The sequence below is a fragment of the Streptococcus ictaluri 707-05 genome (genome assembly GCF_000188015.2).
Taxonomy (GTDB): Bacteria; Bacillota; Bacilli; order Lactobacillales; family Streptococcaceae; genus Streptococcus; species Streptococcus ictaluri.
Genome location: NZ_AEUX02000006.1, coordinates 115343 through 230685, shown reverse-complemented (window position 1 = coordinate 230685; position 115343 = coordinate 115343). Strand labels below are relative to the sequence as shown.

Sequence of the window (115343 nt, the reverse complement as noted above, 5' to 3'; positions counted from 1 at the left end):
TAATTTCTTGTTCTGTTTATTTTTCTCATCAATCAATTGATGCATCTCCTCAATTTGTGCAATATCTTCTTTGTTCTGAGCCATTACATCCGCCAAATGTTTCTTGTAATCCTTTGTTATGGTTGAAGGAACTGCTTGTGTCACCTCTTCTTTGGGAAGTGCTGGTGCAGGCTTTTCTTTCGCTTTTTCTTGCTCCATCTCAAAAGCTGAAACATAATCCACTTCCTCAGCTGCTGTCGTTCCCTTTTGACCAAAAAGTGCCGCAATTTTCGCACGTTCATCACTGGAAGAAGCTCCTTGTTTTCCATCCAAAGGTTCCTTATACTGCCAATCTGTTGTCATTGATGTTCCTCATTTCTATTGTCTAAATCTACTTGGTATTCTTCTTTCCCGAAGGCTTGTTCCAAAGCCTCATCAAAGCTAAGATGACTTGTTTTCTGCCGTTTGATAAAGGTGCTAAACATGGCCGATTGTAACTGCTCTCGGTAAGAGTCAAGTCTTTCCGTTTCTTTAGCTACCTTTTCTTCCTGCCTAGCCACTCGATCAGCTAGGTGCTCAATCACACTCATAGGGGCTTCCTCCTTATCATCTTCTAGCTTATGATAGCTGGCTTGATTTTTGTATCACAAGTCAAAAACTGGAGTTTCCCTCGGTGGGGCATGACTCTGTGATATTTGCTTCTTTGCAGTATCTATCACTTCTCTAAGTGATGGTTCTCCTTGTTTCTTAACCCAATCATTCCAATCTACCTTAGTCTTTAAACCTTGTAAAAGTGGTAAATCTTGCTCAATAGGAAAACCTCTCTCAAGGAGTTTGTCGCAAAATCCCTGCCCTGCTTCATCATTATCGACTGCTAATGTAAGCACCCCTTCGTGTGTCTGTAAATAAGTTGTGGTATCTCTTATTGCTGACAAATAGTGGTTTAAGTGATTTGGGCTGAGAGTATCCAAAAAATCAAGTTTTTCCTGCTCTTCTGCCACTAAGCGTAGGGTTTGATAGGCGATAACCGACTGTTTCAATCCTTCCATGGAAACAAGGCGGGCATCTGCTAATTCTTTCTGGTGTAGTTGATAGTAACTCATTGTATCAATCACAGATTCACAGAAGATTAAGCGGTTTGGTTTTCCAATATCAAAACTCATGCCAATATAGCCATGAGACCCTCTAGCAATCTTCTTCAAATAACCTCGTTCATGTCAGGTATCCTTCGTCAAACCTTGTAAACTCGCTCCCTGTAATTTTCCCCTACGGTCATAGGACTTAAAAACCAAAACAGGTTCTCGTGTCGATTTAGTCTCATAGGTAGCTTGTGCAAGTAAACCTTGTCGGCCAAAGGCATTGATGGTATCATCACTTAGTCCTCTTACTTGGTTTAAATAGGTTCTGGCTAGATCAAACGAACTTTCTCTTAACTCATATCGAAAAGTTTGATAGGCTATTTCTGTTGCTTTAGCTTGATCGAAATTACCGGTTTTCAGATAAGTTATGGCTTCTTTAAAAGAAACACCTGTAAGGACTTGCACCAGGTCGATCACATCTCCCTGTCGGTCTTGTGAAAACCACTTAAAGGTATTCGTATCCGCAAAAATACGAAAGGAATCATGATCTGGATGTTCATAGACCTGCCCAGATACGCTTTTAAAAGCATAGCCTAGACTAGCTGCCACATCTAAAATTGCCACTTGTTTTAGGTCTGAAATAGCTGTCATCTTCGTTCTCCTCATTCAAAAAGCAGAAGGTAACCCTCCTGCTAGTTACTGCTGATCGTTGTGGAACTATTAATCTCAGGAATGGCTGAGTTAGTCACATCGTTGTTCTCCTTTAGCTCATCTAGCTTGCCATTCCAAATGGTCAGCTGATTGACAAGGAGTTTGTCTGACAATTTAGCGTAAGACAATTTCACTGTTTTGGTCTCAGTCTGAGTCACATGCTGTGCCTTATCACTCAGGTCTGACACATAAACCACCTGATAAGAGACTTCCGCAAGAGCTTCATTGGTTTCCTTATTAACAAAGATAGCAGCTGCCTCAAAACGATAATCTAGCATGTAGTCCTTATAAACCTGATTGAGGGATTCGCCTTGACGAGTCTCTTCTTCAGAATATGCTGAATCTGTCATGTAAGGCTTAATGCGAGAGTTATTCTCCCCAAGTTTGTCCTTAGTAAAATACTGGGTCAAAAATTCCTTAACCTGAGTATCCGATAAAACCTTTGCCTTCGTCTTTTCCTGCTCTTGAGTCACTAACTTCCTAGCTTCTGTCTTAATCTGTCGGTCATTATGCTTGGTCACTGAATGTGATCCTATGGAATACCCATCATCAAGATAAACCCTGTGACAACGGCTCCTCCAAGTCCGATTAAGAACCTCGCCTTAACTTTATTAAGCATGTTCCACTCTCCATTTTCATTAAGATAGACCCATCATAACAAGAATGACTTGGAAGTTTTATCACAAAAAAGGGCTACCGTTTTGGTAACCCTATCACTTACACTATTCTGTTCTTTACAATCTTACTTATGCTGACAAATAAAATAAAGCAATTAAAGACTATAAAGAAGCCTGAAAAACTCCAAATGCCATTGGCCACTAAGTCTTTGCTGTATAGGTATCGCTCTGTGAAAAAGAGGTAAATCCCATAGATTTCCACAAAGGCTAATCCTCCGATGACACCTATTAGAAATAATCCTGCAGTCACCCTTAATAATTTATAAAGAATGATAAAAATAGCTCCCAAGGCTACCATAAGAAAAAGTCCTTGTAATACCTGTTCCATGAGTTCTTGCATATCATCCTCCTAGTTTAATTGCTTTCGATAATACTTTGCTTGTTCCTCCTCAAGGTCTGGGAAATCATTTTCACGTGTGGTGATGATAAGATCTAACTGTCCTGTCAGCTCTCGCTTTGAAAAGCTATAATCAAAAGTTTCGTCCTCATACTCTTCTTTTAAGACTTGGTAGTTGGCTCTATCTTCAGGGCTAGTAAAACCTTGAGCCAGCCATTCTTCTAATTGATAACGCATATCTTCTACAGTTTGGGTCATGTGTTTTCTCCTTTAGTGATTTCTTGCTTTTAGATTACCGCGTTCAACTTTTTTTGTCAGCCTAAATGTTAAAATTCTAAAGCTAATTGTTGGTTTTTATTTTCCTGTAAACCGACTTCGTTAAATTTGGCCAAAGCTGTGTCAATGTCTTCGATTTCAGCTTCTTGCTCAACCAGGGACGCAAGCACCTCATACTTAGCCTTAACTAACTGGTAGTCCTCCTCCTTGGGAAAGACCTTATTGACTTCAACTTTGGCGACTGCTAACTTATCTTTAAGGTTATTGACCATCTTCTCCGTTTTTTCTTGGTCATCTAGGATATGATCAATGGCATTGTTAATGCGTTGAATAGTTCCTACATCTAACTTTAAGTCCAGAGCAATCGAATACTGGTTGTCTCCGACAATGGTCAAAGAGACCATATCAGGTAGAGGTTCACTAAGGCTTCTTGTTGCCATTTTCAACCCAAAGCCCCTAAAGGAGGCAAGAGTCCTTACTTCCTTGGTTTCTGAACGGTTGTAGCTAATGAGTTTGCAAAGATAATCCCCTGCTTCTGCACGATTATCAAACGTTTGATTCTCAAAGCTCATGGCAAAATCCAAATGCTTGGTGGCTAGGGATTGGGCAATATCTCGGTCATACTGATTAAGACGTTTTTCCAAGGCAGGGAGATGCTTCTCGCAGTAAGAAATGGTATGACGGTACTCATCTTTTGAGCGATTGAAAGCACGTTTTTGATTCTCAAGTACTGTCAGCTCATTCTCCAATTCCATCTTGAGTTTGAGGTAGGGATTACCAGTTGCCAAAGCCTTAAAGTCAGAGGCTGTCATGGTTTGTTCATCAATGTCTTCAGCTGACCTGACAGGGTATTTTGAGGTCAGGATTTGCTTAATGTAACGTAGTTTATTTTCCTGCGTTGCCCACAAATAATTATCAAAGGAACCCTTGGTAATATAGTGGTATATCTCTACATTTTGATGACTATTTCCCTGTCTAATTAAACGTCCATTGCGTTGCTGAATGTCTGAGGGACGCCAAGGAACGTCTAAATGATGAACAGCTTTCATGCGAGATTGCACGTTTAAGCCTGTTCCTCCCTTTTCGGTAGAAGCTATGAGAATCCGTACCTCTCCACTATTAACCTTACGAGACAAAGAGTTTTTCTTCTCATCGGTATTGGCGTCATGGACAAAGATAATCTCTTCTTTGGAAATGCCTCGATCGACTAATAGGCTCTTGATTTCATTGTAAACGTCAAAGCCTTCTTCCTTGCTTTTTGGTGTCCCAATATCGGAGAAAATCATCTGAGTAGCTTTGTCAGTCTCTCCCTCACGATAAATCCGTTCCACATTATCCACGACTTGTAAGATTTTCTGATTGTCCGACAAAGTATAAGCAGGGTCAATGAGACGCATATCAATGGCAAGTTTCCGTGCTTCCCCAGTGATTTTTAACATGTTATCGACACTAGGATCAACACTACCTGACTTGATAGCGTCTGAACGCTCCACTAACTCTTCAAGATAATACTTCTGGGCTTCTGTCAACTCACTCTCAACTGCAATAATCTTGGCTTCAGGGACAGGTAAATCCAGCATATCCGAGGTCTGAATATCAGCGGTTTCCTTGTAAATCCGCATGAGTTCAGGCAAGTTCACAAACTTCTTAAAACGTTTCTTAGGCTGATACTTGTCTCCAGTCGGAGCTAACTCCATAGAGTTTTCGATATTCCCAAAAGCCCCTACCCAAGAATCAAAGTTAGACACTTGATACCGCTCTAGGACATCAGATTGAATGTAGTTCATCATGGTATAAAGCTCACTGATTGAGTTTGAAACAGGTGTCCCTGTCGCAAAGACCACATTTCGATTATAGTGTTCTGCTTGAACTTGCCGTACCTTCATCTCCATATCCACGTTCTTTTTAGAGGTTGTGTTGGTAATGCCAGCGACATTTCCAAGACCAGTAATAGGACGTAAATTCTTGAAGTGATGTACCTCGTCCACAAAGAGAAAGTCAATGCCGAGATTTTCAAACTCAATAAAGGTGTCTCGGTCCAGTCTTTGAAGTTCTTCAAACTGCTTTTCTAAGCCCTTAATCGAACGTTCCGCCTCCTTGACCGTATAATTATTGTCACTACCCTGTTTAATTTCTCGTAATTGCTCCAGTTTATCTTGAATATAGGTGACCTGTTTTTCCTGACTCATGGGAATTTTCTCAAACTGGGAATCCCCAATAACAATGGCATCGTAATCTCCTGTGATAATCCGTGACACAAACTGCTTGCGTTTGGCTTTAGCGAAGTCTTTCTTAGTCGTCACGTAGACTTTTTTAGTAGGAAAGAACTTCATGATTTCTTGGCCAAACTGAGCCGTCAAACTAGACGGCACCACATAAAGGGACTTATGCACCATGCCCAGTTCCTTGAGCTTAAAGCCAGCCCCAAGCATGGTCAGGGTCTTTCCTGAACCCACTTCATGAGCGAGTAACGCTCGTTTTTCCTCCACAATGCGTTGAATGGCATTTTCTTGGTAGGGTCTAAGTTGATTGTTTTGGGCAAGGCCGTCAATGATAAGGTTGCTGCCGTCGTAGGTTTTTGAAACAGTCCGATTATAGAGGGCGTTATAGGTATCTTCAATCACCTGTTGAACTTCTGGGTAACTGGCCACAAAGTCTTGAAAGAGGTCTTGAATATCAGCTTCTTTTGAGCGTAAAACCGTTGTTTTCTCTACGTCCGTCACATTCTTTTTCTTATCGCCCTCTTCCACTTGCTTGGTAATGGTAGGCTGATTGGAATTAAGGAGATTTTCAAAGATTTTACGTCCTGTATCATACCGTGAGCCAGAAACGCCGAGGCTTCTATCGGTGACTGTCGAATACCTAAAGGCAAACTTGGATTGATAGGACAGGCTACCATCAAGAGGATTCACTTCAAGGACAGTTTCCACTTCTGGATCTGTTAGGTCAAAGGCCTGTCCCATAAAGGTTTCCTGGGCAAATTTGCCATAAACAGATAAGGGAATCCAGCGTGATCCAATCCGATAATCAATATCAGCTAAGGTCACTCGTTACGGACGTACCTCCTCCAAAAGCCCTTGATAATAAGCCCAAGAAAAGTCCTGATTGTCTTGTTTGATAAGCAAGTCAATGACCTCTAGTTTTGTGAGAACATCACCTGATAGGAAGTCCTGACGTGAGACATAGACCACTTCACCCTCTTGTAAATACTGCTCTGGTTCTGGAATAATCTGGTCTCCCAATTCCTCAATCAAGCTGTCTCTTGTCACACCCCGATAAATGGACATCATGTAAGGCAAATCAACCCCACGACCATCTGCTAGGCTAGAATTAAGGGCGTCAAGGGCAGTAGAAACTTCCGTCACTTCTTTTTCAGGGCGGACCAAGGCCTTTTCAAAAGCTAATGATTTGGTGTAAATCACGTTTTGAGCACTTGGGTCAAGTCCCTCATCTTCTAGACTGGCAAGCAGGGAATACTTGTCATCACTATCAAAGAGATTGCGATTGACAGGACTATTCAGATAGCCAAAGCGTTTGACAAAGGTGTCGTAGGTCTGATTGAGTTTACCTAACAAATGGTTAAACTCGTCTTTGTCATAATCATAAAAACGCTGAATGGCGATAACCTCTTGGTAACTATTTCTGATATCAACCATGCCTTTAATCCGTGCCACTTCTTTCTCAGATAGAGGTGCTTCATAAAAGACTGTCTTTTTAAAGTAACCTTTAAAGCGACCGCGTTTAGTCGCATCCTCAGTCACGTAAACATCTAGGGCAGTGTTATCAGTAACTTCAAGCTCATTAAAGCGGTCAATCTGCTTTTGAGAATGCTTGCTATCCCAAGCCTTAAAGTTACCTTCTTCATCCACATAGTAACTCATCTCCTCAGTCTTTGTTCCAACACGAATGCCCTTGTTATCACGATAGTAAATGGTATTTCCCTGATAACCAAAACTATATTTCTCTAAGCTCTCTCTGATTGTAGCTGGTATAGAGGTGTCAATAACCTGCTTAGCCATGACTTCTGGAGCTATTTCAATTTGAGAAAGATCAAGAGGTTTTGGAGCTTTAACCTGACTAAGGGCTTCCGATAAATCTTCAAGCAAGTTCTCCTGATTTCCCTTAACGGACAAGGTGCCGCCATTGAAGTTTCTGACTTCGTAAGTCCCAAAAACTTGAGCATTATACTCCCCATCAAAATAGGGATTGAGCCAAATCCGCTCGTCCTTGTCATAGCGGATAGAACCTGAAAAGGCTACATCATCTGAAACATAGCCTTTCTCTAAATACTTTTGGAAGAACAAAATGTCTGTTGTGACAGTCGTTCCTGCAATAGCCTTAAAGGCAGTATCTGGCAAACGCACACCACCAAGGAAATCCGTTGTCTCACGAATATCCTATAAGACATTCTCTGTCCGTTTGTCCATGGTTCCAGTTGAGGAAATAATAACCACTTGCCCACCATCATGCACCACATCAAGCGACTTTTTAACAAAGTAATCATGAATCAGATAGGGCTTATCATAGCGACTATCTGCGATACGGCTATTGGCAAAGGGCACATTTGAAATAACCAAATCAAAGCTATTATCATTAAAATCAACCGTCTCAAAGCCTCTTACTTCAATATGATCGTTGGGTTGTAAGTATCTGGCAATGGCTCCAGTCATAGGGTCTAGTTCCACACCATACAGTTCACTTTTTTCTCTCAAATGCCTTGGCATGGCCGCAAAGAAATTCCCAGTCCCCATAGATTTTCCCACCTGAAAAGCCATCTGCTTCTAGCTTGTCCCACATCTGACGAATGATAGCTGGATCGGTATAGTAGGCGGTTAAAGACGATTGTTTCATATCTGAATATTCTTTTTCAGTAACAAGACTTTTCAGGTCTTCTCGTTCCTTAGAAAATTTGGGATTGTAGTCATCAAAAAAGTCATTGGCTAAGCCACCCCAACCAACGTACAACGTACTTGGCCAAGAGGTCTTGTTCCTCAAGTGTTGGAAATCTACCGGATTGATCAAGCGATTTGACTAAGCGAATGGCCGCCACATTGGTCTCTATCTTCTCTCTAGTCGTCTTGGGGTAAAAGTCTGTTAAGTCTTCTGGAAAGTGGAAGTCAACTAAAGGTTCAGTCGAACTTGGGACAGTCACTCCATCTTCTGACTCTGGTTTGCTAGAAACAAGCATTTTCTCTTCACTTTCCTTATCTACTGATGTCTCGTCTGCCTCCTCCATAAAGAGGAAAAAAGATCTAGCTCTTGATGACTTTCCTCCGCCTTTTCTTGGTCTTCCGATATGCTTATGATACTGTCTGGATCTTCATCGTTTAATGCTTGATAACTAGGAGAGGAGGGTACGTCTGTCTCTCAGGGACAGGTTCTTCTACTTCTTCGATTTCCGCATGAGAGACGTATAGTGCTTGTGTGATTTCATCTAAGGTTCGTAGGTAAAGAACTGGATTTTGTTCTATCAATTCTGTGTAACCATTCTGTAGTTCAATCCTGATTAAGCCATTTAAGTTGGCATCCTCAATCTCCAACACCTCAAAGTCCTGTCCTTTGTAAGACACCATAGACCCAAGAGGATACCGTTTCAACAGGTCTTGAACCAATGGATTCTCTTGTAAGATTTGAGCAGGTATTTTTTCTTCTTTAGGTTGCGTCATTGCTTCTCGCCACTCTCTAAAATTAAGATCAGGGTCTTTCAACTTGTCTTCCTCAAAAGCCACTGCTTCATCAATCCTTAAGGTGTCCTGTAAAAAGGTAGACGCCACAGTCCTTAAGGCTTCTAAGTCAAGCTGGCTTGTCAAAAAGAATCTTTCCTTATCGTGAGCTAGGCCCATCTGAAGGAGTTCTGTCGTTAAAGCTAATTGAGTGACTGACGCATGAGCGTATTCGCTCAAGAGTAATAAGTCCTCATCCTTTAAACGAAAACGCCCAGTCGCATCTAATAGAATCCCTCGTTGTTTAGAATCAAGGGAAACCAAATCTATCCCTAGACGGATCAACTTGTCCGTATTTTCAGCTAAAATGGTTTGGCTAATCTCCTCTAAGATGCTTTCTTCCATTGCCGTTAAGGGACGCTTCAAGTCATAAACTGAACCATCTGCCTCCAAATAAGTCAACAGTTGGTCGCCTTCATAAACAGGTGTCATTTCTATCTCACTATCAAAGTCCCCACGTCTAAGGTTTGGGAGTTTTGAGAGGTCATTTCGAGTTTGGTCAAAATAGCTTAGAATGTCAAACTTCTGCGATAGGTTTAATCGCTCGTAAGCTGGTAGGTGTTCTGTTTGCCCAGTTCTCAAATCCAGTTGGGAAAGGTCTTCTTCTAAGCTGGCTATGAGATAAAACCCTTCTTCTCTAAAAGCAATCTCTCTGATGACTTCGGTTTCTTCTATAACCACCTGTTGCAATTCCTCAACCTCTGGTTCATAAGTCAAAAGAAATTGCTCAATGTCACGACTAATCCGGTCAGAAAGGTTATTGGCAACACGAAAGACATTGACCAGATTGGCACTATCCCCTTTGTCTAAAAGGGTTAAATGTGAAATCGAGTGATAAGCACCATCACTATCCAAGAGTTGAAAGCGAGTGACTAAATTATAGAGGGCAACTTCAATCACGAGGTCTTTTTCTTCTTGGTTAAGTTGGTTTAATTTTGCTAAGCCTGTCTGTCCAAAGGTTTGGGTGTAACTTGCTAAGTCAGAGACACCGCTCAAAAAACTAGCCCTCACAAAAGCAGAAATCTCTGCCTCAAAAGTTTCAACTGGTACCAGTACACGTTCCTGTCCATCTCTTGTCATAAAATTTTTAATTAAGCTCTCCCAATCTTCCTCAAAATGCAAGGCTTGATAGACTAAAAAGGCTTCTAGTAGTGTCTTGTCACGAGGTATGGTCGCCCGCAACATCTGTAATAAGTCATCTCGGTTCATCATCTGTGTCTCCATTCAAAAAAAGAGCTGAGAAACACTCTCAGCCCTTTGCTTTACTCTAGGACCAAGTCTCTTTGGTCTTTTAGTTGGGGCATGGTCTCTAAAAGACTAGTCACATAGTGTTGTAAGAATTGACTTTTTTGGTCAAGCAAATCCTTCTCTAAGGCAAGAAGCGATACATCTCCAAAATAGTCTTGACTGCTGATTGGAAGGTCATGCTGGACAATTTCCTGCAACGTTTCCAGAGTCAAAGACGAATAATCCTCCGAATCTAGGATGTCATAACTTCCCATCGTTTCCAAAATACTATTTGAAGCCATCACATCCATGACAAAACTAGATCCTTCGCCAGTTCCATACAGCTTCTCAAACATATCTGTCAGCTCTGCTTTGACCTCTTCTTGGTAATGTGTTGCCAACTGTCGCAAGTCATCACTAAGGAGTGGCATGTCATCTACTTTCATGAAATCTTGATAAACCCTATTCAGGATAGGTTGATTATCTAGGCTGAACTCCATAGCTAGGAAGGCTTTGACCAAGTCCTGATAGTTGCTTTTTGCCATTTCTGATAGGTTTTGACTAATCGTGTCATAGGTCCAAGTCATAACTCTTCTCCTTTGTTTGCTTTACAGTTGGAAGAAAACCAATTTGTACTTCCTCTAGGTCAGTCATACCATTACTATCTGAATCACTACTAAAGGGGTTGGTTCCCAATGCCAGTTCCTGGGCATCTGTGAGACCATCTTTATCGGAATCTCTCTCATAAATAGTTTTTGGTTCCATCTAGTTATCCTCCTTTTTGCGTTTGGAAAGACCATGAGCAAGACCAAGCAGTAGTCCTCCACCAACCAAAGCTAAAAGCGATTGACTGTCGCCTGTACTTGGCAAAAGAGACGCTTGCGCTGGTGGTGTACTTGGTAGTGGTGGATCCTGTGGTTTAGGGGTTTCTGGTTGCGGCGTCTCTGGTTCTGGTGTCGTCGTAGTCACAGTATTTGAACTAATGGAATAACCATTAACCGTATGTTGGTAAGTATTTCTCACTTGACCAGCTGCTTTTCGAGTCATTTGTAGATAGACGTCTGCTTGAAATTCTGAAGCATCTGTTAGGCTTTCAAGGAAACTCTGATCAAAACGGATGGCTACCTGTCCTTTTTCCGTATCCACTTCTTGCAAGGTATAGCGAGTCACTTCTGTACCTTTAGAGAGAACCGTTCCATCTTTTAGGGTCACATCCACCAAGGTATAGACTTTGTAAACACCATTGTATTCGTCATGCGCCTCATCGTAATCATCATTAAATTGGTAATCAACCAATGGCGTTGCACGATTGGCTGGAATCAGAGACCCCACCAAACGGTAATTAAAGACTTGGTTGAAGGCAATCTCTTTGCCATCAAGGCTCTCTCCCTTATGAGAGAGGTCAATAACCACATCTTTTTGTGGGTCTAATTTTGGTACATTATTGACCACAGTTTCCGTCACATAAGCAAGGCCAAAATCAATCTGATAAGCCGTATTTTCATACTGACCACCTGTCTTTATTAAGGTGTTCTTAAGGGTCATTGGGGTTGTTACGACAAGCGTTTGACCAGTCTTGACATAGGTGCCAAAGAAGGCTTTGGGGTCATCGCTACTCAAGACTTGGATGGCACCTTTTGGGATAAAGTTTCTGGCTGCCATGGCCTCTTGAACAGCTTTCGGTGCTTCGGATAGACTAGCGTAAGCTTTAACACTAAGACCTTTGACTAAGTTTCCTTCCTTGTCCATAATCTGAACCCCATCTGGGTTTAAGGTCAAGGCTTCTTCTGGGTAATCATCAACCATGTAAAAGCCTTTCGCTAAAGCATCTTCTGTAACCACCATATCCTTATACTGACTATAATCTAAGACTACTTTGTAATAGTTGACAGTATTCGGCAGAACCGTTTTACCATCAATGGTAACGCCCTTGTCGTTGGTATTATGTTTACTTGGTTTTACGACTGGTACGCTGTTTGTGACCGTATTGGTCGCATAAGCCTGACCAAAGTCCACTTGATAAGCGATATTTTCATAGGTTTTACCAGAATTGTAGAGGTCCTCACGCACCGTCATTGGTGTCACGATGGTTAGGTTTTGACCTTTCGTCACGTAGGTTTCATAGAAAGTTTTGGCATCTTCAGGCTCAAAGACTTGAATAGCACCTTTAGGAGTAATCTTGCGTTTAGCTAGAGCCTCCTGCAAGGCATTTGGTGCTTCTGACAAACTAGCGTAAGTGGTGACTCGAATGCCAGAAACCACTTGACCATCTGGTGTAAAGATTTGGACTGACTCACTATCTGGAAGCATTGCTTCTTCAGGATAATTATCGACATAAAAGAACCCTTTAGCAATCTGGTCTTTGTCTACTTCAATTCCCTTGTATTGGTCCAAGTCCCAAGTCAAGCGGTAATGATTGGTTGTTCCAAGTGCTACCACCTTATCATTGATGAGAACACCATCTGCATTCTCATTTTGTTTCTGAGGTTGGATAAGAGTGGTCGTTGTACCATCACCAGGAGTACGCACAGTCACCACGTTTGAGGTCACTGTGTAGGCATTAGGCGTCTCTTTATTGATAAGGAGCTTGTAACTATTGGAATAGGTTGCCCCATCATTTTGAACGGTTCCATAAAGCTTAGGAGCAACTAGTTGATAGCTCTTGCTTAAATCTTTGTTCAGGTCTTCAAGTAAAGACGCTTTAGCAGTTAGAGTCACAAAGTTCTTCCCAGCTTGAAAGCTGATGTCATAGTCTGGATTGTCAGACTTAGTCTTTGTTTCGTCAAAAGCGTAACCAGCTGGCAAGTAATCTTCAAAGATTAGACTTGTGGTTTGTGGACGATTGGACGAGAGACTATCAACGGTCAAGGGATAAATGACATCTGAGTCTTTTGCGATCTGCTTATTGTGAATATCAGTTTGGTCACGGTTGACCACTTCTTTTAGAATACTTGGTGTTGTTGTCAGAGTATAGTCATGGTAATGAATCGTTGGCACATCTGGAACTTTCGGAAGAGGTTCTGGACTTGGTGTTGTTGGTAAAGTAACCTTAGTCAAGGTGACACTTGGCTCAACCACCGTCTCCAAAGGTTTTGGGGTAAAGGTCACAGGATTTTCAGGCGTAAAAGTCTTTGGAGTGAAGACTTCTGGGGTAAAAGGTACAGGATCTGGCAGAGGTTCTAAGTCAGGGGTCACATGTGGCTTAGGACTATAAGGGGTAACTGTCCGCGCAACAGGTAGGGTATTTAAGGCAAACCAATAAGAAATCCCTCCAGCATTCGCAGGCATATCACCTTGCCCAAACGTTACAGTATAAGTATTTCCTGATGTCATGGTTGAAACGATAGCCCCTTTGTAGGCATAGCGACTAGACGTGGTATCCCACTCTTCAGGAAGGTTTAAATCGCTAGTACGATTAGCACCTAACGAGCGAGCTAGACCTTCATTTGTGACTTGAATACTAGATCCGTTGATGGGGACAAATTTACCAGAACTCTCCTTGACATACTCCAGACCAATATCATTATGGTTAAGAGATGAATGGGTAAAGACTCCAGGTTTTTCCTTGGTGAAACTTACTTGTGTTCCATCTGCAAGGAAATACTTCGCCACCACACGAAACTCCATCTTGTCTGTCTGCCAATCGCCTGTACCGTCAGGACGATAGGCAATAAAGCCTTCGGTTGGGTCATTGGGAACAACGAGAGTTATGCTAGTTGTTCCTTGTGGAGAAGCGATATTAGTGATGTCATAAGTGATATTGGTAATCTGCTTGCCATCAAAGCGAGCGTTTTGAAGATTACTGTAGTTGAAGGTCAGGGTCTCCCCAGTTGAGAATTGATTATAGACAAAGAAACCTGTTGAATCTAAGATATTACTATAACCCCCTAGAAGTGCGTCTCCCTTAGCGATTACTTGATCAGGTTCTCGAGTGGCAGCCCCGTGTTTAGCTTGTGGTTCTCCGTTATTGAGATTAAGAGCTTGTGCAAGGGCTTCTAAGATGTAGCCCTCTTCTCCTTTAGAAATCTCTGCCAAGTCTCGCTCATAACGAGCCTTTTCATTGGCATTGTAGGCATCAATCGCCTCGTTTTCCTTTTTAGCTGCGGCTTCTTTTTCCTGATTACGTTTAGTAATTGCTACGATGGTTTCAGCCGTCGCATCGCTTGTATTTTGCTTATCTTGATTGCGCTTATCAACCGCTGCTTGACCTGCTGCATTCTCCGCATCAATGGCTTCCTTACCAGCTTGATTACGCTTTGCGATAGCCTCATTTTCTGCTTGGACTTTTGCAAGACCTGCTTCATTTTCTTTTTGAATAGCGAGATTCTTTTCAATAATGGCATCACTTGCTTTTTCTTAGCTAGATAATCAGCTAGATTATCCTTATTCTGCTGATCAATAAGGCTTATAGCATTAACGTAATCTGTATAGCCTGATACAGATTTGCCATCTCCTGACGTCACGGTTTCGGTAGCAATGCTTACTTTTGACTTATCTAGCTCTGACACCTTAGCATCTACAGCTTGGTTGAGTACATTTCCCGCTTGAGTAGCTTTATCATAAGCCGAAGTCAACTCACTATTATGGGTTTCCACTCGGTTTTTCTCAGCTTCATAGGTAGCTTTTTCGGTCTTATAGCTTTCGGTAACTGATGTAATCGCTTGTACTTGTTTAGCCGCATCTGCTTCTGCCTTATCCAGTTGTGTGGTGGTTTCACTGGCCGAAGTCGTGTTGCCCAAATCCATGGGAGAATCCTGAACTGTTGTCACGCCTTCGACTTGTGCTGCCTCGACAGCATTGGTCACTGTATCATGCGGCACAGTAACAGATAAAGCCCCTTCTGATTGCCCAGTCGCTTCAAGACTTCCTGCTTGTTCACTAACCGCATTCGGTTGAGCCTCTTGTAAATTAGTGGCAGGATTTTCAGTTCGTTGAATGGCATTATCTAGTGGTGCCGTCACTTCATCCGCATGACTCACATTTCCATTCCAGGCAACAATAGCTGTTGCAAGTGTTCCTAAAGCAACCGAACATAAGGTACGGTATTTCTTGCTTTTGCGAAAGACGCGTTTCTCGCCTTTTTCCTGATTAACTAAAAAGTGATGATGACATTGTTTGGTCATGGCATTTCCTTCTTTTCTTTTGATGTTAAGAGACACTTTGTCACTCTCATCTCATCATAAAAAAGAAGGCTTGATTTTGTTATCACAGAAAATAAGTACAAAAGAAAAAACTATCAGAAGATCTGATAGCATCTCTTTATGTTATTAAAAATTGTTTTAAAATCTCAAAGACTTCTTCTCTAGATAGGAAAATATCATCATTTTGAGGAATTGACAGAACATCTAAAGAAAGTAACTCAATGAAATGTTTCATATCATTCTTTAGTGACTCAGAGACATTTAATTCAGATAACCTATCACCCGCATGAAGTAAACCTGCTAATCGTGTGATATCATTCAAGTGTTTCTTAATCTTCTTGCTAAGACCATGGCCCCCTTGTTCGGCACGAACTCTTATATCAAGCCAGGCTTTAGCTTTAAATACAATTAACCCACGATTGCTCAGTACAGAGTACCCTTCAATCTCTTACCGTTCATGAATCAGTAATTGATAATAGTCTTCATCTAATAATAAGGCAGACAGACTAGCTTCTTCATCAAAATGTACTGGTGTTTCTCTGCTGAGCTTCTTCAAAGGATATTCCGGAAGAATGCTAAATAGCTCAATCATTTCTGGAAAACCTGACTTCTTTGTTGTAAAATGAAAAAGTTGCGCTTTGTGGTCCTTATGACCTTCCTCATATTCTCCCAATTCTAAAAAATTTGTCAATGCTTCATAGAATTGCTTATTTTTTGATTCATCAATGATAACCATATCATAATCTTTCGTTGTACAGCTTTCAAAACCATTCGCATCAAGCACAATCGAAGTAGCTGTACCACCAATTAAGACATAGTAGTCTTTGAAATCTTGAAACGTGTTTTTAAAAGCAGGTTTAAAATTAGCCGGCATATTTATCTCCTAAAATCATATATATCTTTTTGTCAAGTTCTTCCACTTCCTCCATAATACGAGGATCATCATTATCTTTTAACGTCAAATACAAAGAAATAGGATCTACCATACTACAATTCGACTTAACTCCCATCCAAGTATTGCTATTATAATCAAAAACAATCGGTTCGTAAGTCCAAATTTCGACACGGTGCCCCTGAAAAATAGGTTGCTTAATCGTTTTTTCAACTTTTTTAAATTGTTTTTTAGATAACGTATATTGACCGTAACTTTCCGTATTGGCTAACATACCAAGGTATGATAAAGCTTCAATATGTTATATTTGAAAGTCACAATCAGTTTTTAGTCTCTGAAAATCTTCATCAGAAATAATCACAGCGTCAGTAATTGGATTTTTTAAAAGAATTTTGACTTCACTAAATAAATCTACTTTCGTTTTTGCTAATTGATAAGATTTCCGTTGATTGGTCAACCAACCTCTTTCTTTAAAAGATTTGAAAATCCGGTACAAACTAGGTACTGCTAGACCTGATAACTGGCTAATTTTATCAATATCAATGACCAAATCCGGTACAAATAGTAGCAAAATAATCAATACTCGTTGTTCTGTTGGTGTTAGCTCTTTTTCAATTTCTTTTGTATCTGATATTTTGGAATATAGAAACCCTAATTGCGGTAAATAGGCATTTTCTTGATAATCAAGATAGGACACTCCTGCATGCAAGAGTTTTTTCTTGTCATCATCTGCCAATTGCCTAAAGACTAAAATAACGTTCTGATGTGTCTGCCTCTGAACAGCCTGAGCCTGTTTAACAAAATTATCCAAACTTCCTGACCTTTTTTCAGACATTAGCAAGAACTCTTGCTTAGCAACAACTACATTTGCAAAATCATATCGTCTTTGAAAGATAATGGGTAAGTCAAGACTCACAGGAGATACATTAGCGTCAAAGTGAAAAGCTTGAAAAATTGTGCTAACTTTACTAAGATCCATTTCTTTCTCCATTTTATCATTATATCTGCATTTTATCATACGTTATGATAAAATGCAGATATAATGATAAAAAACAGAAGAATGAGCTAACAAATCTCAACTTGTTAATTGATTCTTTTCTATTTCGTTGTATAGACAAAACTCATGGCGCTATCTGATGCTGAAATCTTACGGAAGGTGTAGTTCGGATTGTTATTATAGTTGGTTTCAGAGATGAGAAATGACCCATCTGGATAGACTTTCTCCACGAAAGCTACATGCCCGTAATCAAGCATCGTCCCATGACTGCCTCCCGCAAAGGACAGAACAGCCCCTTCTTTTGGTGTTGAGCCAGTTTCTCCACCAAGACTAGCAGCTGTTCTGACCCAATCTTGACCGTTCCCCATGGTATTGATAATCGAGATTTTCTCGCTTTCAGTTTCAAACCTAATTGATTGATACGTGCCGCGACACCCCAAGTACATTGGCCATAAACATAGGCCATACCGTCTCCACCTCCCGGCACAGAATTTTCGAACAGATCACCTCGGACAGCTTCTAAGGATTTAGGATCGCTTTGAGCAGTTCCACCATTTGGCTGACTAAAGCCCTTTTCAATCTGATAATACCATTCGGTGGCTCTGGTTTGACGCTCTAAAAGTTTATCGCCTGAATTTCCCTCCCAGTAAATGAGAAAACTCTGGGCAAGACTGGCAGGACTTCCTGTATTTTGAAAGAAGTCCTTTAACCAATTGGTGTAATAAGGGTTATCCCCATGAAGCATGAAATCTAACTGTAAGCCTAAATCATACCATTTCTGCTGCTTTGACTTGGCATATTCCAGCAACAATGTATGCCTACGAGAACCATCTGCTGTATCCGTCCATTGACCTAAACCAAGACCTCGATGGAGGATATTGGGATACCTACCATTATAAATGGCAGGTCCACCCATGGCAAGCCAAGTCTCATCCTCCCAAGAGGTCTCACTTGCCCCAACTGGGGGCGACAAGTAATCCCCCTCTGCTCTTTTAGGGTTAATGGAGGATTCAACCGACCAGTTACCCTAAATAGCCGCAATGGCTTGATTAGTTGCCCCTTCTTTTTTGAGAGTGTCATAGATAGCCTTGGCACGTTGGAACTCATCCCCACCGAATTGACCAATGGTCGGTAAGATAGTGGTTTGGAGTTGAATGACTTTTGGAAAGTAAAACGCTGGATTGACATAGACAAACTTCTCGGATTCAGTATCCACCTTTTGATAAGCAACCTTTAAACCAGTGTTGTCTTTGGTTTGACCAATAATGTCTCCCGCTTTAACTACCTGTCCTTCTGACACACGACCAGTCGCAATGTTAAAAAGGGTTAACTTGACCTTATTTAGCCCTTTACCGCTACTTAAGATAATCGTTTCTCCATCAAGAGAAACCTTGCCATCCATTGGTGCGACAATAACTTGGTTTTCTTGAGCTTCTAGGAGAATATGATGGTGCAGTTCTGGTTTCTTGTCTATGGCATCGTAGCCATAACGGTAGGTCATGGTCAGCGTATCGTCTTCTGTCTGACCTTGAAAAGGATTGTCCAACTCTTGGAGGGCTTGATAAACACCTTCTTCACTTAATTCCTTAAGATCAGCCTGGTCTTCATCGGATAACTTATACTGCGGTGTTTGATGAAGCTCTGACATGGTTTTGAGACTAGATCCGCCATTTAAGTCCTGCCAAAGTTGACTTAAGTAGGTTTTATAAGTGCCTTGACCATTTTCCATGGTTTCCTCAAGTTCATAATCTTGAAACTGATGATTCATGTAAGCCATGACATCATCTATCTTGGTGTAATAGGTAATGCCCTTGTTATTAGTGCTCGACTGGTTGGCATCCTCCCAAGTCATGTGGGTGTAGGCTTTGGTCAATGCTACCTCGTCTTGTTGGATCAGGCTTGCCCCAGACACACTCATGATAAAGCTCATGACAAGCACTAGAAAACAGAAGAGACCTGAGATGAGCCAAGTAACTGGATTAGAAGCTAGGGCTGAAAAGAAAGTCAAACTGCTTTTAATGGCTTGAACCATTCCCTTAAAACCAGAAAGGGCTTGCTTTCTAGCACCTTTCAGAAAGGTTTGATAGCGACGTTTAGGCTTTAGGGGCTTGCTTCTGGCCCAGCCCTTTCCTTGTTTCACATTGCTAAAGCGCTCTTTGATATGGGCTAACCCTTGTTTGGACAACTGATAGCCTCGTTGACCAGTCTTTGTCACCACTTTTGCGGACTGGTAGGTAAAGCGGGCGTAGCGCTTGCTTTTAATAACCGTTTCTTGAAGCGTTCTTGCACCTTCTAGGTCATCATCTTGTGAGACCACATCAAGCGCTTCTGAACCAAGTTTGGCTAGTCCTCGTTTGACTTTGGTAGACGTTTTATTTCCTTTATGTACCTGTTTGACCTGCTTTAGGTCCTGTCTTGCAACCCTGATTTCTTTTTCAGCCTGCAAGCGATCGAGTGACTTGTCCTTTTGAAAGTGAAACTTGGGGGTAAGTCCATTTGCCTTCTCTTTTTCTAGCACCTGAGCTAAATGTTTTCTAGCAAATTTGAGACGATTCTTGGATTGAGGTAGTCGATAGTTTTTGATTTCTCTTGCCTTTAATAATCTGGGAGACACATAGCGGATAGCTTCGTGAAAACTCTCATTGGCAAGATTTTTCTCTTCGTGATAGGCTTCTTTGAGAGCCTTTTTACTTTCTCTAGCTTCTGCTTTTTCAGCTCGTCTTAGGATAAAGCCTTTTCTGAGAAGACTGCTTTGAAAAGTTCTTTTTTCCCTACGGTAGTGCATGCGACTATCTTTCAGATTGCTTTGAAAGGTCTTGCGTGCCTGTTTGAGTTTCTTTTTATCTTCCTTCATCTTACTGCCTCATCTTTTCTGGGTCAGTGCTCATGATGTCAAAGAGTTTGGTTTGGTGGGGGATCTTGTTCTTAAAGGGCACAACTGTTGCCCCTGCTTTAATGAGACCGGCTCCTTTTTCAGGATTGACCAAATACTTTTCTAGCTCCTTAGACAGTCCAAGCATGTGAACCAATTCTTCTCGGTCATTCTTAGCCTGCTTGAGTAGAATCATAAACTCACTGTTTGCGATAATACCTCTGCCGTTGGCATCAAGAAGCAAGGTTTCCACGTTCTGGGTAATGCCTGTCGGGGTCGCTCCATACTTACGGACACGACTCCAGAGTTTGAAGAAGAAATCAGAAGCGTACTTGTCCAACAAGAGCAGCTGCATCTCGTCAAAATAAATCCAGGTTTTCTTACCCAGTTGTTGATTCTTAACCACTCGATTCCAGATCTGGTCAAAGATAACCATAAGGGCAATTTGCTTAAGTTCATCTCCTAGTTTCTTAACATTGTAAATGATAAAGTTACTATCTGACTGGCTAGTCGTCTTATGCGAGAAGATGTCTAAAGACCTTTCCACATAAAGTTCCATGTCTAGGGCGAGGTTCTTAGCTTCTGCTTCCTCTTGCTTTGACAGGACAAAGACCCATTCCACCAAGGACGGCTCTTGAAAATGTTTATAGGTCAGTCTCGTCACTCGGTCAATGATGGACTTTTCTCGGCCATTCATTTTCCGGTCTAAGAGTTTTCCTATAAAGGACAAAAGAAACTCTGACTTGACTTTGACCGGATCTTCATCCAGATTGTCATCAGACAAGTCCAAGACATTTAAGAAGGTTCGTGAGTCTGGCGCAATATCAATACGTTCTCCACCAAAGGCTTGACCAATGATACTGTACTCCGCCTCGGGATCGACAATGATAATCTCCGTCTTGTCGTCTGCTTCTTTTAGCTTGGTTGAGATAATTTCATGCTTAGTCGCCATACCCTTACCTGCCCCTGACGTTCCTAAAATCAAGCCTGATGGGGTATTGAGTTTACTACGATCAATAGTGATGATGTTGCTAGAAATCTGGTTAATGCCATAAAACTTTCCACCCTTATCCTGCAAGTCAACAGAGGTCCACGGCGAGTTGACGGCAATGTTTGAGGTTAGAAGAGAACGAGAGACACCTTCTAAATAGTTCTTGCCAAAAGGAAGCAAGCTATTAAAGGCTGCTTCTTGCATGTAGGTCAAGTTTTCAATGATAAGATCATTTGAGCCTGCCACTTGTTTGATGATGTCAAGAGCGTGTGTTAACTGGTCTTCAGTATCTGCTAAGACACCAATCAGAAAGACCGTGTCAAATAACTTATCGCCAGTCTGAGTCATGGTTTTTAAGAGGTCTTCAGCTTCGTCAATGTTCTGTTCCAAGATGTGTCCGACTTTTTCTAGATAAATCCCAGTACGAGCCATCTTTTGTTGTTCCCCAATCTTTTGAGATTCCATGAGGGTCTTTTTGGTGCGAAGTGGTTTCATGGCTTCTGACTTGGTTGATCCCTTGGCATGAAGGCTAATGATGACCTCTAAATCTGACTGCATGAGCTCACGCATGAACTTATCGCCTAACTCCATCCCATAATCACGAACATAGACAATCTGTAAAAGTAGATTATCGATAAGCATGTGGTTCTTCGGCTTGAAGGAAAGCGTTCCTGGGGCAATATAATGCTTGGTTGTCTGATCTGAGATGGTTAAATCTTGATAGCTAAAGGGCAAGTGGTTTTCCCCACGTAACATGTCTGCCAAGTGATTAACCCGCTCTTCTCCAGCTAAGAGTTTAAAGTCGGCATCAACTTCTGAAAAGCCACTCTTGAAATATTCCCCAATCTGAGACAGAGAACGAAAAGCTAGTTTTAGGCTTTGGTCTTCTTTACCAAAGGAAATCAATTTGAGGGTTGAAAAGTTATTTTCACCTGCTTCAAGATTACTTGTCATGATACGGTTAAATTCCTCACGGTAAGTATAATAGCCATCGTCCAACAAGGGATAAAGCACAGCTTCTTTGAACTTTTCCAGATTGACTTTCTGGTTAAAAAGCGTCAATTAAAAATTGGTTTTCTCGTCCAAGCTGTTAATCAAATCGGAATAAGCTTCAATGATCGTTCCCTTTTCCTCCAGTCCAACGGTTTGATAATTGACATCTCCGAGACGATAAGTTTGAGAGAAATAATTTGGCGTCACTTGCATAAGACCACTGGGAAAGAGTCCTTGATAGGCTAGGGTATTAAGAGTTGAGGGCAAGATTTCTTGTTTCACTTGCTTTGACTTACGAGAAGTCTTGTGTTTCGGTAATCGGTTTATTTTTGTCACGTTGTTGTCCTTTCATTCCAGTATGGGTGCGCTCAGGTAGGGTCATTTCATAATGAAAACGATACTTGAGGTAAATTTCAAAGGGAAGGTTGTTAGGGCGGTAAACCCCAAAAAGCATAAGAGGGATGGTAAAACTAAAGACAAACCAGTCTCCCAACTGCCAGTAAATAAGATTGAGCCCTAAGACCAAGATAGTCAGAGCAAAGGCTGGAAAGACAAAGATGATCTGCCTTGTGGTAAAGCCTAACCAAGCCCTGTGTTGTACTTTTGAGATGTCCTTAAAGACACGTGTGTTCATAATATTCTCCAATCTAATGAAAGCAAAAAAGGATTGGGAGGAACTCCCTTCCCAATCCTCCTTACATGCCTAAAATGCTTCTAGCCGTACGTTGGCTACCCACAAGAGCGATGATTAACAAGATGGCCTGTACTAAGCCACCAAACATGACAGCCAAGGTTTCTATGACGCCAGCTCCATTTGAGACAGCCAGTTTACCTGCTAATTCAAAGAGGGGCACAAAGGAGACAATCAAGAAGATTAAGACACCTTGGACGGCATAGACCATGATGTTTTTCAAATAGCCGATTCCAACACCTCGCCAATCGTCACTAAGGAAAGTAGGGATGGTCATAGGCGCAAAGGGAATCATGAGGTAGAGCTGGATAAAGCGAATGGTTACTAGGATATTGACCACCATGGCACTAGCGATACGGACAAACCAAATCAGAATGGCAAAGAGTCCGACAATCATCTTTCCAACAATACCTGACCCTTTTAGACCAGAGATGGTTTCATAGGTGGTTCCGCCATGTGAGACCACTCCTGCTACTTGTTCAATGATATGAGACGCTATGGCTAGAATAGCTTCCACAATAACAGTGGTATGGGTAATAAAAACTGCCACCATGATATAGCTGACAATCATGGGGGCTAGGGCTTCAAAGGTCATAGAACCACCTGAGTTGGCGATTTTCTTAGCCATCTTAGAGAACTCTAGGATCAGAATAACCGCTAAGATAGCTACGCCAATTGGCTGCATGATGCCTTTAGTGATAGCAGTGAGGTAAGACCAAACCGTGGGGTTATAGTCTGCCAGAGACTTGACGAGATTAGCTGTTGATCTCTAGGTCCACATTAAAGCCTTCAAAGAGGCTGTCGCTAGACACCTTATCAGACGCTAAAAAGACACGGCCAGAAGTTAGTGTGTTTATCATGTCATATCTTTATCTCCTTTAGATTGTAATCTGGGTCACAAAGGCGCCTGCAGCACCTACCATAACCCCACCCACAATTTCAAGAATGGCATTACGAACACCTGGTCCACCATCTTTAATGTTGGTGGCTAGATTGATAATGCCCATGACGACCAGAAAGGCTCCAACCGCAATCAGTCCTTTCTGCAAAAGCGCCATGGCCTGTGAAAACATGGAACTTGCGTCCACGCCACAAACAAAGCCTGTTAGCTGTTGATTCATCTGTTTTCCTCGTTTCTTTTAATGTAAGCTGTCTTCATTGCTTAAATCCCTTAGCTTGTGCTCTCTTAAGTCAAGCAAATCATTCTCCCTTCTCATCGGGTCAATCTGATAGTGCCACCAGTGCTCATCTGTTTCCTGATCCGCAAGAAACTTCCAGTTCTTGTGTTTCAAGGGAAAATATTTCTTGTCCTTAAAAACTGGAACACCTGCAATACGTACCAAGCATTCATCACGTTTCATGGTGCCAACTTCATCAGGGGTCATGAGATCACGAGCCACCTTTTGATGAGACAAAGATCCAGACCCTGTTTGGCCATACGACCGACTGGTGTTTCTGACATCAATAGTTTGTTTGCCTAAAAGACTACTCATAAACTTAAAGGTTTCTTCGTCATTGCATCCCAAATAAAGAAGGCTGTCATAGTTCCCTAAAATGGTCTTCCAAGCGTCCTTTTCCTTATACAGCCCTTGAAGTTGGGCAATGTTTTGAAGAATTGGGACCAGACTTATATTTCTGGAACGCACTGTTGAAGTGAGTTCTGCGAAGTCAGGAATCTCACCGACATTCGCAAACTCATCCAGATAACTACGGACATGAATCGGCAATTGCCCCTTAAAGTCCACATCAGCTTGTCTGGTCAAGGTCGCAAAGGCCGTTGAGAAAAAGAGGGCTGCTAGAAAGCGAAATGTGGTGTCATTATCTAGAATGACCAGATAGACCATAGTTTTCTGCGTCCCCCAAGTCTTCAAGTCCAAGGTGTCACGTCTCGTCAAATCAATCACTGATTGAATGTTAAAAAGGGCAAACTTTGCGGTGGTTACGGCAATGACCGAATCCAGTGTCTTATCTTTATAGTTTTGAAAGTCAGCCCAGTTTCGCATGGTAAAATTCTCTGCCCCATAGCGTTTGGCATAGGACTCAAACATGACTTCAAGGACGGATTTGTCTTGGTTCTCACCTTTGGATAAGAGCTTGATGAGTTTTCCAATCTCTGAAAAACTTGGGTAACGGCCACGCTTTCGCCTGTCTTCTGCTTCTTCTTTCGAAGAACCTGGTGGGTTATAGAAGTCCACCAAATAAGACACAATGGCTCTGACTAAAGTCATGGAAGCCTCATCCCAAAAAGGATCGCTTCTTGAACCGTTTCCTTTGGTGTTATTGAAATAGACCGTAAGCATCCGATTCAAATCATTTTCTGTCTCCACATAGCGAAAGGGGTTAAAACCATCAGAGTTGGTCATATTGACCAAGTCTAAAACCTTGACCTGATAGCCATTGTCTAAAAAGAGCTTCCCTGTCTTTTCAGCCAAGTGGTCTTTAGGATCCACTACAATATTGGAGCAATTAAGTTGAATAAGATTGGGTTTGACAAAGCGAAAGGTCTTCCCTGCTCCAGAACCACCAGATTTTTATTGCGGTCAAAGGGAGGCTTTTTCTTCTCAAGCAAAGTTAGCCTGAATCTGCGAGACATGATGGTGTCGTTGATTGAATTTTGACTACGGAATGCTTGACCCTCTTTACTTGTCCCAAAGCGAGCCGATCCATATTCTTGACCCTCTCGGTAAACCTTTTGCCCAGTTGACACATAGAGATAGACTAAGCCCATGGAAATAACGCCAAAAACAAAAACAAGAAGAGATTTTCCTGTAAATGCAAAGTTCCATAAGGGGTTAAGCACTTGGTTTTGACCGTCTCCTAAGAGATAAGCCAATCGCTCAAGTGGTGGTTGATTGGGAAGACTATCGTAAAGCAACACCAAACGATGGCAGAAATAACCAAGAGCGAGTCCAAAACCAGTAAAGAGAATGGCTTTTTTACCTGAATACATTAGAGTATTACCTCCTTCGTTTTCACGCTAGAAGGCTCTTTTATGACAATCTTCTCTTTGGCCTTTTCAATCTCCTCGTCTAGTGTCTTATCTAGAGTTAAGCCTTTTAGCTTTTCTGGGTCTGAGACTAATTTTTGAAGCAGATGATCTAGGTGATTGTCTAAAAGAGACTTGTCCTTGGCATAAAAATGGAGGTAGTCCCCTTGCCAAGCAATAGCGATAGGAAGGTCTTCACTTTCCATCAACTCCTTGAACTGATCCACATCGACTGGCTTATCCAAAACGTCACTTGTCACATTGAGAGATTCAATGGCATAGGGACTTTGAAGCAGTTCTTCTAATTTCTGAACCCCGATCTTATAAGCTGAATCCTGGGCAAGAGCCTACCGTGCCGACCAGTCTAAGAGTTTTAAAAGGGTTCGTACCGTAAAAAGCGCTGTTCTTTCCGCGTACTGGATGGCTTGGCGCTCTTGTTGTTCTGATGACATATTTCTTTCCTTACACAAGATTTCCTTAAAGCAATAAGGCTACTGTCATCTTACACAAGCTGACTTGATTTTGTTATCACAAAAAAGACAAGGCAAAGACAAAACTATTCCATGATAAGTGAGCAAGGCTTGCTGTTACACTATCTGTTTTGAGGCGAACAATGCCTAGACAGCCTCCCAAACTGGCATAGAGCAGAAAGGCATCGAGTGTTGATGGAGAATGTGCCCAGGTAAAAAGAACTGTTGTCAGAGCCAGTTGTAAAAAGGGAGATTGACATTTATCCCACAACAATTGGCGATACAAATATTCCTCACATAGACTGGCGTTAACTAAAAAGAAGAAAAAACAATGGGAGAGACTTGTTTTTGTACTGTTAGCAATCGAACTTGATTAGAAGTTATTTCAAGGTCAAGCTGAGTGACAAGAAGGCTTATAATCCCCATAGCTAAAAGACTTCCAATCACCCAACAGCACCGCCTTTTAAAAGGCAGATTTCTATAACCTTTACCATAACGCACCCAATCAGAAATAAGGTTGATGAGTAAAGCAATCTGTAAGGCCATGAGTTGAACAAGGGTTAAAGTTCCTTGCACAAATAAGCCTAAGAGAAAACTATTACCTTGACTGGCTAGAAAAATCAACACGATACGGATCATTCCTACCTCCTGAACAAGTCTTCGTAGTCAATCCCTTCAGTATCACTACTTTTAGTCTCACTAGGGGCTGAATTTAAAACGGGGCTCGTCTGTTTTTGAGACTGGCCCCGTGTTTGTTTAAGACTACCCCCGTCTGATTTTGACACTAGGGGTGTATCGACTATTAATTCACCTAAATAAATCTTGTTGGCAAGTCTTCCTTTTTCGCTGGACGATTGTTGGACTTCATCGATAAGACCATACTCTCTCAAGGTCTTTTTGATAGAGAGTAACTTTGACTTGGAGCAACCTAGCACCTCCATCAAGTTAGCATTGGAATAAATCAGATAGACAGCTCCCTCTTCATCAATCCAGCCCTTGCTTAAAGACAATTCAAGACGATCCTTTAAAATGGCATAGGAAACCTTAACTTCCAATTTCATGTCTTTGTAACGTTCACTCTCAAATAAAAGTTTTGGGAGTTTATAATAGCGCTCTGATGTCTGATAGTGACTAGCTGTGATACGTTTCATGATTTCCCTCCAATACTAAAACTGTCAAATTTCCATTTAAGTCAAATTGGACCAAGCCTTCTTTTTCTAAATCCACAACTAATTGATTGGCTTCCTCAATAGCTATTCTCATGACATCCATGAGATAACAAATCACAATTTTTCGAGATATTTTATCTTCCTTCTGCATTTTTCCTTCTAAAAATAAAAAAACGAGAAGACCTGTAGTTAACTCGCTTTATAACTCATAATTATTTATATTTATACCAACTTCTCTATTTCAAAGTGCTCAACTTTTAGTCACCAAATTACCCACCAAATATTTGATAATTATTGCTTATCTTTGCTCAAACCATAATTTTGCTTAAAATAAGCAATCATTTCTAATAAAAACAAAAACCCTATCATTAAAGGTTTTTACAGTCAATTACTCTTCAAAATAAGTCCGATTTAATAGAAAATAAAACATGGATCCCATTCAACCATTGAATAATCGCCATTGTTTTAGTTCCTTTCATTACAAAAATGATCTCTTATTATTATACTGTCTGTGTGGATCCATCTTTTGAAACGAATCATTTACTATTATAGCATGAAACCTTCTTTTTAGCTTCTATGTCATGATTAATAGCTGTTTTAGCTTGATTTCCAATCGTATGAAGTATATAATCTAGTTATGATGACTAGATTAAAGGTTTTATATAATGAAATTTACTAAACTCCCTGCCTGGCAGGACCTTCCAAGTCTTGATTTATACTTGGATCAGGTCTTGCTCTATGTGAATCAAGTGACTGATTTACAACTAAGTCAGTCACCCAAAAGCTTGACAGCTTCCATGATTAACAATTATGTCAAACACTCTTATGTCACAAAACCTGTTAAAAAGAAATATCAAAAACAACAAATAGCACGTTTAATTGCTATCAGCATACTCAAAGCTTCCTTTACCATTCAAGATATAAGTCGCGTCTTAGCTAAATTGTAAAGCTCTTACCAATCTGAAGAACTCTATAACCTTTTTGTCACTTCTTGGAATCAGGACAAAGAAGATCTTTATGTTCCCGAAATTATTACTTTTGCTTGCCAAACGGTTAAATCATATCATCAAACAATGGCACTTTCTCTGGAGGATAACAATAATGAAACAACGTTTTAAACAAAGTATGCCTTTATCTTTTAAAGAAGAATTAGCCAATAGCTTGACTCATGCAGCGGGAGCTTTAGCCATGTTATTTTTGTTACCTATAATTGCCATTTATGCTTACCAAACTTATGATCTCATTGCCGCTGTAGGTATTTCTATTTTTATCATTAGTTTATTTTTAATGTTTTTATCCTCTACAATCTATCATTCCATGGCATATGGTAGCCCACAAAAATACGTCTTACGTATTATTGACCATAGTATGATTTATATTGCCATTGCGGGTAGTTACACACCAGTTGCCTTATCTTTGGTAAGAGGTTGGCTAGGTTACGTGATCATCTTATTTCAGTGGGGTATTACACTTTTTGGGATACTCTATAAAATCTTAGCCAAAAACATCAATGAACGCTTTAGTCTAATATTATATTTACTAATGGGATGGTTAGTTGTTTTTATATTACCGATTATTATTCCTAAATTAAGCTTAACCTTTGCTCTTTTAATGCTTTTTGGAGGTCTAGCTTACACAGTTGGTGCAGCTTTTTATGCTAAAAAGAAACCCTACTTTCACATGATTTGGCATCTTTTTATTTTAATAGCTTCGGCTCTCCAATTTTTAGCGATTGTATTCTTTATGATTTAGCATAAACTAGTTACTGTCACTTAGGACACTTTTTGAGAGAAGTGGTATAATAACACATAAGTAATTTAGGAAAGGAAATCTATGTGAAAACGGTACGTATTTTTTATAACCCAAATTCAGGTAAAAAAGAAGATGAATTAGCAGGCCAGGTTAAAGCTTATTTAGTGACGCATGGTTTTTCTGAGGATGATGTCGCTGTCATTACCCCTAAAAATGCAGACCATGCCTTCCAACTGGCGCAAAAAGCAGCTAAAGATAAGATTGATCTGGTAATAGCACTTGGAGGAGATGGGACCTTAAATAAAATTTTAGGGGGTATCTATGAAGGTGGAGCCTATCCAACTATTGGTCTTATTCCATCTGGTACCGTTAATAATTTTGCTAAAGCTTTGCATACACCTCTAGAATTACAGGCCGCGCTTGATACAATTCTTTCCGGACAGGTGAGAAAAGTTGATATTTGTAAAGCTAATGATCATTATATGATTTCTAGTTTAACCTTAGGGCTTTTGGCAGATATTGCGGCTGATGTCACTTCTGAGCAAAAACGTCGCTTTGGTCATCTAGCATTTTTAAAGGATAGTTGGCGAATTCTAAGGCGAAATCGCACATACGCTCTTACTTTAGTAAGTCATCATCAGACTATACATCTCAAGACAAAATTTCTTCTCATAACGATGACAAATACGATTGCTGGCTTTCCTTCTTTTTCACCAGGAGCAAAGGCTGATGACGGTTGTTTTCAGGTATATACGATGAAGAAAGTTTCTTTTTTCAAATTTCTATGGCATATCAATGATTTCCGTCGAGGAGATTTTTCAAAAGCTGAGGAAATCAATCATTTTCAAACCAACACTTTGCATCTATTACCTTATCAAGAAGGATATTTTAAGATTCCTAGAAGTCGTATTGATGGTGATAAAAGTGATTACCTACCGATTCATTTAGAAATCATACCAAAAGCTCTCTCAATCATCGTTGCCAAATAAAAAGTGCCCCCAAGAGGCACTTTTTTGTCTTATCTGTCTTATAAAAAAGGGGTTGTCTTAATCGAAAAGTTTTTCTTTAGTTTTTGTTTTTATCTGATTCTTTTTCGTTTGAAGCTTCTGTTTCTTTAAACTGCTTCATCTTTTCTTGAAGTTTTTCTGTCGTTAAATCACTCAAACCATCAACTTTGTCTTTGGCTTGTCCTAGAGACTCTTCAACAGTTTCAGCCGCAATGCCTCCATAAACTTCAATAGCATCTTTGGCTTCTTGCCATTTTTCTTCAATAGTTTCAGCGGCAATACCACCGTAAACTTCTGCGGCATCCCGAGAATCTTGTACTTTTTCTGAAACAGTGTCAAAGACTTTTTTGCTTTTATCTTGTAAAAAGGCATTTAAGTCATCCATTTTTTGACTGGTTTCTTTTAGTAATTGGTCTTTCTTAGATGAAGAAAGACTAAGATATGCAATCGTTGCTGCGGCTGATCCAAGAACTAATCCTAGAAGAACACCATGATTTTTTTAGCCATAGAAATGCCTACTTTCTGTTAGTGTTGGGTTGTTTACTATCCTTAATGATTTTTTTAGCTAATTTCACTGCTGGAACCACTAAAAGAATCAATTGAAGAACTTCTGTCATTTTGATATTTCTTTTTTTCATACTCACCTTATTCTCCTTTATGTTCCTTATCATTTTTCAAACCAGAAATGAATCCCTTGATACCATCTTTAGCATCTTCTAATACTTCAGAGATTTTACCTTTGGCATGTTCTGTCTTACCTTCTGTTTCCAATTCTTTGTCGTCTGTGAGACGGCCAACAGTTTCTTTCACTTTTCCTGAAAACTGATCCAATTTCGCATCCATTTTTTCTTCTGACATAATGTCACATCCTTTCGAGCAACTTGTCACAGATTGTCTTATCAAAAAGTTATTAATATATGTTTATCAAAGTGACTACATTGTTTTTTGTTGTATTTAATATTACTAGTAAATCATTGAAAAAATAGTTTAAAAAGACTATATCTTTTTCTTGATTTAACAAGCTTAAATAAAAGTGACAACACATATATTAATTTATATTGTCATTATACTACCACTTCTTGAAATCGTCAAGTATTTTGTATTTATAAAAACGAACAAAACAGTTTCGCAAATTGTCAAGTCAAGTGCAACCAGTTCATAGATAACTAGAGTTCCAGATGTTAAGCTGTTCGGGATAGCTCAAACAGGAATTTTGAGGATTGATATTGAAGAAGTCGTCTTGGGCGCTCATTGATGGCAGTAATATAATTGTCAAGTTCTTCAGAGGTTAGTGGATTAAGTGAGACTCCTTTAGGGACATATTCTCTGAGGAGGCCATTGAAGTTCTCGTTTTTTCCTCTCTCATGTGAAGAATAGGGATGTGCAAAGTAAACTTCAACAGCTTCTAAGTTTGAGAGTAAACTAAACTCAGAACCATTATCCGCTGTGATGGATGCAATAGGATACTGACTGATGAGATGCGTGACAGCTCGGTTAATGGTTTGGGACTGCTTGTCTTCTAGCTTAACTCCTAGTGCATAGCGTGTCTGGCGCTCTACCAAAGTCAACATAACAGCTTCACCTTTGGTTTTCTTGCCGAGAACCAAATCAATCTCCCAATGCCCAAATTCAGAACGATCATTAATATATTCTGGACGTTCTTCGACAGATTTACCTAAAGTCTTCTTATTCGTCTTCATGACTTTCTTAGAACGTTTTCTGATACTAACCATCTTAGGCAAATCGATTGGTTTAATAGCTAATACCCCCTCTTTGATATAACGATAAATCGTTTTGGTAGAGGGGACGACTTCTCCAGGATGGTTCACTTTGTAAGTCTGAACAAAACTATCCACACTATGGAGACGAATGTTAGCCGTCAAGGCAGATTCTAATTGTTCAATGAACCTAGCGGAGCAGTCATTCAACTTGAGATAAGAACTCTTTTGACGATTGGTTTCATAGACACGTTGCCCACTATCAGCGAAATAGGCGTTGAAGAAGGTTTGTTTTCCATTCTTATCCTTTACCTGTTCTACTGAACCACGTTTTATTTCTCGGCAGATTGTAGAACGGTGACGACCCAAGAGTCGAGCAATCTCAGCGGGTTTCTTTCCCATTTTAAGATAAGCAGCAATTTCACCCCGTTCTGTGGCTGAAAGATGAGAATAGGATGATTTTCTGGTAGAATTAATGTTGGACATGTTCATCTGCTTTCCATACTGAATTGGGGAATTCTAGTATATCAGACGAACATGTCTTTTTTGTTGCACTTCATTTTACAACGCGGGAACAAAACAGTTTGTTTTGTTCGTTAGATATTATTTACTTATAATTAAGTCAGTTGATTAAAGTCCCAAATATCAGTTACCCAACCTTCATAAAAGTCAGGCTCATGACAAACCATTAAAATAGAACCTTTGAAAGCTTTAAGAGCACGTTTTAATTCTTCTTTAGCATCAACATCTAAGTGATTGGTCGGCTCATCAAGGACTAAAACATTGTTTTCTCGATTCATCAGCACGCAGAATCGAACCTTGGCTTGTTCTCCTCCTGAAAGGACTTGAATTTGACTTTCGATGTGCTTAGAAGTTAAACCACAACGAGCTAATGCCGCTCTAACTTCTGCTTGATTTAGAGACGGGAAGGCATCCCAAACAGCTTGAAGTGGGGTTTGACGATTGCCTCCTGTAACTTCTTGCTCAAAGTAACCAAGATCAATAAAATCACCAGTTTCTACTTGTCCTTGAAGGGGTTGAATAATTCCAAGAAGACTTTTTAGAAGGGTTGATTTTCCGATACCATTGGCTCCAATAATAGCAACTTTCTGATTACGTTCAAAGCTCAGGTTGAGGGGCTTTTGTGTCAGAGGACGGTCATACCCAATCATTAAATCGTTTGTTTGGAAGATAAAGCGACTTGGCGTACGAGATTCTTTAAAAGCAAAACTTGGTTTTGGCTTTTCTGCCTGCAATTCAATGATATCCATTTTATCCAACTTTTTCTGACGTGACATTGCCATATTACGAGTGGCCACACGAGCTTTGTTTCGGTTAACAAAGTCTTGCAAATCAGCAATTTCTTTTTGTTGGCGCTCATAAGTTGCTTCTAGTTGAGATTTTTTCATCTCATAGACTTCTTGGAATTGATAGTAGTCTCCTGAATATCTTACTAAGTCTTGATTTTCGACATGATAGACGATATTAATCACATCATTTAAAAAGGGAATATCATGAGAAATCAAAACAAAGGCATTTTCATAGTTTTGTAAGTAACGTTTTAGCCAATCAATATGTTCAGCGTCTAGATAGTTCGTTGGCTCGTCAAGAAGAAGAATATCAGGCTTCTCTAGTAATAATTTGGCTAGTAAAATCTTAGTTCTCTGTCCCCCTGATAAGGAAGTGATATCTGTTTCCATCCCAAAATCCATGACTCCTAAGGTACGCGCCACTTCATCTATCTTAGCATCCAAAGTATAAAAATCACGACTCTCTAAACGATCTTGAAGTTCACCAACTTCTTCCATTAGTGCATCTACATCTGCTGCTTCATCAGCCATTGACATGTAAATATCATTGATTCTAGCTTCTGTTTTAAATAATTCATCAAAAGCTGTTCTAAGAACGTCTCGCACACTTTGACCGGCTTCTAAGACAGTGTGTTGATCCAAATAGCCAGCGGTCACATATTTGGACCATTCAACTTTCCCTTCATCCGGTTGTAAATGCCCAGTTACAATACTCATAAAGGTTGATTTTCCTTCGCCATTGGCACCAACCAAACCAATATGCTCCCCTTTTAATAAACGAAAAGAGACGTTTTCAAAAATGGCACGGTCACCAAAACCGTGACTAAGGTTTTTAACTTCTAAAATACTCATGTCTTGTCCTCGATAATCATCAAAAAAGCCGTAAAAAACGGCTTTTACTTATTAACTTATTATGGCAAAAATGTGTTTTTTTGTCAATGAAAGTCTATACTTATGAAACTCTAGCGGACTTAGTGCGACTAAAGCTTAATGGTTTGAGAAGGGGGTATAAAAGAGGTACCGCGATGACGGTTACAATAGCAGTTCCAAAACTCCCACCAACTTTTGTAAATGCTGTAGCGAGGGCTAAATGAAGAGGTAAATTCCCACCAATCGTAGCAAAAAGGGTATATTTGATAACAATCATTACTAGTTTTAAGACTGCTGCTACTAGAGCGACTGTTATCACGTTCTTAGGATTGTCTAGTGATTTCAACCATTTTTCGTAAACAAAGTGCAAGACAAGACAAACCATTAAAGATTCTAAAACAGTAATCCAAACAACTGAAGCATAACCGTTCAAAATATCAAAAATTCCCAAACCAATAGTTGCTACTAATGCTGCTTCTTTTGCGCCATATAATAAAAGAGCCACAACAACCAGTGCATTACCAATATGAACAAATTGAGGTCCTACAGGAATGCGCAAGAAAGCGACAGATATATAAATAAGGGCAGCGAACAAACTTAGTTCAACTTGATGGGCTAGTGTTTTAGACGTCATGAGTTTCCTCCAGTAGTTTCTTAAATGATAGACCTAAATCGGTCAGAAAGGGTTCAAAACAAATCCCAAAAGTTAAATCTTGAGATAGTTTTAGGGTTTCTTGAAGTGATTGATATAAAAAGTCGAGTGATATCTCAATTACTTGTTCCATAGGGAAATCGTAAAAGAATCCAGCAGTCATTATAGCAGAGAAGATATCTCCTGTTCCAAAGAAATGATAGGGTAATTTGGGTCTCATATGATAAGAAATCTCCTGACGATGACTATTGTAATAGGCAACTCCTATCGATTGGTCATCAAATGAAAGGCCAGTTACAATGACATGCTCTGGACCCAACTGAGAAATCCCCTTCATCAGCTCTTTGATTTCGGCTTTGGTATACTCATTTCCTGGAAAGGCTTGATTACTTAATAAACACGCTTCACTAAGATTTGGCAATACTAATTGCGCTCTTTTAGCCAGTTTTGTCATAGCATCTAAGTGTTCAGTTCCTAGATGACTATATAGTTGCCCCTTGTCTGCCATGATTGGATCAAGTACAAAGGGTAACTTTTCTTTAGCTAAAAAAGCAAGAATCGTATCTGCATCAGTAGCCTCAAAAAGATAGCCAGCAAAAAATCCATCATAGTTTGGTTTGGGATTAGATTGCCAATCCTGTAAAAAAGCGTCTAGCCCTTTTGAAAAGGATTGGATATAGGGGCGATTGTTAGCACCTGTGTGCCTTGATAAAAGACAAGTTGGCAAAATGGCCTGTTGAATAAGACAAGTCGATAAAATGGGAATACTGGCTGATTGAGCCACCTTGCCTATACCAACAATATCATTTGCCACAATGACACGTTTTAAAATAAGAACACCTCCTCAAACATTCTGCTACTATTGTAAGAAAAAGCGCTTTGAGATACAATAGAGTTAACTTTAATCTGTATGGGGACACTTATGACTAGTAAATACCAAACCATTATCAACGATATTACTCGAGCCATTAATCATCAAGAACTGCAAAAAGGGGATAAACTTGCTTCTATTCGTCAGCTCAGCAAAACTTATCATTGCAGTAAAGATACGGTTCAAAAAGCTTTACTACAGCTCAAATACCAACAATTAATTTATGCCATCCCAAAAAGTGGCTATTTTGTATTGGGCAAATTGAACAATGAATCATCTCATGAGATGAGCTTGGAAGATTATAATAACATGGCTTATGAGGATTTTCGCTTATGCTTGAATCAAGCTCTGACAAGCAGAGATAGCTACCTCTTTCATTATTACCATCAGGCCCAGGGTTTGGAAGAACTATTAGTGTCTTTAAAAGACCACTTATCAGATACGAGCATTTATGCACAAAAGGATCAATTAGTTGTGACATCCGGATCACAACAAGCCTTATATATTTTATCGCAAATGCCATTTCCAAATTATAAGGAAGTGCTTCTGTTAGAGTCTCCTACTTATCATCAAATGGAATCCTTAGTTTCTTCTCTAAACTTGCCTTATCAGACCATTAAACGAGATTTTGATGGGCTTGATTTCAAGTATTTAGAGACTTTGTTTCAAACGGGAAATATTAAATTTTTCTATACCATCTCACGCTTTTCAAATCCATTAGGCTTATCTTATTCTAAAAAAGAAAAAGAGAGGTTGTTGGCACTTGCTGAAGCATATGATGTCTATATTTTAGAAGATGACTATTTAGGTGATTTTGCCAGACATGCAGAACCACCACTTCATTATTTTGATACTAACAATCGTGTCATCTATTTAAAATCCTTTTCAATGAGTGTTTTTCCAGCTATTCGAATTGGTACCTTAGTCTTACCAAATCCCTTAAAAGAGGCTTTTTTAAAACAGAAATCGATGATTGATTTGGATACTAATCTCTTAATGCAAAAAGCTCTCTCCTTATATCTAGCTAATGGCATGTTTCAGAAAAATTTAAAAGTCATCAAGTCTTTTTTTGAAAGAAGGCAAGAACTTCTTGTCATGCATCTGTTTCCTCAAATAGCTGATTCTACCTTTCAAATCAGTCCTAAAGAAATCATTATTAGACTCGATAAGAATTCTGTTTTTTATCAGAAATGGCCAAGGCAACTCTATCAGATACTAAGGCATAATCAGCAAACCTATCTGAAGCTTGATGTAACCAATGAAGCTCTTTTTCTTATTTGGTCTGTTCAAAACGCAAGTGGACGATGATACGATCTCCATAACCATTTCTTTCCAAATCTCTTTGAAGACGGTAAGAAATGTAGTGCTCTGCAATAGCAATGTAACCAGCATCCATAAGGCGGTTTTCAACTAGGGATTGAATCATATTGATCGTTGGACGTTCAACCTGTGCTTCTTCTAAATCAATGACAACTTTTTTAGTGACTTGTGCCAAGTTTTGACGCCAAGTTTCATCAATGACATAGACTGTTCTTGCTGCTTTAATAATGGCTTGATAAATTTTCTCAGGATCAAATTCGGCAACTTGACCATCACGCTTAATAATTTGCATAGGAACTCCTCTTTTCATTAATTTTCATCTTTACTTACATTATGCAAGTGTTTTCAAATTTTGTCAAGTCAAGAGCTCTCTTATTAAAATAATCTAAAAAAGAAATGGGAATATGAGCCTAAGAGGGAGTTTATTATCTTCAAAAAGATAAGTTTACCCACTTTTGAAATATAAAAAAGAGCTGAGAAATCTCAGCTCTATGGGACATTCTATTAGAACGTGATAACGAGGTTCACACAAGTTATCAAAATCGGCTTTCTGCCTTAATGATCTCCCCCAGCGCAAATATGTTTAAAAACCATAATCGACTCATCGCATACATTGATTGTAACATGAAGTCAAACGAATTACAAGAGAGGCGCAATAGTTTTGACTAATAGGCCTATTAATTTTTGATGTAAAGGTCTTTCTTTCAGCTGAGTCTCGGTTACCAAAGTAGATTTTACTTCAGTTTCTTTAAATTCAGTAAGGATGTCCGAAATAACAGAGACTCTGTATAGATAGGTCGCACATTCAAAATGGTGATACAAACTTCTGTAATCCAAGTTTATTGTTCCTACTACTGCTTTAGTATTATCTGACACAAAAATTTTTGAATGAACAAATCCTGGTTTGTATTCGTAAATCTTAACTCCTGATGTCATAAGAGCCTTATAGTAGGTTTTGGCTAAAGCATAAGGAACAGGTTTGTCAGGGATTCCTGGCATGATGATGCGAATATCGACACCACGTTCAGCCGCAAAGCGTAAGGCATGCTCTGTCTCACTATCTAAAATCAAGTAAGGTGTCATGATACAAACATATTCCTTAGCATGATTTAGGATATCAATATAGACATTTTTACCAATTTTATCAGTATCTAAGGGGGAGTCTCCGTAGGGAATGACATAGCCATCTGAAGGAATAAGAGACTGGTGCTTAGAAAGATAAGGATCAACGATAAGTTCTTTTTCGGTAATTGACCACATTTGTAAGAAAAGAATTAGAAGACTATCCGTAGCTTCTCCTTCTAACATAAGGCCTGCATCTTTCCAATGACCAAAACGTTCAACTTCGTTGATATACTCATCTGCTAAATTGATACCGCCTGTAAAGGATACCTCGCCATCGATAACCACAATTTTCCGGTGATCTCTGTAGTTGTAGTAAGTCGAAATAAAAGGAGAAATGGGAAGAAAAGATTTGGCTTTAATTCCGATTTTTTCAAGACGATCGGTATAGTCAGAAGAAAGAGTGGACAGTTCTGTCATGCCATCATATAGCACTCTAACTTCAAGTCCTTCTTTTACTTTTTTCTCTAAAATACTTAAAATTTCGCCCCACATGCGACCTTCGGAGATGATAAAAAATTCTATAAAAATATAGTTTTTAGCGTTTAAAAGCTCTTCTTTTAATCGTTCAAAAAACGATTCTCCGTCTGGAAAGAAAGTAGTTCGTGTATTATTGTAGATAGGAAAGTTCCCCTTACTACGTTCTAAATATTGCACTAAATGATAAGTCGTTGAGGTATTATCTTTGAGCACTTCTAAGATAGCTTCATCATCTCTCAAATACGGTGCTGACAAGTCTACTAAATGATTGATGCGTTGCTTGAGTCCCCGATAGCCCCAATCAAGTTTGGTGTATATGAGAAGCAAGGAACCTAATAAAGGTGCAATCATAATCAAAATCAGCCAAGTTACTCGCGATATAGCATCCATATCACTGTTGACCAAGTAAAGGACCATAGAGATGGCAAAAATACTTTCTATAATAGTTACCCAAACCCGGTACTGTTCTACTAATGCGTAAGTTTGAAACAAGAAAAAAAGCTGAAGAATGATGAGGATGGCAATTACTGTTGTTCGGCTAAAAATACCTCTTAAAAAACTCTTTTTACTTTGTAGTAAAAATTTTACTTTAGTTTTGTTGCTAATTGGTGGACCCTCCCAAGATGACAAATATTCTTACTGACATTATATCATACTGTCCTTTAATTGATAGGCTTACTTGGTTAGGAACTATAAAAAAACGTCACAAAAAATCCTCCACATCTTTTTTAAGATAGGGAGGATTTTTTGTTATTTGTAACTATTAAAAGGAAAGGTCCTTATTAATCTTCTTTTTGCTGTTTTCTATATCCAAAGAAAGAAGCTGTTAAGATAAGAAGGCTTCCTAAGATGGTAGAAAGGTTTCCTTTACGGTCACTCGTTTGAGGAAGAGATTGTTGAGTTGACAAATGAGAGATAGGTTTTTTCGATGTCAACTGCTCAGGCTCAGCTGTTTTCGTAACTTCTCTTGTCTTTGCTCAGATTTGTTAGCTTTTTCTTTTTCAGTTGTTTCTGGCATTTCTGGTAAGGTTAATTCATCCTGCTCTTTTAGATCAGGATGCTTATCTGCTTGGCTTTGTTTAAGGAGTTCTGAAAGCTTGATGCTATTAAAGTTACCAGCTTTATCTTCAACCACGAAGACTAACTTCTCAAAATCAATGGTAATATCTTTGCTATCTTCAGATTTTATTGTTTTTGGAATGTTGTTATAACCATTTTCATCAGCGTAGAAGTAAACACTGTATTTAAATGGCATATCGAAAAGGTCTTCTTCGGAAGCTTCTGTTGCTTGAGAATTTTCACCTTCTGCTGTTTCACCAGATAGGGACTCTTCAGAGACATCGTCGTATTCAAAGGCAACGAATGTGCGATAAATAGGTAAGCCATTTTGATGATTAGATTCTTCAACTTTTAGTTGTCCTGTTTCAGCATCATAATGTACACCTGTTGGCAAGTTTGGAACTTTTGTGCTAACAAGTACTGAAAAGTCCATCATTTGTTGATGTGCACCTTCTGCAACTGTCATTTGATTATTGTCAGTACCATCCCAGACTAACTTCTCAAGTTTATAAGAACCATCGCTTTCTTTACCATTCTTGGTATAGTTTTTGATATAGGCAGTAGTCACTTCGCTAGACCAAATGATATTGCCACTAGCATCTAAAACCTGTGCCTGAACATCTCTAACATTTCTTAGGAAAGTGGCTTGAGGAGTAATACTATCTCTGTTCTGATCTTGATTCGGTGAAATAGCTAAGTAAACCTGGTCATTTTGGTCCAAGTCCAAAGTATAGTGTTCTTCATCATTAACTTGTTTAGCAAAGGTTCCCAAAACAATTGGTTTAGGCACTTCGCTAGCACCATATGGACTTAATTCAAAGTTACCATTTTTAATATCATTAGATAAGAACCAAGGAGTAGCTTCTGTTAGCAAAGCTGTGTAGCTATTGTTATTATTTAAAACTTCCTCAAAAGATAATCCCGCAGAAGCAAAGTCTAATTGATTTTCTAAACCATCTGTTACCGGAGCATAGTAGAAAGTACCTGTTTTAAGCTTGCTGTAAATGGACTCTTCTAATGCTGGTAGGTTAGCAAAATCGCCTCTAAATCCTAAGAATGGAATACTCATTAATTCTTCTGAACTGTTTTGACTATCTTTAAAGCGTATAAAACCTTCTAGGAAGTAGCCATTTGGCATTTGTTGTAGCAGTTCTTGAGAGAACTGACTAGCATCAATTGAGATGCAGTACAGTTCTTTTGTTTCTTTTCTTAAGTTGTGAATGCGAACTGTAAAACTAAAGGTATCCTTAACATTGCCAAGATTGATTTTGGCATGATTATTTGCATCTGTGAGGTAATGAGAAGCCTCTAATGCTTTTTTAGCATTGATTGCTCCAGCGCCTTGTTGTCTTGGTGAGTAAAACGCTTTTTCTTCTGGACTGAATAAGGCAGAAGCTGAACTCATGGCTACTTTTTTAGTCAAGTCAAGCAATTGAGGTGGTGTCAGATTTAAATGAGCATATTTTTTAGCTAATGCAGCTTGAAGCATGCTCAAAATCCCTGAAACATGAGGTGTTGACATACTTGTTCCAGACAAGGTTCCATACTTATCGTTAGAGAAAGTTGACAGAACTTCAAAACCTGGAGCAGAGATATCTGGTTTGATATGGCCTTCAGCTGTTAATCCCCAAGTAGATTCTGGGACCCTACGATTTCCACCAGCATTTTCAATGACTTTAAAGATATGGTTAAACTCAAGTTTTCCTGAAGTATGATTGAGCAAGGTTTGACCATCAGCTTGACTGATAACCCCAACAGGCAATTCTGTGTACGGAATCAAGATATTACTTTGAATAGGATTGTTATTAATGACTAAAAGACCAGCTGCCCCAGCTTTTTGAAACTTTTGAAGTGTAGGTGTGAAATCAACTAATCTGACTGATCCAGAACGTTTGAGAACAGCAATTTTACCAGTCAAGTCAGGTTGTTCCTTCTCTTCGTCAACTAAGGTAAAGTCATAAGCTTTATGAGCATCAAGTGATTTTGAAAGCATGATTGGTAAGTCGATTTCTTTCTCACCAGTCTTAAGGGTCACTACTTCACTGACTGACATTTGAGCGTCATGATTAGCTACTGTTAGAACGTCTTCAGAAATGGCAGGGCTACTTACTAAGCCAAAATCAGGGTTAGTTGCTAATGGGTTGCTGAATTCTTTACCAAAAGCACCGTCATTTCCTGCGGCTGCGACTAATAAGACACCATGATCTTTGGCAAGTTGAATAGCCTTTTTAACGTCTTCATGAACTGTTACCCAAGAGTCAGCAGATCTACCAAAACTCATGTTAATGACTTTAGCACCTAATAGAACAGAGTCAGTAATAGCTTTTGCGTAAGCACGAGGGAATTTGTCTTTTTCAGTTTCTGTGTCTTTGACTAAAGAAGAAACACGCATCAACATTAATTGAGCATTAGGAGCCATTCCTGTAACTAATAAGTTATCCGTGGTGCTAGTTAATCTCAAAATACAATAAAAAGCCCAAAAGGACTATACTGTAAGTGCCTACACAAACAGGAGGTTAGTCCAAATGAGCCACTTACAGTATACAGCTAAATCCCATCACTTACAATGGAATATGCGTCAATTATCAAAAATTTGTTCTCAGTTTTATCAGGATTATTGTCCGGAAGACTTCAAACACCGTCGTAACGTCTGTCTGTCCAAAGTTTCAGACCAATCTCTTCTAGTTTTACTGCTATTACAAGCTGAACTAGGTATTAAATCACAACGTCACTTTTATAGGATTTGTCAGCTATTTCCCTGCGGTACATTACTAGAAAGAAGTCGCTTTAATAGGCGTGCAAGACAGTTGATTTGGCTGGTTCAAGTGATTCGTCAGGCAATGAACACTCAAATTTCTCCCAATACCATTGTTATTATAGACAGCTTTCCTTGCCACTTTGTCAATCTATTCGTAACCACAGGGTCAGACTTTTCAATGGGATAGCTAATATTGGTTACACCGCCTCTAAACATATGTGGTTTTACGGTTTTAAGGTTCACATGCTAGTGACCTTATCAGGCTACATTCTGAATTATGTTGTCAGCCCAGCCTCTGTTCATGATATTAAGGCAGTTTACGAGTTGCTAGAAAGGTGTGAACAATCCGTCATTTTAGCAGATTTAGGTTACCTTAACCGTGAGCTGAAAGATGAGTTGAAGCAAAATGGCTATCACCTCTGGACTCCCTTGCGTCAAAATATGGAAGGGGCTAAACAGCATAATCATTGGAAACTAATGGCTATGAGACGAACCATTGAGACTAGATTTTCAGAACTTTGTTCCCTTTTTGATATGGAACGAACACTGGCTAGGGGCATGACAGGGCTGCAATTGAGGATTGAACAAATCATACTAGCTTACAATTTGAGATATTTTGAAATTAACTAGCACCATGGGTAATAAGTTATTATTGGCAACTTGAGTACTATTAGCCGCAACAATACCTGCTACATGGGTGCCGTGATTGATATGTTCTAGTTCTTCTTTAGAAATAGTGCTTTTATCGATAGGACCGACAATATTTTGATTATTAGAGTAGTCGTAAACAAAAACAATCTTATCATTGATATGTTGACCATAGGTGATCTTATTTTTTTGTTTTAATGCCTCAAAACTTGCTTCATCAATAATCTGTTTTTTATCAATATCTTGATCTAATTTAAAAGCAGGATGGTTAATATCAAAACCAACGTCAATGACAGAAATTAACTGACCTGCTCCCAAAGCTGTTACTTTTTGTAAGTCTTGAACGTTAGTTGCATCATATTGTGATAAGAGGGTTTGAGCTTTCATTTCTTGACCATCTTTATAAGCTTGAGGAAGCTCTGTATAACTTTTCTGAGCTTCTTCTTTAGGAGAAGTAAGTTCTTCTTCCGGTTGATTTTCTAGTACTGAGACTTCTGCATGATTAGAATTTTCTAATTCATTGTTTAATTCAGAAGGAGCTAGGACTTCTTCTGTGGTAACTATTGTAACGTCTTGCATATTTTCTTCTGCTCGAACATTAGCTGTATACATTAAAAGAACACTTGTGGTAACAAGTGAAATACCTAACATTTTATATCTTTTGTGATTCTTCATGAGATATCCTCCAATTTCTTAATCAATACTATCATATAATTTTTTAATCAAGATGCAATATCTTTTGACCTATTATCTCAAATAATTTTAATACCCGCGTTGTAAAATGAAGTGCAACAAAAAAGACATGTTCGTCTGATATACTAGAATTCCCCAATTCAGTATGGAAAGCAGATGAACATGTCCAACATTAATTCTACCAGAAAATCATCCTATTCTCATCTTTCAGCCACAGAACGGGGTGAAATTGCTGCTTATCTTAAAATGGGAAAGAAACCCGCTGAGATTGCTCGACTCTTGGGTCGTCACCGTTCTACAATCTGCCGAGAAATAAAACGTGGTTCAGTAGAACAGGTAAAGGATAAGAATGGAAAACAAACCTTCTTCAACGCCTATTTCGCTGATAGTGGGCAACGTGTCTATGAAACCAATCGTCAAAAGAGTTCTTATCTCAAGTTGAATGACTGCTCCGCTAGGTTCATTGAACAATTAGAATCTGCCTTGACGGCTAACATTCGTCTCCATAGTGTGGATAGTTTTGTTCAGACTTACAAAGTGAACCATCCTGAAGAAGTCGTCCCCTCTACCAAAACGATTTATCGTTATATCAAAGAGGGGGTATTAGCTATTAAACCAATCGATTTGCCTAAGATGGTTAGTATCAGAAAACGTTCTAAGAAAGTCATGAAGACGAATAAGAAGACTTTAGGTAAATCTATCGAAGAACGTCCAGAATATATTAATGATCGTTCTGAATTTGGGCATTGGGAGATTGATTTGGTTCTCGGCAAGAAAACCAAGGTGAAGCTGTTATGTTGACTTTGGTAGAGCGCCAGACACGCTATGCACTAGGAGTTAAGCTAGAAGACAAGCAGTCCCAAACCATTAACCGTGCTGTCACGCATCTCATCAGTCAGTATCCTATTGCATCCATCACAGCGGATAATGGTTCTGAGTTTAGTTTACTCTCAAACTTAGAAGCTGTTGAAGCTTACTTTGCACATCCCTATTCTTCACATGAGAGAGGAAAAAACGAGAACTTCAATGGCCTCCTCAGAGAATATGTCCCTAAAGGAGTCTCACTTAATCCACTAACCTCTGAAGAACTTGACAATTATATTACTGCCATCAATGAGCGCCCAAGACGACTTCTTCAATATCAATCCTCAAAATTCCTGTTTGAGCTATCCCGAACAGCTTAACATCTGGAACTCTAGTTATCTATGAACTGGTTGCACTTGACTTGACAACTTGCGAATAATTTTAATACTTTAATTTTTAGAAAATAAAAAAACTTATAAAGTATTAGACTTTACAAGCTTTTCAATAATTTATCTCATTTTTTAGAAGAGGCCAAGGGCTGTTCCATCTTCTTTGACATCCATATTCATAGCGGCTGGAACTTTTGGCAAGCCAGGCATAGTCATAACATCACCAGTTAAGGCAACGATAAATCCAGCACCTGTTTTTGGTACAAATTCTCGAATGGTGATATCAAAATCACTCGGAGCTCCTAATAGGAATTGATTGTCTGAGAAACTGTATTGTGTCTTAGCCATACAGACAGGTAATTGCTCCCAGCCTAGTTGCGCAAATTGTTTGAGCTGCGTTTTAGCTTTTGGTCCAAATTGAACAGCTTTTCCGCCATAGATCTTAGTGACGATTTTGGTGATTTTGCCTTCTAAACTATCTTGATCAGAATAAAGGCATTTGTATTCTGCTTGATGTCCTTCAATGGTTGATACGACTGTTTCTGCTAGTGCAACTCCGCCTTCTGCTCCTTTAGCCCATACGCTAGCTAATTCAACAGGAACAAAGATTTCAGCACAGAGTTCTTTTAAAAGAGCAATTTCGGCTTGAGTGTCTGCTACAAATTCATTGATAGCTACTACGACTGGCAAGCCATATTGACGAATATTGTTAACGTGGCGTTTCAGGTTAGCAAAGCCAGCTTTAAGGGCTTGAAGATTTTCAGTAGCTAATTCTGTTTTGGCAAGTCCACCATGCATTTTTAAGGCACGAATAGTTGCTACTACAACCACAGCATCGGGTGCTTTTGGTAGATTTGGAACTTTGATATCAAGGAATTTTTCAGCTCCAAGATCAGCTCCAAAGCCAGCTTCTGTAACAGTATAATCTGCCAGACGAAGGGCTGTTGTCGTAGCTAAAACCGAGTTACAACCATGGGCAATATTAGCAAACGGTCCGCCATGAACCAGGGCAGGTGTTCCATAGATGGTTTGAACCAGATTTGGTTTGATGGCATCTTTGAGGATAAGGGTTAGAGCCCCTTCAACTTTTAAATCTCGCACATAGACTGGCGTACGGTCATAACGGTAGGCTACAACGATATTAGCTAAACGTTCTTTTAAATCATTTAAATCTGTAGCCAAGCATAAAATAGCCATGATTTCAGAAGCTACTGTAATGTCAAAGCCGTCTTCGCGAGGAACACCGTTAACTGGGCCACCAAGTCCTACTGTTACATGGCGTAGCGCGCGATCGTTTAAGTCAACGACACGTTTCCAGATGATACGACGTGGGTCAATATTTAATTCATTTCCTTGTTGAAGGTGATTATCAATTAAAGCAGATAAGGCATTATTAGCTGTGGTAATGGCATGTATATCACCTGTAAAATGCAAGTTAATATCTTCCATTGGTAGAACTTGGGCGTAGCCTCCACCTGCTGCTCCACCTTTAACCCCCATAACAGGGCCTAAAGACGGCTCACGTAAGGCGATCATCGTTTTCTTACCAATTTTATTGAGGGCATCAGCCAAACCAATAGACATGGTTGACTTTCCTTCGCCTGCTGGTGTCGGGTTAATGGCTGTTACCAAGATAAGTTTTCCAGCTTCTTGTGAGGCAACTGCTTGAATTTTATCAAAAGAGAGTTTGGCTTTGTATTTACCGTAAAGCTCAATATCGTCAAAACCAATTCCAACTTTTTCAACAATCTCCGTGATTGGTTTTAAAGTGATACTTTGGGCGATTTCTATATCTGATTTCATGATAACTCCTCAAATTTATTAATAATAATGGTATTATATCACAGATTAAATAAAACGTATATTATTTTGATTTAATCTAAATAAAGTTCGGTTTTTAAAAGCTATAAATAGCTTTTAAAAATACAGTAGAGTTCTTTAAATCATGAAAACATTAACGAAACCAGTTCATCAACTGTGATGGAACCTAGATAAAAACTTAGATCGATGTTCTCTAGTGCTTTTCTGAGAGCATTTTCTTCCATTTTTTGACCAATTAATAAAGCTTCTAAGTCATGAATATCAGCTTTACTAAAGAAATCCCCATAAATACGACAATCTTTTATCAAGCCTTTTTCGACTTCTAAATGGATGTCTATGGTTCCTCCAGCAAATCGTCCATCACGGTGGTAACGGTATTGTGGTGAATTGCCATAGTTCCAGTCCCAATTTTTGTATTTTTCTTGGGTTAAGGCATCAATTTGCTGCCAATCTTCTTCACATAGTTGATAGCGTTTGGCGTAGGCTATATTTTCAATATCTAATAAGTGACAAACCATCAGGTCTTTAAATTCTTCGGTTGTAATAGCTTGGTATTTATCAGCTAAATGTTCTCTGATAGCCCCAACCCGACTGCGTACGGATTTAATGCCTTTAGATTCAATTTTTTTGCGATTGGGATTTAAGGCTTTTTCCATAGCATCAAAGTCCACTTCCAAAAGCAAAGAATAACCGCCATAGACACGCTCATTTGCAATAGTCATGGCCGCACCAGATACTTTTTTACCATCAATAGCTAAATCATTGCGTCCCGTCATTTCAAGTGATGTGGCACCCAATTTATGAAGGGCATCAATTGCTGGTTGATAGGTGCGTTTAAAATCTCCAAAGACTCCACTGTCATTTAAAAGATAACAGATGTTGACGGCACCTGAATCCACATAAACTGCCCCACCACCAGTATCTCTTCGTACAACCGGAATCTGATGTTCTTTTAGATAGTCTTGATTGGTTTCTACCATGGCATTTTGAAATTTACCGATTTCAACTTTGGGATCACAATAATAGGGAAATAAGATATCATCATCTAAAAAAATATTTTCCTGAACATAGACCTGCATGGCTAAAGCAACTGCGCCATCAGTGATACGTTTTCCGTTACGAATGGGTTCAATCAAATACATGTTTTTCTCCTTTTTCTAAAAAACCAGTGAGTATTAATACTCCTGGTGTCTTTGAGATTCATTATTGGTTAAAAAGAGCTTTTGTTTCTGCTATTAACTGGGAAATGTGCTGCGTTAACTCTAAGCTTTGCTGGCGTATAGCAAGAGGCATGCGGTAATGCTTATGGTTTAGCGTTACCAATAATGCATCAGGATTTTCAGCTACTCGTTTCCAGAATGGGTGTTTGATAAATTGAGGAGTGGTATGACCAACTCCAATTTCGATATAAAGTACCTTGCCTGTTTGATGTTGATTTAAAAAGGCCTCATAGCGTTCTTTTTGAGCATGAAAATCAGCATCTTCGACCATTCCTTTTTCTTCATTACGTTTATTTATTTCAAAAGGCTCCCCGCATTTAGGACAAAGGGGAATGAGCTCAGCAGGAATCTTCATATTAGCCTGCTTGGCAATCATCTCCCGAATGAGCTCATCATTTTTGTAGGTCTGTTGGTGACAATGCTGACTGCACTGCCAAAGACCATATTCCCCTTGGATATGAAAGATTTTCTCAGGGTCATAATGTGCTGCCCAAAAGGCATTATCAGCATTGGTTGTGATAATATGATAAGCCTTATTTTTGATCATATCTAAGAGATCAAGATAAGATTGTCCAACAGGCTGATCTAGATAATTCAAAGCGACAAAACGACTTTGAAAGGCACAGTACTCCTGCCAGTCTTCAAAATCATAGAGACTTGCCTGAAGCATGTCTAAAAGCTTGTATTTCTCGATAAAATCTGGAAAGGTATTTTCAAATCGTGGCCCGATATAGGTAAAGCCATCAGCTGCTGACATTCCTGCTCCAATTCCAATGACAAGAACATCTGCCTCGGCTATTAACTGTGCTAGTTGTTCTGCTTGTGAGTCATATTCATTAGAATAAGCCTTCCATTTAGTCATTTGAGACTTCCTTTCGTAATAATGAGTGATAAATCGCTTTATCTTCAGCGGTAAAAGTGTTAAAAACGACGGTTAATCCACTATGATCTTGCGCTTTCCACTCTAGAACGGTTTTCACTGCAATCTCAGCAGCTTCTTTTTTTGGAAAACCAAATTCGCCGGTTGAAATGGCACAAAAAGCGATACTATTGAGCTGATTCTTACGGGCTAAATCCAAACAAGCACGGTAACAACGGGCTAAAAGATCTGCCCTAATTGGTGAAACAACTTGTCCAGGGGCAACACGAGGACCAACCGTATGCATAACATACTTTGCAGGTAAATGATAGGAACTGGTTAGTTTTGCTTGCCCGATGGCTTCCTTGCCTTTTTGTTTGGACATAATATCTTGACAGGCCAGTCGCAAGCGGACACCAGCAAAGGTGTGAATAGCGTTATCAATACAATGATGATTGGGGATAAAACAGCCTATCAGTTCACTATTAGCGGCATTTACAATAGCATCCAGAGCTAATTGACGAATATCTCCATGAAACATTCTTACCTCTGAGAAGTCACTGCTCTCACAATCTGACAGGCTAATAACTGGGCTTTCTTTTTGTAACTCTTCCAAATACAAGTCTTCTAACGCCAGATAATCCTCTGAAATAGCTTTTGCGGGACGTTGATTAAGTAATGATCGCCAAAGAATTTCTCTTTCTTTTAAGGTTTTGGACAGAAAAAGAGGGCTATTATCCTCTTTTTCTGTCCATAGGTAAGCAATCATTTTCCCTAGGAGATCAAATGAATTAGGCATCTTCTAAAGCGTCAAAGGCAGCTTGATCAACATCAGTTAAGACAATAATCCAGTTTTCCTCTGCTTTCTCAGAGTTTAGTAATGTTGGTGTTAGGCTAGCAGCTTCATTGCGTTCTACAATTGTTCCTGCTAATGGACTGAGAACAGACATCACCGTTTTAGAAGCTTCTAAATTAAGAATAATATCATCAACAGCAACTTGATTGGTTTCAGTAAATTCCACATAACCAATTGTTCCGATATCATCTTGAAGCTCAGATGTCATACTGATAGTATATTGGTCTTCGTTTTGTTCAATTAAGAGATAGTTTGCCATTTTTTTCATGATATGAGATTCCTTTCAATCATTAAAGTAACCGCGAAGGTTAAGGTTAGGGTGTTTTATACAATTGAGCTAATAGCTCTAAGGCTTTAACTCTCTGGTCAAAGCCAGGAACTAAAGGAATAGCCAATAGTTCTTTAGCTTGACTAGCTTTGATTAGCTGATCAAGCTCTTTTTTAACTGTGTTTGGGCTACCGATAATCATACGATTACGGTTGAGTGAGATGACTTCTTTTTGCTTTGCTGTTAATTGGTAACGCAAAGCTTCTTCACCATTTGGATAGGTCGTAAATTCATTGAAATCCTGATTACCTAACATCCAAATGTCTAATGACTTGGCAAGCATTTCAGCTTGGTCATCTGTTTCAGCAATCACAATAAAGGCCGCTAAGATAAGATGGGCTTCTTGTGCATAATCTGAAGCTTTAAAAGCCTGATAATAGCTATGAGAGACACGTTTAGCTTCCGTTAGTGGGTCTTTTGGCATATAAGGAAAGATGCCAAAGGTATAGCCTAGACCCAAACGTCCTGCTAATGCTGCTGTTTCTGCGCTATTGCTTAATGTCCAAATACTTGGCAGAGCGTGACTATGAGGTTGAAGGCAAACCGAAGTGGGATTTGGTTGCTGAGGAGATAAATATCGGCTTAATATTTCTACTACCTTAGGGTAATCCTCTTTGACATGAATGCTTGATAAGGCTTTTTGAACCGGCAGGGTACTTAGCGAGTTGCCAAGACCTAGGTCAATTCGGTCTGGATGAAGACTAGCTAAAGTAGCTATGGTTTCAGCTATCTTAAAACTACTGTAATGTAAAGCCATAATACCGCCTGAACCAATGCGAATGCTTTTAGTATGGTCAGCTAAATGCATCATCAATAACTCAGGACTACTAATGGCAAAGGCTTGAATGCCGTGATGCTCAGCTACCCAAAAACGATGATACCCCAGCTCTTCGGCTTTTTGAGCCAATTGCCTGGTTTCTGCTAAGGCTTCTTGAGGCGTTTTGTCTTTATCAATCACCCCATAATCCAAGACACTTAATTTCATGTTTGCTCCTTGTAGTTTTCTTTTAGTCCCCTAAATAATTCACGCTCTTCTTGAGGTAGAGACTCTCCATAGTCCATCAAAGGAACAATATCTTTAAAAGAAGCTTGAGGTATAGCAAGGCTTTCCAAGTCACTGAGTTTGATTTTTAGTTGGATAGTATCTTCGCGACCCTCACGTATTTTGGTGGCAAATTCTGGATCCACAACTAAGGGTGTTGATGCACCAACAAAATCAGCATTTTGCAAAGCTTCTATCGCTTTTTGAGGACTATTGATACCTCCGGTTGCCATAATAGGTAAGCGACCGCTAAAGTGTTCATGCATGACCTGGTTGACCAGTCTTCCTTGATTTGGCCCTTTAGCTCTAAGGGTGTTGCGAAAAACATCATGTCCCCAACTAGCAATGGCTAGATAATCTAACCGGGCAAACTCTAAAGCCCAGTCTAAAAATTGCAGACAGTCTTCTATCGTATAACCAATCTGGGAACCTCTTGTTTCTTCTGGTGTCACACGAAAACCAAAGATAAAAGAGTCAGGTGCCTCTTGCTTAATCACTTCTTGAACAGCCTTAAGCACTTCTAAGCCAAAACGAGAGCGATTTTCCAAGCTGTCACAGCCATAAGCATCTTTTCGTTGATTAGAAAAGGTTGAAAAGAAGGTCTGAATCAGCAAGCGTTGTGCTGAAGATACTTCAACGCCATCAAAACCTGCGGCAATTGCTCTTCTAGTTGCATTAGCATAAGCATCTATGAGATTTTTAATCTGCAAAAGACTTAAGGACTTGACCTGATGTGGCTTTGGTGATTGAAGGATCATAGGACTAGGGCCATAAACAAAACCATGCTTTGTTAAGGTATGACTCGAGAAGCGCCCAGCATGTGTCAACTGTAAGACCGCTTTAGCCTCTTTTGCTTTCATCGCAGCTGCTAATTGCTTTAGTCCTGGGATATCCTCATCCTTAGAGACACTAAAGCCATATTCAAAGAGTTGTCCATACTCATCAACGTAAGCAGCTCCAGTGATTTGTAAAGGAGCTGATTCTGCTCGTCTTAGAGAATAGGCCACATCATCCTGAGTAACAAAGCCTTCTTTGGTTGATGAATTGGTTACCATGGGTGATAGGACAAAACGATTTTCTAATATGATGCCATTAGGTAGCTTTAAAGGGTCAAACAGTGCTTTAAAACTTGATTTCATGGATGATCCTTATCTAGCAGACGAGGTCTGCGCTTCTTTTTTAAAGGATTGTAGTAGCTCTTCTTCTGGTTGCCAGTTCGTAATGGCAAACCCAAGTTGCCTCAGGGTTAACTGCAATCGCTCAATCAAGTCCTCTACGGTGAAGCTAGTTTCAAGAAGGTCTGATACATTAGCCATTGAAGTCGGATCAACCTCAGGATAGGTCACGTTACTTTTGCCGTCACCAAGTCCTATGCGGTAAAACTCAGCAATCATTTCTCCACGACTCATCTGATTTCCACAAACACTCAGATAGATTGAAATTAAAATCCCTTTTTTAATGCGTCTTTGGGCTAATCCTGCAAATTTTTTGCCATTAATACTAAGGTCGTAATTTCCTGGACAATAAGACTGTTTTATTTCAAAATACTCAATCATTTGATAAAAATCTGAAAACATAGCCTTAACCAAATCTACCATGATCAGGTAAGCATCTCCAATACTGATATGTTCTGAGAGTTGATCAGGAATAATCAAAGAAAAATTGAGAATCCCTTGATCTGCCACAACAGCAAGTCCTCCAATATTCCGAACCACAGGATAATAACCTTGCTTTTCAATACTTTCTTTGGCTAAGGCTAAATAAGGAAGTTGACGATCTAACATCCCTAAGATGACAGTATTCGTCATCGGCCAAACATGAAGAATGATGCGATTGGATTCTTGATTAATGGCACGCAAAAAGACATCACTCCAAATAAAAGGAGACCTCACATTCTCTTTCGTAGTAATGGGTTCTTGGAAGATTTGCACCGGCAAGGTGGTCAAATCCTTTAATTGAATCACTAGACTATTCCTCATTTCAAGTTAACATACTTCTTCTATTTTAGCTTAAAATCCTCTATTTTTCCAGTCAGGCTACTACTACAATTCGGTAAAATCATTAAGATAGGTTTCTTTTAATTTAAATTTCAAAATTTTGCTTGCGACTGTTTCAGGCAACTTATCCAGAAAAACAATTGCTTTAGGATTTTCAAAACCTGCTAAATGCTTCCGACTAAAGCTAAGGAGCTCCTCTTCAGTTAGGCTTGATGATTTGTTTTTGACCACAAAGGCCACAACCACTTCCCCCCACTTGTGATTTGGAAAGCCTAAAACGGCAGCATTTCTGACTTCTTCATGGAGTCTTAGAATAGCTTCAACTCGGCTTGAAGAAACCGACTCTCCACCTGTCTTGATTAAATCTTTATCTCGGTCAACCATTATGGCTAAGCCCATCTCATCATATTGAATGATATCACCGGAATGAAACCAACCATGTGCCAGAGCTTTTTCGGTGGCCTCAACGTCCTTATAGTAGCCAGAAAACATTTGCGGTGATCGGTAAACCACTTCGGCAGCTTTACATAGCAGCAATAATTGGCTTAGAATTGTATTTAAGGGCCTTTAAGAGCTGGTGCGTTTGCTCATAGGATCTAGTCATCTCTTCTACAATCTGACCGGACTCGATTTGTTCAATCATTAGGGAGATATCATAACCAACTGAAAAGGATTTGCCACTACTATCAATGACCAAGCCCTTATAGTCACTATTTTCCATTAAAGTAATAGCTTCTAATAGATCACTTAATAAATGTGGATTAATGGTTGACTTTGGTGTTCTGATGTCAAAGACAAGTATCTGGTCCTTGGTTGCTCTAAGACTTGATTGGTGGGCTTTCTCCCATATTAAATGAGGAGCTAGAGACTCTACTGCAACCTTGCCATCTAGGTTTTCTCCTTCTTGATAAAAAGCCGTTTGTTTTTGATTAATCCAATCAGGAAGCTGGCCGAAATGCTTCTCAAGTCTTTCTGTTACCCAGTCAAAGCCCAGTTGATCCCCTAGTTGGAAGGGACCTAATTGCCAGTTATATCCCCATACCAAGCAGCGATCAATATCTCGATAATCGTCAGTAGCATAACCAACATTATAAGCAGCATAATAGAGTAAGTTGGCAATGACTTCCCAAAGATAATTAGCCAAAGGATGATCTGATGTTAGTATGTTTTTCAAGTGACTGACAGGATAAGATTTGTTAAAACCTTTAATCAAATCATGATTAGGTTTTTTCAGCTCTCGATAATGGAAAGTTTGTGGATCCATCACCAGATTTTTCTCTTCGTCTGTCTTATAATAAGTCAGAGAAAGTGACTTGTCTTTGACAGATAAGTTTTTCATATATTCTGCTAGAGGACGAGAGCTAAAAAAGTCCTTTTCTCGACTATCTGCCTCATACAGGAGGCGAACTTGATAGGATAACTCCAAGCCAGTGTAATCAGTCAAGAGATAAGGTCCCATAGGGGATCACTTAAGAGCGTGGCAAGAAAGGTAATCAACTAGTTCCGGAGCCATACCATAGTGCTCACTGAGACGCATCACATCATGATTGGCAAAAAAACCAATCCGATTCGCCAAAAAACCCAAAACGTCTTTCACCACAATCGCTTCTTTTCCTAGCTGATTGGAGATGAAGTGATTGATTTTTTTAACATAAACTTGCGAAAGTAACTCATGTGGAATTACTTCCACTAACTTCATGTGACGAACTGGCGCAAAAAAATGCAAGCCTAAAAAACGGTTTTTCTCAGAAGCTTTGAATCCCTCAGCAATTCTAGTAATGCTTAAAGTTGAGGTATTCGTAGCAATTATAGTCTCGGGAGCTATTACAGCTAGCACACGACCAAAAAGTACTTGCTTGGCAACTAAATCTTCTACAACTGCTTCAATTACTAAATCACTTGTAATTCCGTCAGTTAACACATCTTCTAAGTGCTTGACTTGCAATCGATTGATATACTCTAGCTTAAAAAGACGTTTTGTGACATAGGCTTCTAACTTTGCTAGATCCTTTTGCCAATCTTTTGTATCAGTGACTTTAACTAAATCAACAGTCATGTTATTGTTTATCAAAAAAGTAGCGATTTGCTTACCCATCATCCCAGATCCTAAGATGGTAACTCGTCTCATGTAACTTCCCCATTCTTTTTTAATAGTTTTATCATACCGTTTTTTGATGTAATTACCAAATAATACATATGAAAATGTTTTCACATACTCTAATATGACTATCAAAATGCTCTAAAAAATGAAGAAGCTTCGTTTACTATTTCCTAAAATTTTAGTAAAATATGTCTATGAAACTATTAATCACATCAGGCGGTACAACAGAAAAGATTGATACCGTTAGAGGCATTACTAATCACTCTACTGGAAGGCTTGGAGCAATAATAGCCCAAAAATTCTTAAATCAAGGCCATGACGTCACCCTAGTCACTACCAAATCGGCAATTAAACCGCATCAACATTCTCATTTAACCACCATTGATATTACAACTGTTGCGGATCTCATGGCTGTTTTAGAAAATGAGGTGCCAAAACATCAGGTCTTAATTCACAGTATGGCAGTATCTGATTACACACCCGTTTATATGACTGATTTTGAGAGTGTCAATGAATCTGATGATTTAAGTCAATTTCTTCATCACCAAAACGATCAAGGGAAAATTTCATCTCAATCAGACTACCAGGTACTCTTTCTTAAGAAAACACCAAAAGTGATTTCCTACGTGAAACAATGGCATCCGCAGATTCATCTATTTGGTTTTAAACTCTTAGTTGATGTTGCAAAAGAGGAATTAATTAAAGTAGCTCGAGAAAGTCTTAAAAAGAATAAAGCCGATTATATTCTAGCCAATGATTTAAAGGATATTACAGACAAGGGTCATAAAGCACTTTTAGTTAGTGAGACTCAAGTAGAGCAAGCTGACACGAAAGAAGCAATTGCCCAATTAATCTATGAAAAGGTAAGTCAATTATGATAAAAAAAGTCACCTTAGCCGTTTCAGGTAGTATCTCTGCCTATAAAGCAGCTGATTTAACGAGTCAATTGGTTAAAAGAGGTTATGACGTGACCGTTTTGATGACACAAGCTGCTACTGCTTTCATCACGCCACTAACTCTTCAAGTCTTATCCAAAAATCCTGTTCACTTAGATGTGATGGCAGAAAACGATGTTAAAATTGTCAATCATATTGAGCTAGCCAAGCAAACTGATCTGTTCATCTTAGCACCTGCTAGTGCAAATACTTTAGCACATCTCTCTTATGGATTTGCAGATAATATTGTCACTAGTGTCGCTCTGGCTTTACCAGAAAGCACACCAAAACTCATCGCTCCAGCTATGAACACCAAAATGTACTTAAATCCTGCGACACAAGAAAATATCAAACGACTAACAGATTTCGGTTTTAAAGAAATTCCTCCAAAATCTAGTTTGTTAGCTTGTGGGGATACTGGTCCTGGATCTTTAGCAGATCTCAATGATATCTTGAACTCAATTGATTTTCTCTTAAAAAATGCTTAATTGTGTCTTGTCACCCCCGTCAAAATCATGTATTATAATATAAAAACTATTGGAGTCTAAAATGAATCGCCATAAATCTTCTGAAATCTCTCGCATTGCTATTTTTTTTGCTATTATGTTAGTTATTCACTTTATTAGTAGCCTCGTTTTTAATCTTTGGCCAGTACCTATTAAACCAACTTTGATACATATTCCAGTTATCATCGCATCCATTATGTATGGACCAAGAACTGGAGCTATCCTAGGAGCCCTTATGGGGTTGATTAGTGTTATGACAAACACGATTGTACTTCTTCCGACAAGTTACCTCTTTTCGCCATTTGTTGAAAATGGAAACCTTTTATCTTTAGTCATTGCAATGGTTCCTCGTATCTTAATCGGTATCACTCCTTCTTATTGTTATAAATGGCTTAATAACAAGTTTGGTTTAGCCCTTTCTGGAATTGTGGGTTCCTTAACCAATACTATCTTTGTACTATCTGGAATCTTCTTCTTCTTTGCCACTGTATTTGGAGGCAATATCAAAGCCCTTCTGGCAGCTGTTATTTCAACAAATGCTATTGCAGAAATGATTATTTCGGCTATTGTTACTCTAGCTATTGTACCTCGTTTATCTAAATTAAAAAAATAAGCCTGTTAACAATTACAACTTCTTTTAAAAGAAGTTGTTTTTTTGAACCAAATTTATTATCTGAAAACTTGAAAAAGCAACTGTAAACTATGCAAAAAATTAGTGATTTTTTCTTTTCAACATGTTATAATGAAAGCGGTTAAAAATATACAAGGAGACTACTATGACTTATACAGAAAATTATCAAAAATGGCTTGATGTTCCAGATCTTCCTGACTATTTAAAAGAAGAATTATTAAGTATGGATGCAAAAACCAAGGAAGATGCTTTTTATACCAATTTAGAGTTTGGAACAGCTGGAATGCGTGGTTATATCGGAGCTGGAACAAATCGCATTAACATTTTTGTGGTACGTCAAGCAACTGAGGGTTTGGCAAAATTAGTAGAAAGTAAAGGTCAAGAAGCCAAGGATGCTGGTGTGGCCATTGCTTATGATTCTCGTCATTTTTCACCAGAATTTGCCTTTGAATCAGCCCAAGTACTAGCAGCTCATGGTATTAAATCATATGTTTTTGAAAGTTTACGTCCGACCCCTGAACTTTCCTTTGCCGTACGCCATTTAGGTGCCTTTGCAGGTATCATGGTTACAGCAAGTCATAATCCTGCACCCTTCAATGGTTATAAGGTCTATGGTTCCGATGGAAGCCAAATGCCACCGGCTGATGCTGATACCTTGACAGACTATATTCGTGCTATCGATAATCCTTTTGTTATCAAATTAGATGACCTAGAAGAAGCTAAAGCCTCTGGCCTAATCCAAGTAATCGGAGAGGATGTAGATGCAGCTTATCTCGAAGAAGTTAAAGATGTTAATATTAATCCTCAATTAATAAGAGAATATGGTAAAGATATGAAAATCGTCTTTACCCCACTTCATGGAACGGGGGAAATGTTAGCTCGCCGTGCTCTAGCTCAAGCCGGATTTGAATCAGTTCAGGTTGTTGAGTCACAAGCTAAAGCAGATCCAAACTTTTCAACGGTAGCCTCTCCTAATCCTGAAAGTCAAGCTGCTTTTGCGCTAGCCGAAGAGTTAGGAAGACAAGTAAATGCGGATGTTCTTGTAGCCACTGACCCAGATGCTGATCGCTTAGGGGTAGAAATTCGTCAAGCTGATGGTAGCTATCGAAACCTTTCTGGAAATCAAATCGGGGCTCTTATTGCTAAATACATTTTAGAAGCTCATAAAGTAGCTGGAAGCTTACCAGAAAACGCAGCTCTAGCAAAATCAATTGTTTCTACAGAATTGGTAACTAAAATTGCTGAGAGCTATGGATCAACCATGTTTAATGTTCTTACCGGCTTTAAATTCATTGCTGAAAAAATCCAAGAATTTGAAGAAGAACACAACTACACTTACATGTTTGGCTTTGAAGAAAGTTTTGGTTATTTAATTAAACCTTTTGTACGAGATAAAGATGCTATCCAAGCTGTTTTATTAGTAGCTGAAATCGCTGCTTACTACCGTTCTAAGGGATTAACTTTGGCCGATGGTATTGATGAGATTTACAAAGAATATGGTTATTTTGCTGAAAAGACCATTTCACTTACCCTATCTGGTATTGACGGAGCTAGCCAAATCCAAGAGATTATGACAAAATTCCGCGAAACCCCTCCAACTCATATTGGGGAAACTCTCATTGTGAAGTTAGAAGATTTCCAAAAACAAACAGCAACTACTGCTGTTGGCATCGAACCATTAATGACATCACCAAGCAATGTTCTAAAATACACACTAGAAGATGATTCTTGGTTTGCAGTGCGTCCATCAGGAACTGAACCAAAAATCAAGTTCTATATGGCTACAATCGGTGAGACACTTGAAAGTGCAGAAGAAAAACTAGCTGCCATTGAAGAAAAAATTAATTCTTTTATTAGCTAAGAATACAATAAAGCCCTCTTTGACTCAATAACTCAAAGAGGGCTTTACTTATCAAAGAGATAATAAAAAAGAGCCTAGGCTCTTTTTTATTATTTGGATTTGATATAATTGACACCATCTGCTTTTGGAGCTACAGCTTGTCCAAAGAAAGCTGCCAGAATCAAAATGGTTACAAAATAAGGTGCGATCTGGAGATAAACCGTTGGGATTTTCTCAAGTAATGGTAGTTGAGCACCAATAACCGCTAAACTCTGAGATAAACCAAAGAATAAACTAGATAACATAGCACCAACTGGGTTCCATTTACCAAAAATCATTGCTGCAAGAGCGATGAAACCAGGACCTAAAATAGTGGTTACAGCAAAGTTAACCGAAATAGATTGAGCATAAACAGCTCCACCAATTCCTCCTAAGAAACCAGATATCATTACACCAAAGTATTTCATCAAATAAACATTGATACCAAGTGTATCTGCAGCTTGAGGATGCTCACCAACAGAACGAAGTCTCAAACCGAATCTTGTTTTATAGAGAATAAACCAAGCCAAGAATGAAAAGGCAATGGCTAAATAACCAACTAGAGTTGTATTTTTAAAGAAAATTGGTCCAATAACAGGAATTTCAGACAAAATAGGGAAATCAAATTTACCAAACGATTGTTGAATGTTGTCTGTTTGTCCCTTACCATACATGACTTTTACTAAGAAAACTGCAAAAGAAGGTGCTAGTAAGTTTAAAACTGTACCACTAACAATATGGTCAGCTCTAAAATTAATAGTTGCTAAGGCATGGATTAAGGAGAAAATAAGTCCTACAATACCGCCAACAAGAACAGCAAGCCATGGTGTTGCTTTACCAAAGGTTTCAGCGAACTCTAAGTTGAAAACAATCCCAGAGAATGCCCCCATAACCATGATTCCTTCAAGTCCAACGTTGACCACACCCGATCTTTCTGAGAAAGTTCCACCGATACTTGTGAAAATAAGAGGTGTAGCATAAATTAACATAGATGAAACCAATAAGGCAAAAATCGTTACTAAACTCATCTTATTTACCTCCTTTCACTAGCTTTTTTGGTCGAATGATATAACGTTCAATCAGATAATGGGCACCAACGAAGAAGATAATTGAGGCAGTTACCACTTTTACTAATTCTGGCGGGATACCTGCAATATTCATCCCTGGAGCACCAATATTTAAAACACCAAATAAGAATGATGAGAAAAAAATACCGATTGGAGAGTTAGCCGCTAATAGACTAACTGCCATACCATCAAAACCAACTGCTAGTGAACTACCTTGTACAAAAACATTTTCAAAAGTACCTAGTCCTTCTACAACTCCACCTAGTCCAGCTAAAGCACCAGAGATAATCATTGAAAGGATGATAGTTCGTTTAGAAGACATCCCTGCGTATTCAGAAGCATGTGGGTTGAGACCAACTGAACGAATCTCAAAACCTAAAGTGGTTTTGTTAAGCAAGAACCAGATTAGGGCAATGGCAATAATGGCAAAGAAAATACCAATATTAATACGAGAGTTATTAGTTAAAGCTGATAGCCAATGAGTTTGATAACTAGCATTATCACTAACTTGAATAGTTGAATCAATACTTTGTTTGACACTCTCAGGATAGCCACGTTGAACAATAGCATTTCCGACATACAGAATGATGTAGTTCATCATAATCGTAACGATAACTTCACTTGTACCAAGATAAGCACGAAGTATCCCTGGAATAGCTCCAGCAATACCACCAGCAATCATTCCGATAAGAGCTGTCATAAGAATCAATAATGGACGAGGCATATCTGGATTTAAGAGTGCAAACCAACCTGCTGAAATCCATCCAGCTAAAGCCTGTCCAGACAAACCGACGTTGAAGAAGCCTGCTCGGCTCGCAACTGTAAAACCAAGTGCGATTAAAATTAGTGGCCCCATAGCCCTAAAGATTTCACCAATATTTTTAACACTACCAAAGGCAATTTGGAATAGTCCCTCGTAGCCCCATATTGGATCATAACCAAAGATAAACATGATAATAGCGCCAAGTAAGAATCCTAACCAGACAGAAATCATTGGCACAGCAATTTTTTGTGCTTTTTTAGACATGACTTTCCTCCTTATTAATTGAACCACCTGCCATTAAAATACCCAATTCTTGTTTATTGGTGTTTTCTGACAATACGATACCTTGAATTTTACCGTCATGAATAACAGCAATTCGATCAGATAAATTCAAAATTTCATCAAGTTCGAAACTAACAACGAGGACAGCTTTACCTTTATCACGTTCTTCAATCAAACGCTTATGGATATATTCAATAGCTCCTACGTCAAGACCACGTGTTGGTTGGCTAACAATAAGTAAATCTGGATCGCGGTCCACTTCACGAGCGATAATGGCTTTTTGTTGGTTACCACCAGAAAATCCTCTAGCCGGTACTAGTTCATTGGCTCCGCGAACATCAAATTCTTTCATTAATTGGCGAGCATAATCATTAATTTTATTATAATTTAAGATTCCGTTTTTACTTAGAGGTTGTTTATAATAGGTTTGTAAGGCCGTATTTTCAGCTAAAGACAAATCTAAAACCAGTCCATCTCTATGTCGATCTTCTGGAACATGCCCCACTGATAACTCAGTGATTTTGCGTGAAGACAAATGAGTGACTTCATTATTTTTGATCATGATACTTCCAAATTTGGCTTTACGTAAACCTGTAATAGCTTGAATTAACTCAGATTGACCATTTCCATCAATTCCGGCAATCCCTACAATTTCACCAGCTCGGACATCTAGAGATAAACCCTTAACTGCTGGAATCCCTCTGTTTTCATCTACTTCAAGATTTTTGATGGATAAAACCACATCTTTTGGTTCAGCAGCTTTTTTGCTAATTGTAAAGGAAACAGAGCGTCCAACCATCATCTCAGCTAAATCTTGTGAAGTTGCTCCTGCCACATCAACGGTTTCAATACTCTTACCACGACGAATAACTGTTACTCGGTCAGCGACAGCACGGATCTCATCCAGTTTATGGGTAATTAAAATAATTGATTTTCCTTCTTTCACGAGATTCTTCATGATTGTCATCAATTCTTTAATTTCTGCAGGTGTTAAAACGGCAGTTGGCTCATCAAAGATAAGAATATCTGCACCACGATACAAGGTTTTCAAAATCTCAACACGTTGTTGTGCACCAACAGAAATATCAGCAATTTTAGCTGATGGATTAACTGCTAGGCCATATTTTTCAGATAGTTCTTTAATTTCTTTGCTAGCCTGTTTTAAGTCTAAACGACCGTTTTTGACAACTTCATTTCCTAAAATGATATTCTCTGCAACAGTGAAAGCTTCTACTAACATAAAATGCTGATGGACCATTCCAATACCTAATTTGGCCGATTTGGATGGGGAATCAATTAATACAGTCTCACCATTAATAACAATATCTCCGCTAGTAGGTTCTAATAGACCAGCTAGCATATTCATTAGTGTTGATTTACCTGCACCATTTTCACCGAGTAAGGCATGAATTTCACCTTTTCGGACATTCAGATTAATATGGTCATTTGCAACAAAATCACCAAATTTCTTTGTGATCTCTCTCATTTCAATGACATGCTGTGTCATGGGATAATTTCCTTTCAATTCAACCTTTTATTTCAGTCTAAAAAGGGCGACCGACAAAGGTCGCGCTTCTAAAGTAATTATTTTTCAGGAACTTTGATGTCGCCAGCTTTGATGTCGTCTTTTGCTTTTTTAACAGCTTTAATGACATCATCTGAAAGATTTGTTGTTGCGATATCAACACCACCATCTTTCAAGCCGTAAACAGTTGTTTTACCACCAGGGAATTTCTTATCTGCTACTTGTTTGTTAATCAATTCAACAGATTTACCAACTTGTTTGATTGATGAAGCTAACACGAAGTTTGAAGATTTACCATCTTTAGAAATATATTTACCTTCATCTTTTTGATCACGGTCAACACCGATAACCCAAACTTTATCTGCTTCATCACGTTTTTCATTAACAGCTTTAGCTTCATTGAAGACACCTGCACCAGTACCACCTGCTGCTTGGTAAATAACGTCTGCACCAGCAGCATATTGAGCAGCTGCAATTGTTTTACCTTTTGCAGCATCACCAAATGATCCAGCATAGTCAACTTTTATTTTAATAGAATCGTCAACTGATTTAATACCAGCCTCGAAACCTTTTTCGAAACGAGTGATAACTGTACCTTCCATACCACCTACAAAACCAACTGTTTTAGTTTTAGTTGTTTTGGCAGCTGCGATACCTGCTAAGTATGCTGCTTCATGGTCAGCAAAGGTTACACTTGCAACGTTATCTTTACCTTCAATCACATCATCGATGATAACAAAGTTAACGCCACTATTGTCGCCAGCAGCTTTTTCAATGGCATCTTTTAAGGCAAATCCAATACCATAAATTAATTGATAGCCACCTGAAACTGCTGTATCTAGGTTAGTTGCATACTCAGATTCACTAGTTGATTGGAAATAATCGAAACCGGCACCTTTTTTAAGGCCGTTTTCTTTACCCCAAGCTTGTAAACCTTCCCAAGCTGATTGGTTAAATGATTTATCATCAACACCACCAGTATCGGTAACCATTGCTACTTTTAAGTCAGCATCACCTTTACCAGCTCCTTTTGAAGCACCACGATTACCACAAGCAGCTAAACTTAGTAAAGCAACAGAAGCTAAACCAAGACCAATAAATTTCTTGTTCATGAATATGAACCCTCCTAAAAAATATTTCTAGCAAATGAATTGCTGAAAGTAATATAAAGCTTTATAGCTCAATAACAAAATTTAGTCAGATTACGTTAAATCTGTAAATGAATAAGGAAGTAAATCACCGACAGTCATTGTAACAGTGTGACCATCTTTGGCAATTAAAGTAACTGGAGAACTTGGTTCAAAGAACTCGGCCATAACCTGCCTACAAGCTCCACATGGCGAAACGGGTTCCTGAGTCTCACCATATATAGCAATCTCAGTCAATTCACGATGACCTTCGGATATGGCCTTAAAAATGGCTGTTCGTTCGCCACAATTGGTTAAACCAAAGCTAGCATTTTCAACATTGCAGCCTGTATAGACTGAGCCGTCAGCTGTTTTTAAAGCCGCTCCAATTGGAAAATGAGAATAAGGAACATAAGCATTTTTGCTGGCTTCAATTGCTAATGAAACTAAATCAGTACCCACCATTTGCAATTTCACCCTTCATAATGGTTACGCCTGCAGAGGTCCCAATACGTGTAGCTCCTGCTTCGATGAATGCTAAAGCATCTTTAAGTGAACGAGCACCACCTGCTGCTTTAACACCAATATCTGGACCAACAGTTTCTCTCATTAATTTAACATCTGAGATTGTAGCACCACCTGTTGAAAAACCAGTAGAGGTTTTCACAAAATCAACACCAGCTTTAACTGCCAATTGACAAGCTTTTACTTTTTCGTCGTCAGTCAATAAACAAGCTTCAATAATCACTTTGACAAGTTTATCACCACTTGCTTCTACAACTGCACGCATATCATCTTCAACAGCTTGGTAATCTCCTTGCTTTAAAAGACCAATATTAATAACCATATCGATTTCATCAGCGCCTTTAGCAATAGCATCTTTTGTTTCGAAAGCTTTAGTTTCAGAAGTGTTTGCCCCTAGCGGGAAACCAACAACTGTACAAACTTTGACATCAGAATCTTTTAGGGCTTCAGCCGCATAAGCCACCCAACCAGGATTGACACAAACACTAGCAAACTGATACGTTTTTGCTTCTTCAATTAATTGATCAAATTGTGGTTTGATACTATCAGCTTTTAAAAGAGTGTGATCGATATATTTATTGATATCCATTCTGATAATTCCTCCTTAGGAAATGATTTTTATAATCTCTTTTGGCTCAACTTGTTCTGTTCCTATTTTAACATTTTTTTCAAATTCTGTAAGCCCTTTTTTATCCAAAATATCTTGTGAAAAGACGACTGCTATGCGGTCTCCTTTGCTTACTTTATCTCCAACTTTTTTGTCAAAAACAATACCGCTTTCATAGTCTAGTGGATCTGTTTTCACAGCACGTCCGGCTCCCAATCTCATGGCAAATAAACCAAATTCTAAAGCAGGGAGCTCAGAAATATAACCATCTTGATCAGCAAAAATTTCAGTTTGAACAGGTGAGCTTGATGCTCTATAAAGATCATCAATGTCTCCACCTTGATAAAGAACCATCTCTTCAAATTTTTTCAGTGCAGTTCCATCAGTTAAGTGTTGCTTAATCTCATCAAGTGATTTTTGCACTCCGGCAAGTTCTAGCATGATTTGTGCAAGTTCACAAACAAAATGAGTAATATCCTCTCTGCCTTTACCTTGCATGATTTCAATAGCTTCTAAGACTTCTAAGCGATTTCCAATAGCTCGTCCCAAAGGTTGACTCATATTAGTAATAACAGCTACTGTTTGACGTCCTACTTCTTTACCTAAATCTACCATTAAACGAGAAAGCTTTTCAGCATCTTCAATGGTTTTCATAAAAGCGCCATCTCCAACAGTAACGTCCAAAAGGATACTATCTGCTCCAGCAGCAATTTTTTTACTCATAACAGAACTGGCAATCAATGGAATAATATCAACCGTTGCTGTTACGTCTCTTAGAGCGTACAATAATTTATCTGCTTTTACTAACTGATCTGACTGTCCAATAACAGAGATGCCAATATCTTGAACTTGTTTGATAAAGTCTTCTTGACTACGGTCAATTTGAAACCCTTTAATAGCTTCCAACTTATCCAATGTTCCACCAGTGTGACCTAGACCACGTCCACTCATTTTAGCAACAGGAACACCAAAACTTGCTACTAAAGGTGCTAAAATCAGGGTTACTTTATCTCCAACTCCTCCTGTAGAATGCTTATCTGTTTTTATACCCGATATAACAGATAAATCAATTTGATCTCCAGATTCAACCATGCTCATTGTTAAATCACGAGTTTCTCGAGTGGTCATCCCTTTAAAATAAACAGCCATCGCAAAAGCTGCCATTTGATAATCAGGAATAGTTCCTTGAGCATAGCCTTCAATCAACCAATTGATTTCCTCAGTAGTTAGCTCTTTACCATCACGTTTTTTTTGAATTAAATCAACCATTCTCATATTTGACACTCCTTAGGATATAATAGCCTTTTTCTTTTTTGATGATTTCAACATTTCCAAAAATCATTGCCATTTTCTCCTTAGCACTTGGTCCTCCTTGTTTTTTCTGAATAACAATGGTTAAGTCCCCCTCATTTTCAAGAAAGTCAACGCTTTTTTCAATGATTTCGTGTACTACTTTTTTACCAGCGCGAATTGGTGGATTACTGATAATGTGTTGAAAATTACCATCTACATTTTCATAAATATTTGAAGGAAAAATAGTAACCTCAACATCATTTTTTTCGGCATTTTTTTTAGCTAAATCTAAAGCACGATTATTAATATCAACAAGAGTTGCTTTCACGTTTTGAACTTTTGTTAAAGCAATCCCTAAAGGACCATAACCACAACCCAAATCTAGAACTGACTCATTAGGAAGAAAGTCCAAAGTGCTTAATAAGACTTGGCTTCCAAAATCAATCATTTTTTTTGAGAAAACACCAGAATCTGTCAAGAATGTAAAGGGCTGATTTAAGAGCTTTACGTTCAATTCATGAATATCATGAAGACTGTTTGGATTCTCGTCATAATACATATTTGTCATGGTTTTTCCTATCTTTTTAAGATGCTTTTTTATTCTATCACACTTTGAAACGGTTTACAAGACGCTTGTTTTTTAAAGTTTTTCAGTCATTTATCGGTAAAAGCGAACATTACAGAATGACTTTTTAATTTACAGAAAAATTACGTTTCATCGTTCGATTTTTATGACGTTTTCTCGCTAAAAATAAGGAATTTCAGTCAAAAATTTTTCATTTTTCTCCATGAAAATGATATAATGTAAGCACTGCCAGAATATTAGGAGTTTATATGTCAAACGAATTTATCAACTTTGAAAAAATGCCAAGAGAAGCTTGGAAAAAGTTGCATCAAAATAACAAACCTTTACTTACTCCAGAAGAACTTGAAAACATTACAAGTTTAAATGATGACATCACCTTAGTTGATGTTATGGAAATCTATTTGCCACTAATTAATTTAATACAGATTTATAAAATTTCACAAGAAAACCTCTCCTTTTCAAAAAGTCTCTTTTTAAAGAAAGATATACAAAAACACCCCTTTATTATCGGTATTTCTGGTTCTGTTGCTGTTGGAAAATCAACGACAAGTCGACTTCTACAACTCCTTTTAGATCGAACTTATAAAAATAGTTCAGTTGAGTTGGTAACGACAGATGGTTTTTTATACCCAAATAAGACTTTAATTGAAAGAGGCATCTTAAATCGTAAGGGATTTCCTGAATCTTATAATATGGAATTACTTTTAGATTTCTTAGACACCATCAAAAGCGGTCAAGCTGCCTCTGTCCCAGTTTATTCGCATGAGATTTACGATATTGTACCAGATCAAGTACAAACTTTTGAGAGTCCCGATTTTCTAATCGTTGAAGGGATTAACGTTTTTCAAAACCAACAAAACAATCGTCTTTATATGAGTGATTATTTTGACTTTTCATTATATATTGATGCCGATAGTCAGCATATTGAAAACTGGTATTTAGAACGCTTTTTGAGTATTCGTGAATTGGCAAAACATGATCCAAGTAATTATTATACTAAGTACAAGGAGTTATCTCAAGAAGAAGCTATTGCCTTTGCTAAAAATGTTTGGAAGACTATTAATTTAGAAAATTTAGAACGCTTTATTGAACCTACAAGAAATCGCGCTGAAGTTATTTTACATAAAGCACAAGACCATAAAATTGATGAAATTTTTCTTAAAAAGTGATAAAGGGTTGCCAAATACTTATATTTTCTATATAATAGTGTAGTTAGATTAATTTGGAGGTGAAAACATTGGCAAATATTAAATCAGCTATCAAGCACGCTGAACTTAACGTTAAAGCAAACGAAAAAAATTCAGCACAAAAATCAGCTATGCGTACTGCAATCAAAGCATTTGAAGCTAACCCAACTGAAGAGCTTTACCGCGCTGCTTCTTCAAGCATCGATAGAGCTGAGTCTAAAGGTTTGATTCACGCTAACAAAGCTAGCCGCGATAAAGCACGTCTTGCTGCTAAACTTGGCTAATAAATATCCAATGAAAACTCCAATCGGAGTTTTTTCTTTTTCATATTTTAAAAGCTTGAACAGACTATCATCTGCTCAAGCTTTTTACTTATAATTTAACTTCAAAAATACTTCCTTTGGGATTATTATCTTTTACTGTTATGGTTCCTTTCAAGGCAGACACAATTTGCTGGGCTAAAGCTAAGCCTAATCCAAAGCCTCCTTTATGACGAGTTCTGGCCTTATCAATTCGGTAAAAGCGGTCAAATATTTTCTTTTTCTCTTCGTCTTTGATCCCTGGACCATTGTCACTGACCCAAATCAATAAATTTTTGTCACTTGTCTTCACTTTAACTGTTACACTTCCGTTTTCTTCTGTGTATTTTATAGCATTATCAAATAAAATCGTCATTAATTGTTTAAGCAAAGCTTTATCCATTTTTAGGGGACGGTTAACCTCATTAATCGCAACAAACTGCTTACCGCAATCTTGAGCAACTAACTGATAATTTTCAAAAACAGCATCGAAAAAAGAGGGTTCAATTGCAACCAAGTGAGGATTGATTCCATCATCACGTCTTGCTAAATTCAATAAATTATTGGTTAAGATGCGCATATTTCGCACTTCATCTAGACTAGAAGCAATGTGTTCACTATTTTCCAAAATGGTCTCATTTGGCTTTCTAAAAAGGGATTCCAAGCGATTTTGTAAAACCGCTAATGGCGTCCTTAATTCATGACTAGCATTTTCAACAAACATTTTTTGTTTTTCATAGCTTTCTAAAATCGGCTTACGACTCCATTTAGCTAAGTAAATACTAGCTAAAATAGAGATCAACCAAAAAATAGTCATGATAATAATAATGATTTGCTCATAACGATCATTTGCAGACTCAAGTTGTTGAACATTGACAACCGCCATCATGTAAGTAACAAGAGGGTAATTTTTACTGTGAACTCTAACCGTAATGGTATGGTATTTTTCTTCTTGTCCATAAAAATTAACTAAACGTGTAGGAACAATGGTGTCTAGTTGACTACGGTCCAGATGAAAATTTTGGTAATTGGAAAAAGCATCCAGAGAATTTAGAATAGTCCCGTCAGCACTAAAAAGGATGATGTCCATGTTTGCAGCCGATGAGCTACCTAACTTTGACCCTTCTAAGTCTGGTAAGGCCTTTAGCACATTATTTTCTGCGTCAAAGTAAAAGGAAGATATCCTTGCCATGGTCCGATTAGCATAAGCATCTGCGTTACGACTTATAGCAATTAAACTACTGTCAACAGAAGAGTAGACACCAAAGCGCATGATTTGCAAAATGATGATGGTCATGACCACAAAAATTCCTGTAAAGACAGCAAAAAAATGAAAAAAATGCGTGTAGCTATCGGATAGCAATTCCTTTTTTATCTTATTCATTGGTTTTTAAAATATACCCCACACTTCTTAAGGTTTGAAGATTTGCTCCAAAATCAGTTCCTTTCAGTTTTTTTCTAATTTTAGAAACGTAGACCTCAACAACTGAAATAGTGGTATCACTATCAAATCCCCAAATTCGATCAAAAATTTGAGATTTAGGTAAAATGACATTTTGATTTTGCAAAAGATAGACCAATAAATCGAATTCTTTGCCTAATAATTCCATGCTTTTACCATCAACTTGCACTTCTTTTCGTGTTAAATCAACTGTGACATTTCCAAACACTAGATTATTATCTGTTAGTTTTCCAGAGCGCTTTAACAAGGCCTGAATACGCATCTTCAACTCTTCTAAATAGAAGGGTTTTGTCAAATAATCATCTGCTCCCAGCTCGAAGCCATGTCCTTTGTCATCTAAACTCTCTTTAGCTGTCATAATCAAGACAGGGAGCTTAATATTTTTTTCTCGTAATTCTTTTAACACCTGAAAACCATTTTTTTCAGGTAACATTAAATCTAACAGAATCAAGTCATAGATGCCACTTTCTGCTTCATATAAGCCTTCTTCCCCATCAAAGACTTGAGTTACATCTGCAAAATCATCCAAAAAGTCAAACACAGAGTTTGATAAGCTAAGATCATCTTCGACTAATAGAATTTTTATCATATATATTCCTCACCTTATAATTATAGTTATCATTGCGCTGCTTAGAGGCATCTGATTTCAATTTCTCACAGGAATCCTTTTTATGGTACTATATCATACCAAACTTAATTTTGTCTAAACTTTTAGTTAAAATTGATAAGCTAAAGCTATTATATTACTTTTTGTCACCATCTTGATTCACAAAAAAGCTGAGAAAACTTTCTCAGCTTTTAAAAGACTTTTTAATATTGACTCACTGCCTCATGAACAGCTGCTTTGTCTTCTTCTATTAGTTTCACACGAGCAGTAATTTCATTAATTCCCATTGTAATATTTCGATTAATAGCCATATCACTCAATTGTGGTTCAAAGAAGGCTTTAAATTCAGCAAGTCGCTCTGGCGTTTTAAAATAAGAAGCAGGATAGATAACAAATTTGTCAAAGCTCATGTCCCCTCCAAGGGCAGCTTTAATCCAATCCCAATTCTCTCTCGCCCATTCCCAAATACTTTCTTGAGTGAAGTGTTGAGATAATAACACCATATACCAAAAGGCTAAATCTTGTGGCTTAATAATATCCTTATCTTTCAAACTGTATTCAATACGTCTTAAGGTTGAACTTGATTTGGTATGCGCTAGGGCAACTGTCAAATCATTTCGCAAGTTATTATCCTTGGTTGAAATATAAGTGTCAAAATAGATGTCAACTAAGGCTTCTGTTTCGAAATGCTTCATTTGATTAATTAAGACAAAGCGTCGAATAGCTGCAGGTAGTTTGCAGATATCATCTTCGTATTGATCAAAGATGGCATGTGCTCTCTCACTGACGGCTTGATGATTAATCTTAAGGAATAGAGACAATACAATCTGTCTGACCATTTCATCTTCATCACTTTCATCTGCCTTTTTATCAAAACCTAATTGATTGTAATCTTCCTGGAAAATACTTGTAATTAAACGGTTGAACGATTTTTCAGCTAGCGTTTCCTCATCAATAAATCGATCTAAACCTTTGATAACTGTTTCAATGGCAGCTGAGACTATATAAGACTTAGGAGCATCCAATTGTGCAATCAGTTCTACCAATTCAGCATAGGAAATCAAGCCAGCTTCAGCTAAAAGACGACGCTCTTGAATAATTTGAAGTAAAGACGTATTATCAAGATTTGACATTTCTGACATCAAATCACTTAGTAATTGTCCTTGGTAATCCGTAATATAATGAGCTGTATTTTCAGTATTAAAGCGGAGAGGACCTTGGTTTTCTGCAGCTAATTGACCAAAGTTAGGAATAACTAGAACTTCTTCTGTTAAGGTTTCTGGCAGTCCTTGCCAAGTGGTATTGAGTGGAATAGGCCATAAACGGTTTTGATCTTTTACTTCTCCAATAAAGAACCCGCGTTGTAAAATGAAGTGCAACAAAAAAGACATGTTCGTCTGATATACTAGAATTCCCCAATTCAGTATGGAAAGCAGATGAACATGTCCAACATTAATTCTACCAGAAAATCATCCTATTCTCATCTTTCAGCCACAGAACGGGGTGAAATTGCTGCTTATCTTAAAATGGGAAAGAAACCCGCTGAGATTGCTCGACTCTTGGGTCGTCACCGTTCTACAATCTGCCGAGAAATAAAACGTGGTTCAGTAGAACAGGTAAAGGATAAGAATGGAAAACAAACCTTCTTCAACGCCTATTTCGCTGATAGTGGGCAACGTGTCTATGAAACCAATCGTCAAAAGAGTTCTTATCTCAAGTTGAATGACTGCTCCGCTAGGTTCATTGAACAATTAGAATCTGCCTTGACGGCTAACATTCGTCTCCATAGTGTGGATAGTTTTGTTCAGACTTACAAAGTGAACCATCCTGAAGAAGTCGTCCTCTCTACCAAAACGATTTATCGTTATATCAAAGAGGGGGTATTAGCTATTAAACCAATCGATTTGCCTAAGATGGTTAGTATCAGAAAACGTTCTAAGAAAGTCATGAAGACGAATAAGAAGACTTTAGGTAAATCTATCGAAGAACGTCCAGAATATATTAATGATCGTTCTGAATTTGGGCATTGGGAGATTGATTTGGTTCTCGGCAAGAAAACCAAAGGTGAAGCTGTTATGTTGACTTTGGTAGAGCGCCAGACACGCTATGCACTAGGAGTTAAGCTAGAAGACAAGCAATCCCAAACCATTAACCGTGCTGTCACGCATCTCATCAGTCAGTATCCTATTGCATCCATCACAGCGGATAATGGTTCTGAGTTTAGTTTACTCTCAAACTTAGAAGCTGTTGAAGTTTACTTTGCACATCCCTATTCTTCACATGAGAGAGGAACAAACGAGAACTTCAATGGCCTCCTCAGAGAATATGTCCCTAAAGGAGTCTCACTTAATCCACTAACCTCTGAAGAACTTGACAATTATATTACTGCCATCAATGAGCGCCCAAGACGACTTCTTCAATATCAATCCTCAAAATTCCTGTTTGAGCTATCCCGAACAGCTTAACATCTGGAACTCTAGTTATCTATGAACTGGTTGCACTTGACTTGACAACTTGCGTCTCCAATAAAGAATTGCTTTTGAGTCAGAATTAACTGGTCATTTTCAACCTTAGCTGACAAAACAGGATATCCTGGTTGCTCTAACCAAGCATCCATGAAAGCTGCCACATCCTTGCCAGAGCTTTCAGATAAAGCATTCAACAAATCACGTCCTACGGTATTACGATACTGATGTTTTTCAAAGTAAGCTGCTAATCCTTATCTCCAATCCAACGGCGAAGCATATGCATTAAACGTCTTCCCTTAGCATAAACAATTGCTGGATCAAAGAGGGTATTAATCTCATCAGGGTGATTAACGGCAACATGAACAGACTGTACATCATCAGTCGCATCACGCTTAAGGGCTAATGGTGCGCCACCTGTTTGAAAATCTTCAAAGATGTTCCATGATGGCTCGATTGCATCAATAGCAACATATTCCATCATATTAGCGAAGCTTTCGTTTAACCATAAATCATCCCACCATTTCATGGTAACTAAATTACCAAACCATTGGTGAGCAATTTCGTGAGCAACCACAAGTGCAACCTGTTGGCGGCTAATAGCTGTTGAATTCTCGTCCACCAAAAGGTAAATCTCGCGGTAAGTGATTAGTCCCCAGTTTTCCATAGCTCCTGAAGAAAAGTCTGGCAAAGCAATATTTAAGGATTGTGGGATTGGATACTTGACTCCAAAGTAATCTTCATAAAAATCAATGACACGAACTGCGATATCAAGTGAAAAGTCTAGAGAAGTTTTGGGATGTGCTTTTGTCGCATAAACGCCTACAAGTGTTCCATTTTTACTGGTTACTGTTTTACCATGCAAATCGCCTAAAGCAAAAGCTAATAGGTAAGATGACATACGAGGGGTTGTATCAAAAGACCATAATCCAGTTTCTTTACGCAAATCAACATTAATCTCAGGCATATTTGATAAGGCTATTTCGTCAGTCATCTGATCAAACTTAAGGCTTAAATCAAAAGTAGCCTTTGCTTGAGGCTCATCAATACATGGAAAGGCTTCTCTAGCAAAATGACTTTCAAATTGAGTCGAGATGACTTCCTTTTTTTGGCCATTTTCGGTGTAGTAAGAAGGGTAAATACCGGTCATATTATCGGTAATATTTCCAGAGAACTCAATAACCAGTGTCATCATTCCTGTTTCTGGAAGCTCTACACGCACAGCTTCATGGTCATTATCGACTTGGAAATTCACGTTTTCGTTATCCAATAAGATGGAGCTAATCGTCAAATCTTTTTGATGAAAAGAGATGTGGTTATCTAATGCCTCACCATTAATGGCAACATTACCTGTAAAGGTTTTGTTATCACGATTGATATCTAAAAAGATATTATAATTTTCGGGAACAAATTTTTCGATAAAATGTTCTACTGTCTTCATACGACTCCTCAATCTAAAATAAAATAGTGATTAGAAAAATTCCAACCACTATTATATCATATTTTCTTATAATTCAATAATTTTACCAGTCTTAAGGTATACGATCCACTCACAGATATTTCGAGCATAGTCTCCAATACGCTCTAAGTACATCAATACTTGGAAGTACTCTTTACCAGCAAACACCGCATCTGGAGTTTTGCGAATTTCTTCAACAGCCAGAGCTTGAATTTCACGGAAATAATTATCAATAATCTCATCTGAGGCAGCGATTTCGTAGGCTCTCATGTCATCAGCGTTAATGTAAGCATTCAAGGCTTCTTCAACCATTTGCTTAACTGCTTTTCCCATAAGATTGATTTTTTCTTCAACAATCGGAATTCTTTCTTCACCTTTCATACGAATGGTTGCTTTGGCGATGGAAGAGGCATGGTCACCCATACGCTCAATATCACTAGAAGCTTTCAAAACAGTGATAACTGTTCTCAAATCATTTGAAACAGGTTGTTGTAAGGCGATAATCTCAAGAGATTTCTTTTCAAGCTTTGTTTCAAATTCATTGATAGTGTCATCTTCTTCAATCACTTCTTTAGCTAACTCACGATCATGGCTAACAAATGCACGCACTGTTTTATTGATTTGTGCCAGCACTTCTGTCCCCATTGAGTAAAACTGATTATGGAGCTTATCTAATTCTTCTTCAAATTTCGTTCTTAACATCTTTTTTTCTTTCTATAACTGTGTTTTTTTCAGAAATAAGGTCTTTTTCAACTATTTTGAGTCAGACCTAACCAAACTTACCAGAAATATAATCTTCTGTTTCTTTTCGTTTTGGATTCATAAACATGGCTTTGGTGTTACCAAATTCCAAAAGATCACCACCTAAGAAGAATCCAGTGCGATCAGATAAACGAGAAGCTTGTTGCATGGAACGTGTCACAATAACCATTGTATAGTCATTTTTAAGGGATAATAAGGTCTCTTCAATCTTACCAGCTGAGATAGGATCTAATGCTGATGTAGGTTCATCTAACAAGATGATTTTAGGACTAGTGGCTAAGACCCTAGCAACACAGACCCGCTGCTGTTGCCCTCCTGAGAGACCTACGGCAGAATCGTGCAATCTATCTTTGACCTCCTCCCAAATGGAAGCCCCTTTGAGAGAAGATTCTACAGCTTGATCTAAAAGGGCTTTATCTTTAATCCCTTTTAGTCGAAGTCCATAGACCACATTTTCGTAAATAGACATTGGAAAAGGATTAGGCTGTTGGAAAACCATTCCAATCTCTTTTCTTAAATCTACGGTATCTGTTCTAGGACTGTAGATGTTGTGACCATTATAAACGATTGTTCCTGTGATAGTAACTTCAGGATTTAAATCGTTCATGCGATTAATCGAACGTAAGAGCGTTGATTTTCCTGAACCTGAAGGTCCAATCAATGCCGTAATTTCGTTAGGATAGAGATCTAAAGAAACTTCTTTAAGTGTCTTTTTCTTATTGTAGTAGACGGAAAGGTCTTTGATTTGTAAAATAGGCTCTGTCATCTCTACTCCTTTCTATCCAAAGTGACCTGAGACATAGTCATTGGTTGATTGGCATTTGGCATTTTGGAAGATGTTCCCAGTTTTATCGTATTCAATCAAATCACCAAGATAAAAGAAAGCGGTGTAATCACTTGCCCTAGCAGCCTGTTGCATGTTATGGGTTACGATAATGATGGTATAATTTTTCTTCAATTCAAACATGGTTTCTTCCAATTGCATGGTGGCAATTGGATCAAGTGCTGATGCAGGTTCGTCCATTAATAAGATTTCTGGTTTTACAGAAATAGCTCTAGCAATACAAAGACGTTGTTGTTGACCACCTGATAAAGTGAAGGCAGATTTATGCAAATCATCTTTTACCTGATCCCAAAGAGCTGCCTGTTTTAAAGAAGTTTCAACGATTTCATCTAAAACCTTTTTATCTTTGACACCAGCTCTTTCGTGAGCAAAAGTAATGTTTTTGTAGATAGACTTAGCAAATGGGTTAGGTCTTTGGAATACCATACCTAAATGCTTCCGAATTTCATAAACGTTCATGTATTGACGGTTGACATCAATACCTTGATAAAGGATTTCACCAGTTACTTTAGCAATATCGATTGTATCATTCATGCGATTTAAGCTACGAAGATAAGTCGATTTACCACAGCCAGATGGCCCAATAAGAGCTGTAATTTTATTTTTTTCAAACTGCATATCAATCCCTTTGATTGCTTCTTTAGCTCCATAATAGACATGCAAGTCTTTTGTTTCTAAAGCGATCGTTTTTTCTGGGAAGGTAATGATATGACGTTCATTCCAATTATATTCTGTCATGATTTCTCCAATAGCAAAGACTTATTTAGCTGCTGTCATCTTAGAATGAAGGGTCTTTCCAATAAAGCGAGCTGAAAAGTTGAAAATAAGAATAAAGATTAACAAGACTGCAGCACTACCAGCTGAAACCAAAGTCGCATCAGGAATGGTTCCTTCACTGTTAACTTTCCAAATGTGAACTGCCAAGGTTTCGGATTGTCGGAAAATCGAAATGGGACTTGTGACACTTAGTGGATTCCAGTTTGACCAATCAAGTGCTGGTGCAGATTGCCCTGCAGTATAGATCAATGCTGCTGCTTCTCCAAAGATACGTCCTGACGCCAAAACAATACCTGTTACAATCCCAGGTAAGGCTTCAGGAATGACCACATGAAAGACCGTTTCCCAACGAGATAAACCAAGAGCTAGGCCTGCTTCTCGTTGTGTGTGATGAACATGCAGTAAGCTATCTTCGACATTTCGAGTCATTTGCGGCAAATTGAAGACTGTCAAGGCAAGAGCACCTGAAATGATAGAAAAGCCATACTCAAACTGAACCACAAAGATCAAATAACCAAAAAGTCCGACAACTACCGAAGGTAATGAAGATAAAATCTCAATACAAGTTCTAATAAAATTCGTAACGGGTCCTTTTTTAGCATATTCTGCTAAATAGATACCTGCTCCAGTTGAAAGAGGGATTGAAATAATTAATGTGACAATCAATAGGAAGAAAGAGTTATAAAGTTGAATCCCAATTCCTCCACCAGCTTCATAAGATGATGACTTACCAGTTAGAAAGGACCAACTAATATGAGGTAATCCCCTAACTAGAATAAACAAAATTAATGAAGCCAAAATAGCTACAATGATGCCAGCAATAGTATATAAACTACCAGTTGCTATTTTATCGACTTTTTTAGCGTTCATAATTTCTCTTTCTCTCTTTCGTAATTAATTTAACAAGTGAATTAAAGGCAAGACTCATTAATAAAAGCACTAGAGCTAGAGACCAAAGCACATTATTTTGTACTGTTCCCATAACTGTGTTTCCAATACCCATTGTCAAAACAGAAGTTAGGGTAGCAGCTGGTGTAGTTAAAGAGTTTGGCATAACAGCTGAGTTACCAACCACCATTTGAATAGCTAGAGCTTCACCAAAAGCTCTTGCCATCCCAAAAATAATAGCGGTAAAAATACCTGGACGAGCAGCGTTTAATACAACGCGCCAGATGGTTTGCCAGCGAGTAGCTCCCATTGCCATAGAGGCTTCACGGTAATGACGCGGAACGGCTCTTAGGCTATCTGTTGTCATGAAAGTAACTGTTGGTAAAATCATAACAAACAAAACACCGACCCCTGAAAGTATCCCAAAACCTGTTCCACCAAATAGTGAGCGCATAAAAGGAACAATAATTTGTAAACCAATAAATCCATAAACAACCGATGGAATACCAACAAGTAACTCAACAGCTGGCTGTAGTAACTTAGCCCCGTACTTTGGGGAAATCTCTGTCATGAAAACTGCTGCTCCAATGGCAAATGGTGTTGCAATTAAAGCTGAAAGAATAGTTACTAAGAATGAACCTGTAATCATTGGAAGTGCTCCCAAATAAGGGACGCCATTTGCATCTTTAACACTTGGTTGCCACTCTGTACCAAATAGAAAACTAAAAATATTGATTTTATCAACAAAGAAAGTTGACAGTCCTTTTTGTGCAACGAAAATCAAAATCATTGCTACGATGAACACAATCAAAGCTAGACATAAAAAGGTGATTGTTCGACCGAATTTTTCTAATCTAGAATTCTTTGATGGTGAGACTAATTTTTTAGCCAATTCCTGATTTTTCATAATTCCCCCGTTTATTTATCAGTCACTTTGCCGTCATGAGTTTTAACAACTTTCATGTCCGTAATTGAAATATAACCCATGTGAGTGACGATTCTACTTTGAACTTCATCTGATAACATGTAGGTAAGAAATTCTTGAGTTAAACCATCTGGTTTTCCTTTGGTATACATGTGTTCATAAGACCAAATCGGCCAATCATTGGTTGCTACGTTTTTGGCATTAGCCGAAAAACCATTTAATTTAAGGGACTTCACAGAAGAATCCACATAAGCAAATGATAAATAAGAAATAGCACCTGGTGTTTGTGAAACAATTGATTTGACCATACCATTAGAATCTTGTTCTTGACTCTGTTTGGCATTAACACCTTTCATAATCACACTGTCAAAGGTCGCACGTGATCCAGAACTAGCAGCGCGATTAATAACCGAAATGGCTAAGTCTTGCCCTCCAACCTGTTTCCAGTTTGTATATTGACCAGAAAAGATTTTTTGCAGTTGATCACTAGTCAAGTTTTTGACTTTAACTTTGGGATTGGTAATAACAGCTAACCCTGCTACAGCTACTTGGTGGTCAACCAATTTTTTAGCATCAATCCCATCTTTTTCCTCAGCGAAAACGTCACTATTTCCGATTTGAACGGCACCGGATTGTACCTGTGATAGACCTGTACCTGATCCACCACCTTGGACGTTAACAGTCTTTCCTAGGTTCTTACTTCCGAATTCATCGGCTGCTGCTTCAACAAGAGGTTGTAGCGCAGTAGAACCTACGGCAGTTATTGATTCACCTTTTTCAATCCAGCTTGAACATGCTGATAAAAAAAGAGTGGTCGATAATGCCAAAAGACCTAATAAAAAGAATTTCTTTTTCATTTTCATATTTCCTATTCCTAAAAATAAAGGGTTCATGTGGAATTTAGACTCTTCCACATATTCTTAATAGTAACATATCTATAGGTGCTTTAAAAGAATTTTTTCTTTAAATGTATAAAAATTTAATCTTATGAAAAATGCTAAAATCGAAGCCCTTTAGGGAAACTATTTTTGAGTGTCTTACCAACAATTTTGGCAAATCCTAAACCATTACCTTTGATGACTACTTGATACCAACCATTTGGGTAACTATCAGCCAGATTAACCACATTTCCAGACACATAAGCTGAGAAATCTTCTTCAGAAATAGTGATTTTTTCTAAAACATCTTCAGGATTTAACGCTAATCCTAGTGCAAACGAAGGTTCAAAGCGTTTCTTTTTGAAGACACCAAGTTCTAGCCCATTTCTTGCTATTTTGAGATGTTTTAATGAGGGAAGTCCATCTGGTAATAAATAAAGATGATCACCAAAAGTCTGTAAAAATCCCTTTAACGGTTCTTTTAACTGATTTTTTTCAAATGCCTTCCAAAGCTCTAACTGTTCTCTTGTCAGATTGGATTTTTGAGCTTTTACAGGCTTGGTAACTTGAGGACTTCTCGTATCTTTGAGCTTAGCTACAAACTGGCCTTCTCCTTTATGGTAGTGAGGATACATTCTAGCAGCTTGAGGCATGTCAATCCCTTCTACCATGCCATTTATCTTAGGGATATCAAGCAGTTGCAGATAGGAATAATTCTCAAGGAGCCAATTAACTACGCCTTCATTTTCTTCTTGAGACCAGGTACAAGTTGAATAAATGAGTTCTCCGCCAGGCTTTGGCATAGCTAAGGATTGATCTAAAATTGATTTTTGCAGGTTAGCGCATTCTAAAGGATAGTCCTTATGCCAATATTGTATGGCTTCTGGATCCTTACGAAACATGCCTTCACCTGAACAAAGACCATCAAAAACAATGGTATCAAAAAATTCTGGAAATACCTTAGCCAAGTTTTCAGCAGATTCATTGATGACAACAACATTTTGGGCACCAAAGCGTTCGACATTCTCCACTAAAATCTTACTACGCTTTTTGGAAATCTCGTTACTGACTAAGAGTCCTGTATTGTCTAAATAAGAAAGAAGATGTGTCGTTTTGCAACCTGGTGCTGCAGCCAGGTCTAAAACCCTATTTCCTTTTTTAGGTACAGCAACTTGCGCAACCATCTGTGCAGCCGGCTCTTGTGAGTAGACACATCCTGTGACATGCTCAATCGATTTTCCTGAGACCTTGCCGTAATAACCCCACTTAGTATTGGCGATTGCCTGATCATATACATTTAAACCCATGGTGCTAGTTAATTTCAAAATATCTCAAATTGTAAGCTAGTATGATTTGTTCAATCCTCAATTGCAGCCCTGTCATGCCCCTAGCCAGTGTTCGTTCCATATCAAAAAGGGACAAAGTTCTGAAAATCTAGTCTCAATGGTTCGTCTCATAGCCATTAGTTTCCAATGATTATGCTGTTTAGCCCCTTCCATATTTTGACGCAAGGGAGTCCAGAGGTGATAGCCATTTTGCTTCAACTCATCTTTCAGCTCACGGTTAAGGTAACCTAAATCTGCTAAAATGACGGATTGTTCACACCTTTCTAGCAACTCGTAAACTGCCTTAATATCATGAACAGAGGCTGGGCTGACAACATAATTCAGAATGTAGCCTGATAAGGTCACTAGCATGTGAACCTTAAAACCGTAAAACCACATATGTTTAGAGGCGGTGTAACCAATATTAGCTATCCCATTGAAAAGTCTGAACCTGTGGTTACGAATAGATTGACAAAGTGGCAAAGGAAAGCTGTCTATAATAACAATGGTATTGGGAGAAATTTGAGTGTTCATTGCCTGACGAATCACTTGAACCAGCCAAATCAACTGTCTTGCACGCCTATTAAAGCGACTTCTTTCTAGTAATGTACCGCAGGGAAATAGCTGACAAATCCTATAAAAGTGACGTTGTGATTTAATACCTAGTTCAGCTTGTAATAGCAGTAAAACTAGAAGAGATTGGTCTGAAACTTTGGACAGACAGACGTTACGACGGTGTTTGAAGTCTTCCGGACAATAATCCTGATAAAACTGAGAACAAATTTTTGATAATTGACGCATATTCCATTGTAAGTGATGGGATTTAGCTGTATACTGTAAGTGGCTCATTTGGACTAACCTCCTGTTTGTGTAGGCACTTACAGTATAGTCCTTTTGGGCTTTTTATTGTATTTTGAGATTAACTAGCACCACGGATACATTTAAATGTTTTTTTAGGGGATTAATGCGAAAGGCACTAATAGCTTGTTGGTCAAAACTATCAAAGAAGGCTTGACTTTGGTCGCCTAAGATAGCCTGATAATAGTTTATGAAATCTTCTGGTAATTGTATTTTCTTAGTCATTTATTCTGTATTATAGTTTAAATAGGATTGAATTTTCTTACGTTTAGCCTTTGGTATAAACATGATTTTTTGACGAGTTTGAAAATCCGGTTCATGTCCTTCTATTGTTAGGAGAAGATAGCCAAGTTTTTCCCCCATAATTTTAGCGGCCGCATAATCCCACGGTTGAATGTGAGAAAAATAAGCGACTAGTTGTTGGGTAATCACCTTAATCATACAAATACCTGCTCCACCGTAAACCCTAACCCCTAAGGTCTCTTGTATCAAATCACAAAGCTGGTATTCATTTCTAACTAACATTCCGGCATTACAACCAATTAAGCTACGTTTTAATTCCTTATCTTCATAGGGTTTGATGGGACTGTCATTTAAGGTAACCTCAAACTCACCGCCACCGCAATAAAGTTGATCTGCCATGACATCATAAATTAAGCCAAATTTACCTTGTCCTTCTTCATAATAAGCAATCATTACCGCAAAATTAGCTTTTTGAACAATAAAATTGACGGTTCCATCTATAGGGTCAAGAACCCAGACATTTCCATCTGAAACGGGATGTCTCACATCATTTTCTTCGGCTAGAATGTGATCATTTGGATAGGCTTGTCGAATGCGATTAATCAATAAATCTTGAGTTTCTTGATCGACATTAGTGACTAAATCATCAAACTGTGACTTAACAGAAATAGCCACTTCTTCAGACATTCTTGATTTTATATAGCAACCAGCTTCCTTAATGATATCTTGAGCGAATTGGTATTTAGTTTCCAAGAGTAAAGAGTCCTTTTTCTACTTCCTGTGCCTTTTTAACAGCTTGATAGCTAGAGTAGCCGCTAGCTTTTTGAAAGTCACGGTCAATTTGTTTTTCTTGGGCCTTTGATGGCACAATTTCTTTAAAAATACGATAGGCTTCAAGAAGTTCTTGAGCGTTGACTTTTGATTCATAAGCTAATTCCACTTTATTCAAAAAATGGAGCACTGATGATATTTCTTCAGTGCTCCAACTTAAGTCAAGTGGATAATGATAATTAGTTGACATATTATCCCTCAATCTCTGCTTTTATAGTTGCTTGACGTAACTCTTGTTTACGATAGTCACGTGGCAAAAAGGCTCTAATTTCATCTTCGTTAAAACCAATTTGCATGCGTTTTTTATCCATAATAATTGGGCGACGTAAAAGACTAGGGTTTTTGGCAATAAGGTCAATCAAATCTGATATCGATAGCTCCTCTACGTCAATATCTAATTTTTGGAAGACTTTTGATCGGGTTGAGATAATGTCTTCTGTTCCATTTTCTGTAAAGGATAAAATTGCCATCAGTTCATCACGACTTAATGGACTTGTGATAATATTATGTTCTTGAAACTCGACTTCGTGCTTCATTAACCACGCCCTTGCTTTACGACAACTGGTACAGCTGGGTGATAAAAATAAGGTAACCATACTTTTCCTCTATCAATTATACTTACCTTATTATACAAAAATTTAATAGAGTTGGCTATCTTTTTTCCAATTTAATGCTTCTTCTTTATCTCGTTCTAATTGCTCAACCAAATCTTCAATTCCAGCAAATTTAACCATGTCTCTAATTTTATCTAACCAGATAATTTCGATTGATTCTCCATAAATGTCGCCATTAAAGTCAAAGATATTTGCCTCTAAACGAAGTTCTTGGCCACCAAAAGTAATATTTTTTCCGATGCTAGTCATTGAACGATAACGCTTTTCTCCTATGATGACATCAGTCACATAAACCCCATCAGCAGGAAGATAAGTCCGATCCATGGGAGCTAAGTTGGCAGTTGGAAAACCAATAGTACGTCCACGCGCATCACCATGAACCACCATTCCACGGGTTGAAAAATCATAGCCTAACAATTGATTGACCTTGGCAACATTGCCTTCTTTAATTAATTGTCTGATACGAGAAGAAGAAATCTTTTGATTATCTTCTGTAATTTCTGAGACAGTATGAACACTTCCCTCAAAATTTCTAGCTAAATAGTCACTATTGGTACGATTGTGTCCAAATTTATAATCAAAACCAACCACAATATGCTTAGCTTTGAGACGCTTAATATAGCATTTGATAAAGTCATCTGAAGATATTTTTGAAAAAGCTGTTGTAAAATCAATTAAATACAGCTTATCAACACCATATTCTTCAAATTTCTGAAATCGTTTTTCAGGATAAGTAATGTGACGTAATAGTTCTGGCGAAAAACGCGCAAAGGTCAATTTAGGAGACTCTGTGAAGGTCAGAGTCACTATTTTTAAGGCTTCTTTTTGTGCAATAGCCTTTGCTTTGTCAAATAAGGCCTTATGACCTCTATGTAAGCCATCAAAATAGCCTAATACCAAAATGGTATCTTTTTCTTCATTTATTTCTTTGTAATGTTTGATATGTTGTATGTCCATTGATATCCAATCTAGTAACTCAAATCAGTACTTTTCGTGGTTTATAATTGCCATCTCTTTCTTCTAGAATGGCAACCAGTTTATCCTGATGAAAAGCAGCCAGTAGAGGCTCCTGACTTGGCAAAGTAATTCTACGACCAAAAGAGATTTCAGCTGCTTCACTGTCATTGATGACTAACTTTGGCAAATCACTCACTCCATACTCAATTGGAAGTAAAAAGCTGTGATCGCCTGTGGCTAGTTTATCAGCAATGTCTGACAAGGTTAAAGCATCCTCTAGAACTAAGCCCGCTGAAGCTTGTCGCTCCAAATAGGACATGTGACTAGCTATACCTAGCGATTTTCCCAAATCAACTGCCAAAGTACGCACATAAGTTCCTTTACTACAGCTAACACGAAAATCAAATTGACAAGTACCTCCAGTAAACGATAAAGGGCTTGTCCGTTCAAACTGATAGATGCTCACTTGTCTTGTAGGACGCTCAACGCTTTCTCCAGCACGCGCGTATTCATATAATTTACGGCCGTTAACTTTAACAGCAGAATACATGGGAGGAACCTGACTGATGTCCCCCATAAAAGATTGCATGGCTTTATCAATCATTTTTTCATCCAAGGAGGATGGCAGAGTACTTCTTTCGACAACCTCACCGCTTGCGTCTTCTGTTGTCGTGGAAAAGCCTAGAGTGATTTGCCCTTGATAAACTTTTCCTGAATCTGTCATGTATTCAATCACACGCGTGGCTTTGCCGACTGCAATCGGTAAAACTCCGACAACATCTGGATCCAATGTCCCACCATGGCCGATTTTTTTCTCCTGCAGCAATTTTCTAAGTTTAAAAACAGCGTCATGTGAGGTCATTCCTGCCTCTTTTTTAAGATTAATTATTCCGCTAATCATGTTATTACTTTCATTTTTCAAAGATTCACTCCCTCATTATAACTGTTCAAAAAGGGTTTTGACAAGTATATGAACTTATACTATGTAGTGTTTTTTTGGATGATAGATTTCTCTATTTATCCTGCAACTCTTGAAATTTATCTCGCATGGTTGGATTCCTTTTTGTCAATTTTTTCACTGAGACATCGTCCAACTTGTTATTGGCAAGGCGTAATTGATTTTCGCTAGTAGTCAAAAAGCGCTTGACTTCTTCCATTCGTTTAATGGATTTGTCAATTTCATCAATGGCTTTTTTGAAATTACTACTTGCTGAATGGTAATTCTTAGCAAAAGCCGTCTTAAAATGTTCTAAATCCTCTTCAAAATGGGTAATATCAATATGTTGTTCTTTAACAAGAGCTAATTCTTGCTTATACTGCAAACTATTCATGGCAGCATTTCGCAAGAGGCCAATTAAATGAATAAAAAGCTGCGGACGAACCACATACATCTTAGGATATTCATGACTAACATCTACAATACCAGTATTATAATAGTCATTGTCAGCCTCTAAAATAGAGACCAGGACAGCATATTCACACTTCTTTTCTTGTCGGTCTTTATCTAACTCTTTGAAGAAATCACTATTTTTATGTTTGGTCTTTGTGGTGTCAGCTTCATTTTTCATCTCAAACATGATGGATAGGATTTCAACACCCTTATCATCTGTCTCACGATAAATATAGTCTCCTTTTGACCCACGACTTGATAATTTGTTATCCTTTTGAAAAATCGCCTTTGGAAAAGCATAGCTACGGACTTTGTTAAATTCTGTTTCTGCATACAGTTCTAGACTTTCACCAATGGCTTTTGTCGATTGTTGCGCTTTAAAATTCTTATAAAATTCGACTTGCTCGTTTGCAGCTTTTAGCTGACTATCAAAATCTCTGCGTAAGGAAGCTATCGAGAGTTGACTCTCTTTTTCTTGAAGCTCTAAACGACTCTGCATATGATCACGTTCTTTTTCAACTTGAGTGAGAGCCTCTTGCATTTTTGATTTATTTTCCCATTCCAGTTTTTCCAATTGGCTTTGTAGTCCTTGAACGACTTGATCTTTTTCGGATAATTTTTTGGTTAACTCTAAAGCATTTAAGGAAGAAAGCTTGTCGAGTTTTCCTTGTAATTCTAGGATTTCTTTATCTTTTTTAGCCAGCTTTTCCTGAGCCAAATAAGCTTGCTCTTTTTCCACTTGCTCTAAATGGTGACTTAAGGTTTGTATTTCTCCCTCTTTTTCAGATAAGAGTTCTTGAAGCTTGTTTTTGGACTTCTCTTCTAGTAAAGAAATCTCGTTTTCCAAGCGTTGAGCTAGTTCTTGTTCAAACTCTTTTCCTCTAACTTGTGCCAACAGTTGGCTATACTCTGTTTCATTAATAGTAAACGAGGTCTGACAATGGGGACATCTAATTTCCTTCATTTGTTTCTCCTATACTGACTGTTATGCTAAATTAAGGCTAAAGCTGATTGTAATCTTGATAAAATGCGACTTTATAGTCAATAAAACGTTCTAATTCTTGTAACAATTGGAAAAGTATGGCTCTATCTTCAAATTCTTGACGACTTTGAGGTAAATCTCTTTGTCGGAAAACTTCGAGCAATTGCTCAATATCTTCTATGAGCGTTAGAGCAGAATTTTCTTCACTTAACTGGCAAGCTGTTTCATGAAAGAGGTGAGATAATAAGATGCTTTCTCTGCTCTGATTAGTGACCTTATTCAGATTGACAGCCATCTGATTTAAGAGACGGTTTTGATTGCGTCGCATTTCGAAATAGTGGACCTGATAATTGGTCTGTTGAAAAAGACTGTTATGCTGTTCTCTATAGACTAGTTGTAAAGCATTCTCTAGCACTTGATCTAGTTCTTTTATCATTTGCCCTTCGTTTTGCCCTTGGCCTTCTAGCAAAAACTGTTCAAATCGAAATAAGATAGCTTTCAAACCGTCCTCAACCTCTTTGTGGTATTTATCTAGCTTACCTTCATTTGAACCCATATAGGTATTAAATAAGAGAGCTATACCAGTTCCAATGATAAACAGCAAGAATTCGTTTAATAATATGGGAAAAGCAATGCTCTTTTCTGCTAGCAAGTGTGTCACTAAGACGGTTATCGGCACTAAACCTGACTCCAAATGCCAGCGATACAAAAGAGGAATGGTGACTAATAGATAGAGCGCCAAAGCTATTATCGAAAAACCCATGGTATAAAAGAAAAGACTAGCTACAACAAAAGCAAGAAAAAAGGCTAATAATCTATTTTTGGCAATCACTAAACTAGATTTTCTAGTATCAAGAACACTCAATAAAGCAATAATTCCTGCTGAAATAGCATAGGATAAGTCTAGATGAGAAGCAATGATGACCGCTAAAATAGTAGCAAAAGTCATTTTTATGGTACGTTCTATTAGTCCCATGACGATTCCAACCCCAATCCTTTTTGAATGTCTTGTTGAATATGATCCCATTCTTGTTGAGCACGTTTCAATTTTCGATTATAATCACTTAATCCTCGTAAGTATTTATTAATCAAATAGTCTTGTTTGACTAGAGGAATTAAAGGAATAGGGATATCTAAAAGACCCTTTGTGGACAAATTAATAACATCTTTTCCATTATCTACCGAATCCAAAAAAGCTTGACCCAGTTCAGATTCTAAGAAGAATTTGATGTAGTAGCCTCTCAAAGAACGCTGAGGCCTTAAAACTGTAATATTTGAGGAAGCCACCATTTCCTGGTCTTGTTTGTGAAAGACACAAACTTTTTTTTGTGTTCCTTTGGAAGCAATCAGAACATCACCTTCTTCTAGAAGATAACGAAGTAACTGTCTGCGTTCCATTTGAAAATACCTCACCTGATTATAGTGAATGCCCAGACTTCCCATATCAGATAAATTAATCAAACCAAAATCGCCCTCAGTCACCTTACTAGGAACTGCTTTTCCTTTAAAACAATCAACAGCTTGACCTAGCCTTATTTTTTCTTTACCATCATTTAAATAGCTACTAAGCAAATCTTTCATATCTAGTATCTTTCTATTACATTATAGTATTTAGATACTAGCACAATTCAATTAAAAAAGCAAACCCTCAAAGAGCTTGCTTTAGAGCCATAGACTTCAATTAATCTACGGATTTTAAGGCTTCCAACATATCTACTTTTTTCAAATGATGATTAACCATAGTACCTAGCAAGATTAACAAGATGACAATAGCAAGAATTGGAATAAAATAGACATATAAATCTATACTTGTCCCAAAATGCATTGGACCATTCGCAATCATTTTCATGAGATAGACATGTAATGCATGACCAGAAAACAGACCAAGTATGATTCCAATAACAGAGAGTAAGATGGTTTCGCGATAAATATAAAGCGTCACTTCAGTATCATAAAAACCTAAGACTTTAAAAGTTGACAATTCTCTAATACGTTCAGCTACGTTGATATTAGTCAAATTGTAAAGAATGACTGTGGCTAGTAGCATAGATAAGACCACTAACAAAATCATAACTTGGTTCAAGGAGGCAACTATTAAATTGGCACTTTTAATCAGAACTGTACTTTGTGAAACTGCTTTCACCGCTTCTAAGTCTAATAGTTGACTAGCTAAAGTATTTTTTGATGTGGCTTTTTTAGAGGACTTTTGGATAAAGAAAGCTTGATCTGCTTTTAATCGCTCCTTAAAAACCTTATCAAAGTAGGTGTTTGACATAAAGAGATAGTGACCTACAGACATCTCTACAATATCTTTAACGAAAACGTGATAAGAACGATTTTGACTATCAGAGATTTTTATGACTTGATTTCTTTTTAACCCATAGTAGGAAGCTAATTTTTCAGTAATCAAAACCCCATTTTCTGGTATTGCTAGTCTCTTTTTATTTTGAATAGAAATAAGGTTAAAATCTGGCTCTAGATTCTTGCTTTGACTTGCAATCAAGGAGACTGGCTCTCTCTCTGTTACCCCTTTTAGATTTACATCCATCTGAGCATAAGTGACTTTGTGATGGTATGTAACGTTTGCATCTTTTAAAAGTTCTTGTAGCTTATGGTCTTCTTCTTCGGTCACAAGATTCTTTTGTATGACCATGAGATCAAAAGGCGTCAAAACATTAAATTGGTAATCACTAACTTTTGAGAGAGATGATTGAATTCCTAATCCAGCAAAAAGCAAAGCAACAGAACCCGCAACTCCAAAAATAGTCATAAACATCCTTTGTTTGTAGCGTATGATATTTCTTAAGGTAACTTTATAGGTAAAAGACAAGGCATTCCAAAAGAAAGAGATAGTTTCTAGCCAAATTTTAGTACCCTTTCGAGGAGGCTTTGGTAATAAAAGTTGTGCCGGATTACTAAAGAGCTCCCTTTTTACAATGAGATAGGCTGGTAAAACTGCTGATAGAAAAGATAAGAAGATTGCTAGTAAACTATAGGACCAATAAAAATAATAATCAATAGGACCTATTGTAATGGCATCTGTTAGAATTTTTGCAATGAGGTAAGATAAATAATAAGTTCCTCCAAGGCTTCCTAAAAGACTTCCTAAGGAGCTGGCTAAAAGCCCATAGACTAAAAATTTTCTTAAAACATGATAATTACTATAGCCAATAGCTTTTAGTAGTCCAGAATTAGTCCTTTCTTCTTCTACAAAGCGTGTCATTGTTGTAAAAGTAACTAAGGCAGCCACAAAATACAGCACAACAGGGAAAATATTGGCAACATTAGCAATAGATTTGATAGCGCCCGCAAAAGTTTGATAACCCTGCCCTCCTGGTAAAGTCCCTCTGCTATAAAGCTTATAACTTGTTGGCTCCAGTGTTTCCTTGATGACTTGAAAAGGCAACACTTTTCTGTACAACATTTATAAAGTGCTTTTTTCTTTAAGCAATTAATCTCCATGTCATGGGTGTCTGGTAGTTGAGACTGCCATGAATGCGATGGTAATTCCACCAGTGCACATAATCTTTCGTTTTAAGGATTAATTCTTCCAGTGACTGAAAGGTTTCTTGATGAATAAATTCAATTTTGAAAGCGCGATAGGTGCTCTCAGCTACCGCATTGTCATAGGGACAGCCTGCTTGGCTTAGAGAACGATTGATTCCAAAAGCTTCCAACATGTCATCAATCAGCTGATTATCAAACTCCTTCCCACGATCAGAATGGAAGATCTTGACCTTGGTCAGAGCGTAAGGGATGCTCTGAATCGCTTGTTTAACCAATTCGGCGGTCTTATGCCAACCAACTGACAAACCGATGATTTCACGATTGAAGAGATCAATAATCAAGCAAACATAAGCCCAGCTATTACCGACACGAACGTAGGTTAAGTCTGTTACTAAAGCATTTAGAGGCTTTTCTTGATGAAATTGTCTGGCTAAGTGATTAGGAATAGCTGCCACATTCTTCCCTTTTGAATGTGGCTTGAAGGCTGCTTTCTGATAAACGGATACTAAGTTGAGTTTGTGCATGATGCGACGAATCCGACGACGAGACAGCTGGATGCCTTCATTTTCCAAACATTTCTTGATTTTCCTAGCCCCGTATCTGGCCTTACTTTCGAGAAAAATAGCTTTGATATTTTCTTCAAGTTCCGCTTCAGAGACTGGTTTAACAGCCTTGTAGTAATAGCTAGAACGAGGAATGTTCAACCAACGACACATGGCTGAAATGCTATATTTGTCTTTATTAGCAGTGATTACTTCTCTTTTCGTGCCATAATCACCGCCGCTTGCTTTAGGATATCTAACTGCATTTCGAGTTCTTTATTACGCTTTCGGAGTTCAATCAGTTCACGCTGCTCATCTGTAAGATTATCAATAGTTTTAAAGGAACCAGTTGTTTTAGCCTGACGTACCCACTTATCGAAGGTTGATGGGGTTAACTCATATTCTTTGATAAGCTCACTTCGTTTCATCCCTGCATTGTGAAGGTCAACGATTTGTTGCTTAAAGTCATCGGTGAAGTGGCGACGTATTTTTCTAGACATAATATTCTCCTATTTTCTTTAGTGTAGAACACTTTATAAATTCTGTCTAGTTTAGTGTAACCTATTCAACTTTTGTCTCTTTGAGCAAACGTTCTTTAGAAGCTATTTCCTTTTGAGCTTGATCTAATCTTTCCTTACTTAACTCAGGTGTTACCTGTGTCAATGGATTCACTTGCCTGCCATAGCTCGCTAAATTTGCTTTAGCTTGGTCTAATTGTTTTTGTCCGTCATCGATTGTTTTTGTTAGTTGCTTTTGTCTTTCTTGGTACTGTTTTGTAGCCTCTTGGCTCAAAAATTTCTCCAAAGGACTCTGTAATTGCTTTAATTTACTACTATAAGCTACTGAAAAAGCATTGTAAGCTCTTAAAACAGGATAACGTAGTCGTAATAGATTACAACCTTTTAGTTGAAAAGCATCTTCACTGAGATAGGCGTAAGTGTAAAGACTGCTATCACCTGATGTGGCATTCCCTAGATTTGTTTTGGACCAGATTTCTGGGGAATTAGCAAATCCTACTATTTTAAAATCCTTAGCTTTAAGAAGTCCCTCCTCCTTTGTCGTTATGGTCAAGGTCTCTCCTATTTGGTAATGCCTTATCATTTGATGTGATAAGAGGATTTCCTTCTCCTGTTTAGGAAAGCGTCCTTTGACCAATTCTGCTTTAGATAATTGCTTGGGCAAAGAAAAGAGTCTAATGGCTTTGTGATTAGAGACCATCCTAGCATCAGTCATCTTGGCATAATCAGCTACAGCATCCCCTGTAACTCTCTTTAAATCCTGTTGAACCGATTGACTAAATGGCTCAGAAGCAATAATTGCCATATCCATAACAACGTGTTGTTCAAGATAGCTATGCCCCGTCTTTTCCATATCTGGACCAGTTACTTTCAAACCAACTAAGGCGAAAGAGCCCAATGCCATTAGAAGAAATAAGGAAAGAAAGCGCCCTTTACTTTTGGTAATCGATCGAGAAATATCTTTCCATAGGGTTTTTGTTTTCATTCTTATCCCCCTCCTTTTTAATACTCAATAAGATCGATGCTAGAGGGTTTGTCATTAAGCTTAACTTTCGTTACCCGAGCATCATGCATATAGATAACCCGATCTGCAATCGGAGCTAAAGCTGTATTATGAGTGACAATAACAACGGTTGTTCCTTTTTCTTGTGCCATCATCTGAAGTAATTTTAAGATTTGTTTCCCTGTCTGATAATCTAAAGCACCTGTTGGCTCATCACAAAGTAATAATTTAGGATTCTTAGCCAAGGCTCTAGCAATGGAAACCCGTTGTTGTTCACCTCCTGATAATTGAGCAGGAAAATGGTTTGAACGATGTGACAAGCCGACTTCCTCTAAAATCCTCAGAGGGTCTAGCCCATCTTCAACCAACTCAACAGCCAATTCTACATTTTCTTTTGCCGTTAAGTTAGGAACTAAGTTATAAAATTGAAAGACAAAACCAACCTCTTTACGGCGATAAGTCATCAACTCCGTAGAATTATAGGAAGAAATATCTTGACCATCAATGATTACTTGGCCATGATCATTGCTATCCATTCCTCCTAAAATATTTAAAACAGTAGATTTCCCAGCCCCAGAAGCTCCTAAAATAATGACCAATTCACCTTTTTCAATGGTAAAAGACACCTCTTTATTAGCTTCAATAAGATTTTCGCCAACGTGATAACTTTTTGAAGAAGATTTCATCTCTATAAATACCATTACTGTACTCCTTTATATCAACAGACTGTTGATTCTCTTATAAACTTATTATATAATGTCCATGTCCTATTCACATGGACAGATAAATGAGAAGTGTCTATTTAAGGAGGAAGCGCTCTTATGCCAGTTAGACAAACCGAAACCAAAAACTACCTCAAGGAAGCTCTATGTCTTTTGATTGCAGAAAAAAATTTTGAAAGTATTAGTGTTTCTGACCTCACTCAAAAAGCTGGAATTAATCGAAGCACTTCTTATCTCCACTATAAAGACAAGACTGATATGATAACACAATTTAAGAATGACTTATTTGATGGTCTCTATGATATTTTGAATGACAAAAAAATCTATACAGATACTGAACATGTGCTTAAACAAACCCTTACTTATATCACAGACAATCAAGAATTTGTAACTGCTCTAGTTAACTCCCAACAACTCAATTTTTCCCAATTGCTAAAAGATTTTATCTTCCAAGTCTTGACAAGCATCAGCCATTTTCAAGACATTATACTTGCGCATTATGATATCCCTTACCCTTATGCTCTTGAAGTTTATTTAGCAAGTATCGAAGCTATTATTACTTATTGGATTAGTCATGGATGCCAAGAAAACAATAAGGAAATCGCAGCTATCATATTAGCCGTTATTGGACAAGCAAAACCCATAAAAGACACCCCAAAGTCAGATAGAGGTATCTAGCTTCATGGGGTGTCTTTTTGAAAGTCAATATCCTATGCCATTTCTTTTTCAAGAGCTCTTAGAGCAGCTTCATAATCAGGTGCTTCATTAATGTTGTCTAGGTATTGGATGTAAACGACCTTGTTGTTTTCATCTAAAATAAGGACAGCACGTGCTAAAAAATGCCATTCCTCAATTAATAAACCAAAGCTTTTGCCGAAGCTATAATCGTAATAATCTGAAAGCATTATAGCCTTATCAAGCCCTTGAACCCCACACCAACGAGCTTGAGCAAAAGGTAGATCAACAGAGACTGTCAAAATATGACAATCATCCTTATCCGCTATAGCTTGATTGAAGGTTCTGGTTTGAGTGGAACAAATTCCAGTATCTATAGACGGTACGACACTAATTATTTTCTTACCTTTAAAGTCATGTAAAGATTTTTGGCTTAAATCACTAGCCATCAATGTAAAATCTGGCACAGTATCGCCTACTTCAAACCGACTACCAACAAGGGTGACTTCTTGGCCTTTAAATGTTGTCATTTGGTTACCTCCATCTCATTAGGCTGCTTAGTTAGTTATTATTTGACATAATAGCTTTTCTTCTATCATAACGTAAGTTAAGAAACTTTACGAAGTATTTGTTTATAAACTAGTTGACTCTTTGCTAAAAACCAAAAAAACTAGACTATTCAAAGAAAATTTCAGGACGGTAAAGAAAAAACTAGGAAAACCTAGTTTTAAAGTCCTTTTCTGAGATTGAAAAAAGTCTTCATTCTAGAAATAACAGATTCATCACCGACAAAATAAATATGATCACCTTTTTCAATCACAGAATATGGGCCAGGTGAAATGGTGAATTTGCCATCATGTTCAATGGCCACAATAGTCGCTCCAGTCTGATGCCAGATATTTAAAACACCAATTGATTTTCCAAAGTGTTCTGAATCATGACTGCAGATAATCTCATAGGGCGCTAAAGGATACTGCTTACTAATCGATTGACTTTGCATGAGGTAATCATTGACAAGCACAGACAAACTTTCCATAGCAGTCTGTTGCTCACGAATATTATCTCTAATTTTCTCTTTAATCACTGCAATAGAATGCGTTGATTCGTATTGATTGATAAAATCAATCGCTTTTTCTTTTGATAAAACAATAGCACCACTACCATGTTTTAAAGTCAAAATTTTCAAATCTGCAAGAATATTCAGTCCTTTTCGAGCTGTTTCTGGGGAAACATTAAAAGTAGAAGCAATTGTAGTTCTAGATTTTAATTTTTCTCCAACTTCATACTCTCCACTTGCAATTCTTTGAGCTACAGAAATAGCTATTTTTTGATATTTGGAATTAGTTATCTCCCTCTTATTACTGGTCATTTACAACACTCCTTACTTGTGACAATCATAACATTCCTATTAAATCACATTTTTAAAGAGATTACAATAGGATGAGTAACTTCTTTGATAGCTGACAAAAAGAGCCGGTAAGATTGTCACCAGCCCATATGTCTCATCAATAGTCTCTACTATGATTATTTATTTTGCTGCTCCTGGATTGTCTAAAGAATCTGTATTAGTTTCTTTTAGTTTCTCGGTTTGCTCTGCAACGAATTTAGAAGTTGATGATGCAGCACTAGTCACACGATCTTGAACGGTTACACTAGCAGCTTCATGCTCTTCTTTTGTACGAATGTCCACTACATTAACATTGACTTCAACCACTTTCAAGTGAGTCATGCTGTCAACATTTTGAGAAACAATGGCTTTAATTGATTCTGCAATAGCTGGAATATCTTTCCCATATTCAACGATTACTTTCAAATCAACAGCAACTTCTTTTGTACCAACTTCAACAGCAACACCATCTGTTACAGATTCTGTATTGACCAAGTTATTTTTGATATTAGAGAAGAAACCACCAGTTACTGCTAATAAACCACCGACATTTTCCAAAGCATGTCCAACAATTTTTTCAATGACTTTATCGTCATAAGTGAGTGTACTTTTAATGTGATTTGATTCCATCATGTCACCTTTACTTATCGTCTTTATCTAGACCTTTAGCAAGTCCTTTTAATGAGTCTTTGGCATCTTCAGCGACTTCTTTAACTTTTCCCTTGGCTTGATCAACTTTACCTTCTGTCTCTAAAGACTTATCTCCAGTAACTTTGCCCAAACCTTCTTTTAGTTTTCCGCCTGCTTGATCCAATTTTGCATTTACTTTTTCATCTGACATAATAGATCCTCCTCTAGCTTAAAAGTACTGTCTATATAACGCGTGGTTCTGCTTGTTGATCTTGCATTTTCTCAACGCCAGATTTCATATTGCCAACTTGTTGGCTCGTAAATTCCGAAGTTGATTTTGCTACTTCTGAAACCTTGTCTTGTAAACTTACTTTTTCAGCTTCAAATTGTTCTTTTGTTTTAATATCAACAACTTTAACGTTCACTTCAATAACATCCAAATCAGTCATCTTTTTAACTTCTTCTTCAACAATTGATTTAATGGCATCATAAATAGTTGGAACATGTTTTTGATATTCAGCAACAATATCTAAATCAACAGCCACTTGTTTTTTACCAACTTCTACGTTAACACCGTCACGAACAGACTCAGTATTAACCAGTTTGTCTTTCAAGTTGGCAAAGAAACCACCGCTTACACCTAATAAGCCATCAACATTTTCAAGAGCTAGTCCAACAATTTTTTCGATAACTTTATCTTCATAGGTCAATTCACCACGAATTACAGGGGCAAAATCTTGATTTGTGTTTTTAATATATGTTTCAGTCATGATAAGTCTCCTTTATTTACGTTTGATAAATTGGTCAATAATACCTGTTTTTTTGGCATATAAGCCAGCATACATACCCAGAATAATGAAAAGAATTGCTAGTAGGGTTTTGAAAAAACCAAACGTCATTAATAAGACCGCAATGATTAAACCTACCACACCACCTATAATGGGATATTTAAATCTTTCATAAAATTCCATATTAAACTCCTATTCTACACGTTTCCTAGCAGCTACTTTACGATCGGAATCTGAAACCTCTTTGACACAAACCTTAAAATTAACAGGTCTTTCAAGTCCAAAGAATTCTTTTAATCCAGTCTCGATACCTTCTTTAATCCCATTTAATTGTTCAACAACTCCTACACGAGAAGCAAGCTCTCCAGTAACATCCACCTTGAACTTACGCTTATACAATTTAGCTGAAACATTGGGATCTGCCATCAATCCTGTTGCTTTTATAGCAGTCGCAACGTAAGCTTCAATTGCTGATTTTTTCAATAAAAGAGTTCCTTTATTTTTCTTCAACTGAATTTCTGTATAAGTACGTGGATAGAAAATAATAAAGAGTAAAACAACTAAAGTGATGATAAATAAGGCAAATGCTGCCCAGAAATAATAATAGTATAAAGCAGGGTCTAGGAAATTGGGAAGTCTATTGGTGTCCCAATGTAGCCAATAAAGGCTAGCTGGTAAACTGATATAATCTGCAGTAACGCCTATTACCCATCCGAGGATGGATAATAGGACCAGGCCACCGAGACTATAAATAATCTTTAAAAATTTTGACATATGGACCTCTTTCCTACTTGACTATCTCTAAAAGCTATTGCTAACTTAGATTTAGTTTGTCTTGCTTAGTACAAAAGAAGTAATGATAACAACGACAACAGCACCAATAATAGAAGGAATTAATGCCATACCTGCTAATGAAGGTCCCCAGCTACCTAATAGAGCTTGACCAACATATGATCCAACTAGACCTGCTACAATGTTAGCAATCCAACCCATTGAACCACCACGTTTTGTAAGAGCTCCAGCAATTGCACCGATAATTGCACCAACGATTAATGTCCAAATAAGTCCCATGATATTCTCCTTTTAGATACGTCTATCGTATCTTTTGTCCATGAGAAATGACGTCTATCATTTCTCGCCTAAAAGTTAATGAATACTCACTTTAAAAAGTGACTATATAAATTAAACCTAAAATTGTTAGTTGTGTTTTAATTAACAAACTTTATCAGTGACTACACTTATAAAAGCTATTAATATAAACCATTTAACAAAGTGACCACTCGTTATTTAATTTATATTGTTATTATACACCTATTATTTTTTTTGCAAGTCATTTGACCTTATATTTTTAATTTTTTGAAAACGCAAGTTGTCAAGTCAAGTGCAACCAGTTCATAGATAACTAGAGTTCCAGATGTTAAGCTGTTCGGGATAGCTCAAACAGGAATTTTGAGGATTGATATTGAAGAAGTCGTCTTGGGCGCTCATTGATGGCAGTAATATAATTGTCAAGTTCTTCAGAGGTTAGTGGATTAAGTGAGACTCCTTTAGGGACATATTCTCTGAGGAGGCCATTGAAGTTCTCGTTTGTTCCTCTCTCATGTGAAGAATAGGGATGTGCAAAGTAAACTTCAACAGCTTCTAAGTTTGAGAGTAAACTAAACTCAGAACCATTATCCGCTGTGATGGATGCAATAGGATACTGACTGATGAGATGCGTGACAGCACGGTTAATGGTTTGGGACTGCTTGTCTTCTAGCTTAACTCCTAGTGCATAGCGTGTCTGGCGCTCTACCAAAGTCAACATAACAGCTTCACCTTTGGTTTTCTTGCCGAGAACCAAATCAATCTCCCAATGCCCAAATTCAGAACGATCATTAATATATTCTGGACGTTCTTCGATAGATTTACCTAAAGTCTTCTTATTCGTCTTCATGACTTTCTTAGAACGTTTTCTGATACTAACCATCTTAGGCAAATCGATTGGTTTAATAGCTAATACCCCCTCTTTGATATAACGATAAATCGTTTTGGTAGAGGGGACGACTTCTTCAGGATGGTTCACTTTGTAAGTCTGAACAAAACTATCCACACTATGGAGACGAATATTAGCCGTCAAGGCAGATTCTAATTGTTCAATGAACCTAGCGGAGCAGTCATTCAACTTGAGATAAGAACTCTTTTGACGATTGGTTTCATAGACACGTTGCCCACTATCAGCGAAATAGGCGTTGAAGAAGGTTTGTTTTCCATTCTTATCCTTTACCTGTTCTACTGAACCACGTTTTATTTCTCGGCAGATTGTAGAACGGTGACGACCCAAGAGTCGAGCAATCTCAGCGGGTTTCTTTCCCATTTTAAGATAAGCAGCAATTTCACCCCGTTCTGTGGCTGAAAGATGAGAATAGGATGATTTTCTGGTAGAATTAATGTTGGACATGTTCATCTGCTTTCCATACTGAATTGGGGAATTCTAGTATATCAGACGAACATGTCTTTTTTGTTGCACTTCATTTTACAACGCGGGATTTTTTTGAAAAAAAATACCTAGTTTAATCACTTAAAAAGTAAGTAAACTAGGTAAAGGCTTTATTTTTTCGTTATTGGTGCAAGGCTTGCCAAAAGTTTTTTAAGTCCAACTTCTGGAAATTTTATTTTAAGTTCCATGGTTTTTCCAGATCCGCTAACCTCAAGCACAGTTCCTTCTCCCCATTTTTTATGGACCGCAATATCTCCAATTTCCCAACTCGTGGTCACTTGACCTTGTGACTGACTTCCAAAAGGAATGGCACCTTTGCTTTGAGGAGCTAATGGAGTTTCATTTTGAACTTGAGATTTTCTAGACTGGATTGCTTCTGATAGACTCATCCCTTGACCAAATTGTGTCTTTGTTTCTGTTGAAAAACGAACGCCGAATGAAGAATGAGCTGGTCTTGCAAGACCCTGATAGGATAACAAAGAATCCGAAATCTCTTTTAAGAAGCGAGTTGGTCGATTATAGCTACTCTTACCAAAAAGGGTACGGGTATTGGCATTGGTTAAAAAGAGTATCTCCTCGGCTCTTGTAATGCCCACATAAGCTAATCGTCTTTCTTCTTCTAACTCATCTGGATCTTCAGAGGCTCTAGATAAAGGAAAGACCCCTTCTTCCATTCCAATTAAGAAAACCACAGGGAATTCCAGACCTTTAGCCGCATGCAACGTCATCAAAGTCACTTCTGAAGCTTCTGAACTACTATCATCTGTATCCGCAATAAGTGCTAAGTCATTTAAGAATCTCCCTAATCGATCAAGTCCGCTTTCAGAACTCGCTTGATTTTCAGAATTATCATCAAAATTCTTAGTAACAGTTAGAAATTCTTCAATATTTTCAATTCGTGCTTGACTTTCTAGGGTGTTTTGAATTTTCAGACTGTCTAAATAGCCCGATTCTTCTAGTAATTTCTCTGCTAAGCTGGTAATAGATAACTGGTCTAGCTCTTGTCTTAAGCGAGTTAGAAGACTGGATAAATCAGAAATGGCTTGGGCAGCTTTTCCTTTTAGTGGAGATAAGAAAAGATTGGAGGCTGCTTCAAGTAATGACATGTCTTGCTCATAGGCAAACTGACGTAGTTTATCCAAAGTTCCTGGTCCAACACCTCTTTTAGGTTCATTGACAATTCGCTCAAAAGATAGATTATCTGAAGGATTGGCAATAATGGTTAAGTAGGCAATTAAATCCCGAATTTCTTTTCGGCTGTAGAATTTAGTTCCACCAACCATAGTATAAGGGATATTAGATTTTAAGAAGGCTTCTTCAATAGTACGTGATTGAGCATTAGTACGGTATAAAACCGCAAAATCTTTAAAACTCTTAGATTCCTTTTGATTAAGCTGGCTGATAGTTGACGCTGCAAAGACAGCTTCATCACGTTCATCATTAGCACGGTAATAAACCAATGGCTCACCGTCAGCATTTTGGGTCCATAATTTTTTAGGACGTCGCTTTTGATTGTGATTGATAACATCATTTGCGGCTTGGAGAATTTTTTTAGTGGAACGATAGTTCTCTTCCAATAAAACCACTCTTGCTTCTGGGTAATCTTTTTCAAAATCTAAAATATTTTGCATGTCTGCCCCACGCCAGCCATAGATGGATTGGTCCGCATCGCCTACCACGCAAATATTCTTAAAACGCGATGCTAGCAATTTCACCAACTGATATTGGGCATGATTGGTATCTTGATACTCATCCACGTGAATATATTGATACTTTTGCTGATAATAAGCTAATACTTGAGGATTTTGATCAAATAAGCGAAGTGTCATCATAATTAAGTCATCAAAATCAAGAGCTTCACTTCGTCGTAATTCTTCTTGATAGGCCTTATAGCATCTCGCTACGATTTGACTATAAATATCTCCAGCTTGAGCTTCATAAGTCTTTTCATCTAATAAATCGTTTTTGGCATTTGAAATCGTACCTAAAATAGATCGTTCGTTCCATTTTTTAGAGTCCAAATTAAGATTTTTCAGAATCCGATTCATTAGAGTACGTTGCTCTCCTGGATCGACAATGGTGAAATTGCGATTATAGCCAATATGATCTGCTTCACGCCTTAAAATCCTAACACACATCGAGTGAAAGGTCGCAATCAAGGTATCCTTAGTCTGAGGATTTAAACTCAGTGCACGTTCTCTCATTTCACGCGCCGCTTTATTGGTAAAGGTAATCGCTAAAATATTCCAGGGATTAACCAGTTTTTCATCAATTAAATAAGCTATCCGGTGAGTTAAAACTCTGGTTTTTCCTGAACCAGCTCCTGCCATAATTAATAAAGGCCCTTCTGTTGTTCGAACAGCTGCGGCCTGTTTGTCATTCATTCCATTTAATAAAGGATTCATGATTACTCCTTCTTTTTCTCTATAACTCTCTTTATATCAACCTAAAAATTATATCATGTTTTGAAGAAAAAGGAAAAAGGAAGAAAATAAAAGCCAAACGTATAAGAAATCGTTTTTCCCGCGTTGTAAAATGAAGTGCAACAAAAAAGACATGTTCGTCTGATATACTAGAATTCCCCAATTCAGTATGGAAAGCAGATGAACATGTCCAACATTAATTCTACCAGAAAATCATCCTATTCTCATCTTTCAGCCACAGAACGGGGTGAAATTGCTGCTTATCTTAAAATGGGAAAGAAACCCGCTGAGATTGCTCGACTCTTGGGTCGTCACCGTTCTACAATCTGCCGAGAAATAAAACGTGGTTCAGTAGAACAGGTAAAGGATAAGAATGGAAAACAAACCTTCTTCAACGCCTATTTCGCTGATAGTGGGCAACGTGTCTATGAAACCAATCGTCAAAAGAGTTCTTATCTCAAGTTGAATGACTGCTCCGCTAGGTTCATTGAACAATTAGAATCTGCCTTGACGGCTAACATTCGTCTCCATAGTGTGGATAGTTTTGTTCAGACTTACAAAGTGAACCATCCTGAAGAAGTCGTCCCCTCTACCAAAACGATTTATCGTTATATCAAAGAGGGGGTATTAGCTATTAAACCAATCGATTTGCCTAAGATGGTTAGTATCAGAAAACGTTCTAAGAAAGTCATGAAGACGAATAAGAAGACTTTAGGTAAATCTATCGAAGAACGTCCAGAATATATTAATGATCGTTCTGAATTTGGGCATTGGGAGATTGATTTGGTTCTCGGCAAGAAACCAAAGGTGAAGCTGTTATGTTGACTTTGGTAGAGCGCCAGACACGCTATGCACTAGGAGTTAAGCTAGAAGACAAGCAGTCCCAAACCATTAACCGTGCTGTCACGCATCTCATCAGTCAGTATCCTATTGCATCCATCACAGCGGATAATGGTTCTGAGTTTAGTTTACTCTCAAACTTAGAAGCTGTTGAAGTTTACTTTGCACATCCCTATTCTTCACATGAGAGAGGAAAAAACGAGAACTTCAATGGCCTCCTCAGAGAATATGTCCCTAAAGGAGTCTCACTTAATCCACTAACCTCTGAAGAACTTGACAATTATATTACTGCCATCAATGAGCGCCCAAGACGACTTCTTCAATATCAATCCTCAAAATTCCTGTTTGAGCTATCCCGAACAGCTTAACATCTGGAACTCTAGTTATCTATGAACTGGTTGCACTTGACTTGACAACTTGCGAGAAAGCGTTTTTCCATACTTTTTTAAAAAAGGGTTTGACATCATTCGCTTTTTGAGGTATGATAGTTCTAATTTAATAAACCGAATGATGTCATGCAGGAGAAGAATTTATTTTCGCCGAAGGAGTTATACTCTCAGGTGTTCAATTGTTGAACGGGACTGTTTGATGGACGGACTTCTGGAGAGACCTTATTAGGCGCCGAAGGGGCAAGGCAAAACTGCTCAATCTCTCAGGCAAAAGGACAGAAGATTAAAATAAGTCATTAAGAAAAACTTTTCTTAAGTTTTTTGCGTTGGCTATTTTATTCTTTATTTCAGAAGTTATCTCAAAGAGATAGCTTTTTCTTTTTGACAATATTTGGTTAGTGTTTTTAAGGAGATAAAGATGATTGCTTTTGTAAAATTAATAGATGATTTGGTTTGGGGACCTCCACTTCTTACACTCTTAGTAGGAACAGGTATATATCTTTCAATACGTCTTGGTTTCCTTCAAATCCTTAAACTGCCTCGTGCCTTTCGACTTATTTTTACGGATGATGAGGGGCATGGCGATATCTCTTCTTTTGCGGCTTTAGCCACTGCTTTAGCAGCAACTGTTGGGACAGGTAATATCGTAGGGGTTGCCACTGCTATCAAGTCAGGTGGACCAGGAGCGCTATTTTGGATGTGGGTCGCTGCCTTCTTTGGTATGGCAACCAAATATGCTGAAGGATTATTAGCGATTAAATATCGCACCAAAGATGCTAATGGACAAATTTCTGGCGGTCCTATGTATTACATTGTTCACGGTATGGGGGATAAATGGAAGCCATTAGCTATTTTATTTGCTGCCTCAGGGATTCTAGTGGCACTGTTTGGGATTGGAACTTTTGCGCAAGTTAATTCTATTACCTCTTCACTTCATCACAGTTTTGGTGTCTCGTCACAATGGATTAGTATTCTTCTAGCTCTTCTAGTAGCCATCATTATCTTTGGAGGAATCCAATCAATTTCAAAAGTAGCTGAAAAAGTGGTGCCATTTATGGCTATTTTCTACATATTATGTACCTTAACCGTTATTCTTATTAATTATACTAATTTGATTCCAGTTATCTCACTTGTCTTCAAGTCAGCTTTTGCACCAACAGCTGCTGCAGGAGGTTTTGCTGGTAGCTTGGTTAAAGACGCTATTCAAAAAGGGATTGCTCGTGGAGTCTTCTCTAATGAATCTGGACTTGGGTCAGCACCAATTGCTGCTGCAGCGGCCAAGACCAATGAACCAGTTGAACAGGGCCTTATTTCCATGACAGGAACTTTCATTGATACTTTGATTATCTGTACTTTAACAGGATTATCCATCTTGGTGACTGGGCAATGGACAAGTTCTCTAGAAGGTGCTCCACTAACTCAGTCAGCCTTCAGTTCAGTATTTGGTCATTTTGGTAATTATGGTCTTACCTTCTCACTAGTTTTATTTGCTTTCACAACTATTCTAGGTTGGAGTTATTATGGTGAGCGCTGCTTTGAATTTCTTTTTGGAACAAGTCATATTACTTATTTCAGAATATTCTTTGTAATAATGGTTGCCTTAGGAGGTTTCCTTAAATTAGAATTAATCTGGATTCTAGCTGACATCGTAAACGGCTTAATGGCACTTCCAAATCTCATTGCTCTGTTAGCTTTATCACCTATCATTATATATGAAACAAAAGATTATTTTGCAAAAAACAAAACGAAATAACTAATCTTTCCTCTACCTAAGCTTTGTCAAAATGACGGCTTAGGTTTTTTAGTATAGCTGTCTTTTTATGATATAATAAAAGAATTGAAAACAAAGGAGTCGTTATGACTAAAGATCCTATTCAAAATTTAAAATTAGCTAAAAGAGGACCTATTCTAAGTATTTTTGCTTATCTGCTTCTAAGCATCGCAAAACTTCTGGCAGGCTACTTTTTAAACGCAAACTCTTTAATTGCAGATGGTTTTAATAACCTCTCTGATATCGTCGGGAATGTAGCTCTATTAATCGGTTTGCATCTAGCCAGTCAACCAGCTGATGCTAATCACCGTTTTGGACACTGGAAGATTGAAGACTTATCTAGTCTCATCGCTTCTTTTATCATGTTTATCGTTGGTTTCCAAGTTCTTATTCAAACTGTTCAAAACATCATTTCTAATCAGCAAACACCTATCGATCCCATTGGAGCATTAGTTGGAATTCTGTCAGCCATGATCATGTTGGGAGTTTATTTTTATAATAAAAGACTCTCTAGAAGGGTCAAATCAAGTGCATTAGTCGCTGCTTCAAAAGATAATTTATCAGATGCTGTCACTTCACTAGGTACTTCTGTTGCCATTGCGGCTGCTTCCTTAAATCTACCTATTATTGATAGAATTGCTGCTATTATTATCACTTTTTTCATCTTAAAAACGGCATTTGACATTTTTATGGAAAGTTCCTTTAGTTTATCAGATGGTTTTGATAACCGTCACCTAAAACAATATGAAAAAGCCATTTTGGAAATTCCAAAAATTGTAGCTGTTAATTCTCAAAGAGGTAGAACTTATGGCAGTAACGTTTATCTAGATATTGTTCTGGAAATGCATCCTGACTTGTCTGTTTTAGAAAGCCATGCTATTACAGAAGAGGTGGAACAACTACTCAGTGATAAGTTTTCGGTTTATGATATTGATATCCATGTTGAACCAGCAACTGTGCTAGAAAGCCAAGATAATGATCTCATCATGCAGACCTTTCTCAGAAAAGAAAAAATCATCTTAGCCAAAGTACCCGGTTATCAATCCTATATTGCAAAGGAATTTGAATTAATTGATGATAAGGGACAATTGCTTAAGCAATCAGACTTCTTCGAAAGGGAAACCTACTACCCTTCTAAAATAGAAGACTTTCAAATCAATGCTGTCAGCCAAAGGACAAAACTGATTACTTATCAAGTAAACGGAAAATATCACACTAGCTTGTGGCGACGTCAGGAAGACTGGTACCTATACTTTCATCAAATAACTAGAAAATCTCCCCGCGTTGTAAAATGAAGTGCAACAAAAAAGACATGTTCGTCTGATATACTAGAATTCCCCAATTCAGTATGGAAAGCAGATGAACATGTCCAACATTAATTCTACCAGAAAATCATCCTATTCTCATCTTTCAGCCACAGAACGGGGTGAAATTGCTGCTTATCTTAAAATGGGAAAGAAACCCGCTGAGATTGCTCGACTCTTGGGTCGTCACCGTTCTACAATCTGCCGAGAAATAAAACGTGGTTCAGTAGAACAGGTAAAGGATAAGAATGGAAAACAAACCTTCTTCAACGCCTATTTCGCTGATAGTGGGCAACGTGTCTATGAAACCAATCGTCAAAAGAGTTCTTATCTCAAGTTGAATGACTGCTCCGCTAGGTTCATTGAACAATTAGAATCTGCCTTGACGGCTAACATTCGTCTCCATAGTGTGGATAGTTTTGTTCAGACTTACAAAGTGAACCATCCTGAAGAAGTCGTCCCCTCTACCAAAACGATTTATCGTTATATCAAAGAGGGGGTATTAGCTATTAAACCAATCGATTTGCCTAAGATGGTTAGTATCAGAAAACGTTCTAAGAAAGTCATGAAGACGAATAAGAAGACTTTAGGTAAATCTATCGAAGAACGTCCAGAATATATTAATGATCGTTCTGAATTTGGGCATTGGGAGATTGATTTGGTTCTCGGCAAGAAAACCAAAGGTGAAGCTGTTATGTTGACTTTGGTAGAGCGCCAGACACGCTATGCACTAGGAGTTAAGCTAGAAGACAAGCAGTCCCAAACCATTAACCGAGCTGTCATGCATCTCATCAGTCAGTATCCTATTGCATCCATCACAGCGGATAATGGTTCTGAGTTTAGTTTACTCTCAAACTTAGAAGCTGTTGAAGTTATTTTGCACATCCCTATTCTTCACATGAGAGAGGAAAAAACGAGAACTTCAATGGCCTCCTCAGAGAATATGTCCCTAAAGGAGTCTCACTTAATCCACTAACCTCTGAAGAACTTGACAATTATATTACTGCCATCAATGAGCGCCCAAGACGACTTCTTCAATATCAATCCTCAAAATTCCTGTTTGAGCTATCCCGAACAGCTTAACATCTGGAACTCTAGTTATCTATGAACTGGTTGCACTTGACTTGACAACTTGCGAACCAGAAAATCTCACAAAATGAGCTTAAAACCTCATTACCATATCAAACGTCAGATATAATTTGTTAAATCAAAAAACCTTAAAACGACTAAAACAGTTTTAAGGTTTTTAATATCTTCTGATAAGAACAGTATACTTTTACCCATGGTGCTAGTTAATTTCAAAATATCTCAAATTGTAAGCTAGTATGATTTGTTCAATCCTCAATTGCAGCCCTGTCATGCCCCTAGCCAGTGTTCGTTCCATATCAAAAAGGGAACAAAGTTCTGAAAATCTAGTCTCAATGGTTCGTCTCATAGCCATTAGTTTCCAATGATTATGCTGTTTACGCCCCTTCCATATTTTGACGCAAGGGAGTCCAGAGGTGATAGCCATTTTGCTTCAACTCATCTTTCAGCTCACGGTTAAGGTAACCTAAGTCTGCTAAAATGACGGATTGTTCACACCTTTCTAGCAACTCGTAAACTGCCTTAATATCATGAACAGAGGCTGGGCTGACAACATAATTCAGAATGTAGCCTGATAAGGTCACTAGCATGTGAACCTTAAAACCGTAAAACCACATATGTTTAGAGGCGGTGTAACCAATATTAGCTATCCCATTGAAAAGTCTGAACCTGTGGTTACGAATAGATTGACAAAGTGGCAAAGGAAAGCTGTCTATAATAACAATGGTATTGGGAGAAATTTGAGTGTTCATTGCCTGACGAATCACTTGAACCAGCCAAATCAACTGTCTTGCACGCCTATTAAAGCGACTTCTTTCTAGTAATGTACCGCAGGGAAATAGCTGACAAATCCTATAAAAGTGACGTTGTGATTTAATACCTAGTTCAGCTTGTAATAGCAGTAAAACTAGAAGAGATTGGTCTGAAACTTTGGACAGACAGACGTTACGACGGTGTTTGAAGTCTTCCGGACAATAATCCTGATAAAACTGAGAACAAATTTTTGATAATTGACGCATATTCCATTGTAAGTGATGGGATTTAGCTGTATACTGTAAGTGGCTCATTTGGACTAACCTCCTGTTTGTGTAGGCACTTACAGTATAGTCCTTTTGGGCTTTTTATTGTATTTTGAGATTAACTAGCACCACGGGTATACTTTTATTTTTTGATATCTTCCGTAGCCACATCTTCTCCAAACCATTTGTCTGAAATAGCTTGGAATTGCCCGTCATCATATAACTTTTGGAAGGCTCGATTAATCTTTTTAACCAAAGTCTTATCTTCTTTACGAACTCCGACTGCAAAATTTTCAGTTTTGAATTCACTATCGGTGACACGGTAATGATCTAATTCTTTTTCTTGTTTTAAGTAATAATTAGCATAAACTTTATCAATCAAAAGAGCATCAATACGGTTACTTTTAAGATCGATAAAAGCCTGTGTAAAGGTTTCGTATTGTGTAGCATCCTGACCTTTCACTTGGTCTTTAAGAAGACTAGGATTGCGCATAAAAGCGTCATAACCAGATGAACCCGATTGCGCACCAAGAACCTTATTTTTCATATCAGCAAAGGAAGCAATTCCTGAGCTTTTTTTAGTTACTAGCACCTGAGTATTAGTCATGTAAGGTTTTGAAAAAGCAACTTTTTCTTGACGTTCTTTTGTTTGCGAATACCCATTCCAAATGAGATCAATTTTTCCATTTTTTAGTTCTGTTTCTTTAAGATCCCAATTGATAGGTTGTAATTTTACCTTAATATGGTACTGGTCAAAAACTGCCTTAGCCAAATCAATATCAAAGCCCGTATGTTCACCAGATTCATTTTTATATCCCATGGGAACAAAGGTATTATCAAACCCTAAGGTAATGGTTTTTTCTTTTTCATAGGTTTTCCAAGCATCACCACTTTTACTACTTTGTTTATGACCACAAGCAACCATAATGAAAGAAAAACTTAAGAGGAAGATACTACATACTATTTTTTTAGCTGACATCTTTGCCTACTTTCTACTTTGGATTTACTTTAATAATGCGATCAGAAATGGATTCAGCAAACGTTAAATCATGGGTGACCACAATCTGGGTCATTCCAATTTCACGATTTTGTAAAATCAATTTCTCAACTTCTTGTCTTAATTTTGGATCTAAAGCACTTGTTGGTTCATCATATCCGATGATTTGAGGATCAATCATCATGGCTCTTGCTAAGGCTACACGTTGCTTTTGACCACCTGATAAAGAAAAAGGATAAACGTAAGCATGTTCTTTTAACCCCAAGCGCTCCAAGAGATCCATGGCTTTCTTAATAGAAGACTCTTTAGAAGCACCCATTGTTACAAGAGGAGATAAGGTTAAGTTTTCAAGCACTGTCAAATGTGGAAATAACTGAAAATCTTGAAAAACAAAACCTAATAAGTTTCGGTTTTCAAGATGGTCAATAGCAACAGTTTCACCATTATAAATAATTTCACCCGAATCAATAGATTCTAAGCCCGCAAGCATCCTTAAAAGAGTGGTCTTACCGCCCCCAGAAGGCCCTACCAATGATAAAATTTCACCATCTTCAAGTGTCAAATTAAAGTGATCAAAGATTTGTTTTTGACCAAATTGTTTGGAAATATTCTTTAGTTCTAACATATGGCCTCCTATTTATAGTAGTTAAATCTTTTTTCAACACGTTTGGATAACAGTGTGACTAGACCGATTAAAAGTAAGTAAATCAAACCAGCAATAAACATAGGTGCTAAAGTGGCATCTCTATTAGCCGCTGTCTTACTAGCCAATAATAAGTCTCCTACCCCTAAAACATAGACTAAAGAAGAGTCTTTGACCAAATTAATGACTTCATTAAAAACACTTGGTAAAACAATTTTGAAGACCTGAGGAAATATCACATAGCGTACGGTCTGAAAATGATTTAATTTCAAGACTTTAGCAGCCTCATATTGCCCCATCGGAATGGCTTCAATACCACCACGGAAAATCTCAGCAAAATAGGCAGCGTAATTTAAAGTGAAAGCAAGAATAGCTGCTGGTAAGCGGTCAAATGTAATTCCTACACTTGGCAAAACATAATAAACAAAAATCAGTTGTAAGAGTAAGGGAGTCCCTCTCATTATCCAAACATATAGAGTTAATAACCACTGAAGAGGTTTAAAATTAACTTTCATTAGAAAAGCAAAAAAAGCTCCTAAAGGAATAGATAATAAGATTACAATGAAAAAGACTTGTAAGGTAACAAAGGCCCCTTCTATTAAACTGGGTAAAACTTGCAATATATAAGTCATGTCATCTCCTAGCAAACAATAGTTTCTCTATTATACCAAAAATGCACTATTTTGGGAATTTTTTTATAAAAATACAACCAGAAGACTGGTTGCGTATTATTATCAAATTTTCTTAACAAATTCTGATTTTAACTTCATAGCTCCGAAGCCGTCGATTTTACAATCAATATTGTGGTCACCTTCAACTAATCGGATGGTTTTTACACGAGTTCCTTGTTTAAGGTCTTTTGGAGCACCTTTAACTTTAAGATCTTTGATTACAGTAATAGTATCCCCATCAGCAAGCTTAACACCATTACTATCTAAAACAACTAAACCTTCTTCTTCAGCTGCTTCTTCTCCTGGTGTCCATTCAAAAGCACACATAGGGCAAATTAGTAATAAACCATCCTCATACACGTACTCTGAATTACATTGCAAACAATTTGGTAATGACATCTTGATCTCCTAAATAACTTAATGTTAATATTTTACTGTAGAAAAGCTGATTTGACAAGATGAATACGTTACCAAAATGAATTAAAGCATCTAAAAAAGGTATCTCTGTTCAGATACCTTTTAAAAAATTTACTCAACGGTTACTGCTTTTGCCAAATTACGAGGTTTGTCAACATCAAGTCCACGTTGTAAAGAAGCGTAGTAGGCAATCAACTGTGTTGGGATGACCATACCAATCGTCGCTAAGAATGGATGAACCTTATTAACGATAATATCGTCTCCTTTACGTTCTAAACCTTCCTCAACTATCGTAAGAACTTTAGCTCCTCGCGCAGCTACTTCTTGAATATTTCCACGTGTATGAGAAGCTACAACCTCGTTTGAGGAAATTAACCCAATAACAGGAGTCCCATCTTCAATAAGTGAAATAGTTCCATGCTTCAATTCACCTGCTGCAAAACCTTCACATTGAATATAAGAAATTTCTTTTAATTTTAGAGAAGCTTCCATAGCAACATAGTAATCATTACCACGACCGATATAAAAAGCATTTCGTGTCTTTGCTAGAAGATCTTGTACTTTTTCAGCAATGAGGTCTTTTTCAGACAAGGTTGCCTCAATAGATTGAGCCACAATTGACAACTCATGGACTAAATCAAAATCAATCGCTTCTTGTTTGCCATTGGCTTCTCCAACAGCCTTGGCTAAGAAGGCTAAAGTCGCTACTTGCGCTGTGCAAGCTTTGGTTGAAGCTACCGCAATCTCAGGTCCTGCATGTAAAAGCAAGGTATAGCTAGCTTCACGTGATAAGGTAGAACCAGGAACGTTTGTGATGGTTAAGCTAGGAATACCCATTTGATTAGCTTTCACCAAGACTTGTCGGCTATCGGCTGTTTCACCCGACTGACTTAACAGAATGAAAAGAGGCTTCTTACTCAATAAGGGCATATGATAACCCCATTCTGAAGAGACACCTAATTCCACTGGTGTATCGGTCAATTTCTCAAGCATAGATTTTGAAGCAAAACCAGCATGATATGATGTTCCTGCAGCTAAAATATAAATGCGGTCAGCCTCCTGAATAGAAGCAATAATAGCAGGATCAATGACCATGTTACCATCTTCATCAGCATATTTAGAAATGAGTTTGCGCATAACACTTGGTTGCTCATCAATTTCTTTAAGCATGTAGTATGGATAAGTTCCCTTGCCAATATCTGATAAATCAAGCTCAGCAGTATAAGAATCACGTTCAACCTGATTGCCATCATAATCTGTAATCGTTACTGAATCTTTAGTCAAAACAACCAATTCTTTATCATGAATCTCCATGAACTCACTTGTTTCTCTAATCATCGCCATCGCATCTGAACAAACCATGTTGTAGCCTTGACCCAAACCAATCAATAAAGGAGATTTGTTTTTGGCAACGTAGATTGTTTCTGTGTCCTCGCTATCTACCAAGGCAAAAGCATAGGAACCTTCAATCAGTGACAAGGCTTTTTTAAAGGCTTCTAAAACAGGCAATTTGTCTTCTTCAACAAACTTACCAATCAAATGAATGGCAATTTCTGTATCTGTTTGACCTTTAAAGTTATGATCAGAAAGATAAGTTTCCTTGATTTGTAGATAATTTTCAATAACACCGTTATGAACTAATGCAAAACGACCTGTTTGAGAGTGATGAGGATGTGCATTATGCTCAGTTGCTTGACCATGAGTCGCCCATCTGGTATGTCCAATACCCATTGTTCCAGCAACATCAATACCAATTTTAGAACGTAAATCAGCAATACGACCAACGGATTTTATTAAATTGGATTGCTTATCATTCGCAACGAAGATTCCTGCTGAATCATAACCACGATACTCAAGCTTTTCAAGCCCTTGCATCAAGATGTCTGTCGCATTTCGATTGCCAACAACTCCAACGATTCCACACATGTATTTATACCCTAGTAAGTTAACTTACTACTTTCTCTCATAATTATTTAAAATTGGTATAGATAACTAAATACCTATAAAAACACTATGTTTACAGTATATATTTTTATTTTTTTCTTGTCAATATTTAAATTGGTATAGTCTTTTTTAGCAAAAAAATAGAGTAGTCAGAAAACTACTCTACTTCTACAAAACCAAACTCTTTTAGAGGTAAGACCCTAAAAGTCACTAAGCCTTTTATTTGTGAGGCATCAATTAGCCCAAATTGACGACTATCTTTTTGATTTCTTCGGTTATCATTTAAGAGAAGGTACTTGCCTTTAGGGACACTTTCGTATTTGCCAGATGTGATTGTTGTGATAGTAAAATCATCTGTGTAAAGCGATCCCGGCTCTGCTTTATTGAGAAAAGACATTTTCATATCTTCAAGATAAGATTGTGACTCTACCATATTATTCAAATAAAAGATATCGTCCATATAAGTCACACTATCACCCTCAAGAGCAATGACACGACTCACATATTCTTTTTTACCTACTTTATAAACAACAAAATCCTTATATTTTGGCGCTATATTTTTTTTAATGGTTATAAGGTCACCACTTTTTAAGTAAGAATTGGCTGTCTCAGGTATTACTCGAAAGGTCGAAAAGACAAAAATTCGTAATAAAATAGCACCTACAATGACTATCAATAATAATAATATATTTCTTATAAAATCTCGTTTTACCATAATAACTCCTAGTCTATTACTTTATTATAACATGAGATGAAGAATAAAAAAAGTCAGTAAGCTAGGAATGCCTAAATAAGTAATAGTCACTTTTAAAGAAAAAAACAACCTCATTATACAATGAGGTTGTTTATGAGATGGATTATTTTACAGTACGTACACGCATAGTGTTAGTACCACCTGTACCTACAGGTACACCAGCAACAATAACAATGTTGTCGCCTGATTGTACTAAACCATTTTCAAGAGCAACACGCTCTGCTACTTCAAACATGTCATCAGTTGATGCTGGTCTTTCTGCAAGAAGTGGAATAACTCCCCAGTTAATCATCAATGAACGTTGTACTTTTTCATCAAATGTAACGGCAAGAATATCAGCATCTGGACGGAATTTCGAGATAGCACGAGCAGTATTACCTGTTTCAGTGATGGTAACAACTAGCTTGATATCCATTGAATGAGTAGCATCTTTAACAGCTGAAGCGATAACATCTGTTTTATTAGTACGTGGGAAAGCAGATGAATCTAAACGACTATATTCATTAAGAAGTGTTTGTGCATTACGGTCAATTGTAGCCATTGTACGAACAGATTCAACTGGGTATTTACCGTTAGCTGATTCCCCTGAAAGCATTGTTGCATCAGTACCATCGATAACCGCGTTGAAGACGTCAGATACTTCTGAACGTGTTGCACGTGGTTTTTCAGTCATTGTTTCAAGCATGTTTGTTGCTGTAATAACTGCTTTACCAGCTGCATTTACTTTAGTAATAATCATTTTTTGGAAAACTGGAACCATTTCAAATGGTACTTCAATACCCATGTCACCACGAGCAATCATGATACCATCCGAAGCTTCAATGATTTCATCAAGGTTATCAATACCTTGTTGGTTCTCAATTTTAGCAAATAATTGAACATGCTCGTTTCCAGTTTCACGACAGATATCGCGCACTTCTTCAACATCTTTTGCTGTACGAACAAATGAAATCGCGATGAAGTTAAGTCCTTGTTCAAGTCCAAAACGAATGTCTGCATTGTCACGTTCTGCAAGTGCTGGGAAAGGAATCTTAGTGTTTGGAATGTTAACACCTTTTTGTTTAGCAATAATGCCATCATTTTCAACTTCAACAATAAATTCACGAGTTGAAATATCTTTTTCAATGACTTTCAAACCAAGTTTACCATCATCAATAAGGATAGTATGACCTACTTCTACTTTGTCATAGATATCAAGACTTCCTGCAACGCTCAATGCAATAACATCACGAGTTGATTGAATACATTGAGTAGTAGCAACACGGATTTTTTCACCCGTAAGGTAAGCATACTCTTTAGCAGCATCAGCAAAAAGTTCTGTACGCATTTCTGGACCTTTTGTATCCAATAGGAAGCCAACTTTTTGACGAGCAATTTCTTCTGCACGGCGAACAGTAGCCATACGGTCACCTTGTTCTTTATGGTCACCGTGTGAAAAATTGAAACGGAAGACATTAGCGCCAGCTTCAATCAATTCAGCAATTTTTTTAGCTGATTCTTCAACGTCAAGTTGTCCAGCCCAGTAGCCGTCCTCACCGTATTTTTTACCACCACGGATTTCAACCGCAGGACCAAGTGTTGCAACGATTTTTACGCGTTTATTCATTTTACTATGACACTCCCTTATTTTTTTGTCAAAAATTGACGATTTACACTTTTAACGACTCTTATTGTGATAATGAACGATTTAAAATCGCAAAATCCAAACAAGCTTTGTGTGGATTATTCACAATAATTTTACCCTCTTCAGTTAGGCTAAATAAGGCACCTTCTTTTGCTGAACCAAGAATTGGACTTTCTACCAACTCCTCATTATGAATACCTACAGCCAAACCTCCCTTACCTTCTTTAAGTAATTCGACAGCGTGTGCTCCCATCCAAGATGCAATAACACGGTCACGCGCAGTTGGAGAACCACCACGTAGGATGTGCCCTAAATTTGTCACACGAAGGTCACTGGTATCACCAGCTTCTTTCAATTTTTCAGCAAAAGCTTGTCCACTCATGACACCTTCTGCTAAAACGATGATATGGTGATTTTTTCCTTTGTTTTCAAAATCGTACTTAATCGTTGAAACGACTTTTTCAATATCAAATTCTTCTTCAGGAACAATAATCTGGTCAGCTCCACTTGCAATACCTGCCCAAAGAGCAATATCACCAGCGTTACGTCCCATAACCTCAACAACAAAGGTACGTCCGTGACTTGATGAGGTATCACGTAGCTTATCAATAGCTTCAACAGCAGTGTTTACAGCTGTATCAAAACCAATTGTATAGTCAGTTCCTGCAATGTCATTATCAATTGTACCTGGGATACCTACAGCCGGGAAACCATGTTCTGTTAGGCGCATTGCACCATGGTAAGAACCGTCTCCACCAATCACAACTACTCCTTCAATTCCATGCTTTTTAAGTTGTTCGATACCAGCCAGTTGACCTTCAACTTTAGCAAATTCAGGATAAC

98 protein-coding genes, 22 pseudogenes and 1 riboswitch (2 of these 121 running past the window's edge) are annotated in these 115343 nt (G+C 38.0%); of the genes and pseudogenes, 18 read left to right on the top strand and 102 right to left on the bottom strand.

From position 1 onward, the window contains the following. The 27 genes and pseudogenes from STRIC_RS06190 to STRIC_RS06065 form a co-directional block, all read right to left on the bottom strand. Nucleotides 1-342: the 5' portion of a DUF5945 family protein gene (locus STRIC_RS06190; RefSeq protein ID WP_008089291.1), read on the bottom strand. It extends 33 nt beyond the left edge of the window; 342 of the gene's 375 nt are visible here — the first part of the coding sequence; it begins with the start codon at nucleotides 340-342; its stop codon lies off the left edge, out of view. Further along, nucleotides 339-569, bottom strand: a complete 231-nt coding sequence (locus STRIC_RS06185) for a DUF5965 family protein (RefSeq protein ID WP_008089224.1) — start codon at nucleotides 567-569, stop codon at nucleotides 339-341. The genes STRIC_RS06190 and STRIC_RS06185 overlap by 4 nt, the downstream gene beginning before the upstream one ends. Before the next feature lie 54 nt (nucleotides 570-623). After that, a pseudogene (locus STRIC_RS06180) lies at nucleotides 624-1709 on the bottom strand (DUF3991 domain-containing protein). A 41-nt stretch (nucleotides 1710-1750) separates the two neighbouring features. Beyond that, nucleotides 1751-2388 (bottom strand): annotated as a pseudogene (locus tag STRIC_RS06175) (peptidylprolyl isomerase). 98 nt (nucleotides 2389-2486) lie between these two features. Then, the gene (locus STRIC_RS06170; protein ID WP_008089026.1) at nucleotides 2487-2786 is read right to left on the bottom strand and encodes a DUF5966 family protein; all 300 of its coding nucleotides are present in this window, start codon (nucleotides 2784-2786) and stop codon (nucleotides 2487-2489) included. A gap of 9 nt (nucleotides 2787-2795) precedes the next feature. Then, complete coding sequence (locus tag STRIC_RS06165) at nucleotides 2796-3041, bottom strand: DUF5962 family protein (protein WP_008089012.1); 246 nt, start codon at nucleotides 3039-3041, stop codon at nucleotides 2796-2798. 68 nt (nucleotides 3042-3109) lie between these two features. After that, a pseudogene (locus STRIC_RS06160) lies at nucleotides 3110-9991 on the bottom strand (DEAD/DEAH box helicase family protein). 53 nt (nucleotides 9992-10044) lie between these two features. Further along, nucleotides 10045-10596 (bottom strand): hypothetical protein, encoded by a 552-nt coding sequence (locus STRIC_RS06145; RefSeq protein ID WP_008088882.1) that lies wholly within the window; start codon nucleotides 10594-10596, stop codon nucleotides 10045-10047. Beyond that, nucleotides 10580-10774, bottom strand: a complete 195-nt coding sequence (locus STRIC_RS06140; RefSeq protein WP_008089000.1) for a thrombospondin type 3 repeat-containing protein — start codon at nucleotides 10772-10774, stop codon at nucleotides 10580-10582. The genes STRIC_RS06145 and STRIC_RS06140 overlap by 17 nt, the downstream gene beginning before the upstream one ends. Then, nucleotides 10775-15132 (bottom strand): annotated as a pseudogene (locus tag STRIC_RS06135) (SspB-related isopeptide-forming adhesin). 136 nt (nucleotides 15133-15268) lie between these two features. Further along, a complete protein-coding gene (locus STRIC_RS12430; RefSeq protein WP_008089079.1) occupies nucleotides 15269-15472 on the bottom strand; it encodes a hypothetical protein in 204 nt (67 codons plus the stop codon). A 129-nt stretch (nucleotides 15473-15601) separates the two neighbouring features. After that, nucleotides 15602-16024: pseudogene (locus STRIC_RS12425) on the bottom strand (hypothetical protein); the annotation flags it as partial. Beyond that, nucleotides 16014-16316, bottom strand: coding sequence for a hypothetical protein (locus STRIC_RS12655; protein ID WP_008088850.1), 303 nt, complete (start codon nucleotides 16314-16316; stop codon nucleotides 16014-16016). The gene STRIC_RS12655 and the pseudogene STRIC_RS12425, both read right to left, overlap by 11 nt. A 27-nt stretch (nucleotides 16317-16343) precedes the next feature. Then, the gene (locus STRIC_RS11585; protein WP_234944198.1) at nucleotides 16344-17033 is read right to left on the bottom strand and encodes a hypothetical protein; all 690 of its coding nucleotides are present in this window, start codon (nucleotides 17031-17033) and stop codon (nucleotides 16344-16346) included. Nucleotides 17034-17140: 107 nt separating this feature from the next. Then, nucleotides 17141-17485, bottom strand: a complete 345-nt coding sequence (locus tag STRIC_RS13070) for a CHAP domain-containing protein (protein ID WP_407635923.1) — start codon at nucleotides 17483-17485, stop codon at nucleotides 17141-17143. Between the two features lie 200 nt (nucleotides 17486-17685). After that, nucleotides 17686-18012 (bottom strand): annotated as a pseudogene (locus STRIC_RS13065) (phage tail tip lysozyme); the annotation flags it as partial. A 54-nt stretch (nucleotides 18013-18066) separates the two neighbouring features. After that, on the bottom strand, nucleotides 18067-19893 hold the full coding sequence (locus tag STRIC_RS06110; protein ID WP_008089073.1) for a M23 family metallopeptidase: 1827 nt from the start codon (nucleotides 19891-19893) through the stop codon (nucleotides 18067-18069). A 1-nt stretch (nucleotide 19894) separates the two neighbouring features. Then, nucleotides 19895-22231 (bottom strand): annotated as a pseudogene (locus STRIC_RS06105) (VirB4-like conjugal transfer ATPase, CD1110 family). Further along, nucleotides 22188-22529, bottom strand: a complete 342-nt coding sequence (locus tag STRIC_RS06100) for a PrgI family protein (RefSeq protein WP_008089207.1) — start codon at nucleotides 22527-22529, stop codon at nucleotides 22188-22190. Before STRIC_RS06100 ends, STRIC_RS06105 begins: the two are co-directional and overlap by 44 nt. Before the next feature lie 61 nt (nucleotides 22530-22590). Further along, nucleotides 22591-23446, bottom strand: a pseudogene (locus STRIC_RS06095) (conjugal transfer protein TrbL). An 18-nt stretch (nucleotides 23447-23464) separates the two neighbouring features. Then, nucleotides 23465-23707, bottom strand: a complete 243-nt coding sequence (locus tag STRIC_RS06090; protein WP_008089174.1) for a hypothetical protein — start codon at nucleotides 23705-23707, stop codon at nucleotides 23465-23467. Between the two features lie 18 nt (nucleotides 23708-23725). Further along, a pseudogene (locus STRIC_RS06085) lies at nucleotides 23726-25536 on the bottom strand (VirD4-like conjugal transfer protein, CD1115 family). Then, nucleotides 25536-26024: pseudogene (locus STRIC_RS06080) on the bottom strand (hypothetical protein). The pseudogenes STRIC_RS06085 and STRIC_RS06080 overlap by 1 nt, the downstream one beginning before the upstream one ends. Before the next feature lie 76 nt (nucleotides 26025-26100). Further along, the gene (locus tag STRIC_RS11580) at nucleotides 26101-26328 is read right to left on the bottom strand and encodes a CPBP family intramembrane glutamic endopeptidase (RefSeq protein ID WP_050897391.1); all 228 of its coding nucleotides are present in this window, start codon (nucleotides 26326-26328) and stop codon (nucleotides 26101-26103) included. 26 nt (nucleotides 26329-26354) lie between these two features. Continuing rightward, the gene (locus STRIC_RS11575) at nucleotides 26355-26681 is read right to left on the bottom strand and encodes a hypothetical protein (protein WP_008089356.1); all 327 of its coding nucleotides are present in this window, start codon (nucleotides 26679-26681) and stop codon (nucleotides 26355-26357) included. A gap of 35 nt (nucleotides 26682-26716) precedes the next feature. Then, nucleotides 26717-27193, bottom strand: a pseudogene (locus STRIC_RS06070) (replication initiator protein A); the annotation flags it as partial. Beyond that, nucleotides 27174-27362 carry a hypothetical protein gene (locus STRIC_RS06065; RefSeq protein WP_008089136.1) on the bottom strand — a complete coding sequence of 63 codons (189 nt, stop codon included), beginning with the start codon at nucleotides 27360-27362 and terminating at the stop codon, nucleotides 27174-27176. The pseudogene STRIC_RS06070 and the gene STRIC_RS06065, both read right to left, overlap by 20 nt. A gap of 514 nt (nucleotides 27363-27876) precedes the next feature. On the opposite strand from STRIC_RS06065, the pseudogene STRIC_RS06060 reads away from it, so the two are divergent. The 3 genes and pseudogenes from STRIC_RS06060 to STRIC_RS06050 all read left to right on the top strand — a co-directional run bounded on the left by STRIC_RS06060 (nucleotide 27877) and on the right by STRIC_RS06050 (nucleotide 29952). Further along, nucleotides 27877-28329 (top strand): annotated as a pseudogene (locus STRIC_RS06060) (DUF1836 domain-containing protein). Then, nucleotides 28313-28963: a PAQR family membrane homeostasis protein TrhA gene (gene trhA / locus STRIC_RS06055; RefSeq protein ID WP_008089494.1), complete on the top strand. Its 651-nt coding sequence runs from the start codon at nucleotides 28313-28315 to the stop codon at nucleotides 28961-28963. Before STRIC_RS06060 ends, trhA begins: the two are co-directional and overlap by 17 nt. An 83-nt stretch (nucleotides 28964-29046) precedes the next feature. After that, nucleotides 29047-29952 (top strand): diacylglycerol/lipid kinase family protein, encoded by a 906-nt coding sequence (locus STRIC_RS06050; RefSeq protein WP_008089272.1) that lies wholly within the window; start codon nucleotides 29047-29049, stop codon nucleotides 29950-29952. A gap of 76 nt (nucleotides 29953-30028) precedes the next feature. Here the strand turns inward: STRIC_RS06050 and STRIC_RS06045 are convergent, their stop codons facing one another. The 7 genes from STRIC_RS06045 to STRIC_RS06020 form a co-directional block, all read right to left on the bottom strand. Beyond that, on the bottom strand, nucleotides 30029-30418 hold the full coding sequence (locus STRIC_RS06045) for a hypothetical protein (RefSeq protein ID WP_050897390.1): 390 nt from the start codon (nucleotides 30416-30418) through the stop codon (nucleotides 30029-30031). A 67-nt stretch (nucleotides 30419-30485) separates the two neighbouring features. Further along, nucleotides 30486-30608, bottom strand: a complete 123-nt coding sequence (locus STRIC_RS12875; RefSeq protein ID WP_008088733.1) for a hypothetical protein — start codon at nucleotides 30606-30608, stop codon at nucleotides 30486-30488. Between the two features lie 7 nt (nucleotides 30609-30615). Continuing rightward, nucleotides 30616-30828, bottom strand: a complete 213-nt coding sequence (locus STRIC_RS06040; protein ID WP_008088908.1) for a CsbD family protein — start codon at nucleotides 30826-30828, stop codon at nucleotides 30616-30618. 323 nt (nucleotides 30829-31151) lie between these two features. Further along, on the bottom strand, nucleotides 31152-32174 hold the full coding sequence (locus STRIC_RS06035; RefSeq protein ID WP_200857380.1) for an IS30 family transposase: 1023 nt from the start codon (nucleotides 32172-32174) through the stop codon (nucleotides 31152-31154). Between the two features lie 131 nt (nucleotides 32175-32305). Beyond that, entirely contained in the window at nucleotides 32306-33850 is a 1545-nt protein-coding gene (locus STRIC_RS06030; RefSeq protein WP_008089348.1) for an ABC-F family ATP-binding cassette domain-containing protein, read from the bottom strand. A 100-nt stretch (nucleotides 33851-33950) separates the two neighbouring features. Next, nucleotides 33951-34502, bottom strand: a complete 552-nt coding sequence (locus STRIC_RS06025) for an ECF transporter S component (protein WP_008089160.1) — start codon at nucleotides 34500-34502, stop codon at nucleotides 33951-33953. Next, a complete protein-coding gene (locus STRIC_RS06020; RefSeq protein ID WP_040832093.1) occupies nucleotides 34492-35352 on the bottom strand; it encodes a pyridoxamine kinase in 861 nt (286 codons plus the stop codon). The genes STRIC_RS06025 and STRIC_RS06020 overlap by 11 nt, the downstream gene beginning before the upstream one ends. 90 nt (nucleotides 35353-35442) lie before the next feature. Between STRIC_RS06020 and STRIC_RS06015 the strand changes: the two genes are divergently transcribed. Beyond that, nucleotides 35443-36699: an aminotransferase-like domain-containing protein gene (locus STRIC_RS06015; RefSeq protein WP_040832091.1), complete on the top strand. Its 1257-nt coding sequence runs from the start codon at nucleotides 35443-35445 to the stop codon at nucleotides 36697-36699. Here the strand turns inward: STRIC_RS06015 and STRIC_RS06010 are convergent. The 4 genes from STRIC_RS06010 to STRIC_RS06000 all read right to left on the bottom strand — a co-directional run bounded on the left by STRIC_RS06010 (nucleotide 36665) and on the right by STRIC_RS06000 (nucleotide 41833). After that, complete coding sequence (locus STRIC_RS06010) at nucleotides 36665-37003, bottom strand: ATP cone domain-containing protein (protein ID WP_008089378.1); 339 nt, start codon at nucleotides 37001-37003, stop codon at nucleotides 36665-36667. The two genes, STRIC_RS06015 and STRIC_RS06010, sit on opposite strands and share 35 nt — an antisense overlap. A 347-nt stretch (nucleotides 37004-37350) precedes the next feature. Further along, the gene (cls, locus tag STRIC_RS06005) at nucleotides 37351-38919 is read right to left on the bottom strand and encodes a cardiolipin synthase (RefSeq protein WP_040832213.1); all 1569 of its coding nucleotides are present in this window, start codon (nucleotides 38917-38919) and stop codon (nucleotides 37351-37353) included. Nucleotides 38920-39095: 176 nt separating this feature from the next. Continuing rightward, nucleotides 39096-39248 carry an LPXTG cell wall anchor domain-containing protein gene (locus STRIC_RS11815; protein WP_008089346.1) on the bottom strand — a complete coding sequence of 51 codons (153 nt, stop codon included), beginning with the start codon at nucleotides 39246-39248 and terminating at the stop codon, nucleotides 39096-39098. Beyond that, entirely contained in the window at nucleotides 39245-41833 is a 2589-nt protein-coding gene (locus STRIC_RS06000; protein ID WP_200857379.1) for a S8 family serine peptidase, read from the bottom strand. Before STRIC_RS06000 ends, STRIC_RS11815 begins: the two co-directional genes overlap by 4 nt. A gap of 64 nt (nucleotides 41834-41897) precedes the next feature. On the opposite strand from STRIC_RS06000, the pseudogene STRIC_RS05995 reads away from it, so the two are divergent. After that, a pseudogene (locus STRIC_RS05995) lies at nucleotides 41898-42760 on the top strand (IS982 family transposase). On the opposite strand, the gene STRIC_RS05990 reads toward STRIC_RS05995, so the two are convergent. Continuing rightward, nucleotides 42725-43453, bottom strand: a complete 729-nt coding sequence (locus STRIC_RS05990; RefSeq protein WP_083835424.1) for a S8 family serine peptidase — start codon at nucleotides 43451-43453, stop codon at nucleotides 42725-42727. The pseudogene STRIC_RS05995 and the gene STRIC_RS05990 sit on opposite strands and share 36 nt — an antisense overlap. A 180-nt stretch (nucleotides 43454-43633) precedes the next feature. Between STRIC_RS05990 and STRIC_RS05985 the strand changes: the two are divergent. Further along, a pseudogene (locus STRIC_RS05985) lies at nucleotides 43634-44655 on the top strand (IS30 family transposase). A 141-nt stretch (nucleotides 44656-44796) separates the two neighbouring features. Here STRIC_RS05985 and STRIC_RS05980 read toward each other — a convergent pair. From STRIC_RS05980 to STRIC_RS11565, 11 genes are all read right to left on the bottom strand, one after another. Then, nucleotides 44797-46467, bottom strand: a complete 1671-nt coding sequence (locus STRIC_RS05980) for a formate--tetrahydrofolate ligase (protein ID WP_008089548.1) — start codon at nucleotides 46465-46467, stop codon at nucleotides 44797-44799. 140 nt (nucleotides 46468-46607) lie between these two features. Beyond that, the gene (locus STRIC_RS05975) at nucleotides 46608-47627 is read right to left on the bottom strand and encodes a lipoate--protein ligase (protein ID WP_008089461.1); all 1020 of its coding nucleotides are present in this window, start codon (nucleotides 47625-47627) and stop codon (nucleotides 46608-46610) included. Nucleotides 47628-47688: 61 nt separating this feature from the next. Beyond that, the gene (locus STRIC_RS05970; RefSeq protein WP_008088686.1) at nucleotides 47689-48567 is read right to left on the bottom strand and encodes an SIR2 family NAD-dependent protein deacylase; all 879 of its coding nucleotides are present in this window, start codon (nucleotides 48565-48567) and stop codon (nucleotides 47689-47691) included. After that, nucleotides 48560-49363 carry a protein-ADP-ribose hydrolase gene (locus STRIC_RS05965; protein WP_040832088.1) on the bottom strand — a complete coding sequence of 268 codons (804 nt, stop codon included), beginning with the start codon at nucleotides 49361-49363 and terminating at the stop codon, nucleotides 48560-48562. The genes STRIC_RS05970 and STRIC_RS05965 overlap by 8 nt, the downstream gene beginning before the upstream one ends. After that, entirely contained in the window at nucleotides 49356-49688 is a 333-nt protein-coding gene (locus STRIC_RS05960) for a glycine cleavage system protein H (RefSeq protein ID WP_008088936.1), read from the bottom strand. The genes STRIC_RS05965 and STRIC_RS05960 overlap by 8 nt, the downstream gene beginning before the upstream one ends. A 46-nt stretch (nucleotides 49689-49734) precedes the next feature. Next, entirely contained in the window at nucleotides 49735-50733 is a 999-nt protein-coding gene (locus STRIC_RS05955; protein ID WP_008089013.1) for an LLM class flavin-dependent oxidoreductase, read from the bottom strand. Then, nucleotides 50730-51929 (bottom strand): NADH-dependent flavin oxidoreductase, encoded by a 1200-nt coding sequence (locus STRIC_RS05950; RefSeq protein WP_008088775.1) that lies wholly within the window; start codon nucleotides 51927-51929, stop codon nucleotides 50730-50732. The genes STRIC_RS05955 and STRIC_RS05950 overlap by 4 nt, the downstream gene beginning before the upstream one ends. Before the next feature lie 9 nt (nucleotides 51930-51938). Continuing rightward, nucleotides 51939-52751 carry a lipoate--protein ligase family protein gene (locus STRIC_RS05945; protein WP_327083082.1) on the bottom strand — a complete coding sequence of 271 codons (813 nt, stop codon included), beginning with the start codon at nucleotides 52749-52751 and terminating at the stop codon, nucleotides 51939-51941. An 81-nt stretch (nucleotides 52752-52832) separates the two neighbouring features. Further along, nucleotides 52833-53279 carry a class I adenylate-forming enzyme family protein gene (locus STRIC_RS05940; RefSeq protein ID WP_040832085.1) on the bottom strand — a complete coding sequence of 149 codons (447 nt, stop codon included), beginning with the start codon at nucleotides 53277-53279 and terminating at the stop codon, nucleotides 52833-52835. A gap of 31 nt (nucleotides 53280-53310) precedes the next feature. After that, nucleotides 53311-54246, bottom strand: coding sequence for an enoyl-CoA hydratase-related protein (locus tag STRIC_RS11570; RefSeq protein ID WP_008089005.1), 936 nt, complete (start codon nucleotides 54244-54246; stop codon nucleotides 53311-53313). 6 nt (nucleotides 54247-54252) lie between these two features. Beyond that, nucleotides 54253-54999 carry a 3-hydroxyacyl-CoA dehydrogenase family protein gene (locus STRIC_RS11565; RefSeq protein WP_008089199.1) on the bottom strand — a complete coding sequence of 249 codons (747 nt, stop codon included), beginning with the start codon at nucleotides 54997-54999 and terminating at the stop codon, nucleotides 54253-54255. A gap of 83 nt (nucleotides 55000-55082) precedes the next feature. On the opposite strand from STRIC_RS11565, the gene STRIC_RS05930 reads away from it, so the two are divergent. The 4 genes from STRIC_RS05930 to STRIC_RS05915 all read left to right on the top strand — a co-directional run bounded on the left by STRIC_RS05930 (nucleotide 55083) and on the right by STRIC_RS05915 (nucleotide 58821). Then, nucleotides 55083-55766 (top strand): phosphopantothenate--cysteine ligase, encoded by a 684-nt coding sequence (locus STRIC_RS05930; protein ID WP_008089299.1) that lies wholly within the window; start codon nucleotides 55083-55085, stop codon nucleotides 55764-55766. Beyond that, the gene (gene coaC, locus STRIC_RS05925) at nucleotides 55763-56311 is read left to right on the top strand and encodes a phosphopantothenoylcysteine decarboxylase (RefSeq protein WP_008089388.1); all 549 of its coding nucleotides are present in this window, start codon (nucleotides 55763-55765) and stop codon (nucleotides 56309-56311) included. Before STRIC_RS05930 ends, coaC begins: the two co-directional genes overlap by 4 nt. 61 nt (nucleotides 56312-56372) lie before the next feature. Then, nucleotides 56373-56942 (top strand): ECF transporter S component, encoded by a 570-nt coding sequence (locus STRIC_RS05920; RefSeq protein WP_008089112.1) that lies wholly within the window; start codon nucleotides 56373-56375, stop codon nucleotides 56940-56942. A 163-nt stretch (nucleotides 56943-57105) separates the two neighbouring features. Further along, nucleotides 57106-58821, top strand: coding sequence for a phospho-sugar mutase (locus STRIC_RS05915; protein ID WP_008089176.1), 1716 nt, complete (start codon nucleotides 57106-57108; stop codon nucleotides 58819-58821). 89 nt (nucleotides 58822-58910) lie between these two features. Here STRIC_RS05915 and STRIC_RS05910 read toward each other — a convergent pair whose 3' ends face one another. From STRIC_RS05910 to STRIC_RS05875, 8 genes are all read right to left on the bottom strand, one after another. Then, a complete protein-coding gene (locus STRIC_RS05910) occupies nucleotides 58911-59867 on the bottom strand; it encodes an ABC transporter permease (protein WP_008089256.1) in 957 nt (318 codons plus the stop codon). 1 nt (nucleotide 59868) lies between these two features. Then, the gene (locus STRIC_RS05905) at nucleotides 59869-60933 is read right to left on the bottom strand and encodes an ABC transporter permease (protein ID WP_008088932.1); all 1065 of its coding nucleotides are present in this window, start codon (nucleotides 60931-60933) and stop codon (nucleotides 59869-59871) included. Beyond that, nucleotides 60926-62458 carry an ABC transporter ATP-binding protein gene (locus tag STRIC_RS05900; protein WP_008088904.1) on the bottom strand — a complete coding sequence of 511 codons (1533 nt, stop codon included), beginning with the start codon at nucleotides 62456-62458 and terminating at the stop codon, nucleotides 60926-60928. The genes STRIC_RS05905 and STRIC_RS05900 overlap by 8 nt, the downstream gene beginning before the upstream one ends. 77 nt (nucleotides 62459-62535) lie before the next feature. Next, on the bottom strand, nucleotides 62536-63588 hold the full coding sequence (locus STRIC_RS05895) for a BMP family lipoprotein (RefSeq protein WP_008089307.1): 1053 nt from the start codon (nucleotides 63586-63588) through the stop codon (nucleotides 62536-62538). Between the two features lie 90 nt (nucleotides 63589-63678). Further along, entirely contained in the window at nucleotides 63679-64068 is a 390-nt protein-coding gene (locus tag STRIC_RS05890) for a cytidine deaminase (protein WP_008089043.1), read from the bottom strand. Further along, the gene (gene deoC / locus STRIC_RS05885; protein WP_008088947.1) at nucleotides 64055-64717 is read right to left on the bottom strand and encodes a deoxyribose-phosphate aldolase; all 663 of its coding nucleotides are present in this window, start codon (nucleotides 64715-64717) and stop codon (nucleotides 64055-64057) included. The genes STRIC_RS05890 and deoC overlap by 14 nt, the downstream gene beginning before the upstream one ends. A gap of 15 nt (nucleotides 64718-64732) precedes the next feature. Next, a complete protein-coding gene (locus STRIC_RS05880; RefSeq protein ID WP_008088968.1) occupies nucleotides 64733-66010 on the bottom strand; it encodes a pyrimidine-nucleoside phosphorylase in 1278 nt (425 codons plus the stop codon). Further along, nucleotides 65997-66596, bottom strand: a complete 600-nt coding sequence (locus STRIC_RS05875) for a class I SAM-dependent methyltransferase (RefSeq protein WP_008089558.1) — start codon at nucleotides 66594-66596, stop codon at nucleotides 65997-65999. Before STRIC_RS05875 ends, STRIC_RS05880 begins: the two co-directional genes overlap by 14 nt. Before the next feature lie 266 nt (nucleotides 66597-66862). Between STRIC_RS05875 and coaA the strand changes: the two genes are divergently transcribed. Together coaA and rpsT are read left to right on the top strand one after the other, a co-directional pair. Beyond that, nucleotides 66863-67783 (top strand): type I pantothenate kinase, encoded by a 921-nt coding sequence (gene coaA / locus STRIC_RS05870; protein WP_008089431.1) that lies wholly within the window; start codon nucleotides 66863-66865, stop codon nucleotides 67781-67783. A 53-nt stretch (nucleotides 67784-67836) separates the two neighbouring features. After that, nucleotides 67837-68085 (top strand): 30S ribosomal protein S20, encoded by a 249-nt coding sequence (rpsT, locus tag STRIC_RS05865; protein WP_083835423.1) that lies wholly within the window; start codon nucleotides 67837-67839, stop codon nucleotides 68083-68085. Nucleotides 68086-68173: 88 nt separating this feature from the next. On the opposite strand, the gene STRIC_RS05860 is transcribed toward rpsT, so the two are convergent. From STRIC_RS05860 to STRIC_RS05850, 3 genes and pseudogenes are all read right to left on the bottom strand, one after another. Next, nucleotides 68174-69484: a sensor histidine kinase gene (locus tag STRIC_RS05860; protein ID WP_040832080.1), complete on the bottom strand. Its 1311-nt coding sequence runs from the start codon at nucleotides 69482-69484 to the stop codon at nucleotides 68174-68176. After that, nucleotides 69477-70151, bottom strand: coding sequence for a response regulator transcription factor (locus tag STRIC_RS05855; protein WP_008088791.1), 675 nt, complete (start codon nucleotides 70149-70151; stop codon nucleotides 69477-69479). The genes STRIC_RS05860 and STRIC_RS05855 overlap by 8 nt, the downstream gene beginning before the upstream one ends. 221 nt (nucleotides 70152-70372) lie before the next feature. Further along, a pseudogene (locus STRIC_RS05850) lies at nucleotides 70373-71533 on the bottom strand (ERAP1-like C-terminal domain-containing protein); the annotation flags it as partial. Nucleotides 71534-71611: 78 nt separating this feature from the next. On the opposite strand from STRIC_RS05850, the gene STRIC_RS05845 reads away from it, so the two are divergent. Further along, the gene (locus tag STRIC_RS05845; protein WP_200857378.1) at nucleotides 71612-72634 is read left to right on the top strand and encodes an IS30 family transposase; all 1023 of its coding nucleotides are present in this window, start codon (nucleotides 71612-71614) and stop codon (nucleotides 72632-72634) included. Nucleotides 72635-72687: 53 nt separating this feature from the next. Here STRIC_RS05845 and STRIC_RS05840 read toward each other — a convergent pair. From STRIC_RS05840 to STRIC_RS05730, 22 genes and pseudogenes are all read right to left on the bottom strand, one after another. Beyond that, nucleotides 72688-74075: pseudogene (locus STRIC_RS05840) on the bottom strand (M1 family metallopeptidase); the annotation flags it as partial. 66 nt (nucleotides 74076-74141) lie between these two features. Next, nucleotides 74142-74795 carry a phosphate signaling complex protein PhoU gene (gene phoU, locus STRIC_RS05835; RefSeq protein ID WP_008089105.1) on the bottom strand — a complete coding sequence of 218 codons (654 nt, stop codon included), beginning with the start codon at nucleotides 74793-74795 and terminating at the stop codon, nucleotides 74142-74144. A gap of 67 nt (nucleotides 74796-74862) precedes the next feature. Continuing rightward, nucleotides 74863-75621, bottom strand: coding sequence for a phosphate ABC transporter ATP-binding protein PstB (gene pstB, locus STRIC_RS05830; RefSeq protein WP_008088893.1), 759 nt, complete (start codon nucleotides 75619-75621; stop codon nucleotides 74863-74865). A gap of 12 nt (nucleotides 75622-75633) precedes the next feature. Continuing rightward, the gene (gene pstB / locus STRIC_RS05825) at nucleotides 75634-76437 is read right to left on the bottom strand and encodes a phosphate ABC transporter ATP-binding protein PstB (protein ID WP_008089495.1); all 804 of its coding nucleotides are present in this window, start codon (nucleotides 76435-76437) and stop codon (nucleotides 75634-75636) included. 21 nt (nucleotides 76438-76458) lie between these two features. Next, nucleotides 76459-77346 carry a phosphate ABC transporter permease PstA gene (gene pstA, locus STRIC_RS05820; protein ID WP_008088954.1) on the bottom strand — a complete coding sequence of 296 codons (888 nt, stop codon included), beginning with the start codon at nucleotides 77344-77346 and terminating at the stop codon, nucleotides 76459-76461. Next, nucleotides 77336-78271: a phosphate ABC transporter permease subunit PstC gene (gene pstC, locus STRIC_RS05815; protein WP_008089331.1), complete on the bottom strand. Its 936-nt coding sequence runs from the start codon at nucleotides 78269-78271 to the stop codon at nucleotides 77336-77338. The genes pstA and pstC overlap by 11 nt, the downstream gene beginning before the upstream one ends. Before the next feature lie 11 nt (nucleotides 78272-78282). After that, on the bottom strand, nucleotides 78283-79152 hold the full coding sequence (locus STRIC_RS05810; RefSeq protein ID WP_040832078.1) for a phosphate ABC transporter substrate-binding protein PstS family protein: 870 nt from the start codon (nucleotides 79150-79152) through the stop codon (nucleotides 78283-78285). A gap of 134 nt (nucleotides 79153-79286) precedes the next feature. After that, nucleotides 79287-80459, bottom strand: a pseudogene (locus STRIC_RS05805) (RsmF rRNA methyltransferase first C-terminal domain-containing protein); the annotation flags it as partial. Between the two features lie 19 nt (nucleotides 80460-80478). After that, a pseudogene (locus STRIC_RS05800) lies at nucleotides 80479-81341 on the bottom strand (IS982 family transposase). A 99-nt stretch (nucleotides 81342-81440) separates the two neighbouring features. After that, nucleotides 81441-81563: pseudogene (locus tag STRIC_RS05795) on the bottom strand (hypothetical protein); the annotation flags it as partial. A 12-nt stretch (nucleotides 81564-81575) separates the two neighbouring features. Next, a complete protein-coding gene (locus tag STRIC_RS05790) occupies nucleotides 81576-82346 on the bottom strand; it encodes an inositol monophosphatase family protein (protein WP_008089489.1) in 771 nt (256 codons plus the stop codon). Then, nucleotides 82336-82614: a UPF0223 family protein gene (locus STRIC_RS05785; RefSeq protein WP_040832076.1), complete on the bottom strand. Its 279-nt coding sequence runs from the start codon at nucleotides 82612-82614 to the stop codon at nucleotides 82336-82338. The genes STRIC_RS05790 and STRIC_RS05785 overlap by 11 nt, the downstream gene beginning before the upstream one ends. A gap of 1 nt (nucleotide 82615) precedes the next feature. Next, nucleotides 82616-83020 (bottom strand): Spx/MgsR family RNA polymerase-binding regulatory protein, encoded by a 405-nt coding sequence (locus STRIC_RS05780; protein ID WP_008089029.1) that lies wholly within the window; start codon nucleotides 83018-83020, stop codon nucleotides 82616-82618. A 42-nt stretch (nucleotides 83021-83062) separates the two neighbouring features. Beyond that, complete coding sequence (locus STRIC_RS05775; protein ID WP_008088983.1) at nucleotides 83063-83995, bottom strand: bifunctional riboflavin kinase/FAD synthetase; 933 nt, start codon at nucleotides 83993-83995, stop codon at nucleotides 83063-83065. Between the two features lie 19 nt (nucleotides 83996-84014). Further along, entirely contained in the window at nucleotides 84015-84896 is an 882-nt protein-coding gene (truB, locus tag STRIC_RS05770; protein ID WP_040832205.1) for a tRNA pseudouridine(55) synthase TruB, read from the bottom strand. A 112-nt stretch (nucleotides 84897-85008) separates the two neighbouring features. Beyond that, nucleotides 85009-86349, bottom strand: a complete 1341-nt coding sequence (locus STRIC_RS05765; protein ID WP_008089139.1) for a DUF2130 domain-containing protein — start codon at nucleotides 86347-86349, stop codon at nucleotides 85009-85011. A gap of 37 nt (nucleotides 86350-86386) precedes the next feature. Next, entirely contained in the window at nucleotides 86387-87343 is a 957-nt protein-coding gene (locus STRIC_RS05760; RefSeq protein WP_008089411.1) for an aromatic acid exporter family protein, read from the bottom strand. After that, entirely contained in the window at nucleotides 87334-87948 is a 615-nt protein-coding gene (locus STRIC_RS05755; protein ID WP_008089524.1) for a restriction endonuclease subunit S domain-containing protein, read from the bottom strand. The genes STRIC_RS05760 and STRIC_RS05755 overlap by 10 nt, the downstream gene beginning before the upstream one ends. A 100-nt stretch (nucleotides 87949-88048) precedes the next feature. Beyond that, a complete protein-coding gene (locus STRIC_RS12290; protein ID WP_008089094.1) occupies nucleotides 88049-89791 on the bottom strand; it encodes an ABC transporter permease in 1743 nt (580 codons plus the stop codon). Nucleotides 89792-89810: 19 nt separating this feature from the next. After that, nucleotides 89811-90916 (bottom strand): IS3 family transposase gene (locus tag STRIC_RS05745; RefSeq protein ID WP_156033570.1). Its coding sequence is split into 2 segments (ribosomal slippage): nucleotides 89811-90640 and nucleotides 90640-90916, totalling 1107 coding nucleotides; the frame shifts between segments, so codons are not numbered across the junction. Nucleotides 90917-90977: 61 nt separating this feature from the next. Continuing rightward, nucleotides 90978-91919 (bottom strand): ABC transporter permease family protein, encoded by a 942-nt coding sequence (locus tag STRIC_RS05735; RefSeq protein WP_008089032.1) that lies wholly within the window; start codon nucleotides 91917-91919, stop codon nucleotides 90978-90980. Nucleotides 91920-91936: 17 nt separating this feature from the next. Then, complete coding sequence (locus STRIC_RS05730) at nucleotides 91937-92638, bottom strand: ABC transporter ATP-binding protein (protein WP_008088879.1); 702 nt, start codon at nucleotides 92636-92638, stop codon at nucleotides 91937-91939. A 120-nt stretch (nucleotides 92639-92758) separates the two neighbouring features. Between STRIC_RS05730 and STRIC_RS05725 the strand changes: the two genes are divergently transcribed. Beyond that, a complete protein-coding gene (locus STRIC_RS05725; RefSeq protein ID WP_008089468.1) occupies nucleotides 92759-93337 on the top strand; it encodes a TetR/AcrR family transcriptional regulator in 579 nt (192 codons plus the stop codon). A 32-nt stretch (nucleotides 93338-93369) separates the two neighbouring features. On the opposite strand, the gene tpx is transcribed toward STRIC_RS05725, so the two are convergent. The 10 genes from tpx to pcrA form a co-directional block, all read right to left on the bottom strand. Then, nucleotides 93370-93864, bottom strand: coding sequence for a thiol peroxidase (gene tpx / locus STRIC_RS05720; protein WP_008089228.1), 495 nt, complete (start codon nucleotides 93862-93864; stop codon nucleotides 93370-93372). A gap of 197 nt (nucleotides 93865-94061) precedes the next feature. Further along, the gene (locus tag STRIC_RS05715) at nucleotides 94062-94703 is read right to left on the bottom strand and encodes a GntR family transcriptional regulator (RefSeq protein ID WP_008089140.1); all 642 of its coding nucleotides are present in this window, start codon (nucleotides 94701-94703) and stop codon (nucleotides 94062-94064) included. A gap of 159 nt (nucleotides 94704-94862) precedes the next feature. After that, nucleotides 94863-95351 (bottom strand): Asp23/Gls24 family envelope stress response protein, encoded by a 489-nt coding sequence (locus STRIC_RS05710; RefSeq protein WP_008089262.1) that lies wholly within the window; start codon nucleotides 95349-95351, stop codon nucleotides 94863-94865. Between the two features lie 10 nt (nucleotides 95352-95361). Then, a complete protein-coding gene (locus STRIC_RS05705; protein WP_008088959.1) occupies nucleotides 95362-95562 on the bottom strand; it encodes a CsbD family protein in 201 nt (66 codons plus the stop codon). Nucleotides 95563-95593: 31 nt separating this feature from the next. After that, nucleotides 95594-96121 (bottom strand): Asp23/Gls24 family envelope stress response protein, encoded by a 528-nt coding sequence (locus tag STRIC_RS05700; protein WP_008089045.1) that lies wholly within the window; start codon nucleotides 96119-96121, stop codon nucleotides 95594-95596. A gap of 12 nt (nucleotides 96122-96133) precedes the next feature. After that, entirely contained in the window at nucleotides 96134-96322 is a 189-nt protein-coding gene (locus tag STRIC_RS05695) for a DUF2273 domain-containing protein (RefSeq protein ID WP_008089003.1), read from the bottom strand. A gap of 9 nt (nucleotides 96323-96331) precedes the next feature. Continuing rightward, nucleotides 96332-96913, bottom strand: a complete 582-nt coding sequence (amaP, locus tag STRIC_RS05690) for an alkaline shock response membrane anchor protein AmaP (protein WP_008088709.1) — start codon at nucleotides 96911-96913, stop codon at nucleotides 96332-96334. A 51-nt stretch (nucleotides 96914-96964) separates the two neighbouring features. Then, complete coding sequence (locus STRIC_RS05685; RefSeq protein ID WP_008088834.1) at nucleotides 96965-97210, bottom strand: GlsB/YeaQ/YmgE family stress response membrane protein; 246 nt, start codon at nucleotides 97208-97210, stop codon at nucleotides 96965-96967. Between the two features lie 346 nt (nucleotides 97211-97556). Next, the gene (locus tag STRIC_RS05680; RefSeq protein ID WP_200857377.1) at nucleotides 97557-98579 is read right to left on the bottom strand and encodes an IS30 family transposase; all 1023 of its coding nucleotides are present in this window, start codon (nucleotides 98577-98579) and stop codon (nucleotides 97557-97559) included. A gap of 149 nt (nucleotides 98580-98728) precedes the next feature. Continuing rightward, complete coding sequence (pcrA, locus tag STRIC_RS05675; protein ID WP_008089311.1) at nucleotides 98729-101023, bottom strand: DNA helicase PcrA; 2295 nt, start codon at nucleotides 101021-101023, stop codon at nucleotides 98729-98731. A 204-nt stretch (nucleotides 101024-101227) separates the two neighbouring features. Between pcrA and STRIC_RS05670 the strand changes: the two are divergent. The 4 genes and pseudogenes from STRIC_RS05670 to STRIC_RS05655 all read left to right on the top strand — a co-directional run bounded on the left by STRIC_RS05670 (nucleotide 101228) and on the right by STRIC_RS05655 (nucleotide 106428). Further along, nucleotides 101228-102249 (top strand): annotated as a pseudogene (locus tag STRIC_RS05670) (IS30 family transposase). Between the two features lie 222 nt (nucleotides 102250-102471). Next, a riboswitch (glycine riboswitch) is annotated at nucleotides 102472-102559 on the top strand. Between the two features lie 129 nt (nucleotides 102560-102688). Then, complete coding sequence (locus tag STRIC_RS05665; RefSeq protein ID WP_008089165.1) at nucleotides 102689-104023, top strand: alanine/glycine:cation symporter family protein; 1335 nt, start codon at nucleotides 102689-102691, stop codon at nucleotides 104021-104023. A gap of 104 nt (nucleotides 104024-104127) precedes the next feature. Then, entirely contained in the window at nucleotides 104128-105336 is a 1209-nt protein-coding gene (locus STRIC_RS05660) for a cation diffusion facilitator family transporter (RefSeq protein WP_008088861.1), read from the top strand. Nucleotides 105337-105406: 70 nt separating this feature from the next. Beyond that, a pseudogene (locus STRIC_RS05655) lies at nucleotides 105407-106428 on the top strand (IS30 family transposase). A 205-nt stretch (nucleotides 106429-106633) separates the two neighbouring features. On the opposite strand, the pseudogene STRIC_RS05650 reads toward STRIC_RS05655, so the two are convergent. The 9 genes and pseudogenes from STRIC_RS05650 to pfkA form a co-directional block, all read right to left on the bottom strand. Next, nucleotides 106634-107498 (bottom strand): annotated as a pseudogene (locus STRIC_RS05650) (IS982 family transposase). Between the two features lie 94 nt (nucleotides 107499-107592). Next, the gene (locus STRIC_RS05645) at nucleotides 107593-108429 is read right to left on the bottom strand and encodes an amino acid ABC transporter substrate-binding protein (RefSeq protein ID WP_008088943.1); all 837 of its coding nucleotides are present in this window, start codon (nucleotides 108427-108429) and stop codon (nucleotides 107593-107595) included. Nucleotides 108430-108442: 13 nt separating this feature from the next. Beyond that, nucleotides 108443-109072, bottom strand: a complete 630-nt coding sequence (locus STRIC_RS05640) for an amino acid ABC transporter ATP-binding protein (RefSeq protein WP_008089502.1) — start codon at nucleotides 109070-109072, stop codon at nucleotides 108443-108445. Nucleotides 109073-109080: 8 nt separating this feature from the next. Next, a complete protein-coding gene (locus STRIC_RS05635) occupies nucleotides 109081-109722 on the bottom strand; it encodes an amino acid ABC transporter permease (protein ID WP_008088711.1) in 642 nt (213 codons plus the stop codon). A gap of 102 nt (nucleotides 109723-109824) precedes the next feature. Continuing rightward, nucleotides 109825-110160 carry a zinc ribbon domain-containing protein YjdM gene (locus STRIC_RS05630; RefSeq protein ID WP_008089233.1) on the bottom strand — a complete coding sequence of 112 codons (336 nt, stop codon included), beginning with the start codon at nucleotides 110158-110160 and terminating at the stop codon, nucleotides 109825-109827. Between the two features lie 129 nt (nucleotides 110161-110289). Then, nucleotides 110290-112104, bottom strand: coding sequence for a glutamine--fructose-6-phosphate transaminase (isomerizing) (gene glmS, locus STRIC_RS05625; protein WP_008089197.1), 1815 nt, complete (start codon nucleotides 112102-112104; stop codon nucleotides 110290-110292). A 175-nt stretch (nucleotides 112105-112279) separates the two neighbouring features. Continuing rightward, nucleotides 112280-112837: a signal peptidase I gene (gene lepB, locus STRIC_RS05620; RefSeq protein WP_008089487.1), complete on the bottom strand. Its 558-nt coding sequence runs from the start codon at nucleotides 112835-112837 to the stop codon at nucleotides 112280-112282. Nucleotides 112838-112979: 142 nt separating this feature from the next. After that, on the bottom strand, nucleotides 112980-114482 hold the full coding sequence (gene pyk / locus STRIC_RS05615) for a pyruvate kinase (protein ID WP_008089360.1): 1503 nt from the start codon (nucleotides 114480-114482) through the stop codon (nucleotides 112980-112982). Between the two features lie 61 nt (nucleotides 114483-114543). Next, nucleotides 114544-115343, bottom strand: partial view of a 6-phosphofructokinase gene (gene pfkA, locus STRIC_RS05610; protein ID WP_008088741.1) — the 3' portion only. The gene runs 214 nt beyond the window's last position; the window shows 800 of its 1014 coding nt (coding positions 215-1014); its start codon lies off the right edge, out of view; its stop codon occupies nucleotides 114544-114546.

Bases quoted from the DNA above. Each gene is read 5' to 3' on its own strand.
- STRIC_RS12655 (WP_008088850.1), bottom strand. From the start codon at position 16,316: ATGTTAGCCAATACGGAAAGTTACGGTCAATATACGTTATCTAAAAAA.
- deoC (WP_008088947.1), bottom strand. From the start codon at position 64,717: ATGGATATCAATAAATATATCGATCACACTCTTTTAAAAGCTGATAGT.
- pyk (WP_008089360.1), bottom strand. From the start codon at position 114,482: ATGAATAAACGCGTAAAAATCGTTGCAACACTTGGTCCTGCGGTTGAA.
- STRIC_RS05715 (WP_008089140.1), bottom strand. From the start codon at position 94,703: ATGACCAGTAATAAGAGGGAGATAACTAATTCCAAATATCAAAAAATA.
- STRIC_RS05905 (WP_008088932.1), bottom strand. From the start codon at position 60,933: ATGTCTAAAAAAGCACAAAAAATTGCTGTGCCAATGATTTCTGTCTGG.
- trhA (WP_008089494.1), top strand. From the start codon at position 28,313: ATGAAACAACGTTTTAAACAAAGTATGCCTTTATCTTTTAAAGAAGAA.
- STRIC_RS05955 (WP_008089013.1), bottom strand. From the start codon at position 50,733: ATGAAATTAAGTGTCTTGGATTATGGGGTGATTGATAAAGACAAAACG.
- glmS (WP_008089197.1), bottom strand. From the start codon at position 112,104: ATGTGTGGAATCGTTGGAGTTGTTGGCAATCGAAATGCGACAGACATC.
- STRIC_RS05930 (WP_008089299.1), top strand. From the start codon at position 55,083: ATGAAACTATTAATCACATCAGGCGGTACAACAGAAAAGATTGATACC.
- STRIC_RS05915 (WP_008089176.1), top strand. From the start codon at position 57,106: ATGACTTATACAGAAAATTATCAAAAATGGCTTGATGTTCCAGATCTT.
- lepB (WP_008089487.1), bottom strand. From the start codon at position 112,837: ATGGTAAAACGAGATTTTATAAGAAATATATTATTATTATTGATAGTC.
- STRIC_RS06185 (WP_008089224.1), bottom strand. From the start codon at position 569: ATGAGTGTGATTGAGCACCTAGCTGATCGAGTGGCTAGGCAGGAAGAA.
- STRIC_RS05640 (WP_008089502.1), bottom strand. From the start codon at position 109,072: ATGTTAGAACTAAAGAATATTTCCAAACAATTTGGTCAAAAACAAATC.
- STRIC_RS05765 (WP_008089139.1), bottom strand. From the start codon at position 86,349: ATGAAGGAAATTAGATGTCCCCATTGTCAGACCTCGTTTACTATTAAT.
- STRIC_RS06100 (WP_008089207.1), bottom strand. From the start codon at position 22,529: ATGAACACACGTGTCTTTAAGGACATCTCAAAAGTACAACACAGGGCT.
- STRIC_RS06090 (WP_008089174.1), bottom strand. From the start codon at position 23,707: ATGAATCAACAGCTAACAGGCTTTGTTTGTGGCGTGGACGCAAGTTCC.
- STRIC_RS05920 (WP_008089112.1), top strand. From the start codon at position 56,373: ATGAATCGCCATAAATCTTCTGAAATCTCTCGCATTGCTATTTTTTTT.
- STRIC_RS11570 (WP_008089005.1), bottom strand. From the start codon at position 54,246: ATGGGACCTTATCTCTTGACTGATTACACTGGCTTGGAGTTATCCTAT.
- STRIC_RS05630 (WP_008089233.1), bottom strand. From the start codon at position 110,160: ATGTCATTACCAAATTGTTTGCAATGTAATTCAGAGTACGTGTATGAG.
- STRIC_RS12875 (WP_008088733.1), bottom strand. From the start codon at position 30,608: ATGAAAAAAAGAAATATCAAAATGACAGAAGTTCTTCAATTGATTCTT.
- STRIC_RS05735 (WP_008089032.1), bottom strand. From the start codon at position 91,919: ATGAAAACAAAAACCCTATGGAAAGATATTTCTCGATCGATTACCAAA.
- STRIC_RS05975 (WP_008089461.1), bottom strand. From the start codon at position 47,627: ATGTATTTGATTGAACCCATTCGTAACGGAAAACGTATCACTGATGGC.
- STRIC_RS05990 (WP_083835424.1), bottom strand. From the start codon at position 43,453: ATGAAGAATCACAAAAGATATAAAATGTTAGGTATTTCACTTGTTACC.
- STRIC_RS05700 (WP_008089045.1), bottom strand. From the start codon at position 96,121: ATGACTGAAACATATATTAAAAACACAAATCAAGATTTTGCCCCTGTA.
- STRIC_RS05855 (WP_008088791.1), bottom strand. From the start codon at position 70,151: ATGATAAAAATTCTATTAGTCGAAGATGATCTTAGCTTATCAAACTCT.
- STRIC_RS05710 (WP_008089262.1), bottom strand. From the start codon at position 95,351: ATGGAATCAAATCACATTAAAAGTACACTCACTTATGACGATAAAGTC.
- STRIC_RS05810 (WP_040832078.1), bottom strand. From the start codon at position 79,152: ATGAAAATGAAAAAGAAATTCTTTTTATTAGGTCTTTTGGCATTATCG.
- STRIC_RS05725 (WP_008089468.1), top strand. From the start codon at position 92,759: ATGCCAGTTAGACAAACCGAAACCAAAAACTACCTCAAGGAAGCTCTA.
- tpx (WP_008089228.1), bottom strand. From the start codon at position 93,864: ATGACAACATTTAAAGGCCAAGAAGTCACCCTTGTTGGTAGTCGGTTT.
- STRIC_RS05875 (WP_008089558.1), bottom strand. From the start codon at position 66,596: ATGACAAATATGTATTATGACGAGAATCCAAACAGTCTTCATGATATT.
- pcrA (WP_008089311.1), bottom strand. From the start codon at position 101,023: ATGAATCCTTTATTAAATGGAATGAATGACAAACAGGCCGCAGCTGTT.
- STRIC_RS06170 (WP_008089026.1), bottom strand. From the start codon at position 2,786: ATGCAAGAACTCATGGAACAGGTATTACAAGGACTTTTTCTTATGGTA.
- coaA (WP_008089431.1), top strand. From the start codon at position 66,863: ATGTCAAACGAATTTATCAACTTTGAAAAAATGCCAAGAGAAGCTTGG.
- STRIC_RS13070 (WP_407635923.1), bottom strand. From the start codon at position 17,485: ATGTACTTGGGGTGTCGCGGCACGTATCAATCAATTAGGTTTGAAACT.
- STRIC_RS05775 (WP_008088983.1), bottom strand. From the start codon at position 83,995: ATGGACATACAACATATCAAACATTACAAAGAAATAAATGAAGAAAAA.
- STRIC_RS06015 (WP_040832091.1), top strand. From the start codon at position 35,443: ATGACTAGTAAATACCAAACCATTATCAACGATATTACTCGAGCCATT.
- STRIC_RS05665 (WP_008089165.1), top strand. From the start codon at position 102,689: ATGATTGCTTTTGTAAAATTAATAGATGATTTGGTTTGGGGACCTCCA.
- STRIC_RS05890 (WP_008089043.1), bottom strand. From the start codon at position 64,068: ATGGTGGGTACTGATTTAGTTTCATTAGCAATTGAAGCCAGCAAAAAT.
- truB (WP_040832205.1), bottom strand. From the start codon at position 84,896: ATGATTAGCGGAATAATTAATCTTAAAAAAGAGGCAGGAATGACCTCA.
- amaP (WP_008088709.1), bottom strand. From the start codon at position 96,913: ATGTCAAAATTTTTAAAGATTATTTATAGTCTCGGTGGCCTGGTCCTA.
- STRIC_RS05950 (WP_008088775.1), bottom strand. From the start codon at position 51,929: ATGAAATCAAGTTTTAAAGCACTGTTTGACCCTTTAAAGCTACCTAAT.
- STRIC_RS05940 (WP_040832085.1), bottom strand. From the start codon at position 53,279: ATGTTTTCTGGCTACTATAAGGACGTTGAGGCCACCGAAAAAGCTCTG.
- STRIC_RS05880 (WP_008088968.1), bottom strand. From the start codon at position 66,010: ATGAGAATGGTTGATTTAATTCAAAAAAAACGTGATGGTAAAGAGCTA.
- STRIC_RS06010 (WP_008089378.1), bottom strand. From the start codon at position 37,003: ATGCAAATTATTAAGCGTGATGGTCAAGTTGCCGAATTTGATCCTGAG.
- STRIC_RS05845 (WP_200857378.1), top strand. From the start codon at position 71,612: ATGTCCAACATTAATTCTACCAGAAAATCATCCTATTCTCATCTTTCA.
- STRIC_RS05680 (WP_200857377.1), bottom strand. From the start codon at position 98,579: ATGTCCAACATTAATTCTACCAGAAAATCATCCTATTCTCATCTTTCA.
- STRIC_RS05970 (WP_008088686.1), bottom strand. From the start codon at position 48,567: ATGACTAAATGGAAGGCTTATTCTAATGAATATGACTCACAAGCAGAA.
- STRIC_RS06140 (WP_008089000.1), bottom strand. From the start codon at position 10,774: ATGGAACCAAAAACTATTTATGAGAGAGATTCCGATAAAGATGGTCTC.
- STRIC_RS05900 (WP_008088904.1), bottom strand. From the start codon at position 62,458: ATGACACAGCATGTCATTGAAATGAGAGAGATCACAAAGAAATTTGGT.
- STRIC_RS05785 (WP_040832076.1), bottom strand. From the start codon at position 82,614: ATGTCAACTAATTATCATTATCCACTTGACTTAAGTTGGAGCACTGAA.
- STRIC_RS05635 (WP_008088711.1), bottom strand. From the start codon at position 109,722: ATGACTTATATATTGCAAGTTTTACCCAGTTTAATAGAAGGGGCCTTT.
- STRIC_RS05685 (WP_008088834.1), bottom strand. From the start codon at position 97,210: ATGGGACTTATTTGGACATTAATCGTTGGTGCAATTATCGGTGCAATT.
- pstA (WP_008088954.1), bottom strand. From the start codon at position 77,346: ATGAACGCTAAAAAAGTCGATAAAATAGCAACTGGTAGTTTATATACT.
- coaC (WP_008089388.1), top strand. From the start codon at position 55,763: ATGATAAAAAAAGTCACCTTAGCCGTTTCAGGTAGTATCTCTGCCTAT.
- STRIC_RS05755 (WP_008089524.1), bottom strand. From the start codon at position 87,948: ATGAAAGATTTGCTTAGTAGCTATTTAAATGATGGTAAAGAAAAAATA.
- STRIC_RS06030 (WP_008089348.1), bottom strand. From the start codon at position 33,850: ATGAGTATTTTAGAAGTTAAAAACCTTAGTCACGGTTTTGGTGACCGT.
- STRIC_RS05860 (WP_040832080.1), bottom strand. From the start codon at position 69,484: ATGAATAAGATAAAAAAGGAATTGCTATCCGATAGCTACACGCATTTT.
- STRIC_RS06025 (WP_008089160.1), bottom strand. From the start codon at position 34,502: ATGACGTCTAAAACACTAGCCCATCAAGTTGAACTAAGTTTGTTCGCT.
- STRIC_RS05780 (WP_008089029.1), bottom strand. From the start codon at position 83,020: ATGGTTACCTTATTTTTATCACCCAGCTGTACCAGTTGTCGTAAAGCA.
- STRIC_RS06165 (WP_008089012.1), bottom strand. From the start codon at position 3,041: ATGACCCAAACTGTAGAAGATATGCGTTATCAATTAGAAGAATGGCTG.
- STRIC_RS06040 (WP_008088908.1), bottom strand. From the start codon at position 30,828: ATGTCAGAAGAAAAAATGGATGCGAAATTGGATCAGTTTTCAGGAAAA.
- STRIC_RS11575 (WP_008089356.1), bottom strand. From the start codon at position 26,681: ATGATCCGTATCGTGTTGATTTTTCTAGCCAGTCAAGGTAATAGTTTT.
- phoU (WP_008089105.1), bottom strand. From the start codon at position 74,795: ATGTTAAGAACGAAATTTGAAGAAGAATTAGATAAGCTCCATAATCAG.
- pstC (WP_008089331.1), bottom strand. From the start codon at position 78,271: ATGAAAAATCAGGAATTGGCTAAAAAATTAGTCTCACCATCAAAGAAT.
- STRIC_RS06110 (WP_008089073.1), bottom strand. From the start codon at position 19,893: ATGAAGGAAGATAAAAAGAAACTCAAACAGGCACGCAAGACCTTTCAA.
- STRIC_RS11585 (WP_234944198.1), bottom strand. From the start codon at position 17,033: ATGGAGAAAGAAATGGATCTTAGTAAAGTTAGCACAATTTTTCAAGCT.
- STRIC_RS05895 (WP_008089307.1), bottom strand. From the start codon at position 63,588: ATGAACAAGAAATTTATTGGTCTTGGTTTAGCTTCTGTTGCTTTACTA.
- STRIC_RS05965 (WP_040832088.1), bottom strand. From the start codon at position 49,363: ATGCCTAATTCATTTGATCTCCTAGGGAAAATGATTGCTTACCTATGG.
- pstB (WP_008088893.1), bottom strand. From the start codon at position 75,621: ATGACAGAGCCTATTTTACAAATCAAAGACCTTTCCGTCTACTACAAT.
- STRIC_RS06035 (WP_200857380.1), bottom strand. From the start codon at position 32,174: ATGTCCAACATTAATTCTACCAGAAAATCATCCTATTCTCATCTTTCA.
- STRIC_RS05910 (WP_008089256.1), bottom strand. From the start codon at position 59,867: ATGAGTTTAGTAACGATTTTTGCCTTATTGGTTTCATCTATGTTAATT.
- STRIC_RS05760 (WP_008089411.1), bottom strand. From the start codon at position 87,343: ATGGGACTAATAGAACGTACCATAAAAATGACTTTTGCTACTATTTTA.
- STRIC_RS12290 (WP_008089094.1), bottom strand. From the start codon at position 89,791: ATGTTGTACAGAAAAGTGTTGCCTTTTCAAGTCATCAAGGAAACACTG.
- STRIC_RS06145 (WP_008088882.1), bottom strand. From the start codon at position 10,596: ATGACTTGGACCTATGACACGATTAGTCAAAACCTATCAGAAATGGCA.
- pstB (WP_008089495.1), bottom strand. From the start codon at position 76,437: ATGACAGAATATAATTGGAATGAACGTCATATCATTACCTTCCCAGAA.
- STRIC_RS05960 (WP_008088936.1), bottom strand. From the start codon at position 49,688: ATGAAAAAAATGGCAAACTATCTCTTAATTGAACAAAACGAAGACCAA.
- STRIC_RS05730 (WP_008088879.1), bottom strand. From the start codon at position 92,638: ATGGTATTTATAGAGATGAAATCTTCTTCAAAAAGTTATCACGTTGGC.
- STRIC_RS05695 (WP_008089003.1), bottom strand. From the start codon at position 96,322: ATGGAATTTTATGAAAGATTTAAATATCCCATTATAGGTGGTGTGGTA.
- STRIC_RS05980 (WP_008089548.1), bottom strand. From the start codon at position 46,467: ATGAAATCAGATATAGAAATCGCCCAAAGTATCACTTTAAAACCAATC.
- STRIC_RS06065 (WP_008089136.1), bottom strand. From the start codon at position 27,362: ATGCAGAAGGAAGATAAAATATCTCGAAAAATTGTGATTTGTTATCTC.
- STRIC_RS05645 (WP_008088943.1), bottom strand. From the start codon at position 108,429: ATGTCAGCTAAAAAAATAGTATGTAGTATCTTCCTCTTAAGTTTTTCT.
- STRIC_RS05705 (WP_008088959.1), bottom strand. From the start codon at position 95,562: ATGTCAGATGAAAAAGTAAATGCAAAATTGGATCAAGCAGGCGGAAAA.
- STRIC_RS05660 (WP_008088861.1), top strand. From the start codon at position 104,128: ATGACTAAAGATCCTATTCAAAATTTAAAATTAGCTAAAAGAGGACCT.